General features: G+C 39.0%; 99 protein-coding genes (1 of these 99 only partly in view). 46 read left to right on the top strand and 53 right to left on the bottom strand.

Annotation, left to right across the window (positions count from 1 at the left end):
- Nucleotides 1-147: 147 nt before the first annotated feature.
- The 5 genes from WBF63_RS11860 to WBF63_RS11840 form a co-directional block, all read right to left on the bottom strand.
- Nucleotides 148-672, bottom strand: a complete 525-nt coding sequence (locus WBF63_RS11860) for a hypothetical protein (RefSeq protein ID WP_424369932.1) — start codon at nt 670-672, stop codon at nt 148-150.
- 216 nt (nt 673-888) lie between these two features.
- The gene (locus WBF63_RS11855; protein ID WP_424369931.1) at nt 889-2,004 is read right to left on the bottom strand and encodes a serine hydrolase domain-containing protein; all 1,116 of its coding nucleotides are present in this window, start codon (nt 2,002-2,004) and stop codon (nt 889-891) included.
- 287 nt (nt 2,005-2,291) lie between these two features.
- On the bottom strand, nt 2,292-3,740 hold the full coding sequence (gene cls, locus WBF63_RS11850; RefSeq protein ID WP_424369930.1) for a cardiolipin synthase: 1,449 nt from the start codon (nt 3,738-3,740) through the stop codon (nt 2,292-2,294).
- 658 nt (nt 3,741-4,398) lie between these two features.
- Complete coding sequence (locus tag WBF63_RS11845; protein ID WP_424369929.1) at nt 4,399-4,584, bottom strand: hypothetical protein; 186 nt, start codon at nt 4,582-4,584, stop codon at nt 4,399-4,401.
- Nucleotides 4,585-4,602: 18 nt separating this feature from the next.
- On the bottom strand, nt 4,603-5,589 hold the full coding sequence (locus tag WBF63_RS11840; RefSeq protein ID WP_424369928.1) for a DNA topoisomerase IB: 987 nt from the start codon (nt 5,587-5,589) through the stop codon (nt 4,603-4,605).
- A 95-nt stretch (nt 5,590-5,684) separates the two neighbouring features.
- Here WBF63_RS11840 and acs point away from each other — a divergent pair, with 95 nt between their 5' ends.
- The 8 genes from acs (at nt 5,685) to trhA (ending at nt 17,545) form a co-directional block, all read left to right on the top strand.
- Nucleotides 5,685-7,595 carry an acetate--CoA ligase gene (gene acs, locus WBF63_RS11835; protein WP_424369927.1) on the top strand — a complete coding sequence of 637 codons (1,911 nt, stop codon included), beginning with the start codon at nt 5,685-5,687 and terminating at the stop codon, nt 7,593-7,595.
- A gap of 114 nt (nt 7,596-7,709) precedes the next feature.
- Nucleotides 7,710-9,080, top strand: a complete 1,371-nt coding sequence (locus WBF63_RS11830; RefSeq protein WP_424369926.1) for a DUF4403 family protein — start codon at nt 7,710-7,712, stop codon at nt 9,078-9,080.
- Between the two features lie 315 nt (nt 9,081-9,395).
- On the top strand, nt 9,396-9,992 hold the full coding sequence (locus WBF63_RS11825) for a TetR/AcrR family transcriptional regulator (RefSeq protein WP_424369925.1): 597 nt from the start codon (nt 9,396-9,398) through the stop codon (nt 9,990-9,992).
- 5 nt (nt 9,993-9,997) lie between these two features.
- Nucleotides 9,998-11,353, top strand: coding sequence for a TolC family protein (locus tag WBF63_RS11820; RefSeq protein ID WP_424369924.1), 1,356 nt, complete (start codon nt 9,998-10,000; stop codon nt 11,351-11,353).
- 12 nt (nt 11,354-11,365) lie between these two features.
- Nucleotides 11,366-12,445: an efflux RND transporter periplasmic adaptor subunit gene (locus WBF63_RS11815; RefSeq protein ID WP_424369923.1), complete on the top strand. Its 1,080-nt coding sequence runs from the start codon at nt 11,366-11,368 to the stop codon at nt 12,443-12,445.
- A 34-nt stretch (nt 12,446-12,479) separates the two neighbouring features.
- Nucleotides 12,480-15,653, top strand: coding sequence for an efflux RND transporter permease subunit (locus WBF63_RS11810; RefSeq protein WP_424369922.1), 3,174 nt, complete (start codon nt 12,480-12,482; stop codon nt 15,651-15,653).
- A 211-nt stretch (nt 15,654-15,864) separates the two neighbouring features.
- Nucleotides 15,865-16,914, top strand: a complete 1,050-nt coding sequence (locus WBF63_RS11805; protein ID WP_424369921.1) for a 2Fe-2S iron-sulfur cluster-binding protein — start codon at nt 15,865-15,867, stop codon at nt 16,912-16,914.
- Entirely contained in the window at nt 16,904-17,545 is a 642-nt protein-coding gene (gene trhA, locus WBF63_RS11800; RefSeq protein WP_424369920.1) for a PAQR family membrane homeostasis protein TrhA, read from the top strand. Before WBF63_RS11805 ends, trhA begins: the two co-directional genes overlap by 11 nt.
- Before the next feature lie 4 nt (nt 17,546-17,549).
- Here the strand turns inward: trhA and WBF63_RS11795 are convergent, their stop codons facing one another.
- The 5 genes from WBF63_RS11795 to WBF63_RS11775 form a co-directional block, all read right to left on the bottom strand.
- Complete coding sequence (locus tag WBF63_RS11795) at nt 17,550-18,110, bottom strand: suppressor of fused domain protein (RefSeq protein ID WP_424369919.1); 561 nt, start codon at nt 18,108-18,110, stop codon at nt 17,550-17,552.
- 86 nt (nt 18,111-18,196) lie between these two features.
- The gene (locus WBF63_RS11790; RefSeq protein WP_424369918.1) at nt 18,197-19,504 is read right to left on the bottom strand and encodes a serine hydrolase domain-containing protein; all 1,308 of its coding nucleotides are present in this window, start codon (nt 19,502-19,504) and stop codon (nt 18,197-18,199) included.
- A 15-nt stretch (nt 19,505-19,519) separates the two neighbouring features.
- Entirely contained in the window at nt 19,520-19,915 is a 396-nt protein-coding gene (locus WBF63_RS11785) for a hypothetical protein (protein WP_424369917.1), read from the bottom strand.
- Between the two features lie 62 nt (nt 19,916-19,977).
- Nucleotides 19,978-22,008 carry a M3 family metallopeptidase gene (locus WBF63_RS11780; RefSeq protein WP_424369916.1) on the bottom strand — a complete coding sequence of 677 codons (2,031 nt, stop codon included), beginning with the start codon at nt 22,006-22,008 and terminating at the stop codon, nt 19,978-19,980.
- Nucleotides 22,009-22,273: 265 nt separating this feature from the next.
- Entirely contained in the window at nt 22,274-23,524 is a 1,251-nt protein-coding gene (locus WBF63_RS11775; RefSeq protein ID WP_424369939.1) for a DEAD/DEAH box helicase, read from the bottom strand.
- Nucleotides 23,525-23,858: 334 nt separating this feature from the next.
- Between WBF63_RS11775 and WBF63_RS11770 the strand changes: the two genes are divergently transcribed.
- Genes WBF63_RS11770 through WBF63_RS11750 form a run of 5 tightly spaced genes read left to right on the top strand, consistent with a single transcriptional unit; the run spans nt 23,859 to nt 28,634 of the window.
- Nucleotides 23,859-24,302, top strand: a complete 444-nt coding sequence (locus WBF63_RS11770; protein ID WP_424369915.1) for a Fur family transcriptional regulator — start codon at nt 23,859-23,861, stop codon at nt 24,300-24,302.
- Nucleotides 24,283-26,142 carry an OstA-like protein gene (locus WBF63_RS11765; RefSeq protein ID WP_424369914.1) on the top strand — a complete coding sequence of 620 codons (1,860 nt, stop codon included), beginning with the start codon at nt 24,283-24,285 and terminating at the stop codon, nt 26,140-26,142. Before WBF63_RS11770 ends, WBF63_RS11765 begins: the two co-directional genes overlap by 20 nt.
- A 58-nt stretch (nt 26,143-26,200) precedes the next feature.
- The gene (locus WBF63_RS11760; protein ID WP_424369913.1) at nt 26,201-26,866 is read left to right on the top strand and encodes a hypothetical protein; all 666 of its coding nucleotides are present in this window, start codon (nt 26,201-26,203) and stop codon (nt 26,864-26,866) included.
- Nucleotides 26,866-28,056 (top strand): aspartate aminotransferase family protein, encoded by a 1,191-nt coding sequence (locus tag WBF63_RS11755; protein WP_424369912.1) that lies wholly within the window; start codon nt 26,866-26,868, stop codon nt 28,054-28,056. The genes WBF63_RS11760 and WBF63_RS11755 overlap by 1 nt, the downstream gene beginning before the upstream one ends.
- A gap of 47 nt (nt 28,057-28,103) precedes the next feature.
- Nucleotides 28,104-28,634 (top strand): adenine phosphoribosyltransferase, encoded by a 531-nt coding sequence (locus WBF63_RS11750; protein ID WP_424369911.1) that lies wholly within the window; start codon nt 28,104-28,106, stop codon nt 28,632-28,634.
- 22 nt (nt 28,635-28,656) lie between these two features.
- Here WBF63_RS11750 and WBF63_RS11745 read toward each other — a convergent pair whose 3' ends face one another.
- Both WBF63_RS11745 and WBF63_RS11740 read right to left on the bottom strand, forming a co-directional pair.
- A complete protein-coding gene (locus WBF63_RS11745; protein ID WP_424369938.1) occupies nt 28,657-29,784 on the bottom strand; it encodes a GNAT family N-acetyltransferase in 1,128 nt (375 codons plus the stop codon).
- Between the two features lie 21 nt (nt 29,785-29,805).
- On the bottom strand, nt 29,806-31,251 hold the full coding sequence (locus tag WBF63_RS11740; protein ID WP_424369910.1) for a S41 family peptidase: 1,446 nt from the start codon (nt 31,249-31,251) through the stop codon (nt 29,806-29,808).
- 58 nt (nt 31,252-31,309) lie between these two features.
- Between WBF63_RS11740 and WBF63_RS11735 the strand changes: the two genes are divergently transcribed.
- Together WBF63_RS11735 and WBF63_RS11730 are read left to right on the top strand one after the other, a co-directional pair.
- Nucleotides 31,310-31,693, top strand: a complete 384-nt coding sequence (locus WBF63_RS11735) for a hypothetical protein (protein ID WP_424369909.1) — start codon at nt 31,310-31,312, stop codon at nt 31,691-31,693.
- 13 nt (nt 31,694-31,706) lie between these two features.
- Nucleotides 31,707-32,396, top strand: a complete 690-nt coding sequence (locus WBF63_RS11730; RefSeq protein ID WP_424369908.1) for a zinc metallopeptidase — start codon at nt 31,707-31,709, stop codon at nt 32,394-32,396.
- Between the two features lie 94 nt (nt 32,397-32,490).
- Here the strand turns inward: WBF63_RS11730 and WBF63_RS11725 are convergent, their stop codons facing one another.
- From WBF63_RS11725 to WBF63_RS11690, 8 genes are all read right to left on the bottom strand, one after another.
- Complete coding sequence (locus WBF63_RS11725) at nt 32,491-33,111, bottom strand: response regulator (protein WP_424369907.1); 621 nt, start codon at nt 33,109-33,111, stop codon at nt 32,491-32,493.
- Between the two features lie 28 nt (nt 33,112-33,139).
- Nucleotides 33,140-35,083, bottom strand: a complete 1,944-nt coding sequence (locus WBF63_RS11720) for a tetratricopeptide repeat-containing sensor histidine kinase (protein ID WP_424369906.1) — start codon at nt 35,081-35,083, stop codon at nt 33,140-33,142.
- A gap of 27 nt (nt 35,084-35,110) precedes the next feature.
- Nucleotides 35,111-37,069 carry a tetratricopeptide repeat protein gene (locus WBF63_RS11715; RefSeq protein ID WP_424369905.1) on the bottom strand — a complete coding sequence of 653 codons (1,959 nt, stop codon included), beginning with the start codon at nt 37,067-37,069 and terminating at the stop codon, nt 35,111-35,113.
- A 111-nt stretch (nt 37,070-37,180) separates the two neighbouring features.
- Nucleotides 37,181-37,729: a hypothetical protein gene (locus WBF63_RS11710; RefSeq protein WP_424369904.1), complete on the bottom strand. Its 549-nt coding sequence runs from the start codon at nt 37,727-37,729 to the stop codon at nt 37,181-37,183.
- Between the two features lie 67 nt (nt 37,730-37,796).
- Nucleotides 37,797-38,918 carry a hypothetical protein gene (locus tag WBF63_RS11705; RefSeq protein ID WP_424369903.1) on the bottom strand — a complete coding sequence of 374 codons (1,122 nt, stop codon included), beginning with the start codon at nt 38,916-38,918 and terminating at the stop codon, nt 37,797-37,799.
- 522 nt (nt 38,919-39,440) lie between these two features.
- Entirely contained in the window at nt 39,441-40,595 is a 1,155-nt protein-coding gene (locus tag WBF63_RS11700) for a homogentisate 1,2-dioxygenase (protein ID WP_424369902.1), read from the bottom strand.
- A gap of 79 nt (nt 40,596-40,674) precedes the next feature.
- Nucleotides 40,675-41,184 carry a hypothetical protein gene (locus WBF63_RS11695; RefSeq protein WP_424369901.1) on the bottom strand — a complete coding sequence of 170 codons (510 nt, stop codon included), beginning with the start codon at nt 41,182-41,184 and terminating at the stop codon, nt 40,675-40,677.
- Between the two features lie 34 nt (nt 41,185-41,218).
- The gene (locus WBF63_RS11690) at nt 41,219-42,424 is read right to left on the bottom strand and encodes an RsmB/NOP family class I SAM-dependent RNA methyltransferase (protein WP_424369900.1); all 1,206 of its coding nucleotides are present in this window, start codon (nt 42,422-42,424) and stop codon (nt 41,219-41,221) included.
- Between the two features lie 269 nt (nt 42,425-42,693).
- Here WBF63_RS11690 and WBF63_RS11685 point away from each other — a divergent pair, with 269 nt between their 5' ends.
- Together WBF63_RS11685 and WBF63_RS11680 are read left to right on the top strand one after the other, a co-directional pair.
- Nucleotides 42,694-43,434, top strand: coding sequence for an SDR family NAD(P)-dependent oxidoreductase (locus WBF63_RS11685; RefSeq protein ID WP_424369899.1), 741 nt, complete (start codon nt 42,694-42,696; stop codon nt 43,432-43,434).
- A gap of 50 nt (nt 43,435-43,484) precedes the next feature.
- A complete protein-coding gene (locus tag WBF63_RS11680; protein ID WP_424369937.1) occupies nt 43,485-44,522 on the top strand; it encodes a quinone-dependent dihydroorotate dehydrogenase in 1,038 nt (345 codons plus the stop codon).
- Here WBF63_RS11680 and WBF63_RS11675 read toward each other — a convergent pair.
- Nucleotides 44,513-45,379 (bottom strand): alpha/beta hydrolase fold domain-containing protein, encoded by an 867-nt coding sequence (locus WBF63_RS11675; RefSeq protein ID WP_424369898.1) that lies wholly within the window; start codon nt 45,377-45,379, stop codon nt 44,513-44,515. The two genes, WBF63_RS11680 and WBF63_RS11675, sit on opposite strands and share 10 nt — an antisense overlap.
- A gap of 34 nt (nt 45,380-45,413) precedes the next feature.
- Nucleotides 45,414-46,160, bottom strand: a complete 747-nt coding sequence (locus WBF63_RS11670) for an SDR family NAD(P)-dependent oxidoreductase (RefSeq protein WP_424369897.1) — start codon at nt 46,158-46,160, stop codon at nt 45,414-45,416.
- A gap of 29 nt (nt 46,161-46,189) precedes the next feature.
- Here WBF63_RS11670 and WBF63_RS11665 point away from each other — a divergent pair, with 29 nt between their 5' ends.
- Entirely contained in the window at nt 46,190-49,036 is a 2,847-nt protein-coding gene (locus tag WBF63_RS11665) for a GH92 family glycosyl hydrolase (protein WP_424369896.1), read from the top strand.
- 4 nt (nt 49,037-49,040) lie between these two features.
- Here WBF63_RS11665 and WBF63_RS11660 read toward each other — a convergent pair whose 3' ends face one another.
- From WBF63_RS11660 to WBF63_RS11645, 4 genes are read right to left on the bottom strand one after another with little or no spacing between them, the layout of a single operon-like run.
- Nucleotides 49,041-49,565, bottom strand: a complete 525-nt coding sequence (locus tag WBF63_RS11660) for a hypothetical protein (RefSeq protein WP_424369895.1) — start codon at nt 49,563-49,565, stop codon at nt 49,041-49,043.
- A gap of 19 nt (nt 49,566-49,584) precedes the next feature.
- Nucleotides 49,585-51,867: a hypothetical protein gene (locus WBF63_RS11655; protein WP_424369894.1), complete on the bottom strand. Its 2,283-nt coding sequence runs from the start codon at nt 51,865-51,867 to the stop codon at nt 49,585-49,587.
- Nucleotides 51,868-51,886: 19 nt separating this feature from the next.
- Complete coding sequence (locus tag WBF63_RS11650; RefSeq protein WP_424369893.1) at nt 51,887-52,909, bottom strand: WD40/YVTN/BNR-like repeat-containing protein; 1,023 nt, start codon at nt 52,907-52,909, stop codon at nt 51,887-51,889.
- 24 nt (nt 52,910-52,933) lie between these two features.
- The gene (locus WBF63_RS11645) at nt 52,934-53,479 is read right to left on the bottom strand and encodes a hypothetical protein (RefSeq protein WP_424369892.1); all 546 of its coding nucleotides are present in this window, start codon (nt 53,477-53,479) and stop codon (nt 52,934-52,936) included.
- Between the two features lie 153 nt (nt 53,480-53,632).
- Between WBF63_RS11645 and WBF63_RS11640 the strand changes: the two genes are divergently transcribed.
- From WBF63_RS11640 to mnmE, 3 genes are read left to right on the top strand one after another with little or no spacing between them, the layout of a single operon-like run.
- On the top strand, nt 53,633-54,865 hold the full coding sequence (locus WBF63_RS11640; protein WP_424369891.1) for a metallophosphoesterase: 1,233 nt from the start codon (nt 53,633-53,635) through the stop codon (nt 54,863-54,865).
- Between the two features lie 9 nt (nt 54,866-54,874).
- The gene (locus WBF63_RS11635; RefSeq protein WP_424369890.1) at nt 54,875-55,528 is read left to right on the top strand and encodes a metal-dependent transcriptional regulator; all 654 of its coding nucleotides are present in this window, start codon (nt 54,875-54,877) and stop codon (nt 55,526-55,528) included.
- A gap of 9 nt (nt 55,529-55,537) precedes the next feature.
- Nucleotides 55,538-56,938 (top strand): tRNA uridine-5-carboxymethylaminomethyl(34) synthesis GTPase MnmE, encoded by a 1,401-nt coding sequence (mnmE, locus tag WBF63_RS11630; RefSeq protein ID WP_424369889.1) that lies wholly within the window; start codon nt 55,538-55,540, stop codon nt 56,936-56,938.
- A gap of 39 nt (nt 56,939-56,977) precedes the next feature.
- On the opposite strand, the gene WBF63_RS11625 is transcribed toward mnmE, so the two are convergent.
- Both WBF63_RS11625 and WBF63_RS11620 read right to left on the bottom strand, forming a co-directional pair.
- Nucleotides 56,978-57,160 carry a nuclear transport factor 2 family protein gene (locus WBF63_RS11625; RefSeq protein ID WP_424369888.1) on the bottom strand — a complete coding sequence of 61 codons (183 nt, stop codon included), beginning with the start codon at nt 57,158-57,160 and terminating at the stop codon, nt 56,978-56,980.
- 14 nt (nt 57,161-57,174) lie between these two features.
- Nucleotides 57,175-57,357, bottom strand: coding sequence for a nuclear transport factor 2 family protein (locus WBF63_RS11620; RefSeq protein ID WP_424369887.1), 183 nt, complete (start codon nt 57,355-57,357; stop codon nt 57,175-57,177).
- Nucleotides 57,358-57,462: 105 nt separating this feature from the next.
- Here WBF63_RS11620 and WBF63_RS11615 point away from each other — a divergent pair, with 105 nt between their 5' ends.
- Nucleotides 57,463-57,669 carry a type II toxin-antitoxin system Y4mF family antitoxin gene (locus tag WBF63_RS11615; RefSeq protein WP_424369886.1) on the top strand — a complete coding sequence of 69 codons (207 nt, stop codon included), beginning with the start codon at nt 57,463-57,465 and terminating at the stop codon, nt 57,667-57,669.
- Between the two features lie 210 nt (nt 57,670-57,879).
- Here WBF63_RS11615 and WBF63_RS11610 read toward each other — a convergent pair whose 3' ends face one another.
- A complete protein-coding gene (locus WBF63_RS11610) occupies nt 57,880-58,539 on the bottom strand; it encodes an HAD family hydrolase (RefSeq protein WP_424369885.1) in 660 nt (219 codons plus the stop codon).
- A 111-nt stretch (nt 58,540-58,650) separates the two neighbouring features.
- On the opposite strand from WBF63_RS11610, the gene WBF63_RS11605 reads away from it, so the two are divergent.
- Complete coding sequence (locus WBF63_RS11605; RefSeq protein WP_424369884.1) at nt 58,651-59,022, top strand: DUF5763 domain-containing protein; 372 nt, start codon at nt 58,651-58,653, stop codon at nt 59,020-59,022.
- A 42-nt stretch (nt 59,023-59,064) separates the two neighbouring features.
- On the opposite strand, the gene WBF63_RS11600 is transcribed toward WBF63_RS11605, so the two are convergent.
- The 7 genes from WBF63_RS11600 to WBF63_RS11570 form a co-directional block, all read right to left on the bottom strand.
- Nucleotides 59,065-59,613 carry a type 1 glutamine amidotransferase domain-containing protein gene (locus tag WBF63_RS11600; protein WP_424369883.1) on the bottom strand — a complete coding sequence of 183 codons (549 nt, stop codon included), beginning with the start codon at nt 59,611-59,613 and terminating at the stop codon, nt 59,065-59,067.
- A gap of 48 nt (nt 59,614-59,661) precedes the next feature.
- A complete protein-coding gene (locus WBF63_RS11595) occupies nt 59,662-60,168 on the bottom strand; it encodes a pyridoxamine 5'-phosphate oxidase family protein (protein WP_424369882.1) in 507 nt (168 codons plus the stop codon).
- 189 nt (nt 60,169-60,357) lie between these two features.
- Entirely contained in the window at nt 60,358-62,067 is a 1,710-nt protein-coding gene (locus WBF63_RS11590) for a glycoside hydrolase family 10 protein (protein ID WP_424369881.1), read from the bottom strand.
- Between the two features lie 119 nt (nt 62,068-62,186).
- Entirely contained in the window at nt 62,187-63,746 is a 1,560-nt protein-coding gene (locus WBF63_RS11585; protein WP_424369880.1) for a M20/M25/M40 family metallo-hydrolase, read from the bottom strand.
- A 93-nt stretch (nt 63,747-63,839) separates the two neighbouring features.
- Complete coding sequence (locus WBF63_RS11580) at nt 63,840-64,271, bottom strand: META domain-containing protein (protein ID WP_424369879.1); 432 nt, start codon at nt 64,269-64,271, stop codon at nt 63,840-63,842.
- Between the two features lie 267 nt (nt 64,272-64,538).
- Nucleotides 64,539-65,972, bottom strand: a complete 1,434-nt coding sequence (locus WBF63_RS11575; RefSeq protein WP_424369878.1) for a dicarboxylate/amino acid:cation symporter — start codon at nt 65,970-65,972, stop codon at nt 64,539-64,541.
- A gap of 149 nt (nt 65,973-66,121) precedes the next feature.
- Nucleotides 66,122-66,934 carry a cobalamin-binding protein gene (locus WBF63_RS11570; protein ID WP_424369877.1) on the bottom strand — a complete coding sequence of 271 codons (813 nt, stop codon included), beginning with the start codon at nt 66,932-66,934 and terminating at the stop codon, nt 66,122-66,124.
- Nucleotides 66,935-67,074: 140 nt separating this feature from the next.
- Here WBF63_RS11570 and lpxK point away from each other — a divergent pair, with 140 nt between their 5' ends.
- From lpxK to rplS, 7 genes are all read left to right on the top strand, one after another.
- Entirely contained in the window at nt 67,075-68,106 is a 1,032-nt protein-coding gene (lpxK, locus tag WBF63_RS11565) for a tetraacyldisaccharide 4'-kinase (protein WP_424369876.1), read from the top strand.
- On the top strand, nt 68,090-68,905 hold the full coding sequence (locus WBF63_RS11560; protein ID WP_424369875.1) for a purine-nucleoside phosphorylase: 816 nt from the start codon (nt 68,090-68,092) through the stop codon (nt 68,903-68,905). The genes lpxK and WBF63_RS11560 overlap by 17 nt, the downstream gene beginning before the upstream one ends.
- Nucleotides 68,906-68,955: 50 nt before the next feature.
- Nucleotides 68,956-69,273 carry a DUF6787 family protein gene (locus WBF63_RS11555; protein ID WP_424369874.1) on the top strand — a complete coding sequence of 106 codons (318 nt, stop codon included), beginning with the start codon at nt 68,956-68,958 and terminating at the stop codon, nt 69,271-69,273.
- Complete coding sequence (locus tag WBF63_RS11550) at nt 69,270-69,674, top strand: hypothetical protein (protein ID WP_424369873.1); 405 nt, start codon at nt 69,270-69,272, stop codon at nt 69,672-69,674. The genes WBF63_RS11555 and WBF63_RS11550 overlap by 4 nt, the downstream gene beginning before the upstream one ends.
- Nucleotides 69,675-69,763: 89 nt before the next feature.
- On the top strand, nt 69,764-70,360 hold the full coding sequence (locus WBF63_RS11545) for a porin family protein (RefSeq protein ID WP_424369872.1): 597 nt from the start codon (nt 69,764-69,766) through the stop codon (nt 70,358-70,360).
- Nucleotides 70,361-70,441: 81 nt separating this feature from the next.
- Nucleotides 70,442-70,675: a hypothetical protein gene (locus WBF63_RS11540; protein WP_424369871.1), complete on the top strand. Its 234-nt coding sequence runs from the start codon at nt 70,442-70,444 to the stop codon at nt 70,673-70,675.
- Nucleotides 70,676-70,761: 86 nt separating this feature from the next.
- Entirely contained in the window at nt 70,762-71,106 is a 345-nt protein-coding gene (rplS, locus tag WBF63_RS11535; protein WP_424369870.1) for a 50S ribosomal protein L19, read from the top strand.
- 247 nt (nt 71,107-71,353) lie between these two features.
- Here the strand turns inward: rplS and WBF63_RS11530 are convergent, their stop codons facing one another.
- The gene (locus tag WBF63_RS11530; RefSeq protein ID WP_424369869.1) at nt 71,354-72,727 is read right to left on the bottom strand and encodes an HTTM domain-containing protein; all 1,374 of its coding nucleotides are present in this window, start codon (nt 72,725-72,727) and stop codon (nt 71,354-71,356) included.
- A gap of 110 nt (nt 72,728-72,837) precedes the next feature.
- Here WBF63_RS11530 and WBF63_RS11525 point away from each other — a divergent pair, with 110 nt between their 5' ends.
- From WBF63_RS11525 to WBF63_RS11515, 3 genes are all read left to right on the top strand, one after another.
- A complete protein-coding gene (locus tag WBF63_RS11525; RefSeq protein ID WP_424369868.1) occupies nt 72,838-73,734 on the top strand; it encodes an MBL fold metallo-hydrolase in 897 nt (298 codons plus the stop codon).
- A 50-nt stretch (nt 73,735-73,784) separates the two neighbouring features.
- Nucleotides 73,785-74,342 (top strand): CAP domain-containing protein, encoded by a 558-nt coding sequence (locus WBF63_RS11520; protein WP_424369867.1) that lies wholly within the window; start codon nt 73,785-73,787, stop codon nt 74,340-74,342.
- Nucleotides 74,343-74,628: 286 nt separating this feature from the next.
- On the top strand, nt 74,629-76,014 hold the full coding sequence (locus WBF63_RS11515; protein ID WP_424369866.1) for an NAD(P)-binding domain-containing protein: 1,386 nt from the start codon (nt 74,629-74,631) through the stop codon (nt 76,012-76,014).
- Between the two features lie 97 nt (nt 76,015-76,111).
- Here WBF63_RS11515 and WBF63_RS11510 read toward each other — a convergent pair whose 3' ends face one another.
- Complete coding sequence (locus WBF63_RS11510; protein ID WP_424369865.1) at nt 76,112-77,017, bottom strand: DMT family transporter; 906 nt, start codon at nt 77,015-77,017, stop codon at nt 76,112-76,114.
- 90 nt (nt 77,018-77,107) lie between these two features.
- Between WBF63_RS11510 and WBF63_RS11505 the strand changes: the two genes are divergently transcribed.
- Complete coding sequence (locus WBF63_RS11505; protein WP_424369864.1) at nt 77,108-77,947, top strand: TerC family protein; 840 nt, start codon at nt 77,108-77,110, stop codon at nt 77,945-77,947.
- 54 nt (nt 77,948-78,001) lie between these two features.
- Here the strand turns inward: WBF63_RS11505 and WBF63_RS11500 are convergent, their stop codons facing one another.
- Nucleotides 78,002-79,069 (bottom strand): branched-chain amino acid aminotransferase, encoded by a 1,068-nt coding sequence (locus tag WBF63_RS11500; RefSeq protein ID WP_424369863.1) that lies wholly within the window; start codon nt 79,067-79,069, stop codon nt 78,002-78,004.
- A 98-nt stretch (nt 79,070-79,167) separates the two neighbouring features.
- On the opposite strand from WBF63_RS11500, the gene mnmD reads away from it, so the two are divergent.
- Nucleotides 79,168-79,866: a tRNA (5-methylaminomethyl-2-thiouridine)(34)-methyltransferase MnmD gene (mnmD, locus tag WBF63_RS11495; RefSeq protein ID WP_424369862.1), complete on the top strand. Its 699-nt coding sequence runs from the start codon at nt 79,168-79,170 to the stop codon at nt 79,864-79,866.
- 11 nt (nt 79,867-79,877) lie between these two features.
- Nucleotides 79,878-80,285, top strand: a complete 408-nt coding sequence (locus WBF63_RS11490) for an NUDIX domain-containing protein (RefSeq protein WP_424369861.1) — start codon at nt 79,878-79,880, stop codon at nt 80,283-80,285.
- A gap of 290 nt (nt 80,286-80,575) precedes the next feature.
- Here the strand turns inward: WBF63_RS11490 and WBF63_RS11485 are convergent, their stop codons facing one another.
- Nucleotides 80,576-80,803 (bottom strand): hypothetical protein, encoded by a 228-nt coding sequence (locus WBF63_RS11485; RefSeq protein ID WP_424369860.1) that lies wholly within the window; start codon nt 80,801-80,803, stop codon nt 80,576-80,578.
- An 83-nt stretch (nt 80,804-80,886) separates the two neighbouring features.
- Entirely contained in the window at nt 80,887-81,243 is a 357-nt protein-coding gene (locus tag WBF63_RS11480) for a hypothetical protein (protein WP_424369859.1), read from the bottom strand.
- A 79-nt stretch (nt 81,244-81,322) separates the two neighbouring features.
- Between WBF63_RS11480 and WBF63_RS11475 the strand changes: the two genes are divergently transcribed.
- Genes WBF63_RS11475 through WBF63_RS11460 form a run of 4 tightly spaced genes read left to right on the top strand, consistent with a single transcriptional unit; the run spans nt 81,323 to nt 85,934 of the window.
- Nucleotides 81,323-81,649: a DMT family transporter gene (locus WBF63_RS11475; RefSeq protein ID WP_424369858.1), complete on the top strand. Its 327-nt coding sequence runs from the start codon at nt 81,323-81,325 to the stop codon at nt 81,647-81,649.
- Nucleotides 81,650-84,355 (top strand): PD-(D/E)XK nuclease family protein, encoded by a 2,706-nt coding sequence (locus WBF63_RS11470; RefSeq protein WP_424369857.1) that lies wholly within the window; start codon nt 81,650-81,652, stop codon nt 84,353-84,355.
- A 42-nt stretch (nt 84,356-84,397) separates the two neighbouring features.
- Nucleotides 84,398-85,141, top strand: coding sequence for a polysaccharide deacetylase family protein (locus WBF63_RS11465; protein WP_424369856.1), 744 nt, complete (start codon nt 84,398-84,400; stop codon nt 85,139-85,141).
- On the top strand, nt 85,134-85,934 hold the full coding sequence (locus tag WBF63_RS11460) for a formyl transferase (protein WP_424369855.1): 801 nt from the start codon (nt 85,134-85,136) through the stop codon (nt 85,932-85,934). Before WBF63_RS11465 ends, WBF63_RS11460 begins: the two co-directional genes overlap by 8 nt.
- Before the next feature lie 97 nt (nt 85,935-86,031).
- On the opposite strand, the gene WBF63_RS11455 is transcribed toward WBF63_RS11460, so the two are convergent.
- Complete coding sequence (locus tag WBF63_RS11455) at nt 86,032-86,358, bottom strand: MGMT family protein (protein WP_424369854.1); 327 nt, start codon at nt 86,356-86,358, stop codon at nt 86,032-86,034.
- Nucleotides 86,359-86,407: 49 nt separating this feature from the next.
- Between WBF63_RS11455 and WBF63_RS11450 the strand changes: the two genes are divergently transcribed.
- Complete coding sequence (locus tag WBF63_RS11450; RefSeq protein ID WP_424369853.1) at nt 86,408-86,932, top strand: hypothetical protein; 525 nt, start codon at nt 86,408-86,410, stop codon at nt 86,930-86,932.
- A gap of 8 nt (nt 86,933-86,940) precedes the next feature.
- Here the strand turns inward: WBF63_RS11450 and WBF63_RS11445 are convergent, their stop codons facing one another.
- The 6 genes from WBF63_RS11445 to WBF63_RS11420 all read right to left on the bottom strand — a co-directional run bounded on the left by WBF63_RS11445 (nt 86,941) and on the right by WBF63_RS11420 (nt 92,139).
- Complete coding sequence (locus WBF63_RS11445; RefSeq protein WP_424369852.1) at nt 86,941-88,356, bottom strand: hypothetical protein; 1,416 nt, start codon at nt 88,354-88,356, stop codon at nt 86,941-86,943.
- Nucleotides 88,353-88,904, bottom strand: a complete 552-nt coding sequence (locus tag WBF63_RS11440) for an RNA polymerase sigma factor (protein ID WP_424369851.1) — start codon at nt 88,902-88,904, stop codon at nt 88,353-88,355. Before WBF63_RS11440 ends, WBF63_RS11445 begins: the two co-directional genes overlap by 4 nt.
- Before the next feature lie 11 nt (nt 88,905-88,915).
- Nucleotides 88,916-89,329, bottom strand: a complete 414-nt coding sequence (locus WBF63_RS11435) for a hypothetical protein (protein WP_424369850.1) — start codon at nt 89,327-89,329, stop codon at nt 88,916-88,918.
- 87 nt (nt 89,330-89,416) lie between these two features.
- Nucleotides 89,417-90,097 carry a tRNA (guanosine(37)-N1)-methyltransferase TrmD gene (gene trmD, locus WBF63_RS11430; protein WP_424369849.1) on the bottom strand — a complete coding sequence of 227 codons (681 nt, stop codon included), beginning with the start codon at nt 90,095-90,097 and terminating at the stop codon, nt 89,417-89,419.
- Between the two features lie 40 nt (nt 90,098-90,137).
- Nucleotides 90,138-90,509 (bottom strand): DUF779 domain-containing protein, encoded by a 372-nt coding sequence (locus WBF63_RS11425; protein WP_424369848.1) that lies wholly within the window; start codon nt 90,507-90,509, stop codon nt 90,138-90,140.
- Between the two features lie 70 nt (nt 90,510-90,579).
- Nucleotides 90,580-92,139, bottom strand: coding sequence for an aldehyde dehydrogenase family protein (locus WBF63_RS11420; protein ID WP_424369847.1), 1,560 nt, complete (start codon nt 92,137-92,139; stop codon nt 90,580-90,582).
- Nucleotides 92,140-92,267: 128 nt separating this feature from the next.
- Here WBF63_RS11420 and WBF63_RS11415 point away from each other — a divergent pair, with 128 nt between their 5' ends.
- From WBF63_RS11415 to WBF63_RS11400, 4 genes are all read left to right on the top strand, one after another.
- Nucleotides 92,268-93,200: a helix-turn-helix domain-containing protein gene (locus tag WBF63_RS11415; protein ID WP_424369846.1), complete on the top strand. Its 933-nt coding sequence runs from the start codon at nt 92,268-92,270 to the stop codon at nt 93,198-93,200.
- 76 nt (nt 93,201-93,276) lie between these two features.
- Nucleotides 93,277-94,269, top strand: a complete 993-nt coding sequence (hemB, locus tag WBF63_RS11410) for a porphobilinogen synthase (RefSeq protein ID WP_424369845.1) — start codon at nt 93,277-93,279, stop codon at nt 94,267-94,269.
- Nucleotides 94,270-94,326: 57 nt separating this feature from the next.
- Entirely contained in the window at nt 94,327-94,866 is a 540-nt protein-coding gene (locus WBF63_RS11405) for an RNA polymerase sigma factor (RefSeq protein ID WP_424369844.1), read from the top strand.
- A gap of 177 nt (nt 94,867-95,043) precedes the next feature.
- The gene (locus WBF63_RS11400; RefSeq protein ID WP_424369843.1) at nt 95,044-95,562 is read left to right on the top strand and encodes a C40 family peptidase; all 519 of its coding nucleotides are present in this window, start codon (nt 95,044-95,046) and stop codon (nt 95,560-95,562) included.
- Nucleotide 95,563: 1 nt separating this feature from the next.
- Here the strand turns inward: WBF63_RS11400 and WBF63_RS11395 are convergent, their stop codons facing one another.
- A complete protein-coding gene (locus WBF63_RS11395; RefSeq protein WP_424369842.1) occupies nt 95,564-95,989 on the bottom strand; it encodes a hypothetical protein in 426 nt (141 codons plus the stop codon).
- Nucleotides 95,990-95,994: 5 nt separating this feature from the next.
- Nucleotides 95,995-97,668: a 2-succinyl-5-enolpyruvyl-6-hydroxy-3-cyclohexene-1-carboxylic-acid synthase gene (gene menD, locus WBF63_RS11390; RefSeq protein ID WP_424369841.1), complete on the bottom strand. Its 1,674-nt coding sequence runs from the start codon at nt 97,666-97,668 to the stop codon at nt 95,995-95,997.
- Nucleotides 97,669-97,752: 84 nt separating this feature from the next.
- Here menD and WBF63_RS11385 point away from each other — a divergent pair, with 84 nt between their 5' ends.
- Nucleotides 97,753-98,445, top strand: coding sequence for an NAD-dependent epimerase/dehydratase family protein (locus WBF63_RS11385; RefSeq protein ID WP_424369840.1), 693 nt, complete (start codon nt 97,753-97,755; stop codon nt 98,443-98,445).
- Here WBF63_RS11385 and WBF63_RS11380 read toward each other — a convergent pair.
- The 3 genes from WBF63_RS11380 to WBF63_RS11370 form a co-directional block, all read right to left on the bottom strand.
- Nucleotides 98,433-99,425 (bottom strand): glycosyltransferase family 2 protein, encoded by a 993-nt coding sequence (locus WBF63_RS11380; RefSeq protein ID WP_424369839.1) that lies wholly within the window; start codon nt 99,423-99,425, stop codon nt 98,433-98,435. The genes WBF63_RS11385 and WBF63_RS11380 overlap by 13 nt on opposite strands.
- A 69-nt stretch (nt 99,426-99,494) precedes the next feature.
- Nucleotides 99,495-100,547, bottom strand: a complete 1,053-nt coding sequence (locus WBF63_RS11375; RefSeq protein ID WP_424369838.1) for an NAD-dependent epimerase — start codon at nt 100,545-100,547, stop codon at nt 99,495-99,497.
- Between the two features lie 55 nt (nt 100,548-100,602).
- On the bottom strand, nt 100,603-101,181 hold the 3' portion of the coding sequence (locus WBF63_RS11370; RefSeq protein WP_424369837.1) for a class I SAM-dependent methyltransferase. Its footprint extends 198 nt past the window's final position; only the last 579 of its 777 coding nucleotides appear in the window; the start codon falls outside the window, past its right edge; the stop codon is at nt 100,603-100,605.

Genomic DNA, 101,181 nt, shown 5'->3' with positions numbered 1-101,181 from the left:
ATAAGCTATCCTAAAAATCCGGCAACAAAACTCTGGACAACAATAAACCTCGCTTAAAACAGCTTAAACGAGGTCAAGAATTTTTGTTTTCAATAAAATTTGGAGTTGTGCAACAGTTACCCATGTTAGCAGAAGTACGAATTGCAGTTAATTTTGCTTTTTTATAACAAATTCTATTTCGGGAAAATATTTACTGCAATCGATATTTCGTTTTAAATAATTTAATTTTCCATTTTTAAGATAGAATTTTTCATCATTTAGATTAGTGTAAAAAGTATTGCGGTCTTTTGGTGTGCAATTTTTTATTGTAAGATTTGATTCCGTGTAAGGTTTTGTAACGATACTTGGATAATCATCTTTCGAAAAATTTTCGCATTGCATTGAAATAGTTTCTTTTATGAAATAGCAATTTTCGGCTTTATTTGTTGTTAAGATTAAAGTATCATTTTTGATTTTCCAAGTTCCATTTGAGAAATAAGACTTATTCATTTCTAAATCTTTTCCTTTATATTCATATTTATTGTTACTAATTATTTTTAGAGTTGCAGAAGAAAATAATAGAGAATCTGATGATTGTTTAATTTCATAAGTTCCAATAAATTCAGATTTATTTTTTGATTCACAACAAATCAAAAAAAATGAAAAAATAACTATTATTATTGGTGTTTTCAAAGTTTGGATCGTATTTCTGCTAACGGTTCAGTATAAACGCAGTAGCGGAGCAGGAAAGCACAAACCTTTCCGTTTTGCAACTGCCTTAGCCAAAACCTTATTTTATTTACTAATTTACAAAAAAGGAAATCAGAATAAGGTTTTGGCGGACAAAAAAGTACAGCCTTTCGGGTAAGCACTTTTCCCGCTATTGTGTTTATACATTGTTACCCACAGTTATTTCTTGAGTTTCTTTATTTCAGGTACAATATATTCGTCCATTAGTTTTGTCGTTTGGTTGTGTGACTCCATTCCACCATTGTAATAAGTACTTGTCAAAACAACAACTAATTCAAGTTTAGGGATAACTACGATTTTATTCCCACCTGTTCCCGACATAAAATAAGCCTTTTCCTTTTGGTCTTGCCCAAATTTAGATAACCACCATAAATAGCCATATTCATAATCAAACATTCCAACTTCTGTGTGTGGTTCAGTCGATTTTTGGATGAATTCCTTTGAAATGATTTGATTGTCGTTCCATTTTCCATCATTCAAATAGAGTTGACCGATTTTTAAAAGGTCGCGACTTCTTAACCCTAACCCACCACCCGTCATTGGTAATCCTGTCGGTGTTATCTGCCAATGATAGTCTGTAATCCCTAATTTTGAAAATAAGGCTTTGTCTGCGTAATTTTCTAATGAGCCTGTTACACTATTTATTATGTTGCCCAAAACAACAGTTCCTGCTGTACAATAACTAAAACTTCGTCCATATTTTGAGTCCTTTGGTTTTGTTTTCCATTCAGGAAAGCCTTTTATTGGCAAATCCCAATAAAATTTTACCCAATCTTCGATTATATACATTTTTTCTTCTTGTCCACGTGAATTTTGGTCCCAATCATCGCATTCTAAAATAGATGACATTGTAAGTAAATCTTCAATGGTAATTTCATCTTTTCGATTGTCAGGATACTGTATGTTTTTAACTTTCGAATATTGCGATGCTTTTTCATCAACTGATTTTAATAGGCCATCTTGAATTAAACTTCCGATTAATGTTCCTGTGATTGTTTTTGTAGCAGAACGAGTATTGTGCTTTGTGTCGGAATTATTGTCCTTATAATAGTTTTCAAATATAATTTTCCCTTTATGTGCAATAACAACACTTGAAATACTTTTAAATTCATTATTTGAAATTAGACTATCCATTTTTTTAATTGTCGGATTGTCTTTTAATTCACTTTCAGTTTTCCAACCGTCATTGGTTGTTTTGGGACTGAATGGATTGTCTTGTGCGTTTATTGTGATGCTGATAAATACAAAAAAAATCAGAAGTCTTGATTGTTTCATTTAGATTTTTTGATTGATGAGTTTGTCTATTAGTCGAATGTTTTAATGTTTGTTACGATGTCACTTATAATTGTGGGTAACTAGATTATATACGCAATTATACGACAATTTTCTGAATGAAGACAATTTTTCCACTTCTCTTTGAGGTGTGTTGACTGTCAATGAGTTATCCATTTGTTTCATTTCGTAAAATAGATATTTTATCTCTAAGAAAAACTGCGCATATTTGTAATCTGCAATACAAAAAACGCATAAATCCTACTTCAAAAGCCAAAAGTTTTGCCCCACTAAAGTAAAGGTGAAATCAACTTTACCATTCGGTCCAGCAATTGGAGATAGAGCGGTCTCTGTTTCCATATTTCTCCATCCACCTTTTCTGAATCTTCCAAGTCGCGATAAAAAGCTTTCTTCAACTCAGCAGCCAGTTCGCAATCATAAATCAGCGCATTAACTTCAAAATTCAAATCAAAACTCCTGAAATCCATATTGGCCGTTCCCACAATCGCAAGGTCATCATCAATCACCAGGGTTTTGGCATGAACAAATCCTTTGGTGTAGGTATAAACCTCAATACCTGCCTCAAGCATTTCGCTGAAATGGGAATGATTAGCTAGATTTACCAACTTCGAATCTGAAATCCCGGGAACCAGTAATTTGACCTTTACACCGCTCAAAGCCGTAATCAGCAATAAATCCATGATCGTGGGACTTGGAATGAAATAAGGATTCGTAATCAGAATTTCTTCTTTGGCAAGACTTATCGCCCGGCAAAGCGACTGTAAAATATAAGGCGCATCAGAATCAGGGCCACTGGCCACCAGCTGACCGATTTTATCACCTGCCTTTTCATTTTTATGAATCGGAAAAAAATGACGATCCGGTTCAAGTTTCTGCTTAGAACAGAAATTCCAGTCCACCATGAAAACATACTGAAGCGAATGCACAATGCTTCCTTCCGCTTTCAGATGCGTATCGCGCCAAAACCATTCATTGCCATTTCCATCACGGTTGATGTATTTATCACTGACGTTGATTCCGCCCAGAAATCCGGTTTCGCCGTCAATAACTATGATTTTCCGGTGATTCCGGTAATTCATCCGATTGGCAAAAAAGAAAAGTTTGATTTCGTAAAAAGGAAAAACTTCTATCCCTGCTTTTCGCATTCGTTTGACTTCTTTGTGAAGTTTATGCGAACCGAAATCATCAAATATAAAACGGACTTTTATACCTTCAGCCGCCTTTTTAATCAATAATTCTATGAGCTCCAAACCTATATGATCCGGTTCGAAAATATAATATTCCAGATGAATGTGGTGACGGGCATTGGCTATCGCTTCAAATACCGCCGGAAACTTCTTTTCTCCATTGATCAGTAATTCAACAGCATTATCGTCAGAAAGGGGAGAGAAATTCTGGTTGAGAATCAGATCGGCGAGCGACGAATATTTAATCAGGGATTCAGGAGCCGTTTCAAAAATACGATCCCTGTTTTTGCGAATGAATCCATCGACCTGCGCTTTTAGTTCCTCTGCAAATAAATTTTTACTGTACAACTTACGCTTACGATAATTCACACCTACCGAGAAATAAATAAAAATCCCGATGAACGGCAGCAAAATCACCAAAAGTATATAAGCAGCCGCCTTGGTTGAGCTGCGTGTATCAAAAATAATCCGCACGCAGACCGATATAATCAGCAACAGATAAAAAAGTTCAGCGAGGAGAAGCCAGTTCATTCCGTCAATTTAGCCGTGAAGTTATCGTTAAACACCGTAATTTCAAATCCATTTCAGGGATTTTTCAGTATTTATGATTTTTATAATGGCCAAAGCCAAAATTATATAATAAAAATACCCTCATCCTGAACAGAATGAGGGTATAACCTAACTAACCTAAACCTATGAAAAGCCCTAAAGCTTTTTGTTGCGACAAAGAAAGGACGAATTTTCTTATTCGTCTATACCAAGATCTTGGTATTTTGCAGTTTTTTTAATTTTTTTTTCGATTTTCTGAATAATTCGGGATTTTTATGCTCAGGGATTGTATAAATTTCCTGTTCCTGATGTTTAATATACTTTTTTTTTGGATAGCTATTTCAGGACAAGAAATAATTCATATTTATCCCATAGATACTCCATAGATACTCCATAGATAAGCCATGGATAAGCCCACTTATTAACAATCCAAAATTTTCTGTTAATAACTCATCTTTGTTCTTTTTCTTTAGCTTGTAAAAAAATTCAAAATCCCAACCTTGTAATCAGGATAGATTATCGGGAGAAATAAAGGATTTACTAAACGGGAACTGCTTCTTACTTTCTTTACTTTCCTAATTCAAAGGTACAACATCTCTGAATCTTATGGAATCCAATATGAAGGGAATCATTTTGATTACTAAATCTCCAACTGATGAATATACTGAATGTCCCGCTTGGCCACACCGTATTTTTTGTTCAGCCATTCATATCCTTCCTCAAAATCATTAAAACGAATGGATTCATCATAAACGGCTTCGTCCTCATTTTCTTTCTTTTTTCCGTGGACAACGCCTTCTTCCGTAATTTTCAGATAATATTCCATATTTTTAAATAGTATGAATTATTCGTTAAGCCTGCTGCGAAGCATACAAAGCACCGCAATTTCATTGGACGAAAGGTTTTCGTGTTTTTTCAGCAAACGACTGACTTCTTTTTGAAAATAATGCAAAGTCTTTCCGTCCAGATATTGGTCAATGATCCTCGGATCTATATACGAACTTCTCGCTACCGCAGGCGTATTGCCTAGTTTTTCGCTGACGGTTACCACCGCCTTGCGAATGTTTTGATTGAGCTGTTTCTGATCGATTTCTTCTTCGGCACCCAATTCATCCAACGCGATGGCTGCAATCATGGTTCCTGACCAAGTCCGGAAATCTTTGGCCGAATATTCCTCGCCCATAATTTCTCGTATGTACTGATTCAGATCTTCGCTTTTCACATCCACAACTTTTCCGTTTTCGTCTAGGTATTTAAAAATTTCATAGCCGGGCAAATCATCAATCTCCGCTACAATCTTAGCCAGTCGCGCATCCACAACCTGTTTTTCCTGTTCAATTCCCGATTTTCCCTTGTACGAAAAAATGATTTCTTTTCCATTGATTTCAAGATGTTTGCTTCGAAGTGTAGTCAGTCCGTAGCTTTCATTTTCCTTGGCATAAATTTCACTTCCCGGCCGAAAGAAAGCGCTTTCCAACAGCCGGACCATACAGGCCATCACCTTTTCGCGCGTTGGTTGCTTTTTGCGAAGATGCTGCCCCGTAACCCGGCGCATATGTTCTAATTGTTCTGCAAAACTGATGATGCGGTCAAACTTTTTCTGATCTTGTTTCGCCCTGAATTTGGGATTGTAAATATATTGCTTGCGACCTTTGACATCATAACCCGTAGCCAGAATCTTAGCTCTTTTCTTTTCGGAAATCTCCACGTCGGTCCAGGCCGGCGGAATAACTAACGATTTGAAATAATCAATCCATTCCTTGTCGGTTACTTTCTTTCCTTCTTCATCCCGATAGGAAAATCCTTTGCCATGTTTTTTTCGGAAATACACAAATTGAATTTTTAAAGATGCATTAAAGTTAAATCAAAAATCCATTTTTATTTCATCAATAGAAAAATTAACTTTACGGAATTAAGTTTTTTCCAATGAGTTATTATAAAATTGAAAATTTAGAGCAATATTTTAAAGCGTATAAAAAATCAGTAAAAGTGCCTGAAGAATTTTGGGCCGATATAGCCGAAGAGAATTTTACTTGGCTTAAGAAATGGGACAAAGTCCTGGAAAATAATATGACCCAAGCCGACGTTAAATGGTTTGTCAATGCGAAATTGAACATTGTAAAGAATTGTATTGACCGGCACCTGAACAAACGAGGCGATAAAACTGCGATTATTTTTGAACCCAATAATCCCGATGAACCTGCCCAGCATATTACCTATCTCGAATTGCACGAAAGGGTTTGTAAAATGGCCAACGTACTGAAAGAACAAGGCGTGAAAAAAGGCGACAGGGTTTGTGTTTACTTGCCTATGATTCCCGAACTTCCGGTTGCATTGCTGGCTTGTGCCAGAATTGGAGCCATTCATTCTGTGGTTTTTGCCGGATTTTCATCTTCTGCTTTGATCTCCAGAATCAATGACCTGGGCTGTAAAGTCCTGATTACTTCTGACGGAAGTTTCCGCGGAAATAAATCCATCAACCTGAAATCAATTGTGGATGAAGCACTGGAAAAACCATCTTCCATCGAAACGGTTTTGGTAGTGAAGAGAACCGGAACAGAAATCCAGATGAAACAAGGACGCGACATTTGGTTACAACCTTTGCTGGACAAAGCACCAAAGGATCACGTGGCAGAAGTGATGGATGCAGAAGATCCATTATTCATTCTTTATACTTCGGGTTCAACCGGAAAACCAAAAGGAATGGTGCACACCACCGCCGGCTATATGGTGTACATCGGATATACTTTCCAGAATATTTTCCAGAACAGAGAAAATGATGTGTATTGGTGTACGGCCGACATAGGTTGGATCACCGGACATTCTTATATTGTTTACGGTCCTTTGCTGAATGGTGCAACGACGGTTCTTTTCGAAGGAATTCCTTCCTATCCCGACCACGGACGATTCTGGGATGTAATCGACAAACACAAAGTCACACAGTTTTATACAGCACCAACTGCAATTCGGGCACTTGCCAAAGAAAATCTAAGTTATATAGACGACCACGATTTATCTTCCATCCGGATTCTCGGATCGGTAGGTGAACCCATAAACGAAGAAGCCTGGCATTGGTACAACAACCACGTTGGGAAAAAGCAATCGCCCATTACCGATACTTGGTGGCAGACGGAAAATGGTGGCATTATGATTGCGCCGATTCCTTTTGTGACGCCTACCAAACCGACCTATGCAACGCTTCCGCTTCCGGGTGTGCAACCGGTTTTGATGGACGAAAGAAGAAATGAAATCGAAGACAATCAGGTCGTAGGAAGTTTATGTATTAAATTTCCTTGGCCGGGTATGGCCAGAACCATTTGGGGCGATCACCAGCGCTATTTGGAAACTTATTTTACGGCTTTTCCGGGTAAATATTTCACGGGTGATGGCGCTCTGCGCGATGAAGTCGGCTATTACAGAATTACGGGTCGGGTAGACGATGTGGTAATTGTTTCCGGACATAATCTGGGAACCGCACCGATTGAAGACGCCATCAATGAACATCCGGCTGTAGCTGAATCTGCGATTGTGGGATATCCGCACGACATCAAAGGAAATGCTTTGTACGGATATATTACCTTGAAAGAAACTGGAGAAGTCCGGGATCGGGACAACCTCCGACGTGAAATTAACGAACATATTTCAAGCCACATCGGACCGATTGCCAAACTCGATAAAATTCAGTTTGTAAGTGGACTGCCCAAAACACGTTCGGGGAAAATCATGCGAAGAATCCTCCGAAAGATTGCAGAAGGAGATTTCTCCAGTTTTGGCGATACTTCCACTTTGCTGAATCCCGAAATTGTGGACGAAATCAAAAACGAAAGAATCGATTGATTTGATTATAAATTTAATTGGCAGAGCTGAATCCAAACTACTCTGCCAATTTTGATAATTCCTTAACGCTTTTCTCTACCAATAGGTTTTAATTTTGTAATTAAATTGAAGAAATTGAATTCAAAAATAATTTGGTTAACCGGATTGATGATAGCAGCTCAAATCACTTTAGCTCAAACAACAGAAATCCACACTTTTCCCAAAATCAAATCCCATCTGACCGTTCCGATTTCGATTCCGGTACCGGAAATCAATAACCTGATCAACATTTCGGTAACAGGCGTTTTGTATGAAGACAATTCCTATACCGACAATGACAACGACCAGTTCAAAGTAAGAGTCGAAAAAAGCGATAAAATCAAACTGACATCGCTCAAGGAAAACCGTTTCCTGATTGAAGTTCCGCTTAAAATTTGGGCAGAGCAAGGCTATGGTGGATTGGGTTATTACGTTTATCAGGACACCAATTTCAATGTGGTGATGAAATTTATTTCTTCTGTCGAACTAAAATCGGACTGGACACTTCAAACCCAAACTAAAACCAACGGTTTTGAATGGACCGTAAAGCCGGTACTGGATTATGGAACCGTTAAAATTCCGGTCGCTTCACTGATTGAAAAAACACTGACCGAACAACAAGCCAAATTTACCACCGTAATTGACGATAAAATCAAAGAAAGTTTTGACCTGAAACCCTATCTGCTGGCAGTTTGGAACAACTTCAGCGCACCGATTAATATTTCGGAAGAATACAATACCTGGCTTAAAATCACACCCGAAACGGTTTATATGTCGCCACTGAAAATTTATTCGGATTATGTGCAGGCCACCGTCGGATTAGATCTATATTCGGAAACTTTCATCGGCCAGATTCCTTTGCCTTCGCCATTGCAGGTACGCTTTCCGAATTTCATTCTCAAACAAAACCTCAGTTCAGACTTCAACCTGAAAACCACTGCCAATGTTTCTTATGATCAGGCAACCGCTCTGGCGCGTGCGCAATTCCTCGGACAGGAATTTGTCCTCACAAGCGAAAAAAACAAAGTGAAAATTACCGATGTAAAAGTTTATTCAGAAGATTTGTACGTGGTAATCGAAGCCGAAACTACTGGCGAAGTAACCGGCACTTCTTACATCAAAGGCTTTCCGGTTTATGACCGAGAAAAAAAGAAAATCGTCCTGACACAAATCGATTTCAAACTCAAAACCCGAAATCTTTTCCAGAAAGCGGTCACCACATTATTCGAAAGAAAAATCAAAAGAACAATCGGGGAGGAATACGGAATTCCCCTGGAAGACCTCATTACCGAATCCAAAAGAAGCCTGACGATGAGTTTCAACAAAGAATATTACCCCGGCATTTTCCTCAACGGCCGCGTTCAGGATTTCTATCCGAGCCAGATTTTACTTTTCAATCGCAATATGACCGTGGTGATGGATACCAACGCCAGCCTTCAGATGCGCGTGGACGGACTGAATTTTTAAAATTTGGGCACGTACAGCCGTAGTTTACTTTCGTTTTTGATTCAAAGTTCTACTACGGCTGTACCGGGCTTTACGTTGCAATCTTTTTACTTTGCCAGCTTTTAAAAAGCTAACAAATTAAAAAGGATTTCCACTGCAATCCCTCGTGCAACTTGCGAACGAATAAAAATTATTGCACGAAATCGTTGTAGTTACTACTGTTTGACAAAATTGTCAAAAAAAATTAAAGTTTCATTGTGAGATTTAAAAACTCGTTATATTTTTGCATTGACAAAATTGTCAAACAATAATGTTGAATTAATTAGTTAAATAAATATGTCAAAGCAAACCAAAGACATTGAAACCGAAGAACTCATTAAAAAGACAGCCAAAAGGTTGTTTTTTGGAGAAGGTAAATTCAATGCCACCACACAGGAAATTGCAGATTCGGCCGGTGTGAACCGCACTTTGATCAACTATTATTTTCGCTCAAGGGACAATCTTTTCAACCTAATTTTTGAAGATGCCGTTAAACGCGAAGAAAAATTGCGCGAAAAAGTGCTGTTTTCCGATTTGCCTTTCAAAGAAAAAATAGAAATGTATATAGACGATTCTCTTTTGCAAGCAAAAGATTATCCGTACTTGGAAACCTATATTGTCTCCCGCATAAACGACGGCTGCTTTTACAAAGAAGAAGACGAATGGGAAAAATTTATGAAACGGTTTTATGAAGAATTTGAAAATGAAGTTAAAAAGGGAACGGTCGAAAGAATGGAACCGCTTCAATTCATCCTCAATATTGCTTCGTTGGTTTCTTTCCCTGTCGCAATTCGCCCTTTGTTTCAATCCACAATGCGGATTTCCGATGCGGAATACGACAGAATTCTGAGCGACCGAAAAGAAATTATTATGAAAATTTTATTCAAAAATTAAAATATATGAACGTTAACCTAAAGAAATACATCGTTCTAGTTCTGATAGTTCCCGTGCTGGGTTTTGCGCAGGAAGTCAGACAGGTTTCGCTGCAAGATGCAGTGAATTATGCGTTGGAAAATCAGTCCGATGCGAAAAAAGCAAAGCTTCAAATTGAAAATTCAGAATATTTAATTCAGGAAGCACGTGCAGGTGCTTTGCCGAACATCAGCGCAAATGGTTCCCTTACTTACAATCCTATTTTACAGGAAACTGCCATTCCGGCGTCGAGTTTTCCGGGTGGGGAACAGTCGCCCGATCCTTTCATCGTGTTGGCAATGGGACAAAAATGGAATGCAGTCGGAGGTGTTTCATTGACACAGAATATCTTCGATCAGACGGTTTTCACCGGACTGAAAGCTGCACGTACCACCCGTGAATTTTATCAGATCAATGCGCAACTTACAGAGGAGCAGGTAATTGAAAGAGTCGCAACCGCTTATTACAACGTTTTTGTTCAGAAAGAACAACTGGAAACCATTGATAGTAGCTACGTAAATGTTTCAAAATCAAGAGATATCATCAAAAGTTTGTTTGACAATGGTTTGGCGAGGGAAATTGATTTGGATCGTGTAAATGTTCAGTTGATGAATTTAAGCACGACCCGTCAGCAATTGGTAAATGCCGTTCAGCTTCAGGAAAATGCACTGAAATTTTATATGGGAATGCCGATTGAGCAGCCTATTGAACTGGCAGAAGAAGAATTTGCAGTGGAATCCTATTTATTGACTGATGAGGTTGAGACGGAAAACCGCACCGAAATGAAAGTTTTGAAAAAACAGGAAGAACTTCTGGAATTACAGAAAGAAGCGCGAAAAGCAGCTTATTATCCGACTTTATCCTTAACTGCCGGTTATAATTATATGGGACAGGGCGACCGTTTCCCGATTGGTTCCGGATTGGAGAAAGGCGTTTATTGGTCAGATTTTTCATCCATCAGTCTGAACCTTCGCGTTCCGATTTTCAGCGGATTTGCCAATAAAGCCCGCGTAAGTCAGGCCGATATTGAACTGCGCACTTTGCAGGAAGACATCAGACAAACCGAATTATCGCTCGATCTGGAATATCAGAATGCCAAATCTCAGATAGAAAACAATCTAATAGCCATCGAAAATCAGCAGGAAAACGTAAATCTGGCGCAGAAAGTTGTTGACAATACTCAAAACAATTATCGCTTGGGGCTTGCAACTCTGACCGATTTGCTGGAATCTCAAAATGCACTGGTCGATGCCAAAAATAATTATTCAAATGCGGTGCTTCAGTACAAACTGGCCGAAGTCCGCTTATTGAAATCAAAAGGAGAATTAAATACATTAAAATAAAAAATCTATTATATGAAAATCGTTAGAACTATACTTACCATTGTCGTCGTGCTGGGGCTGCTTGTATGGGCCGGATTTATACTGGTGGGTAACAAAAAGAAATCGGAAGAGGAAACCAGAATCGTGGCGCAGGTAAACGACAGCATTGCCGTGAACGTCTCTCAGGTAAGTTTTCAGAATATCAATACAGATTATGTTGCCAACGGAACTTTTGAACCTTTTCAGGAAATGATGTTTCCGTCTGAAGTGAGCGGAAAAGTTGTCCGGGTTTTGGTGGACGAAGGAAGTTATGTACGCATAGGACAGACCTTGGCGGTAATTCGAGGAGATTCCCAGTCCATTGATCTAACAGCGGCTCAGGCGGCTTATCAGAATGCATTGACCGACAATCAGCGATATGAAAACGCACTCAACAGCGGTGGCGTAACCCAACAACAAGTAGACGCTTCCCGTTTGCAGTTAAAAAATGCAAAAGCCCAACTTGATCAGGCAAAACTGAGAGTGGGTGATATGAACATCCGCGCTACTATTAACGGTGTGGTAAATCAGCGTTTGGTGGAACCGGGTTCGTATGTTTCGCCGGGAACCAATATGTTTGAAATCGTCAATGTTTCGAGTCTGAAACTTAGAGTGGAAGTGGACGAAAGTCAGATTGTACGATACAAAGTCGGGGACAATATCAAAGTTACGGCAAGTGTTTATCCCGATAAAGAATTCGTAGGGAAAATTACGTTCATCGCACCCAAAGCGACCGCTTCTTTGAATTTTCCGGTTGATATTCAGGTTTCAAACAGCGCCGGTAACGAACTGAAAGCCGGAATGTACGGAACCGCTGTATTCTCTTCAAAAGAAGACGAGGTAAAAGCCAAACCGGTTTTGGTTGTCGCGCGTGAAGCATTTGTGGGCGGAATCAACAATAGCCAGGTTTTCGTGGTGAACAATGATGCAACGGTGAAACTTATAAAAATTTCCACCGGAAGAAATTTCGGGGAATGGATTGAAGTTCTGGACGGATTATCAGACGGACAAACCGTGGTAACCAGCGGACAAATCAACCTGACCGACGGCGCAAAAGTGAGAGTTATTGATTAAGAAGCGAAATTCGAAATTCGCAAAACGAAATAGTATGAAACTAGCAGAAATATCCATAAAAAGACCCACACTCGTTGTGGTCTTATTTACCATACTGACTTTGGGTGGTTTGTTTTCCTATACCCAGTTGGGGTATGAATTGATCCCTAAATTTGAAGTCAACGTAATTACGATCTCAACGGTTTATCCGGGTGCATCGCCATCTGAAATCGAAAATACGGTTTCCAAAAAAATTGAGGATGCAATTTCCTCACTCGAAAACGTAAAGAAAATCGAATCAAAATCCTACGAAAGTCTTTCAGTAGTAATGATCGAACTGAATACGGATGCCGATGTGAATTATGCGCTCAATGATGCCCAACGGAAGGTCAATTCCATTCTGGCCGATTTGCCAGACGATGCCGACCCGCCTTCACTCGTGAAATTCTCAATGGATGATATGCCGATTATTACCATTGCGGCAACCGCCAATATGAACAGCATTGAGTTCTATGATTTGTTGGACAAAAAGATTCAACCTATCGTTTCCCGTGTTCCGGGTGTTGCGCAGGTTAATATGGTCGGCGGACAGGAGCGTGAAATTCAAGTGAACATCGACCAAAACAAACTGGAAGGTTATGGATTGTCAATTCCGGCAGTTAGCCAGATGATTCAGGCTTCTAATCTTGATTTTCCGACCGGGAACGTCAAAACCCGTGAGAATTCAACACTGATTCGTCTTTCCGGAAAATATAAAACGATTGATGAACTCCGAAACCTTGTCATCAGCAGTCAAAACGGTGTTCAGGTGCGTTTGGGTGATATTGCCGATGTGCAGGATATGCAGAAAGATGCCGATAAAATCGCAAGATTAAATCAGTCCGATGCGATTTTGATTCAGGTAATGAAACAATCAGATGCCAATGCCGTAGCGGTTTCCGAAGCGGTTAAAAATGCCGTGGCGCAAATCGAAGCCGATTATAAAGCAAACGATGTAAAACTTCAGATTGCAAATGATACTTCTGAATTTACGCTTACCGCGGCCAACAACGTAATTTTCGATATTTTCCTGGCTGTATTCCTGGTTGCCATTGTGATGTTGTTGTTCTTGCACAGCATCCGAAATGCATTCATCGTAATGATTACGATTCCGGCGTCTTTGATTGCAACTTTCATCGGAATTTATTTTATGGGTTACACCCTGAACCTGATGAGTTTGGTAGCGCTTTCTCTTGTAGTCGGAATTTTGGTGGACGATGCGATTGTGGTTTTGGAAAACATTCACCGCCATATGGAAATGGGGAAAAACAAAGTCCGTGCGGCTTATGACGGAGCTTCCGAAATCGGATTTACCGTAATGGCGATTACGCTCGTGATCATCGTGGTTTTCTTACCGATTTCAATGAGTAATGATTTGGTTTCCAATATTATCAAACAATTTGCGGTAACGGTTATGATTGCAACCGGATTTTCTTATCTGGCTTCATTTACCATCGTGCCATGGCTTTCGTCAAGATTTGGAAAGCTGGAACATATGACCGGTAAAAATTTATTCCAGAAATTCATCCTTTGGTTTGAAGGTATTTTGGACAAATTCACGCACTGGATTTCGGGAATTCTGAAATGGTGTTTACGAACTTGGTACACCAAATTGGCAACAATTGTGATTGCGGTTGTATTGTTTTTTGGATCCTTTACATTGGTCGGATTTGGCTTCGTAGGAACAGAATTCTTCCCGAAAATGGATAAAAGCGAATTCTTGGTTCAAATTGAATTACCCAAAGACGCTTCATTGGAACAAACCAATTTTACCATTCAGAAAGCAGAGAAATTTTTAAGAGCTAAACCGGAAGTTGTAGATTTGATTACGATGGTCGGACAAACCAGTTCCGGATTTGGAGCAAGTCAGGCGACTTCTTATCAGGGTGAGATTGACGTAATTCTGACCGATAAAGATTTGCGGGATGACAATACTTTTGTATTTGCCGCCAAAACCCGTCGTGAACTGGAAAATTTATTGGTCAATGCCAAAGTAAGTACTATGCCCGTGGGGATGATGGGAGCAGACCAAGCGCCGCTTCAGTTGGTAGTGGTTGGTTCAACGCTGGACAGTGCGATGATTTTTGCCCGTAAAGCCGAAGCTGAACTTCGTAAAATTCCGGGAGCTTCCGAAATTGAACTTTCAGTTGAAGATGGAAACCCCGAAATCAACGTTCAGGTGGACCGTGATAAAATGTCGGCGTTGGGGCTTGATTTGAGTACCGTCGGAATGACGATGCAAACGGCTTTCAGTGGAAATACAGATGCCAAATTCCGTGCGGGCGAATATGAATATGACATCAACATTCGATACGATCAATTCAACCGTTCCGATATCAATGACGTAAGAAACTTGATTTTTGTAAACAATCAGGGACAGAAAATAAAACTCTCACAATTTGCAGATGTAAGCGAAAGTTCCGGTCCGAGTTTGCTGGAAAGACGTGACAAATCACCTTCGGTTAACGTAAATGCACAGGTTGTAGGTCGTCCGGTGGGTGATGTGGCAGCCGAATGGGAAACGAAATTCTCAGAAATTCCGCGTCCGGTTGGTGTAAGTTATATGTGGGGCGGTGATATGGAAATGCAGGGCGACGGTTTCAATACGCTCGGAATTGCCTTATTGGCGGCCATCATTTTGGTTTACCTCGTGATGGTTGGACTGTACAATAGTTATGTGCATCCGTTTGTGGTATTATTCTCGATTCCGCTATCCTTAATCGGAGTGATGATAATTCTGGCATTGACCAATAATTCCATCAATATTTTTACGATTTTAGGGATGATTATGCTGATTGGTTTGGTGTGTAAAAACGCGATTTTGATTGTGGACTTTACCAACCAGCGGAAAGAAGCAGGCGAATCTACCTACAACGCTCTTATTCAGGCGAACCACGCAAGATTGCGTCCGATTCTGATGACGACCATTGCGATGGTTTTTGGTATGATGCCAATTGCGATGGCAAAAGGAGCGGCTGCCGAAATGAACAACGGTCTGGCGCTGGTAATCATCGGTGGTTTGATTTCCTCACTTTTCCTGACTTTGATTATCGTTCCGGTGGTTTATTCGATTTTTGACGGAATCAGCCGAAGAATCGGAAAGAAAAAGAAAACCGATTATGCAGCCGAAATGATTGCTGATTACGATGCAAGAGAACTGAGCGATGATGGATTCACGCCCAAGCATTAATTCATAGAAAAGAATTTAAGTTTAAATTTTCATAGTTTTAAGTTGATGCCGGATGGTCTTTGAAAGACTTTCCGGTTTTTTTAATTATAAATTGATTCAGTACTATAAATTTCTGTCAGAATGGATTTAGGACTTAAAATTCCGTTAATCCACCGTTCAAACCCAAGGGAAATTACCTTATAATGCTTACTTTTGCACAAAATAATTTTGAATGGATTTCCACGCCCTGAAAGTAGCTTTAGTAAAAAATTTAACCAAAGATTCCGTACAGATTACCTTTGATGTGCCGGAAGAATTAAAATCCGAATTTCAATTTACTTCAGGCCAATACATCACGCTCGATATCAACGGTACGCGCCGCGATTATTCGCTTTGTTCCAATCCGCTGGAAGACGAATGGAGCATAGGTGTCAAAGCTGTAAAAGGAGGTAATATTTCTAAATATTTGACGCAAGATTTAAAAACCGGCGATGTTCTGAATGTGTCCACGCCCAACGGACGTTTCGGGATTCCCAGCAAACCCAACGAAAAACGAACTTTACTTGCTTTTGCAGCAGGAAGCGGAATCACTCCGATTCTCAGCGTCATTCGTTATACTTTGCAAACCGAAGAATGGGTAAATATTTATTTGTTCTATTCCAATAAAAACCCTGAAAAGGTAATGTTTAAGGAAGAATTGAAAGCCTTGCAAAAGCTTTATCCCAATAATTTTCATTTGCATTTATTCTATTCGCAACACCAATTGGAAGACTGGTTGTTTGAAGGAAGATTGGACGAACATAAATTCGAATTAATTCTCAACCAATTGGTGGATATCAATGAAGTGGATGAAGCGATGGTTTGTGGTCCGAATGAAATGATCAAGGTGATCGCAAACGAAATTTTCAAAGCCGGAATTCCTAAGAAACATATTCATTTTGAATTATTTACGCCCGATTATACGCCGCTCGACATTTTGCCTGAAGAAATGGATTCGCCCGACGATGTGCAAGTGACCGTAGAACTGGAAGGCGAAGTCAGTGAATTGGTATGGAACCGCGAAAAAAACTTGATTGACGCTATGCTCGATGCCGGAATCGAAGCGCCTTATTCGTGCAAAGGCGGTATTTGCAGCAGTTGTATGTGTAAGTTGGAAGAAGGCGAAGTCCATTTGGGAGATAATTTCGTGCTCACGGATTCTGACCGGGAAGAAGGTCTGATTCTGGCTTGTATTTCCCGTCCGAAATCGGCATCGATCAAAATTAATTTTGATGACATTTAAAACCCTGGATCTCCGAAATGAAGAATTCTGGAATGCGCTCACGCACGGCACGGGAGCCGTTCTTGCATTGATCGCTTTGGTTTTTCTGGTAGTAAACGCTTCTCTGAACGGTTCAGCCATTGATATTTTAAGTGCGGCAGTTTTCGGGACAAGTTTAGTTTTACTTTATTTGGCGTCTACTTTTTATCACGCTACAAAAAACCGCAGAAAGAAATTTCACCTTCGCAAAGCAGACCATCTTTGTATCTATCTTTTAATCGCCGGAACTTATACGCCGGTCACGCTGGTCGGGATGAAAGGCGCTTGGGGATGGGCGGTTTTCGGAATCATTTGGGGACTTGTTTTGCTCGGATTTATTTTCAAATTTTCAAGACTCAGAAAATCGGAAAAATTATCCTTAAGTCTTTATGCGCTGATGGGTTGGCTGATTATCATTGCACTGAAACCTTTGGTTGAAAGTTTATCGGTCGGAGCTTTGGTAATGATGGGAATCGGCGGATTATTTTATACGGTGGGCATTTTCTTTTATGTCAAAGACAAAATTCCGTATAACCACGCCATCTGGCATTTATTTGTTTTGGCCGGAAGCGCTTTTCACTTTTTTGGAATTTATAATTATATATTGCCTTAAATTTTCATGAGGATTCAATTTTTTCCCGACTGACTTTATACGGATTAAATCCCGGCAATTTCCAAAATTCTTCAGGACCGAGTTGATTGTAGAGCGGAATTTCGTCGTTGTAAATCGGATACATTCCCGCCAGATTGATTTGATAATCAGCGCCCACGTCGATGTTCATAAATTCATCTTTTTCAAAAATCAAGGGTGCAAAAATCAGAAATGCATCCATCTCTGAATCCTTACTGATTTGCTGTCCGAAATTGATCGTATTGCCGTAGGTAAAAGGAACACGGCCGCGCAGATGATTGGCGATATAACCAATCACAATTCCCCAATTGATTTCTTCGGATTCCACACAAATCGCAAGTTCGGGTCGATGTGTCGTCCAATCCGGATGCTCCACCAACGAAAGTCCGTACGTCACGGCTGTTATGTATCCGATGGTCGGATAATCCCTGTAAACAATGGCAGTCACGTTGTTCACGCCTTCTATCAGGCTTTCATTTTTGAAAAATTCAGGTTTGCGCTGAAAGATGCTGTCCAGATGTACTAAATATTTTTCGACTGGCGTCATTTGTTTATATTAAGTATTAAGTATCAGGTATTAAGAATTAAGACTTTAGAACTTCGTGTTTCGAACTTCGAATTTTGTGTTCCGACTTATTTAATTTTTTCAAATAGAAATTTTCCTCCGCCTTGCAAAAGGGTGAATGCTTTCAGGTCGTTTGCAAATTCCATTACAATTCCGGCCGGCTCAAATCTAAATTCAAATTCACCGGTTTTATCCAGTGGAAATGGCGCTTGTCCTGTTGCCTGCGCAAAATATTTTCCGTCTTTTTCGCTAACGGAAATATCCATTCCAATTTGAGAATTGCTGAATGTACCTGTAAATCCCGGCTGAACATCGGCAGTATTTTGCGCAAAACTCGGAATTTCAAATTCTTTTCCGAAAACCGAACTCAAAATGGCGATGGCAATGTCATTATTGTTAAAATTAGAACCATTTGAAGTCAGCGCAAAGGAAACTTTTTCATTGGGAAAATAACCCCACATAGAGCTGAATCCGTCAATTCCACCGGTATGACCATAAGCTTTTTTCTCGTAAAACGGAATTTCAAAAATCCCCAGACCATAGTCATTTTTGATGGTTTTCATAGTTTCCAGATTCTTTTGCGAAATAATTTTCCCGGCAAATAAAGCTTCTCCAAATTTGATAATGTCTGCAGGCGTGGAAATAATTCCGCCTGCTCCTAAAGGAATTGACATATCGGTTTCCGATTCTTTTACCCATTCCCGTTGATAAGTATAAGAATTGGCTTCGTTATTTTTTAGGTTAATTTTTCCGCCGAATTGCGTGTTTTTCAATCCCAGCGGTTGCACGATTTCCTCATTCAGAATTTCGCCAAAAGATTTTCCGTAAACATTCTCCAGAATCAGCGTCAGCAAAACATAATTCGAATTGCTGTATTCGCCACGACTTCCCGGTTCAAATGCCGGTTCGTAAGCATAAATCTTATCGAGCATTTCGGCTCCCGAATGTGCTTTTGTATTCCAAGTCAGATATTCAGAATCATCCGTAATACTGTAAACACCGCTGTGGTGGTTCAATAAATCCTGAATGGTGATTTTATCGGCATTTTTAAGTTTCGGAAAAAAATTCTCAATGGTTTTTTGAATGTCCAAACGACCTTCATCGGCAGCTTTTAAAATCAAAGCAGCCGTAAAAGTTTTGGATATGGAACCAATTCTGAATTTGGTTTGGGCGTTGTTTTTCTTTTGAGTTTCCAGATCGGCATAACCAAGACTTCGCTCGTAAATGATTTTACCGTTTTCGGCAATGGCAATGCTTCCGTTGAACTTATTGTTTTCTTCGATTGCATCGAAATATGGGTCGAGTTTCGTCTTGTCAATTTGAGCCTGAAGACTGGCGAAACTGAGCATAAATGCAAAAAGAATAATTTTTTTCATTGTATAAATTTAGAATTAAACAGGAATAACCGGACGGGGATTTTTGGATTTGATTTCGGCGATCCAATAAATCAGTTGTCCGATTCCGCTTACAAATACCATAATCAGAATCCAGACAAGTCGCATATTGCTGTTGTTGGCTTCCAAATTTGGGTTTTTGGCTGCATGAAGAATGAAATAAATCAGACTGCAAAGCGAAAGTAAAACCGCGAGCATAATCATCACAAAGAAAATTCCGAAGCCTGCAAAAAATGCAATCGGCGGTTCGTTATGGATTTCAGCGTTTTCGTCAAAATTCTCTACCTGCATGATCATCGTAAAGAAAAATACAAAATAGCCGATAATCATTAAACCGAATAAAATCATCGGTGCGATGGCAAGAAAAGCCTGAAGTTTTGAGTTGTTGAGCATAATTTTGGTTTTAATTATAGGTGCTGAATTCGTAACATTCGTTACAAAATTCTCTCAAAACATCAATCTACAAAACCTGCACGCTTCATCAAAGCATCGTTGCTTGGCTTCTGTCCACGGAATTCTACATACAAATCCATCGGATCCACACTTCCGCCTTTTTCCAATAAAGTCTTGAATTTTTTAGCCACTTCGGGATTGAAAATTCCGTTTTCCTTGAAATACGAAAAAGCATCGGCATCCAGAACTTCCGACCATTTGTAAGAATAATATCCCGAAGAATAGCCGCCGTTGAAAATATGCGAAAAAGAAACGCTCATATTGGTTCCTATAACCGACGGATAAACATTCGTCGGTTCAAATGCTTGGTTTTCATAAGTTTCTACCGAATTGATTTTCAAAGGATTTTCACCATGCCAAGCCATGTCCAGCAAACCAAAACTTAACTGACGCACCGTTTGATAACCTTCCATATAATTCGAAGCATTTCTCACTTTCTGGATCAATTCCTGAGGAATGGTTTCACCGGTTTTATAATGCTGCGCAAATATTTCCAATACTTCGGGTTCGTAACAGAAATTTTCCATAAACTGCGAAGGAAGTTCAACGAAATCATACAAGACATTCGTTCCCGAAAGACTTTCATACGTACTGTTAGCAAGCATTCCGTGCAGCGCATGGCCAAATTCGTGGAACAAAGTTGTCACTTCGCTAAAAGTCAATAGGGAAGGAGTATCGGCCGTTGGTTTTGTGAAATTACAAACGATGGAAATATGCGGTCTTTGCATTTTTCCATTGATGTTGGACTGTCCGCGGAAATCGGTCATCCAAGCACCGGAACGTTTTCCTTCACGTGGAAAAAAGTCCGTATAGAAAAGTGCCAGATGATTTCCCTTTTCGTCCAGAACTTCGTAAACATTCACATCTTCGTGGTATTTGTCGATGTCATTTCGAAGTTTAAATTGAATTCCAAATAATTTTTCGGCTACCTGAAAAGCACCGCCCACTACTTTGTCCAATTGGAAATAAGGTTTTAATTCATCTTCCGAAAGACTGAATTTTTCCTGTTTTACTTTTTCAGCATAATAAGCATGATCCCATCTTTCCAACTGAGAAATTCCATCTATGGACTGGGCATAATCCTGCAAAAGCTGAACATCTTTCAGTCCAAATGATTTGGATTTTTTCAATAAATCATCCAAGAAATCTTTGACGGTTTCAGGTGTTTTGGCCATTCTTTCTTCCAAAACAAAATCGGCGTGGGTGTTGTAGCCTAGTAAATTAGCACGTTCCAGACGAAGTTCTGCAATTCGCATTACATTTTTTTCGTTGTTGTATTCATTGTCCTGAAATGCTTTTTTCGAATAAGCCATATAAAGTTCCTTGCGCAAATCCCGATTTTCCGCATAGGTCATAAACGGAAGATAACTCGGAATTTGAAGTGTGAAAGTCCAACCTTGCTGATTTCTTTTTTCGGCTTGGGATTTTGCTTCTGCGATGACATAATCGGGAAGTCCTCTTAGATCGGATTTATTGGTAATATTTTTTGAATAAGCATTGGTTTCCGCCAGTGCATTTTGTCCGAACTGAACCGATAAACCTGCCAGTTCTTTGTCGATGGCTCTTAATTTTTCTTTTTTTTCTTCGCTTAAATTCGCGCCGTTTCGGCTAAAGTTTTTATAGGATTTATCGAGTAATCGCAATTGTTCCGCATTCAGATTCAATTTGTCTTTTTGGTCATAAACCGCTTTTACACGCTGAAACAAAACCGGATTCAGACGTACGTCGTTGCTGAATTCGGATAACATCGGTGAAACTTCCTGTGCAATTTTCTGAATTTCATCATTGGTTTCAGCTGAATTCATATTGAAAAAAATGGAAGAAACCCGACTGAGTTGTTCGCCTGAAGTTTCAAGCGCCAAAATTGTATTCTCAAAATTAGGCGTTTCCGAATTTTGGCAAATCGCATCGATTTCCTGTTTGGCATTTTCGATGGCAATTTGAAAAGCGGGAAGATAATGCTCGTTTTTTATCTGACTGAAAGGAACGGACTCAAAAGGCGTATCGAATTTTTGTAACAAAGGATTTTCCATTTGATTTTGACTGATTATTAGGATTAAAAAATATAAGAACTTCATTATTGGTTTATTTTAGGGTAAACAAATTTAGGAATAATAAAAGATTTCATAAAAAAACCCGCTCAAGCGGGTCTCTACAAATTTTCATATTGTAAGGGTGGTTAAAGTAAAAAGGGTCACAAATTTATTAGTTTTCGTTTCAAATCTTAAGGGTATATTGAAACAGCTGACAAAGCTAAAGCTTGAGTTTGAAATATAAAATAGCTATATGTAGGTATTTTTACCTTTTTTTGAAACGATTGAAATTAGATTTTTTCGAACCTCCTGAATCAGTTTTTGTTTTTTGTGTTCTGGGTGGCCGCGGCTGCTTTTGTTTGGGTGGTGATAACTCAAAGTTTTCCATCGGAAAAGGATTATTTCCTGCTTTTGGGATTTTCATCCCGATGGTTTTCTCGATATCTTTGACATATTCTTTTTCATCAATGTCACAAAGCGAAATAGCAATACCTTCTGCGCCGGCACGTCCGCCACGACCAATTCTGTGGACATAAGTTTCCGGAATATTTGGAATCTCAAAATTCACCACATATTTCAGTAAATCGATGTCGATCCCGCGTGCGGCAATGTCTGTTGCAACCAGCACTTTTATTTTCTTATTTTTAAAATTATTCAAAGCATTCTGACGCGCATTCTGGGATTTATTTCCATGAATTGCCGCACCTGAAACTCCGAGTTTTGCAAGTGCCTTTACCAATTTATCTGCGCCATGTTTGGTTCGCGTGAAAACTAAAGTGCTCTCTTTAATTTGATTTTGAAGTAAATGATGTAAAAGCTTGATTTTGTTTCCTTTATCTGTGTAATAAATTTCCTGTTGAATGGTTTCCGCGGTAGTGGATTCCGGCGTAACTTCTACTTTTATAGGTTGATGAAGAATGGAGTTAGCCAATTCCTGAATGGGTTTGGGCATAGTGGCCGAAAAGAAAAGAGATTGTCTTTTTGCCGGCAGGATTTTCAGTAATTTTTTAATGTCGTGAATGAAACCCATATCGAGCATACGGTCGGCTTCGTCCAATACAAAATATTCAATATCTTTTAATGAAATAATGTTCTGTCCGATTAAATCCAGCAATCGTCCGGGCGTAGCTACCAGAATGTCCACACCGTTTCTTAGTCTTCCAACTTGTGGTGTTTGCTTGACGCCTCCAAATATGACCGCATGTTTCAGAGGAAGATGTTTTCCGTAATCGGCAAAGCTTTCCTCAATCTGAATCGCTAATTCGCGCGTAGGTGTAACAATCAATGCTTTGATGGATTTCTTATTGTTTTTGTTTTTTCCATTTTCCAAAAGTTGAAGAATAGGGATGGCAAAGGCTGCGGTTTTTCCGGTTCCGGTTTGGGCGCAACCCAAAATATCTTTTCCGGCAAGTACTTGAGGGATAGATTGCTGTTGAATGGGTGTCGGATTTTCATATCCGAGTTCTTCCACAGCTTTTTGGATGGGATCGATCAATCCCAGATTTTTAAATGTAATCATTTGTGAATTCTACCTGATTTGTGTTCCGATTCTTATTGAATTCGGAAACGTTATTTTTTTATGTTTTTTTAGGGCTGACTGATGTGAAATTCTCTTCTAATAGCATCTTTTTTAGGAAAAAGAACAGCCCTACTTTTGAAGTTAACGGATCGGTTTATCTGATCTGAAAAGAATTTAACCGCTGCAAAGGTACGAAAAGTATTAAGATTTAAGTGTCAAGAATCAAGACTTTCAAATTACCCTCTACATCAACACAAAAATTTAAGCCTAATTAGCGATTTTCAAATCTCTAAATTTAGAACTATCTTTACCAAAACTTTGTTGAAAGGTTATGGATGATGTAAAACAAAAAAATTACGAAGTAGTAAAACAGGTTTTTACCCATTTTCTGGAGGAACATGGGCACCGGAAAACACCTGAACGTTACGCGATTCTGGAAGAAATTTATTCGACCGATGAGCATTTTGATATTGACCGTCTTTACATTATGATGAAAGACAAAAAATACCGCGTGAGCCGTGCTACTTTGTACAATACTATTGAACTTTTGCTTGACGCCAAACTGGTGCGTAAACATCAGTTCGGAGATCAGCAGGCACATTACGAAAAATCATATTTTGATAAACAACACGACCATATTATCCTTTCAGATACCGGTGAAGTGATTGAGTTTTGCGATCCCCGGATCCAGACAATCAAAGCGACTATCGAAGAAGTTTTTGGCATAAAAGTAGATAGCCATTCCCTTTATTTTTATGGCAGAAGAAATCAATAAACGACTGAAATTCTTATCGGTTTTTATCATCCTGTTTTCAGGGATCATGACCTTCGGACAAACCCGTCCCGGAAGTCAAAATCCGCCTGTGAAAAAAATCAAGCATCTGCATTCCGATGTGATGCGGGTTGACCCTGAAAAATTTGAAGGCAATCATTTCGCTTATGGAAAAGTTGGTTTTGAACATGATGGCACACGTCTGTATAGTGATAGCGCAGTTTATTATCAGAAAGAAAATTTTTTCCGGGCATGGTCCAATGTCCGCATGATCAACGATACAGTTTCCATGACGTCCGACAGTCTGGAATACGATGGAAATACAAAAATAGCCAAAGCTTTTGACCGCGTTCACATGAAAGATTCTAAATCAGAACTTTTTGCGGATTATGTCGAATATAATCGCGTGACCGATGTTGCAATAGCTTCCGGCAATGTAGTAATGGTGGATCCAAGCCAGCGGATTGAAACGCCCTACATGGTCTATGACCGCAAAACCGGCATTGCCAGAACCGATCAGGGAGCCATCATTCGGGGAAGTGACGGAACCGTAACGCATACCCAAATTCTAGTGTACAATTCCAATACGAAAACTATTGATTTCGACCGGAATACAACCATAGAAACACCGGATTATCGGATTAATTCCGATAAAATGATAATGAATCAGGCGACCGATGTGACGGATTTCATCGGACGCACTACCATCACAGATCGTAAAAATCCAAGAAATTATATTTTAATGCCGGAAGGCGGCGGAACTTTTAACAAACGTACCGGCGAAGCTTTTCTGAAGAAACGTTCCACAGTTTATAGGGACGGAAAAGAATTGCATGGCGACGAAATGTATTTTAACGATAAAACCGGATACGGCTGGGCAAAAGGTGATGTTCTAATCGATGATCCCGAAGAAAAACGTTTCATCAGAGGTGAATACGGAGAAGCTTTTCGTGAACTCGATTCGGCTTATGTGACCGGAAATGCTTATGCGGTGAAAGCTTTTTCGACTGATTCGCTTTATTTCCATGCTGATACCATCATGGCGGTGCAGCGCAAAGATTCCACCAGAGTTTTGAAAGCTTACTTCAATGCCCGCTATTTTAAAAGCAATGCGCAGGGGAAATCGGATTCTATTTTTTATAATGAAACCAACGGACTGATGAAATTTTTCCGCGATCCGATTATGTGGTCAGGCGAACAACAAATTACCGGTGATACGATTTATGCTTATAATAATCCCGTAAAAGAAATGATGGATTCTGTACGGGTTTTCAATAATTCGTTTGCCATTTCAAAAGTGGATTCGCTAAATGATAAAGAATTCAATCAGGTAAAAGGTAAATTTATGACTGGATATTTCCTGAACAACAAACTCAATCTGGTCGAAGTTCATGAAAATGCACAAGCCATAAATTTTGTGGATGATGAAGACGAAAAGACCCAAACCAAAGAGAGAATCGGAATCAATACTTCGGATTGTGGTATCATAGAAGCTGAAATAAACGGAAACCAGGTCGATGTTTTGGCTTGCCGGATCCAGGCAACTTCCAAACTATATCCCGAATCTAAACTTCCTGAAACTTCACGTTATCTAAAAGATTTCAAATGGAGGGGCGATGAAATGATGCTCAGATGGCAGGATATTTTTGATGATCCGCCCGAATATCTTGAAGTAAGAATCAAAGAGGACTCAACCGAAACAGCTGAAACCGAAAGAATTGATCTGGAGGAAATATTAAATTCAAATAATAGTCAAATAGATTCGCAAGAAATAGAAGAACCAGATGCCGTAAATTTATCTGATCCAGTTTCTGATGAACAAGCAAAAGAAAATGAAGAATAATCCGTTTTAGATTAGTATTTTTACCAATCAAACAGGAAGATTGAAAACCTAATGCATAATGAAAACATTTAAATATTTTTTACTGCCCTTTTTATTCGTTTTATCAAGTTGTTACATATATAAACCTTATGAATTCAAGGAATCGGCGATGACTACAGGTACTTCTTCGTCCAAACCGACTATGAGTTCGTTGCGAAATGACAGTGGTAAGGGGCTTAATCCAAAGGATGATGCGGAAAGAAAACGTAAAGAAGCAGAGATAGAAGAGAGAAAAAGAGGAGAAGTAGGAATGCCTGTGAACACAGATCCTACTCAAAATAATGCCCAGACTCCGTCTGTTTCACCTGATAAAAAACAAAGAACCGGGAATTCATCTCAGTCCAGAACAAGCAATGCAAATCCGGAAGAAGATGCCAACCTGGAGCAAATCGGAATCACAGATGGAATAACGTCAGTGGATAGTCTGAAAATTAAAATCCAACCCAATAAATATTACAAAATAACAGCTGAGGGAAAACAATATAAAATCCAAGCCGATCAATGGGAGGGAGATACGCTGGTTTCGCATATTTTGCGCAAACCTGAGAAAGTTTTGAGGTTTCATAGCAACCAGATAGAAGAAGAAGCATTGATGGAAAGAAGATTTTCAAAACCTTATTCCGATTTGATTACAGTCGGTGCATATGTTGCCGGTGGTGCAGCTGTTTTATTACTCGTTTTGTAATGAATTCACAAGATTTAAGAAAAGACTTTTTTAAATATCAGGCAAAAACCACAAAATTTGCTTCCGGATTTGAAGTCGATTATGCAAAAGGATCTTATGTGTATGGCAAGGACGGGAAAGCCTATTTGGATTTTGCCGCAGGCGTTTCGGCCAACACACTCGGACATTCACATCCGCGCGTAATAAAAGAAATAAAAGAACAAGCCGAGAAACATCTTCATGTAATGGTTTACGGCGAATATGCCCAGGAAAAACCAGTACGGCTTTGCCAAATGCTGGCAGAAGTTTTGCCCGAACCGCTCGACACTACTTACCTTGTAAATTCCGGGACAGAAGCCATCGAGGCTTCCATGAAATTAGCCAAACGTTTTACCGGAAAAGAAGAAATCATTGCCTGCAAAAATGCTTATCATGGCAATACACAAGGTTCGCTCAGTTTGGCAGGAAGAGAGGAGAAGAAGCGTGCATTCCGGCCGCTTTTGCCTATGATTAATTTCATTGAATTTAATTCTGAAGAAGATTTAGAAAAAATTACGAATAAAACCGCAGGTGTTGTAGCGGAAACCATTCAGGGCGCATCCGGATTTCGTTTGCCGCAAAATAATTACCTGAAAAAACTTAAACAACGTTGCGAAGAAGTAGGAGCCTTGTTAATTCTGGATGAAATTCAACCCGGATTTGGCAGAACCGGTAAATTATTCGCTTTTGAGCATTATGATATGGTGCCAGATGTTCTCGTGATGGGAAAAGGAATGGCAAGCGGAATGCCAATTGGTGCTTTTACGGCCAGTGCAGAAATTATGGACTGCCTTTCGCATAATCCGAGTTTGGGGCATATCACCACTTTTGGCGGTAATCCCGTGATTGCAGCTGCTGCTTTGGCTACGCTTGAAGAATTGCTGGAATCCGAGCTGATGAATCAGATTGATGAGAAAGAAAAACTATTCAGAGAATTATTGGTTCATCCAAAAATCAAAGCGGTTCACGGTCGCGGACTAATGCTTGCTCCAGAATTAGAATCGGAAGAATACGCATTGGAAGTTGCCGCCCGATGTATGGACAAAGGACTGATTCTGTTCTGGCTGATGTACAGCATTCAAAATCTGAGAATTACGCCGCCATTGACGATTTCAAAAGAAGAAATCAAAGAAGGATGTGAAATCATTCTGGAAGTCTTGGACGAAATTTGATTTCGAAAAAAAATAACATAAAACTCAAAACCCATAACTCGCAACTCATGAACGTATTAGCCCAAAGAATAGACGAAAACATAGCACGTGTGGCAGATTTTCCACAACCCGGAATCCAATACAAAGACATCACGACTTTGTTTCAAAATCCCGAGCTGTGCAACGAAATTGTAGAAGCTTTTGCGGACTTTTCTACCGGAAAAATTGATGCCGTTTGCGGAATTGAAAGCCGAGGATTTCTTTTCGGAATAATGATTGCCCAAAGGCTGAATCTGCCTTTCGTTTTGATCCGAAAACAAGGAAAACTTCCGCCACCCACAATTGCGGAATCTTATGATTTAGAATACGGAACCGCAACCATTGAAGTTCAATCGCAATACATAGAAAAGGGGAGTCGTTTCCTGATTCATGATGATGTTTTGGCGACCGGCGGAACAGCCGAAGCTACAGCGAAATTAATTGAAAAATGCGGAGGAATCGTTTCTCAATTCAGTTTTATCGCTGATTTGACTTTCCTCAACGGAAAAGAAAAATTAAACAGATTTACTTCAGATATCCAAAGTCTGGTGAGTTATTAATTCGTAAATAGAAATTTGAAAATCAAATAATTTCCTTTCTGAAAGTCTTCCTTCTTTTATGGATAATAGGATCATAATCTTTCCAAAGTAGCTGTACGCTTTGGTTATCCTCCAGTTCAGGATTGGTTTCCAGGTATTTGATATTGTGCTTTTTGAAGGTTTCATACATTTCCTTGAAGATGATAGAAGTGATGCCTTTTCGCTGGTACTTGGGATGAACGCCAATCAATACAAATTCTACCGTATCGTTCTTTTTCTGTGCCCTCATCAAATGAAACCATCCGAATGGAAAAAACCTACCTTTTGCTTTCTGTAAAGCTTTGGCATAAGAAGGCATTGTAATGGCAAAAGCACATAGTTCACCATCTCCGTCTTCTATAAATGTAATGTAATCCGGGTTTAGAATGGTTGAATATTTTTTGGCATAAAATGCTTTTTGTTCTTCCGTAATAGGTACATAGGTTTCCAGCTCCTTGTAGGATTCTTCCAATAAATCAAAAATAGGTCCTATATAAGGCTGCATTTCTTTTGAATTTTTGAAATGCAGTAATTTAAGTTTATATCTTTCCTGAACGAGGTTGGCAAACTGAAAAATTTTATCGGAAATAGTTTCCGGTGCATGAATAAAATTTTCCACCCATTCTTTTTCCTTTACAAATCCGAGTTCTTCCAGATGTTTCTGGTAATAATCGTAATTATATTGTCCGATTGCAGTTGCCAAACGGTCAAATCCGAAGGTAAGTAATCCGGCTTTTTCGAGATTGGTGGCACCCATAGGACCCTCCATAAATTTCAGTCCGTTTTCACGCCCGACTTCTTCTACTTTGGCGAAAAGCGTTTTTGTAACTTCTATGTCGTCAATCACATCAAACCATCCGAATCGTATCTTTTTGACATTCAGCTCATTTACTTCTACTTGATTGATGAGCGCTGCAATCCGACCGGCAATTCTTCCGTCTTTATAAGCCAGAAAATAGCGAGCTGTAGCATGTTTGAATGCAGGATTTTTTGAAACGTCCAGACTGTTTACTTCTTCAACGAGAAGTCCTGGGACGAAATAGGGATTGCCTTTGTACAAATCCATCTGGAATTTTACAAAGTCTCTAAGTTCTCTCTGAGAGTGGATTTCTTTGATTTCGATACTCATAATGGTCGGCAAAGATAGTGTAAACTACCGATTTATGTTAAATCCTTTGTCCAAATACATTTCCGTAGCGAATTTTTCCAAATTTTGTGAGGTTTTGAACAAAACCGAATGGAAGTTCGGAATTAACAAAGGTGCATTTTTCGGACTGGCAATTATCGAAATAGCTGTCGAAAGCAAAGGTTCGTTCGGATCGCCAAATGGCAATAAATTTTCCAAAAACTGGATTTCGTTAATTTCCTGATTGGGCACAATTCCAAAGCTCGGACTCGACTGATTTTGCGAATTTTTATAATCAAAAACAATTGGTTGCATGGCCCATGTATGTGACGGATTTACATTTTCGTTGGTAGTATAATAATCCTGTGGCGAATCATACAAGGTAATCGAACCTACCGTTTTTCCGTAAGTTTTGGTGCCGATGGTAACTACCTCAATGTAAGGACGAAGGCAACTGATGAGCATTTCACTTGCCGAAGCCGAATTGCCGGTTGTTAATACATATAATTTACTCAGATTTAATTGTTGAATTGTAAAAGTTCCGTTTTCTTCCAGATTGTCGTTATAGGTTTTTCCTTGGGATTCAAATTTATAGGTCATATTATTATTGGAAGTTTTGGCATTGAAAGTCAGTTTGGTAAAATCCTGTTGGTTAAATTGTCCCGTAATCATACTTCCCAGATAAGCAGAAGTCTGAACCGATCCGCCGCCGTTGTAACGCAGATCCAGTATGAGGTCTGTAATTCCCTGCGCTTTGAATTGTCCGATTGCATCATTTAATTCATCGTTGAAATTGGCACGGAAACCGTTGTAAACCAAATATCCGATTTTATTTGAACCAACCGTAATCACTTCGCTGTGATGTACCGGATTTTCCTGTATCTGTACTTTGGTAATGGAAACCTGTTGATCCCCATCGAAAACTTGTCCGTTTTGAATATATCCCAAACCAAAAGTCGCCGAATTTTCAGAAAGTAACTGGGAATAATTTTGGTCGGTAAGCTGAATGCCATTTATTCTCGTGAAAATATCGCCGCGCTGCAAACCTGCTGTGGAAGCAGGAGAATTGGGAAGAACGTATTGAACATACCCAAAAACCTGACTGGAATTGGCTTGCTCATAAACCAGTCCGTATTTCATTCCGAAAGTTTTATTGATTCCTGCAAAAGCATTATCCAAATCGTGGTAATCATTTACAATCCATGAAAAACGGTCGGTATTTCCATAATCATGCAAAAGATTGAAAAAGAGCTCATCTGTTTGCTGCGAATTCAAAAAAGAATTGTATTCGCCGTCAGAAGAAAATCGGTCATCGGTCAGGTCGGGAACATCGGCTTGCCAATAATACCAAAGATTCAGCGCTTTCCAAACAAAGTCGTTGGCCGAAACCGAAGGCGGAAGGCCGTTGTCATCATCATTTTTACATCCGGCAAGGAAGATGAGCAGGATCAGAGAAAATATTTTGTATTTCATTTTTTAAGAGAAATTAATTGTATTTTTAAAAGCAGGAATGAATTTATAATTTAAAGGTATGAAATTTTTGAAATTAATAGGAATTCTATTTTTGATGATAAGTTGTCAGCAAAATAAAATCCCGATACAACCTGAAATTTTGACAGCCGAATATCAGATCATTACCCAAGATGAATTTGAACGAGGTTATCATGTCTTTTTGGAATTTAAAATGAATAAAAACATTGATATAGAAGCGATTGTGTTGAAAGGTAAATTATTTCCATTTAAAGAAAAAGGAATAGAAAGCGATTGTTGTTACCTGATTGATCATTATTTCCCGGTTCAGTCAAGGTTAATTCAGAATTTTGAACCTCCAAAAACTGACAATCGTCCCGACGGTATAATTTTTGAAATAGACGGAAAAGCGTATTTTTACGAATTAGAATTTAAACTTAAATAAACAAATAAAAATTATGGATCCAATCTATTTGATTGTTGTAGGTGTGCCGATGCTTTTGAGCATGTACATCAGTTATCAGTTGAAAAGCAAATTCAAACATTACTCAAAAGTTCATTTGGCAAACGGGATGAGTGGAAAAGAAATTGCCGAAAAAATGTTGAGTGACAACGGAATTCATGATGTGAAAGTGATTTCAACAGCCGGTCAGTTGACCGATCATTATAATCCTGCCAATAAAACGGTTAACCTCTCTGAAGTGGTTTACCACGAAAGAAACGCAGCTGCAGCTGCGGTAGCAGCTCACGAAGTAGGACACGCAGTACAACACGCCAAGGGATATTCTTGGTTGGAAATGCGCTCCAAAATGGTGCCGATGGTGAGTATTTCAAGTAACCTTTTGCAATGGGTTTTGATGGGAGGAATTGTCCTTTATGCTTCGTCCGGAATCACATCTGTACTTTGGATTGGGATTGTGCTTTTTGCGATTACAACCGCTTTTGCTTTTGTGACTTTGCCGGTGGAATATGACGCAAGTAACCGTGCACTTGCCTGGTTGAAAGACCGAAATATGGTAATGCCAAACGAATATGATGGTGCAAAAGATGCTTTGAAATGGGCGGCAAGAACCTATTTGGTAGCGGCAATCGGTTCATTGGCGCAATTGCTTTATTTCGTGATGATTGCAATGAGAGGAAGAGATTAATCTATCATTAAAGTTGATTCAAAATCATTTATGATTTTAAAATATCAAAACCCGTCAGGTCTTAAGATCTGGCGGGTTTGTTATTTTATTAAATTTAAAGCAATCCAAACTCAAAACAGTATTTGATGAGTTGAGCCGTATTTTTGGATTCGGTTTTTTCCAATAAACTTTTGCGGTGGCTGATGACCGTAAGTTGGCTTATAAAAAGTTTATCCGCTATTTCCTGATTGGTCAAACCTTCGGCAATCAGCACTAAAACTTCCTTTTCACGTTTGGTTAAAACCGGTGTCTTGCTGTTGGTAGATGAAGTATTATTTAATATTTCTTTGATTTCAGGAGTGAGGTATTTTTTTCCTGATGAAACCTTTTCTATGGCCTCAATGAGTTCTTCAGAACTAGTGTTTTTCAGCAAATAAGAATCGGCGCCGTTTTCCAGCATTTTATTAATGATTCCGGCTTGGTGATATGTACTTAACGCAATGATTCCTACTTTTGGAAACTGTTGTTTGATGCTGCTACAGAATTCAATCCCGTTTCCGTCAGGCAGGTTGATATCCAGAAGGACAATGTCGGTTTCCGGGTTTTCTTCCAGAAATTTGAGTCCGGAACCCCCATCAGAAACATGTGTAACATTCTCTATATAATCTAACTCGTTTAGCATAGAGGAAATTCCCTCTGCCACCACTTGGTGGTCTTCTATCATAAGTATTCTCATCTTTAGCCAATTAGTTATTAAATTAAAATTAAACAGGAATTTCTATGTGAACGGAAGTCCCGGAACTCTCAGCTGATTCTATCTGTAAATCTCCTTTCCAGTAATTGATGCGCGAACGGATTCCGGTTAATCCCATTCCGCTTTCTTTTTTGATGGAATCAGGATCAAAGCCTTTGCCGTTATCTTCTACATCAATAACCAAAAAATGTTCATCTTTTCTGACTTGAACCAGGATTTCAGTAGCATCGGCATGTTTCATAGCGTTGTTGACCAGTTCCTGGATGATCCGGTAAGTAGAAATGTCAAGTTGTTTGTTAATGCCGTTTTCAATGTGGTAAGACTGATAAATGATTTTGAGGTTTTCATTGTCCACACTATGGAGGAATTCTCTGACCGCGCCGTCCAGCCCGAATTTCAAAATACTTTCAGGCATCAGGTTATGCGCTACCCGGCGTAATTCGCTGATGGATTCATCTAATAGCATAATGGATTTTTCAAAAGAATCGCCATCTTCTTCTGTAATGATTAGTTTTTTGTGCATATTGTTTAGATTAAGTTTTACTCCGCTTAACAGTCCCCCCAAACCATCATGAAGCTCTTTTGCCATGCGGCTTCGTTCATCTTCCTGCCCTTGAAGCAGTGCTTGTGTGGCAGAAAGCTGTTTTTCTGTTTCGAGTTCTTGAATTCTTTGCAGACTTATCTTCTGTCGGTTTTTATAATTTAAATAGGACAGGATACTGATGATGCCAATCAAAAGTATAGCGCCGAAAAATATATAATTCAGTGTGTTTTTTTGTTTGATTGATAATGCTTGCGCTTCGGATTGAGCATTCAAAATTTTAATTTCTGCTTCTTGTTTTTCAGACTGGTATTTGGCTTCAAGACCCAGCAGCCGATTTTTATTTTCTTCCAGCTGGATTTCTGAAATCAATTTGTCATACTTACGGTTATGCTTTAAAGCCTCTTCAAAATTGCCGAGATGTTCATAAGCTTCCGACGCTTTTTTATGAAAATCTGCCAAGTCATATTTAGCTTCCAATTGTGCAGCAATGGGGATTCCTTTTTGAATATTTTGAAGCGCGTCTTTGTATTTCTTGTGCCATAACTGTATTTCAGCTAAGTACAAATAGGCGTAATATTCATTATCTAAAAAATGATATTTTTTGGACTCAGCAATAGCAAGATTCATGTACTGTGTTCCTTTTTCTAAATTGGTTTTGCCTATGGCGCTGCCCTTTGCTAAATAGGCATCTATGATATCATAATGACTTTCTAATTCAATAGCAATTTTCTCAAACCGATCAAGGAGAACCATTGCCTCGTCATCCTTTTCTAGTTGAGTAGCAGCATTGGCCAGGTTGTACAATGGTGACAGCATATTTGCTTTATCTCCTGATTCTTCTGCTAATTTTAAAGAGGCAAGTCCATACACTGTAGCCTTGTCCGGTTGATTCAAATCCAGGAAAATAGCACAAAGGTTATTGTTGATGGTTCTTTGGATAGATTTGTCTTGAATGGAATCGGCAATTTTTTTTGCCTCTAAGTAATAATCTATACAAGATTCAAAATCAGAAAAATACCGGTATTGTTTACCCATATTTAAATAAGCAATTGCCAAATTGTTAGGGTTGTTTATTTTTTTGTATTTTTCAAGGGCTTTTTGTGTCAAAGAAAGGGCTTCGCTAAATTTCCCTTGTTTGTTAAGAATCATATTTACATAACTGGCGTACCGGGCTTCGCCTAATGCAAAATCATTTTCTTTTGCAAAATCTCTGGCTACCTGGTAGTAATGTATTGCCGAGTCTGGATTTGAAGTTTCAAATAAATCTCCTAAATCATAAAGATAACCTGTTTTCTGGGTAATATCTTTTTCTTGTTCAATCAGGGTTTTTAGACTGTCGATTTCATGTTCTGATTGGGCAAACAAAAAGAAAGGGAGAAATAGAAAGGAAATAATAGAGAAGTTTTTCAAAGGATTTATTTTTCAGTTAAACATTTTTTAAGAGTTAGGCACAACAGGGATTTCAATATTAACGGAAGTTCCTTCCTTTTCCGTCGATTCAATTTGTAAACTTCCTTTCCAGTAATTGATGCGCGAACGGATTCCGGTTAATCCCATTCCGCTTTCTTTTTTGATGGAATCAGGATCAAAGCCTTTGCCGTTATCTTCTACATCAATAACCAGCAGGTGTTCGTCTTTCCTGACCTGAACCAGGATTTCAGATGCATCCGAATGTTTGATGGCGTTGTTGACCAGTTCCTGGATAATCCGATACGTAGAAATATCGAGTTGTTTGTTGATCCCATTTTCAATGTGATAAGATTGATAGTTAATTTTGAGGTTTTCATTGTCCACGCTTTGAAGAAATTCCCTAATCGCGCCGTCCAGCCCAAATTTCAAGATGCTTTCCGGCATCAGGTTATGTGCTACCCGGCGTAACTCGCTGATGGATTCATCTAATAGCGTAATGGATTTTTCAAAAGAATTCCCGTCTTCTTCTGTAATGATTAGTTTTTTTTGCATGTTATTAAGATTTAGTTTGACACCACTCAAAAGTCCGCCGAGTCCGTCATGAAGTTCTTTGGCCATGCGGCTTCGTTCATCTTCCTGACCTTGGAGAAGGGCCTGAGTAGCAGATAGTTGTTTTTCTGTTTCGAGTTCTTGAATTCTTTGCTGACTGATTTTTTGTCGGTTTTTATAGTTTAAATAAGACAAAATACTGATGATGCCAATCAAAAGAACAGCACCGAAAAATATGTAGTTTAATGTATTTTTTTTCCTGATTGACAATGCTTGCGCTTTGGATTGGGTATTCAAAATTTTAATTTCCGCCTCTTTCTTTTCAGACTGGTATTTTGCTTCAAGTCCCAGCAGCCGGTTTTTATTTTCTTCCAATTGGATTTCTGAAATCAGTTTTTCATGTTCCCGGTTATGCTTTAAAGCTTCTTCAAAATTGCCGAGATGTTCATAAGCTTCCGAAGCTTTTTTATGGAAATCAGAAAGTTCGTATTTCATTCCAAGTTCTTCTGCAATTGGAATTCCAAGTTCTATACTTTCTAAAGCTTGTCTAAATTTTTTATGGTCAATGTAAATTTCGGCTAAATAGAGATAACCAAACATTTCCTTTTCGGGAAAATCATTTTTTTGTGATTGGACAATAGCATTGTTCAAATAATTTATTCCTTTATCTAAATTAGTTTTACCAATAAGATTTCCTTTTGCTAAATAGCCGTTTAGTATTTCATATTCGTTTCCAAATCTTTGAGCTATTTCTAAATATTGTTCAATATATTTTAATGCTTCTTCGTATTTCTTCTGGTTTTTTGCATTCAAAGCGAGATTATGAAGAGGTAAAAGTTTATCCGTTGGGTATTCTCGGTCTGCTAATTCTATGGCTTTGAGACAATATTCTTTTGCTTTTTCAAACTGTTTCATTTCCATAAATACGGAACCCAGATTATTATTTACCATCCTTTGATTATTTTTGTCTTGCAAAGAATCTAAAAGATTTTTTGCCAAGAGATAATACTCAGATGCTCTTTCGAAATCAGAAAAGTATTGCCACTGATTCCCTAAGTTGAGATACGCAATACCTAAATTTTTGGTGCTTTTTAATTTTTTGAATTTTTCGACAGACTCTTCGGCCAAAAGAAAAGCATCTTTAAATTTACCTTTCTTATTTAAAATCATAATGGCATGAAAATCAAAACTAGCGACGCCTATGTCATATTTATTTTTTATGGCAAACTCTTTGGCAGCAGTATAATAATGGAGGGCTGAGTCGAGTTCGGATTGTTCGTCATATAGATGTCCGACTAAATTGAAAAGCCTTGTTTTCTTTGCTACATCTTTTTCTTTTTCAATCAGCTTTTTTAAGCTGTCAATTTTGGAATGTTCCTGGGGAAAGACATTCTGGCAGCAAAATAAAATAATTGAAATGAGATATAAATTCTTCAAACCAAATGTTTTGAAATTGAATAATTAAAGCCGAAAAGATTTAGGGAAGTTGTTCAAATATAGTTAAAAAACAAGGATATAAGTACTTATATCCTTGTTGAATTAGTCAAATTAGAATTTAAGTGTTACCCCGGCATTCAGCACAGAAACACCATAACCCACTTCCGCATACACCCCGAACATATCGCTGAAAAACCAGCGGGCACCGGCAAATCCGCTTACACCGACACCGCTGCCATAGCTTTTTCCGAAATAATCTTCGTCAAGATCTGAGTTATATTTGACAATGTTATAACCTACCATAGCACCGGCATACAAATCCAGATCGGGAAGATTTTCAAATCCGTTGTAATGGTAAGCCCCACGCAGGCCGACAATGATGTAATTCCATTTGGATGTATAACCCGAACCGGAATATTTATATCCTGTATTTCCAACATAACCGCCCAGGCTCACCACGCCCGGTCCGCCTACTTCCCAGATTCCATGGTCTGCTGATAAGCTGATGGCGGGTCTTACTTTTCCATATCCACCCAAAGCCGTTCCCACCCCGATTCCTGCATTAATGGCGGTTGTTCCTTTTTGAAAAGCCTGTGCTTGTGTTTTGGCACAGCATAAAATTGTAATAAATGAGAGTAAAATGATCAATGATTTTTTCATAATATTTTAAATTTAATTTAGAAAAACAAGAGCGCATGAGGACGTGCGCCCTTGTTGCAAAAACTAATTAATTAGCAGCGTACAAAATGTTTGGTCCATTGATCCAATAACTCCCGGTTCCACCATCTGTAAACCTGAATCCTTCCCAATCTCCGGTTACCGGTAAACTCGTATTCCCATCTCCATTGGTATCCCCTCCGTGAGTATCGTCTTTATAAGAAGTTAAAATGGCTCCGGGATCTAAATTTACACTTCCATTATAAGATTGAATTCCACTACCGCTATTGATGAACTTGACGATAACACCGGGTTTAATGTTAATGGTGGCTGAAGAATGTACTTGTGTGACGGACGGAGAATTGGACACATAAGGAACCTCTGTATTGTCCCAATTAACGGATTGACCGTTATTACCTTCGGATCCCCATATACTCAGAAAAATACCGTTATGTGAATTGGTGATAGCCGGATTTTCCGGATTATGGAACAGATTACTTGGGTGTAATTGGTAGAAAGTATTAAAGTAAATAGGTCTTCCGTTATCGTAGAGCGCGTTATTGGTAAATTTACTTACACTGGCGTCTTTCATGTAAGAACCTCCGTAGAATGCGTAAGAAGAAGAACCAAAATTATAATAAGTATGGGCAATTCTGCAATTGTCAAAAGTAAAAGCCGCGGATTGAGCCCAATCTATATTGACTGCTTGACTATTTCCTCCGCTGGGTTGGCCGGCATAGAAAATATCTACGTATTTAAATACAGAACCAATGGTTCCATGCAAGTCGAGATTCACCCAATCCCCTTTTTCTGCTTGCGTCGCATCTCCATCGCCATTGGTATCGCCACAATATCGATCATCGGCCAGTGAAGTGAAAACAATTCGTTTGTCAGGTGTTCCTTCTGCCAGAATTTTTCCTTCTTCATAAATGCTGATACTTGCATTTCTTATTTTAATGATGGCACCGGGCTCAATGGTAAGAACGGAACGAACAGATAAATCGGATCCATCAATTACATATACAAAACCTTCTTCCCAAACCGTAGGTTCGTTGATGGTTCCTGAAACTTCAATTACATCACAATTCGCAACCGGTTCTTCTTGGTCTTCCGGCATTCCACCTTCATCATCTGTACTTGTACAAGCCGTAAAGTATAATCCGGCAAATAATAGAATTAATAATTTTTTCATCTTGAATTTATTTGATTTTTATTGATGACAAAATTATCGGCAGCAGGAAAAGAAGACAATCCTTATAAATGAGGATTTTTTATATTTGAATTGTAAATCAATGAATTGGCTTTGAGTTTTGAACTTCCCACATAAAAAAATCCCGCCAAAAGCGGGATTCATCTATAATTTTTATTTCTGTAAATCAAACTATTGACAGGTTTTATTTAAGAAGATTTAAAAATAAAGTAAACACCTAACATAATTAAAATTAGAGTAGCATAATATCCTCTAAATAAATGTCTATACTCATCATATTCGGCATTATAATTATTATAAAGCAAATAGACGAAATATATTATTCCTAAGACTATAAAAAAAACATCCTAATAAGATATTGTGTGACACCTATTTATAAAATTTAAGTTTTAAGAGGATTCCCTTAATTCAAATCTGTAGTCTTAACTTAGCTGTCGATTTACTCCATTTACAAATTACCAAAAGCGGGATTCATCTATATTCTCTTCTCTATATTCTATTTTCTTACTCCAACCAACTCGTTTTGTAACTATCATCTTCCAGATCCAATGCAGCTTGGGTCAAATTCAGCGGATGAAATGGATCCACCATCACGGCTAATTCTTCCGTTTCCTTTTGTCCGATGCTTCTTTCCATCGCGCCCGGATGAGGTCCGTGTGGAATTCCGCCAGGATGCAAAGTGAAATATCCTTGTTCGATGTGGTTTCGGCTCATGAAATCACCGTCTACATAATATAAAACTTCTTCCGAATCGATGTTACTATGGTTGTACGGAGCCGGAACCGAGTCCGGATGGTAATCATACAAACGCGGACAGAAGGAACAAACTACAAAATTATTTCCTTCAAAATTCTGATGAACCGGTGGTGGCTGATGGATTCTTCCCGTAATCGGTTCAAAATTATGAATTGAAAATCCGTACGGATAAAAATATCCATCCCAACCCACTACATCAAAAGGATGCGTTGCATAGGTAATCGGATGGATCATTCCCGCTTTTTTAACTTTAATCAGGAATTCTCCTTTTTCGTCAATCGGAGCTTTGTATTCAGGGACTTTGATATCGCGCTCACAGAAAGGCGAATGCTCCAACAATTGTCCGTATTTGTTGCGGTATCTTCTCGGTGTTTCAATAGGAGAGAAGGACTCCAGATACAAAATCCGGTTTTCTTCCGTATCAAATTCCATTTGGTAAATCGTTCCGCGTGGAATGATCAGATAATCTCCGTATTCAAAAGAAATATCACCCAAAAAGGTTTTTAGTTTTCCACTTCCTTTATGGATGAAAAGCATTTCATCGCATTGCCCGTTTTTATAAAAATAATCGGTCATTGATTTTCGTGGCGCAGCCACACCCATAATTAAATCATTGTTAAAAAACAAAGGCGTTCGGGCTTCCAGAAAATCATCGGTCGGTTTGGCTTTGAATCCCTGAACCAATCGCGGTGTAATATTTTTTTCGACGGCGGCCTTGGGACTCACGTCATAAGGCTTGTCAAAACGAATCATCTGTGTGGGACGGTGAATATGATAAAGCAAAGACGAAACGCCACTGAAACCTTCGGTTCCGAACAATTGTTCGTAGCGGTGTTTCCCGTTTGCATCTTTAAAAACCACGTGTCTTTTCTGAGGAATTTCCCCTAACTGATGATATCTCATTTTCTTTTTGCTTTGTTTGGTTAAAATTACGGATAATTCAAAAAGAGTTCAAATTATTCAGCCTAAATTTCGGTTTCACTTAGAATTTCACGCGAAGCTTATCCCAGAAACTCATCTTGGATTGCACTCTTTCGATTTCATTCAGCAACATCGCATGAAAATCCTTGTTGAAATTCATCTTTTGTGATTGCTGATAAGTCTTTAAAGCTTCCACATAATTCTGACAGTGTTCCGCTATTTTTCCTTTCTGATAGTATAAAGTGGCCTTGTCGGCACCTTTCACTTTTAGACCTTCATCAATGACTTTTTCGGCCTCTTCCAATTGCCCGAATTCAATCAACAAATATCCATAATTCACATAAGCAACCGGGTAAGTTCCTTTGCAGAATTTGATAGCCAATTCATAATGGCGTTTAGCACGTTCAAAATCTTTGATTTTGGTTTCGTAAATCCAACCGAGATGATTGTGAGCCCTTCCATAACCCGGATCTATCAATAAGATTTCTTCCAAAAGCTCTTTGGCACTGGTGATATCACGGTCATCAATGGCTTTGCTTACTTCCAAAAAAAGATTTTCTACGTCTTGCATTTTGTTGTAATGAAAAATCAAATTTAAATTTTAATCAACTTTTTTCCAAATACGCCATGTAAAATCCGTCAAAACCACTTTGGGAAGGAAGAATCTGTTTTTCTCTGACCAATTTGAATTCCGGATGATTTTTCAGAAATTTTGCTACCTGATTTTGATTTTCACTTGGTAAAATCGAACAAGTCGCATACACCATCGCGCCACCCGGTTTGACCATTTTACAATAATCATTCAGGATTTTTTCCTGTTCTTTTTGGATGTTTTCAATAAAGTCGAGACTCAGTTTCCATTTGGAATCGGGGTTCCGGCTGATGACACCCAATCCGCTACAAGGCGCATCAATCAACAACCGATCGGCCGTATTCTCCATTTTTTTGATGACTTTGGTCGAGTCGATGACTTTCGTTTGGATATTTTGAGCACCCGCACGTTTGGCCCGTTTTTTCAATTCGAGCAATTTCCATTCGTGGATGTCGAGCGCATAAATCTGCCCTTTGTTTTCCATCAAAGCGGCCAGATGTAAAGTTTTTCCGCCGGCTCCGGCACAAGCATCCACCACACGCATTCCCGGTTGAACATTCAGATAAGGCGAAATCAATTGCGAGCCGGCATCCTGAATTTCAAACAAACCGTTTTTAAAAGCATCTGTACGAAAAACATTGGTTTTTTCCACCAATTGCAAAGCATCGGGATATTTAGATAAAACTTCCGTTTCAATGCGTTCCTGTCGCAATTCGTTTTTCAGAGACTTCCGTTCTATTTTTAAAGTATTGGCACGAATGACCGTAGGTGCAGGAATGTTCATCGCTTCCATTTCTTTTTCCCATTGTTTCCCCAATTCAGACCTTCCCAACTCGTCGAGCCAATCGGGGATAGAAGCCCTAACCGCAAAATTTTTATCGGTCGCCACATGATTTCGTTTTAAAATTTCTTTGGAACTCAATTTTTTAAATTCATCCCAAAAAGGCAATTTTTCATCATTCAGTAAAAACCAAGTTCCCACAAACTCCCAAAGATTTTCAGGAGAAACATTCTTGCCCATCGAGGCCTCGATCATCCTTTTCCATCGCACCGTATCATAGACCGTTTCAGCGATAAAACCACGGTCTTTGCTGCCCCATTTCGGATTCGATTTCAGCGTACGTTCCAGTTCGCGGTCCGCATATTTGTTGTGAAAAAAAACATTGTTCAGGGTTTCGGTGATGCCGATGAACAGATTTTTGTACGGAAGGATTTTCATTCAAATGATTTAGAATGCAAAATTACAACTTTAGGTTGGTTTTAAATCTTTTTTGAAGCCAATCCGGCTGTACGTTCCCATCTTTTTCCGTTTTCTCGCTTTTTATTGCGCCAAAAAAGGATGTCCACTGCCATCCGGGCTATTTTGAAGTATCAAGTATTAAGTACAAAGTATCGAGTACTGGATTTACTGCAACTTCCAATTCACATCTTCCCACAATTTCCGTAACTTTAAAAGAAAATTCAGTTCATCAATTAAATCAATTAAAAATGAAGTCAGTAGAGAATAAAGTAGCCATCGTAACGGGCGGAGCTTCGGGGATTGGAAGATCTTGCGCAGAAATCTTAATAAAGGAAGGAGCCAAAGTTGCCATTACCGATATCAATGAAGAATTGGGTCGTTCAGTCGAAAGGGAATTGGGCGAAAATGCACTTTTCATCAAAGCAGATTCTTCTTCTGTTGAAGATAACAAAAAAATTGTAGAGGAAACCGTGAAGAAATTCGGTGGATTGCATATAGCGGTCAACAATGCAGGAATCGGTGGCGAAGCCAATAAAGTAGGGGATATGTCCACCAGCGGATGGGACAAAGTGATTGCTATTAACCTAAACGGTGTTTTTTACGCCATGCATTATCAAATCCCCGAAATGAAAAAGAACGGTGGAAGTATTATCAATATGGCCTCTATACTCGGATACGTCGGATTTGCGCATTCATCAGCTTATTCAGCCGCAAAACATGGTGTTCTTGGGTTGACCAAATCCGCAGCTTGGGAATACGGAACCGAGGGAATCCGTATCAATGCCGTAGGGCCGGGATTTATTCATACGCCGCTTGTCGATGATAGCATGGATCAACAGACTTTGGATTTCTTGGCCTCACAACATGCGTTTCAGCGATTGGGAAAGCCGGAAGAAGTTGCAGAACTTGTGCTTTGGTTGGCTTCCGATAAATCTTCATTTGCTACCGGAACCTATTTCCCAATTGACGGCGGATATCTGGCAAAATAAGTCATCATTAGTACGACATTTTATTACATTTGCCCAAGATTCAAAAAATGATGTACAAATTCCTCATACGTCCCGTTTTATTTAAGTTCGATCCGGAAGATGTACATCATTTTAGTTTTTCATTCCTGAAAATCATTCAGAAAATTCCTTTCGTTTCGGCTTTGTTCAGAAGTCTTTACGTAGTTAAAAACCCAAAATTAGAACGTGAAGTTTTTGGTATTACTTTTCCAAATCCTGTTGGACTGGCAGCAGGATTCGACAAAGATGCAAAACTATTCAGAGAATTATCAAATTTGGGATTTGGATTCATCGAAATCGGAACCGTAACCCCAAAACCCCAACCGGGAAATGATAGGAAAAGATTATTTCGGTTAAAAGAAGATTCAGCTATCATCAACCGCATGGGATTCAATAACAAAGGCGCTTGGGAAGCGGCAAAAAGACTGCGGAAAAACAAAAGGGTTTTAATAGGAGGGAACATCGGGAAAAACAAATTGACGCCAAACGAGGAAGCCATCCATGATTATGAAATCTGTTTCGATGCTTTGTACAGCGTGGTGGATTATTTCGTGGTAAATGTCAGCAGTCCCAATACGCCCAATCTGCGTGAATTGCAGGACAAAGAACCTTTGACGAGGTTATTGGAAACTTTGCAAAATAAAAATTCGGCAAAGCCCGAAACCAAACCCATTCTTTTGAAAATCGCTCCGGACTTGACCGATGAACAATTGCTGGACATCATCGATATCGTAAAGACAACCGGAATTTCCGGAGTAATTGCTACCAATACAACCATTTCCAGAGAAGATCTAAAATCCGAAAACCAAAAAGAAAGCGGCGGTTTAAGTGGAAAACCTTTGAAAGACCGCTCTACAGAAGTCATCCGATTTCTTTCCGAAAAAAGCGGAAAAGCCTTTCCGATCATCGGTGTAGGAGGGATTCATTCGCCGGAAGATGCGCTTGAAAAACTGGAAGCAGGCGCGAGTTTGGTTCAGATTTATACCGGATTTATTTACGAAGGACCCGGTTTGGTGAAGAAAATCAATAAGGCGGTTTTGAAGAAAAAAGATTTTAATAATCACAAATAATTCAAAATATAATCTCCGATGATCTGTTGCATTTCGGTTACATCTTCAAAACTCCAGTTGTCGCCATGACCTCCCTGATAAATCCTCAACGTATTTTCAACGCCAAACTGGTTGAGTTTGGATGCCAGACTTGTTCCGTTTGATTCCGGCACCAAAGGATCTTCAGTTCCGTAAAACATACAGGTCGGAGAAGAAGCAGAGCTCACAAACGAAACAGGACTCAATTCGGTCAGAAAATCCGTTCCGTTCGGATAAGCATTGGGATCAGCCAAAATCTGAATCAACGTGGGAATATCAAAATTTTCATCATAAAAAGGATCGTTGAAATCACTTGGACCGACGATGTCCGCCACAAATTTTACCTGATTCTGTACATCGTACTGATAATCATACATCATGGCAATGTGCGCTCCGGCACTCACGCCAATCATCCCGAATTCCGGTTTTATATGCAGTTCCTCACGTTCCGAAGTGATTTTATTTACGATGGTCTGAATGTCCAGAAATTGATTGGGAAAAGCATAATGATCGGCATCGGCAAGCACATAATTGACATTGGCAATCGCATGCTCCGGATAGAGCGATTGCAATAAAGTTACTGTTCCGTTCATATCATTTTTATCGCCTTCCGTCCATCCGCCGCCATGAATCAGAAAGATTACTTTGGTGTCGGTTGTAGTCCGGTTGGCGGGCAAATACAAATCATAAACCTGCTGAGGATCGGAGCCATAGGAAACGTTTAAACGCGTTTCGGCTTCGAGTGGCGTATCCTGAGAACCACCTTCGTCATTTTCCGAACAAGAATTCGCAGTAAAAATTAAGAGAAAGAAATAAAAAATGAAGGGAAGCTTTTTCATAATGGAGAATTTAATTCATAAACGAATTTTCCTGCTAAATATTTTTTACCACCTGCGTAGCAGAAGCTTGCGCCTTTGGTAAAATGGTGATATCGGCCAATTGAACATGTTCGGGTTGGGTCAAAGCAAAATAAATACTTTCTGCGATGTCTTCCGGTTTCAAAGGTTCATAGCCCGTATAAACAGACTCAGAACGTTGGGTATCACCTTTGAACCGAACCAAAGAAAATTCTGTTTCGACCAAACCGGGAGCGATGTTCGTCACTTTGATGCCGTCGTTCAATAAATCCATGCGCATGCCTTTGCTCAATGCTTCCACTGCAAATTTCGAAGCACAATAAGTCGTTCCGTTCGGATAAACTTCTTTTCCGGCGATGGAGGATATGTTTACGATATGGCCCGAATTTTTTGAAAGAAAAGGCAAAACAGCTTTGGTCACATAAATAATGCCCATGGTATTGCCAAAAATCATCGCTTCCAAATCCTCTAATTCTGCATCCTGAAAACTCGCCAAACCATGTGCGTTTCCGGCGTTGTTGATCAATGTATCGATGGTTTTGAATTTTACGGGTAATTTTTCGATGGCTGAAAATACTTCTTCTTTTTTCCGGACATCGAAACACAAAGTTGTCACTTCGGTGATTTGGGATAATTCTTTTTCTAATTCGTTTAATTTATCCATTCTTCTTCCACAAAGAATCAGTTTAAACTCTTTGGCCAATTTGACGGCAGTTGCTTTACCAATTCCGGATGTAGCTCCGGTTATCAAAACTGTTTTCATAAAAATCATTTTTCCATTCCAAATGTAGAATGTTTTGCTCTTTCTTTCCTACTTTTGAAGAATATCCTTATGAAATGAAAAAAGCTTCTATTCTGTCTTTTATTTTTTTCCCCCTTATTTTATTGGCCCAAAATTATCATCAATACGTAAATCCATTCATTGGAACCGGTGGTCACGGTCATACTTATCCGGGAGCGACTTTGCCGTTTGGGATGGTACAATTATCGCCCGATACGCGCATCGATGGAAGTTGGGACGGATGCAGCGGATACCATTATTCAGATGATAAAATTTATGGATTTTCGCATACGCACCTGAGCGGAACCGGTGTTTCGGATTATGGCGACATCATGTTGATGCCCACGATGGGAGTTGAATCATTTGAACCAAGCGAATATGCCTCAAAATTCAGCCATTCAAAGGAAAAAGCATCGGCCGGATTTTATGCGGTTCATTTGGATAAATACAATCTGGATGTGGAATTGACGACTTCTACACGCGTCGGATTTCACAAATATAAATTCAATGAGTCGGGAGAAGCCAACATCATTTTGGATTTGAAGCACCGCGATAAATTACGGGATGGAAAAATTAAAATCATTGACAACAAAACTTTGGAAGTTTATCGGAATAGCGAAGCTTGGGCAACAAATCAGCAGATTTGGGCAAGGATAGAGTTCAGTCAACCGATGAGTTTCGGGAAAATCAGTTCGCATCAAAATTGGGCGAACCTTAATTATACCAGTAAAATAATTGACAATGGAATCATCATTTCACGAAATGTGAAAGAAGGTGATGAATTATTGGTCAAAGTTTCGCTTTCTTTTACGGGATTTGAAGGAGCCAAGTTAAATGCCATGGAGATTAAAGACTGGGATTTTAAAAAGGTGAAATCAAAAGCCGCGGACATTTGGAACAAAGAATTATCCAAAATTGAAGTGAAATCCAATGATTTCGATAAACTGACTATTTTTTATACAGCACTATACCACACCATGATTCAGCCTAATATTGCACAGGATCTGGACGGAAAATACATGGGAAGGGATTTTAAAGTGCATCAAGAAACCGATTTTGAATATTTTACCGTTTTCTCGCTTTGGGATACTTTCCGGGCGGCGCATCCGCTTTATACTTTGATTCAGAAAAGACGGACGGTTGATTTTATCCAAACTTTTCTGACGCAATACGAACAAGGAGGGCGTTTACCGGTTTGGGAATTGGCTTCCAACGAAACGGATTGTATGATCGGATATCATTCGGTTTCGGTCATGGCCGACGCCATGATGAAAGGTTTGGAATTTGATTATGAAAAGGCTTTTGAAGCCGCCAAACATAGTGCTATGCTCGATGTTTTCGGATTGGAAGCTTATAAAAAGAATGGTTTTATTTCGATAGATGACGAACATGAGAGTGTTTCCAAAACCGTCGAATATGCTTATGACGATTGGTGCATTGCCCAAATGGCTTTAAAGCTCGGAAAGATGGAAGATTATCATTATTTCATGCAGCGTTCGCAAAGTTGGAAAAATCTTTTTGATCCGGAAACCAAATTGTTTCGTCCCAAAAAAAATGCTGCCTGGTTGACACCGTTTGACGGGCGGGAAGTGAACAATCATTTTACGGAAGGAAATAGCTGGCATTATTCGTTTTTTGTGCCACAGGACATTTATGGACTGATTCAATTTCACGGTGGTAAAAAGAATTTTGAAAGAAAACTGGATGAAATGTTCAAACTTCCTTCCCAAACCACCGGCCGACATCAGGTGGACATTACAGGTTTGATGGGGCAATACGCCCATGGAAACGAACCGAGTCATCATGTGGTTTATTTGTACAATTATGTGGGAAAACCGGAAAAAACCAAACAAAAAGTCCATTATATTCTGGATAATTTTTATAAGAATTCGCCGGACGGATTAATCGGGAATGAAGACTGTGGCCAAATGAGCGCTTGGTATATTTTGAGTTCCATGGGAATTTATGCCGTTACCCCGGGAGAAATCGGTTGGCAGACGACGGAACCCTATTTCGATGAAATCAAAATCAATTTTGAAGACGGAACTTCTCAAACAATTACCAAAAAAACACCCCAAGCTGAATTGCAAAATTTAGGATTTGCAAGTGTCCCGATGCTCATTCAGAAAGATCCGGAAGAAATAGTCACCGTTCCTTATTTTAAATTCAAAAACCGTTCGTTTGCAGAAGAAATGACTGTAGAAATCACATCTTTGAATCCGGAGGATAAGATTCAATATTTGATTGAGGAAGAGGGAAATTCTGATGGGAAAGAAATAGCAAAAGATTATACCAAACCTATTCTGATTAAAAAATCCGCTACCATAAAGGCGTATGTTTTAAAAGGAGAAACTCGAAGCAAAACCGTTTCGGCTCAATTTCATAAACGTCCGCATGATTATTCGATTCAAATCAAATCAAAGGTTCATCCGTTGTATACGGCCGATACGCCGGAAGCTTTGCTGGATGGAATCAAAGGGACTGAAAACTGGCGAAAAGGGGATTGGCAAGGTTATCAGGGAACGGATTTCGAAGCGGTCATTGACCTGAAAAAACCAACCAATATTTCCATAGTTTCCGCCAATTTTCTTCAGGATGCGCGTCCTTGGATTTTGGCTCCGAAATCAATGAAGGTTTATGTTTCCGTTGACGGAAAAACTTTTAATTTACTTGGAGAAGCAAATTCTTCCCTGAATCCTGAAGATGAAAAATTGCAAATTGAAACTTTAAAAGTAGAAGGAAATTCAAATGCAAGATTTGTAAAAATTATAGCGGAAAATTATGGTAAACTTCCAGCTTCACACATCAGCGCAGGCGAACCGGCGTATATTTTTGTGGATGAAATCACGGTAGAATAGCAGATCAATAGATTACTTGTTTGATAAAAAAACTTACAAATTGGTCAATTTCGTTTTCTAATTTGTCTAAATCTTCTTTGCGATATTCAAGAACTATATCATCTCTATCAAAAAATATATATAAATTATCAGTTTTAAATCTCTGATTATATAATTCTTTTATTTCGACTTTAAAATCGATGGTATTTTGGGATAGAAAAATTTCAAAATATATAAATGCACTTAGGGGTTCTTTTTCACCATCAGACATTGTTAAATCAGAAATATTTTTTTTGCTTGCATAACAGGTATAGACATCTGAAGTAAGTGTAGTTCTGCTTGCCATTTTAATGTCCCAGCCTAAATCTTTTAATCCACTTGTTTTGATGCCATCAATTTTCTTCATCAATTCAAATATATCCCTATTGGATATGTCAAATTGTACGGACGAAAAGCCATCCATATTTAACTTTAATTCATTAGTTGAATTTTGAGCGAAAATATATTGAGTTAATAGAACAAATTTTAAGAATAAAATAGTTTTTTTCATTTTCTTAATTCATTAAAGACTAAATTACTAAAACGGTTTGTTTCAATCCTTGTTGTACGCAATTCCAAAAGAAATTAAAAAAAGAACGGTCCTGATTCCGGATGACGGTTTCAATTCTTTCCTCTTTGTATTCATCTCTGGTATTGGATTTAACAAGAAAATTCCCCAAAGTAGAAACTACTTTTCTGACTTTTCCGGTTTCCGGATTGTAAACGGTTACTTTCAGGTCATCGTATTTCACACCGAAATCTCCTGTGGCATTGATGTCGTTTCCGGTAAAATTGAAATGTACCTCGCGCATATTTCCTTCGGCTGTGACGTGCAAATAAGGTTTCACAAAAGGAGTCATTTTTTTTGCGTCAAAATTGTAAATATTTCCTTTGATGTTGAACTTTTCTGATCGGTTCATAGGATTAAAAGTCCAAATGGCTTTCAGTCGGGAATCGTTCATGAAATTGGTGGTGATATCAGCACGGACATCGGGCACCGATGATTTTTTGAAACCGCTGTACACATTTTTTATGTTAGCGTTAAAATTGGAAAAGGTCAGTTTGCCGGCCCCTTTGCTGTCCAAGGTTTCTTCTTCATATTCGACTTTTGAATTTTTCAAGTCGATGTTTTTTACTTCGAGTGTAAAAGGCAAATCGCGCAGCAATTTACTGTACATCAGTTTTTTCTTAGGATCATCGGGCGGAATTTTACTGCGGTAAATATTGGCATGAACCGTTTCCAGATTCAGGTCGGGAATTTTGATGTAAAGGTCTTTTCCATTAAACCCGAAATCCAGATGGTTTGTGTGGATGGTTTTTGCTGTAATGGTATAAAAATCCTTTTCCTTTTTCAGACTTTTTACAAATTGATTTCGGGTTACCTTGGGTTTCATTTCAAAATTATTCAGTTTGAAATTCCCGTCTTCAAACGAAATATTTTTGGTTTTGAGACTGTAAACATTGTCGGGATTATAATCCAGTGCATCTGCCGTTAGCAGTACATTTTTGTAAAGGAATGGAATTTTTTGCAGGTAGGATTCAGGGTTGACCTCAATGTTTTTCATAGAGAAATTCAGGTTGCTTACTTTCAGCAGATTTCTATTTCCGTTCAATTTATTGAGTTTAAAATCCGCATTTTTGATGGCTAAATCTTTAATTTGAATTACATCAATGAATTCAGAAGCAGCTTCTTTGGTTTTTCTTTTTGCGGTTTCTGACTGAAAAGCGATTATTTGGGGATTATCAAGCAAGATGTTTTCCACCGTAATTCTTTCGCCTTTTTTGTTGTGGATTTTAGAAGCTTCTATGTTGAGGTTTTGGATGTCCCATGCGTTTTGTACGCTAAGTTGTGCATTTAGAAAATAAATTTTATTGATGTCCAGTTCAAAAGGAATCAGATTGGAGGGTTCGGACACCGAATCTTTTTTACGGTCGCGCGTTTCATAAATTTTCAGTCCTACAGAGTCAAACTTAAGGGTTTCCGCTTTGAAATAGAAATCATCGGATTGGTTATAACCCCAATCCAGACCCGTAAAAGTAACGGTAGGTGCTTTTGTTTCGGGTAGTATGTGATTGTGGTTTCTGAGTTCACCACTGGAAATACTATCAGGCGAACTGATTTCAAATCCGTTGAGAATAAACTGATTATTTGTGATTTTGAAACTGCTGCTTTTGAGCGATTGCAAAGGATTTACCTGGAAGAATACATCACCGCAGGTCAGTTTGAAACTTTTGTAAGTAAAAGGTATGTCTTTTTCAAGGGTTCTTTCTGACAGATTTACACCCACAAGTTCTATGTCCAAATCTTTTATATCGGAAACTTTGGTTTTGCGGTCAGCTTCAAACATTTTAAAATAAGCATCTGTAATTTTGAAATGGCTGACATGAATAATGCTTCCTAGTTTTGACTGGCTTTGTATAGTATCTTTTTCGGTTGATTTGTAATAAGTTACTTCGGGATTGTTGATTTTAATTGAGAAAGCGCTGAGATCTTTTTTTCGTAATAATTTCAAGAAATTAACACCCACAACTTGAATTTCTTCCACATCTGCAGTGAAGTCGATGGGAAGTTTTCCCGGGAAATTCTCTTTGGGTGTAACCGAAACACCTTTCAATGACAAACTGCTGTTGAGTAGAGAAAAATTTAGTTTTTCAAAAGCTAAGTTATAAGCGGTATCATTTTTTTCTTCAATGATAGCCGGTACTTTGGCTTTGATCCAGAAATTTAGGGCAAAATTGAGAATAACAAGAAAAAGGAAAATTCCGCCCATCCAATAGAGCAACTTTTTCCGGGGTTTAAAGTTTGGTTTCATATTTTTATCTGGTTAGACTCTATTGCAAAAGGTGTCCGATTCTTCCGCCATCACCTGCCAGATAAATCTTTTTGCCATTTCTTGCCTTTTTGCAGGTGTGGTAACCAGTTCCGGTCAGACTTTTCCATGTCTTTCCTTTGTCGGTGGTGATATCCACTCCTGTGAGTCCGCAGCTGATGGCTGTGGTTCCACTTTGTATGGCGACTCCGCTTTTATATCCGGTCGGAGGCACTTCAGGCGCCGAAATGACAGGTGTTCTCATGTCTTTGAGTTCAAAAATAAACAGATTGTTTTCAGAAGAGGAAGGTTTAAGATAGTCTCCACCAACAATTAAACCAAAATTATCAAGTGGATAATAATCCATTCCGTTTGCTCCCGAAGTAGGGGAATCTGTTTTGGGCAGAGGGACTTTTACAGCGGGTTTGGTATTGTACATGATGTGAGAATATTTCCCACCGGTTACGGCCAGAAAAGTGGTTTCGTCCAAAAGTTTAATATTGGAATTACTTGCTGCAAAAAAGGCTTCATCCAGCGCAAATACCGGAAGATCTGATGCCGGCATCCTTGTCCAGGTATCACCTGCATCGACGGTTTTCAATACATAAGGTTCACCATTAATTGGGTCGCCTACGACCATTCCGAGTTTGGGGTTGTATTCTGCAAAGTCAATATCATCCATAAAAACAGCCGGATCACTATCGTGATAAACTTCTTTCCAGGTTGAGCCGCCGTCTTTGGTTTTGAGAATAATTCCGGGTGAGCCAACAGCTATCACGATGGCTGTTTGTGGGTCGAGTGCAGCGATGGCACGAAAATCCCGAGATTCAAATCCGGGAGGGCTTACCCAGTTTACGGTTTTCAGTCCGTTGTAGCTTACCCCTACGGTTCCTTTGCTGCCGCTTACCCAGACAACAAAATTATCGACCGGTGAAAGGCCTCTGAAAGTCACATCAGGTTTGTCAAGGTTCAGGATTTTTACTTGTTGAGCAGACAAGAACATTGTCATTGAAAACATCAAAAGCATAAAGAATTTTTGTTTCATTTCTGACCCTTTTTAGATTAATGATTATTGTAATGGTTTGATGATAAACATTCCGTTGGATGTTACAGATTCTACTCTGATTTTGGTTCCGGTTTTTACGTTATGGTCAAAATCGGTGAGTGCCACCATAGTTTTCTGAACTCCGTCTATGTTAATTCTGATTTTTCCGGGATGGCTTCTTTTTCTGCCAATTTCTTCAATTACTTCACCGGTTGAATTCACATCTTGAGGTGATTCGGGAGATTCATTTTCTTTTAATTTTTGGGTGAAGTAGAATAATACTGACATCACAGCCATCAAAATAATACCGCTGACAACGCCCAAAATTACAGAAGTCGAAATATTATAATTCTGATAAAGTGCTGAAATTGTAACCCATCCGAACATGGAAAAGAAAGCAGTTATATTTTTAAAAGCCAGAAAGTTGGAGAAAATATATTTTCTCTTTTTGTCAGGCGTTTTTTTTATTACAGTAGAAGCAATCTGAATAAAAAATATAAGGGTAAACACGATGGAAATCAGCCACAGTATCTGTTCGTACCAATTTAGTGTTTTGATCCAATCAAACATTCCTCTTAGAATATAGAACTATGAATCTGCTAATTTAAGAATAATTCAGAACTTTTAACATTCTATTTGTGTTTTTTTAACATATCCATTAAGCCTACCTTATCTATTTTTTAACAGCATTGGGATTTCTTTTGCGTAATTTTGCAGTGGATTATGACGCGTTTGATTTTTTTTGTTGTATTTGCGATTGTTGCTGAGATTTATGCTTATCAGGCAGTTAAAACCAGTTTTAAGAATAAATGGGTCAGCCGGATTTATGTTTTGATTTCGGCAGTTGCTGCATTGTTTTTGATTTATTCCTTTTCAAGATTTGAGAGTAATTCCGGACAAACACATCAGACACTTATTACCATCGGTCTTTTCCTTTTGATTTATATTCCGAAAATGATTTTGGGGAGTTTTCTATTACTGGAAGACCTTGCCAGGTTGTTCTGGGCGGGAACTAAAGTATTTAAGCCCAAGAAGCCTGATTCAAAATATATTCCTTCAAGAAGAAAGTTCATCAGCCAATCTGCACTTGCGGTTGCGGCAGTTCCCTTTAGTTCATTTTTATATGGAATGGTGAAAGGGCGGTACAATTACCGGGTGATTCGTCAGGTGGTTTATTTTGATGATCTTCCCGATGAATTTGATGGATTTAAGCTCATGCAATTGTCCGATATTCATTGTGGAAGTTTTGATGATGTTGACAAAATTCAGTACGGAATTGATCTGATTAATCAACAAGATTTTGATATGTTGGTTTTCACGGGCGATTTGGTAAATAATTTTGCATCCGAAACAGATCAATGGATTGAAACTTTTTCGAAAATCAAACAACCAAAATTCGGGAAATATTCCATTTTGGGTAATCATGATTATGGTGAATATACCAATTGGGATTCCGAATCCGAAAAACAAACGAATTTCGAAGGCATTCAGGCAGCACATCCCAAAATGGGCTTCCGTTTACTAAACAATGAAAGAGTGGAGCTGAACAAGGGAAATTCCAAAATTCATATTTTGGGCGTGGAGAACTGGGGCAAAGGAAGATTTTCCAAAAAAGGAGATTTGAACAAAACCGCCGAAGGTCTGAATTCTAATGATTTTAAAATCCTTTTGTCACATGATCCTTCGCATTGGGATTTGGAAGGCATTCAACATCCGAGTAACATTCAACTGACTTTAAGCGGACATACCCATGGCATGCAGTTTGGGGTTGAGATTCCCGGCTTTCTGAAATGGAGTCCGGTTCAGTACGTTTATCAGCGTTGGGCAGGATTATATGAAGAAGCCGGGAAATATCTATATGTAAACCGCGGATTTGGCTATCATGCTTATCCGGGGAGAGTGGGAATCTGGCCTGAAATTACCCTTATTGAACTCAAAAAGCGCGTAAATTCGTAGATTTGCGGGATGATTTCATTTACCGAAGAAAATTATTTGAAAGCTGCTTATACTTTGTCTGAAAAGTCAGGTGAAGTTTCCGTCAATGAGCTGAGTAAAATGCTGAACATCAAAATGCCGACGGTCAACAGTATGGTGAAAAAGTTGTCGGAAAAAGGTTATCTGATTTATCAGTCCTATAAACCGGTTCAACTGACAGAGAAGGGCGAGAAAGCGGCTTTGCTCATCATCCGTAAACATCGCCTGACCGAAATGTTTCTGGTTGAAAAAATGGGATTTGGCTGGGAAGAAGTACATGAAGTGGCTGAACAAATCGAACACATCAAATCACCAAAGTTTTTCGCTAAAATGGACGAATTGCTGGATTATCCGACGGTTGATCCGCACGGCTCACCGATTCCCGATGCTTCAGGGAAAATCAGATGGAAGACTTATGAAACACTGGATAAGTTTAATGAGGGCGATAAACTCAAACTAGTGGCTGTTAATAATTCAAATGATGATTTTCTGCGTTATCTGAATTCCAAATCCATTACGCTTGATATTCAGATTGAGGTGATTTCACGTGAGGAATTTGACCAGAATATGACGGTTCACTTCAATGGAAAAACCGAAGTATTGAGTCCGAAAGTGACGGAAAAACTTCTGGTAGAAAAATTGTAATTTTGTCGAATGTTTAAGGATACGATTTGTGCGGCTGCGACAGCGCAGGGTGTGGGTGCATTGGGAATCATCAGAATCTCTGGTGAGGAAGCGATTTCCATTGTGAATAAGGTTTTCAAAGGAAAAAATCTGAGCAAAGTGGAATCCCATACGGTTCATTATGGTTTCATAGTAAATAGAAATTCGAAGCTCGAAGTTCAAATTTCGCAAGAAGAAATAATCGACGAAGTAATGGTTTCGGTATTCAAAGCGCCAAAGACTTTTACGGCTGAGGATCTGGTGGAAATCAGTTGCCATGGATCACCTTATATCCAACAGCAAATCATTGAAGTTCTGATAAAAAACGGTGCGCGAGTGGCACAGCCGGGCGAATTTACCCAGCGTGCATTTCTGAACGGAAGGATTGATTTGTCTCAGGCCGAAGCGGTTGCCGATTTGATCTCTGCAGAAAACAAAGCTTCGCACAAAGTAGCGCTGAATCAGATGCGCGGCGGAATTTCTTCGGAATTAAAAGATTTACGTGAAGAACTTATTAATTTCACGGCATTGATTGAACTGGAACTGGATTTTTCGGAGGAAGATGTTGAATTTGCGAACCGTGAAGAGCTTCGCTTGCTTATTCAAAATTTAAAAATTAAGATTCAGAATCTCGTTTCAACATTTGAATACGGAAATGCGATCAAAAACGGAGTTCCGGTGGCGATCATAGGGAAGCCCAATGCAGGAAAATCGACTTTGTTGAATGCTTTGCTGAATGAAGAAAGGGCGATTGTCAGCGATATTGCCGGAACGACGCGCGATACGATTGAAGAAACCATTACCATTGATGGGATTACTTTCCGATTTATCGATACGGCAGGAATCCGCGAAACTGAGGACAAAATTGAAGCGATAGGAGTGGAGCGTGCCAAAGAAAAAGTGGAACAAGCCAAAGTGGTCATTCATCTTTATGAGGACGATGTGGAGATTCTGAAAGAACTCAAGGATATTCTGGAAGACAAAATCGTTTTCAATTTGCTGAGTAAAATAGATAAGGAAGGTCACGACCGCGAACTGGATATTGAGTCCCTGGAAAGGGAGCATCCGAATTATCGTCACTTCGGATTATCGGTTAAACAAAACATTAACCTTGACCGTCTGAAGCAGGAGTTGGTAGAACAATTGCGTTCGGCAATCGGAGTAGATGAAAACTCAGTTATTATCACGAATCTTCGTCACAAAGAAGCTTTACAAAATGCACTGGAAACACTGCAAAACGTAGAAACAGGAATGAACATCGGACTGACTGGAGATTTGCTGGCCTTTCATTTGCGTGAAACCCTGACGCACATCGGTTCGATTACGGGACAGATTGATGTGGACAAGGATATTCTCGGAACTATATTCGGGAAGTTTTGTATCGGTAAATAATTTGCATAGAATTAACTCCATATTTCAATAAATTAGCCTTTATTCTGCTACTTCCGAAGTCGCGAATTCTTCCATTTTTATAATGAGATTATTTTCAACTGTATAGATTTGAACCCATTTTTGTTTGAGTTCCTTTCCTGATTTTCTTACGCGTTGGTGTTCGTTTCCAAGTACGGCAACCTTGTTACCCTGAATGATGAATTCCTCGGTTTCGAATTTCAAAACTTCGGTTCCTTTTAAAATCCGGGTGAAAAATTGCGAACGCCTTCTTTGCCTTCAAATGAACTTCTAGGAATTACCTTAGTTCCGTGATAAATCCAAAGAGAATCATCGGAAACAGTTTCGACTACTCCTTCAATATCACCTTTCCTAAAGGCTTCAAACATTTGATCCACAATTTTTTTTGGTGAATTTTCCATACAAATTGTTTTGGGTAGAATTTACGGAAATTTCAGCAAATCCGCATTGCTGTACAGAAAATTGAATTCAAATAAAATCCTTATCTTTTTGGCTAAAGGAAACAAATGAAATCTTCACATTCAAACTTTATCAGAGAAAGCAGGAAGCGCCTTAATATGAGTCAGCGTGAGCTTGCAGAAAAAGCGGGCGTAGGTGTGCGTTTTATCCGTGAACTGGAACATGGTAAACTCACAGTGCGTTTAGACAAAGTCAATCAGGTTCTGGCTGTTTTCGGGCAGAAGCTCGGGGTGATGGATTTGTCGGAGGAATAAAAAAATACCATCATTCTAAATCGAATGATGGTACCTCCTAACCAACCTAATCCTTAGAAAGCTTTCTGCTTTCCAATAGGACAAATTTAGGGTGGTTAAGGGGAATAAGCCTACCAAGAATTTGGTATTTTTAAAGAAATATTGCTTTTTTCTCAAAAATGATACTTCTGTAAGCCTTATGGGATGTGGATTTAGGTTTTTGTCTATTATTTAAAAGAAATTTTTGAGTTTTTCTATTTCCAGTTCTTTGAAATCGGTGACGACAGTATTGGCGAGCGAATAATCCTGTCCGTGTGTATTTGAACTTTTGAATCCTGCACAGAAGATACCTGCACGATGCGCAGCAAGGATACCATTTGTGGAGTCTTCGATGACCATACAGTTGGCGTTCGGTTCGTCTGCTATGTGGGCGGCACGTAAAAATATTTCGGGATGGGGTTTTGATTCTCTGAGTTCGGCTCCGCTTATTTTTCCGGAGAAATAAGGTTCGAGGCCGAATTTTTCAAAAACCATATCGATGGTTATCCGAGATGCGGAGGAAGCCAAGACGAGTTTTATATCATGCTGATGGTAATGTTCAATCAGGTTTTTCACGCCAGGGATTAAATCAAATTCGTCATCGGAATAAAAAAGTTCTTTAAAGAATTTCCTTTTGACGTTTTGTAAATCTTCAAAATTAGAGTTCAGACTGAATTTGTCAATGATGTTCTGACAGACAGTTCGGGTAGAAGCGCCGGCAAAGCTTGCATAGAGTTCATCGCTCACTTCTGCATTAAATTCTTTAAACATTTTGAAATAGGCTTTGCGGTGGAGCGGCTCGGTGTCCACAATCACTCCATCCATATCAAATAAAACTGCTTTAAGGAGCATGGGAAATATTTTGCAATAAAGATAAAAAAGACTACCAAGACTTAAAAGCCGATTGATTTGGAAATTTTCTATATTTGCTTTTCTCTATTTTGCTACAAAAGAATACTTTAAATGAAAAACCTCTTACTCACCCTGATTTTATTTTTTCCTTTTTCCCTGGCGCTGTCCCAAACTGTTTATAAAACACCATCAGGTGAAAAATACCATACAGCTACCTGCCGTTATGTTAAAAACGTTTCGGAATCCATGACAATTGAACAGGCGCGAAGAAGAGGGTTGAGTGCATGTTCACAATGCAAACCCGGCTCTTCTTCCTCATCTTCATCGGCCAGTTCATCAAATTCACTCGGTATCAAATCGGGAGAAGCCCAAGGAAGTACGAGTGAAACAGTTCGTTGCAAAGGAACCACCAAATCCGGTACTCGCTGCAAACACAAGACCCGAAACCGGAATGGTTACTGTCACCAGCACGAACCCCGATAAGCAAAAAAAAACCACCTCAAGGGTGGTTCAGATATTAAATGTTCAGGCGTGTTGCTCGCGGTGTTTTCCTTCATTAATTTCCTCCACGAGTTTGGCGTTAAAAGCAGGAAGGTCCTTTGGCGTACGGCTGGTGACAAGTCCGGCATCAACCACCACTTCCTCATCTCGCCAGTTGGCACCGGCATTTTTCAGGTCGGTACTTATATTTTTAACCGAAGTCATTTCACGGCCTTCTACTACTTGTGCATCAATCAAAATTTGAGGACCATGACAGATAGCACCCACCGGTTTCTTCTGCTCAAAGAAAGTTTTCACGAATTTCAAAGCGGATTCATTGGCCCGAAGTTTATCGGGATTTAAAACACCTCCCGGAACGACCAATGCATCATAATCTGATGGTGAAGCCTGATCCAGGGTTTTGTTGACTTCATATTCCGGGCCCCAGTTTTTTTCTGCCCAAGCTTTGATTTTACCAGTTTCGGGACTTACGATATCCACATTCCAGCCTTGTTTTTCCAAGTGTTCTTTTGGTGATTTCAATTCACTTTCTTCGAATCCGTGCGTTGCGATGATGGCAATATTTTTTGACATGATTTTAATTTTTTGGGTTAATGAATTATGGTATTAATGTTAGCGTTACTAAATGTTGAGGTCGCCTTCGCGCCCGATGTCGGGATTTTTTCCGGTAATTCCCGCGACTGTGGCTTTGAGGAAGGTAACGAACTTACCGGATTTGGTGTCCCAATAATGAGCTTCAATCGGATTGATTTTCAGAACGCAAATAGCGGCATCTTCTTTTCCGTTTTCAAAAAATCCGTCCATGGCTATATTCCAATACTTATCAATTTTGTCCTTGTCGCGGCTAAGCATAGTAGATCCGAAAATACTCAGGAAACTATAATTCTTGGGGTCGGAATATAAAAGGTTGACCATAGAATCTCGTTGCAGATGCTGGAAACTTTCACTTTTGTCCGATAAAAGAAACCATATATTTCCTTCATCATCTACTTCCTGTGTACTCATGGGGACAGCATGAATCTGACTGCTTCCAATTCCTTGCGTGCATAACATTGCGATGTCAATTTTGGTTGCAAGTTCCTTTAACTTATCGATTGCTTCCTGCTGATTTAAATTGTCTGTACTCATAATTTTAATTTTAAAGTTGTTTATACTTGATTTAGAATTAATGGGTTAGGACAACTTAGAAACAAGCAAATAAGAATCCAAAAAATTATTTACGGGAGATTTTTAACATTTTTGAAATGGATGAGAGAAAAATAATAAAAAAAGGACTGATGCTTAGAACCAGTCCTTTCATTATGTCTGATAAGAATATCAGCTGACAATTTTGACATCGTAATCGCTCTGGTGGCCAAGTCTGTCCACCGCCTGAATTACAATCATATCCAATTTTTTGCCGTCTTTGTGTTTTTGTAATGTCTGAATGGTAGTATTGGGTTCCAGAATTTCAGTTTCCCAGGTTTCTCCATAGCGTTTGTATAGCAACCAATGCGAAACATTGTCTTGCTTTTTCAGTGACCAGTTTACACGTACATTATTTTGTTCATCCAACAAGGTGAGCAAAGGTCTTTCCGAAATCAATGGTTTCAGCCAATGTGTTTTCGGAATCAATGCTTTCTCTTTGTAAGGACCCGATTTCAGTTGGTTTAGCATATTGGAATTCAATCCGGCATAACTCCAGTGCGCCACACCGGCGCTTTTGGGAACCAGTCTGCGGGTGATTTCAATCTGCCTTACGATTTCCGTTGGTTTATCGGCCGCTTTAATTTCCACGGTATTCAATCCCGGCCAAAGATGGCGGCTGTGAGTATTTTCCGATTCCCACCACTGAAGCAAGTCTGCAAAATTCTGTCGGGGCGCATCTACGGGCCAATAAAGCTGTGGCGTGAAATAATCAATCCATCCTTTGTTCAGCCAAAGTTTAGCATCGGCATATAATTCATCATATTGTGAAAGCCCGCTTACGCCGTTTGGATAACCCGATTTCCAGATTCCAAACGGACTGATTCCAAACTTTACCCAATATTTTTCTTTTTTGATTTCGTTGTAAATTCTTTCGATGATATTGTTTACGTTTTCGCGTCGCCAGTCGGCTTTGCTTAAATTTCCGCCGTTTCGTTGATAAGCATTCCAGGAATCTGAATCGGGAAAGTCCGCACCGTTATTATAGGATGCATAGGGATAAAAATAGTCGTCAAAATGGATGCCGTCGATGTCATATCTTTTCACAATGTCCGAAACAACATTGCTCACATGGTCTTGTGTTTCTTTTTTAGCCGGATCAAACCAATACATTCCGTTTTTCAGTCTTACTATTTCCGAAGACATCTTATTGACCATAGAAGCACCGTTGACTTTTCCGCCGTTGGAGTGGTGAGCCCGATAAGGATTTAGCCAAACATGTAGTTCCAAACCTCTTTTGTGTGCTTCTTCAATCCAGAATTCGAGCGGATCGTAATAAGGCGAAGGAGCCTTTCCGGTTTCGCCGGTCAGGAAAATTGACCACGGTTCATAAGGGCTGTCGTAAAGAGCATCGGCAGAAGGACGCGCCTGGAAAATAACCGCATTGAAATTGTTTTCTTTGAGCTGATCCAAAATTCTGATCGCTTCTGCTTTTTGTTGTTCAGTGGAAAGACCTCTTTTGGAAGGCCAGTTGATATTGGCAACAGAGGCAATCCATGCTGCACGGAATTCGCGGTTGACTTCAGGAAGTGCGATCTTAATTCTTTCTTCTTCCTTTTCTTTAGTTTTCTGAGAAACCGGTTTATGGTCCATGCGGGTACTGTTACCTCTTTTTGGCTGAGAATCTTTTGTGTCTTCCTTATCGGATTCCCTTACAGATTCTTTTGCTTCATCGACCTGTGGCGGAGTGCGAACGGGTTCACTGGTTCGGGTATCCGGATTTCTCACGCCCTGACTGGTACGGTGATCAGTTGTTCTTGTACGCGGTTGCGTGGTACAAGCGTGAAGAATCCCCAAGATTAGGATGGTCAGAATTAATGACTTATGATGTCTGATGTTCATTGTCGGATTAAATAATTAAGAATTCACAAAATAAACGATTTTAATGACGGCTTAGTATATTTATTTAGAGAATTTTAACCATGTTTTACACAGATTAACTTATTCGGATAAATACTGAATTATTTCACAAAATAATAATCAGATGAACGCTCGGCTTTTCTTGGTTCCGGCCATTCACCTGGTTTTCCTTCTTCATTGAGAGGCATGATTCGCTTTTCACGATTCACCATATCCGGTTCTTCAGAAGCCATATACACAAGGCTTGCCGCCAGAATGGTGTTGAATTTCAAATCATCAAAAACGATTTTGTCATAAGTATCGCGTTGTGTGTGCCAGGTATATCCGAAATATCCCCAGTTGAGTGAACCCATCATAAAGGCTGGAATTCCATGCGAAAGAAAGGATGCGTGGTCAGAGCCCCCGCTACTTGGCCATCCCGGATAAGTAGTTTCGATTTCTTTGGTGATATTGTTGGGAACTGCATTCAGCCAGCGAGAAAGGAAGTCGTATGATTTTTCAAAACCGCCGCCGTTAATTCGAGTAATTCTTCCGGTTCCGCTGTCAAAATTAAATACGGCTTGGGTGTTTTGAACAATTTCGGGATGATCCTCAACGAAGGCACGAGAACCATTGAGTCCTTGTTCTTCACTTCCCCAAAGGCAAACCAAAATCGTTCTTTTATTGTCCGGATAAAACTTCTTCAGCAATCTTGCAGCTTCCATTACGGTAATGACCCCGGTTCCGTTGTCCGTAGCACCTTGTCCGCCGTCCCAGGAATCGATGTGAGCGGAAAGGATTACATATTCGTTTGGTTTTTCTTTTCCTTTGATTTCGGCAATGGTATTGTAAACTTTGGCAGTTCCGTTAAATTTTGATTTGACATCAATGGACAATTTTGGAGCTTTTCCGTTTTCTGCCAGACGATAAAGTTGGTTGTATTCTTCGTTGGCAATGTCAATCATGGGAATGTTTTTGGTTTTTGCACCAAAAATACGGTTGGATCCCATGATGCCCGTCCAGTTGGAAATGGCTACTGCAACGGCTCCGTTTTCTTCCAGAAGGAGCGGAAGGCTGTTGTTATTATAACCGGTGAGTTCGATGGATTTCTTCCAGGCATCGGATTCATTTTTCTTTTCTTCTGTTATTTTTTTATAAGTTTCTTCGGTTCCGAATTCCTTGTATTGATAATCGGAACGTCCGTAATTTTGTTTCTGAGACATCAGCACGATTTTGCCTTTTACTTTTGGGAGCCATGATTTGAATTCGGCTTCGGAATTAAACAAAGGGAGTGCGATTACTTCGGCTGTGATGGGTTTTTTGGTGGCAGGCGACCAGGCAAGCTGCATAGCATCGAGGGATTTCACATAAGGAGAAATCATATCGATATGCGAAATGCCGCGTTCCCAGGCTTTCCAGGTTCCGAATGCTTCGTTATAAGCCGGAATTCCCCAGTTTTTGAAGGTGGCAACCGCCCAGTTGTGGGAATCTTCCATCTGGGATGAACCTACAAGTCTTGGCCCTATTTCATCCAGTAATTCTCCGGCTAATTTTTCAAGTTGAGAAGCGGAATTAGTTTCATTCTGAATTTTTTCTACTACGGGATTTAATTTCTTTTGTGCATTCAGGTTCAACCCAAAGGAAATCATCAGCAGAACCGAAAGAATTTTGATCTGTTTCATGTGTTATTTATTTAATTTTTAAAGATAATAGAATTTGTAAAAATTCCATAAAAAAAAGCACTCCGAAGAGTGCTTGCTTATCTTAATGAATTTTTATTTCGAATATTTCAAAATATCCTTCCCATCTGGATCCATGAAAATCAGTTGGTTGTCAAGGATTTTATAGGAATGAATTGAATTGAACATTTCCAGATATTCCGCTTCTTTTACTCCTTCACAATACATTTTGGTCGTTCCGATTCCGGAGAAACTTACTTTGTTCTGCTGGGTGGTAAAACTTCCAAACATTTGGTTACATCCGGTATTTCCGGTTAATTTTTTGGAAATAGCTTCCAAAGTCAGGGTAGGCTTTTTGTTAGGGAAACCATCGTCAATATTGGTTCCCGAAGTTTCGTCAATGTACGTCAAAGTCCAGGTTCCACTCAAGTCCAGGTTGAGTGTCTGATCGGTTGTGCTTCCTTGTGTGGTGCATGATTGGAATGCCAGCATTCCAAGAACCGCCGAAATAATGATTAGATGTCTCATAATTTTAAATTTTCCCTTCTGAATTTCAAAGGTTGTGCCATTTGTACATTTCATTTATTCTAAAAATTTGAAACATTAAGAAAACTAAATTTTATTAAGTTCTGTTAAGAATCCTTCGGATTTAAGGCGACTCCGCTCAATGCGTCAAATCGCTCATTTTAAGTGTTTTACAATGGGGGTTTGAGTCTCTATTAATTTCATTTTCCGCCCCAAAAAGGTGCGAACTTACTCAGTCTTGATACTTAATACTCTAAATCTTAATACTTCTTAGTCTGCTTTATAATTCAGCGCCTTTTCCTGATCAAATTCTCCTTCCCATTTCGCTACCACAACAGATGCTAGACAGTTTCCGATTACGTTTACAGAAGTTCTTGCCATATCCATCAATTCGTCGATTCCCAGAATCGCTGCAATCACAAAAAGAGGTAATCCGAACTGATCGGCCGTCGCAATAAGGATAATTAGCGAAGCGCGCGGAACGGCGGCAACGCCCTTACTCGTAATCATCAAAGTCAAACAAATTAACAATTGCTGTCCGATGGATAAATCCATTCCGGCGGCTTGGGCCACAAAAATAGAAGCAAGGGAAAGGTAAAGCGTTGTTCCGTCGAGGTTGAAACTATAGCCGGTCGGCACTACAAAAGACACAATTCTACGCGGAACCCCGAAATCCTCCATATTGGTCATCACTTTTGGCAAAGCGGCATCGGAACTGGTGGTAGCGAAGGCAATGGAAACCGGTTCTTTAAGTGCCGATATGAAATTTTTGATGGGAACTTTCATGTAAAGCGCAATCGGCAGAAGTACGCCGAGTAAGAATAAAGTTAAGGCACCGTATAAAGTTAGCAATAACATTATCAGATTTTTGAGAATATCAATTCCCATGTGACCGACCGTATAAGCCATGGCTGAGCCGACTCCAATCGGTGCAAAATACATAATGATATTGGTGTATTTAAACATGGTTTCGGCTAAGCTTTCCATCAAATCGACGAGTGGTTTTCGTTTCTTTTCTTCCACCAAGGCAAGTCCAATACCGAATACGACTGCAAATACAACGATTTGCAGAACCTTGTTTTCATGAATGGATTTGATGATGTTTTCAGGGAAGACATCGCGGAAGAAAGCTGTCGTTTTGAAAATCCAATGCACATTTTCGGGTAGATTGGATAGTTCTGCGGCATCTGAAGCTGAAACTGCGCTTGATTTATCGGGGAGTTCGGTATTGGGTACTTTGGAAATATCGATTCCCTTGCCGGCTTGTGTGACATTGATTGCAAAAAGTCCGATGAAAAGAGCAATGGTAGTAGCAGTGTAAAAATAAAGCAGTGATTTCCAGGCCATCCGTCCGACTTGTCTCAAGTCAGAATGTCCAGCGATTCCATAAACGAGGGTAGCAAATAATATCGGTCCGACAATGGTTTTTACCAATCGTATGAATCCTTGACTGAGCGGATGAAGGGAACGTGCGATGGCCGGATAATCATATCCGAGTACGGCTCCCAGCACGATGCTGAACAGAATCCAAGTGGTAAGTGAACGTTTTTTTATACAATAGTATACCAGACTCAGCAGTGTAATCCACCGGGCGCCAAATAACAAATCTTCCGGAATGATTCCAAAGATAAATTCAAGTCCGACGAGAATGGCGGTAATTGTAATTAATAAAACAGGAATCAATACGTGTAATTTGCTTTTCATGTGTTGTGTTTATGGTAAAAAACGGAGCGAATTAGAAAAAATGTTTTCACAAAAATAAACAAATGAGTAAAATATCCAATTTTAAGCTTTTTTAATTCCTTTATGACAACCCAAACAATGATGTGTTGACAAAATCAAAAAGTGTAATTTTAAAAAGCGTTACTTATTCTTTGGAAATAACTCCTGTAAATTTTCTGAATATCTTTGATTCCATCGGTGAGACAAGCCGGACCTGGCTGCAGGATGATTTCGGATTTGATTTCGTACAATTGATTGTTTTTAATTGCATTGATGTTTTCCCAGCCTTTCCGTGCTTTTACTTTTTCCGGTTTGAATTTTTTTCCGCACCAGGAACCGATGATGATGTCGGGGTTTCTTTCAATGACCAAATCAGGGTCGAGGATGCGGTCTTTTCCCAATGATTTATCGGCGATTTCGGGAAAACAAAGTTCGCCGCCACAGATTTCAATCAGTTCACTTACCCATTGGATAGAAGAAATCAGCGGATCGTTCCATTCTTCAAAAAAAACTCTGGGGCGATAAGGAAAAGATTTGGCGAATTCTTTGGCCGAATTCAGATTGGAAATGTATTGCTCGACAAGCATTTTTCCTTGTTTTTCATTTCCGATGAGCGCAGAAAACTGGAGAATCATACCCAGCGTTTCGTTGATGCTGCGGTGGTTGAAAATAAAAACATTGATACCGTTTTTAATTAATTCCGAAGCGATGTCACGCTGCAAGTCTGAATAGCCCACGACCAAATCCGGTTGGAGTTCGAGGATCTTATCAAAATTCGCATCGATAAAATTGGAAACTTTGGGTTTTTCCTTTCGTGCCTTTGGGGGCCGGCGCGTAAATCCGCTGATACCTACCAGACGATGTTCCTCGCCGATGGCATATAAAATTTCGGTTCCTTCTTCGGTCAGGCAGATGATTCTTTGTGGAAAACGGGCTTCAAACATGGGGTTAAATTACAGATAATTTTCAGAATTCGAAGAATTGGAAAATTTTGGGATAAGTTATCGGGAATGGTTGATAAAATTCATGAATTTGGGAGAATAAAGCATTATGAAAGTCTTAAATTTGCGCTTCGTTAAAAATTATGAACTGGAGAAAACTTTTACTTCCGCTTTCAGGGCTTTTCTGGATTGGCGTTTCGCTGAGAAATCTGGCTTATAAAACCGGCTTGCTACGTTCCGTCCGATTTAAAAATCCTGTAATTTGTGTGGGAAATCTTTCGGTAGGAGGAACCGGGAAATCGCCGCATGTAATGATGGTTGCCGATATTTTGAAGGATGAATTTCAGACGGCCATGCTGAGCCGTGGTTATGGAAGGAAAACCTCGGGGCTGGTGATTGCCAATTATAGTTCCAAAGTCTATGATATTGGCGATGAACCGCTTCAATTTTTCAACCGTTTCAAAAATAAAATTGTAGTTGCGGTTTCGGAAAGCCGTGTAATCGGAATCCGTCATTTGATTAATTTTTATAAATCCGAAGTTATATTGATGGACGACGGATTTCAGCATCGTCAGGTAAGACCGGGATTCTCAATTTTATTGACTGATTTCAACGATCCTTATACATCGGATTATCTTCTGCCGGCAGGGAATCTGCGTGAGCCAAGGTCGGGAGCCAGAAGAGCCGATATCATCATCGTAACGAAATGTCCTGATGCTTTTTCTGTCAAGCAGCGTGACGCAATTCTGAATAAAATTCATCCGAAACCAAGGCAGAAAGTATTTTTCTCCAAAGTGGTTTATTCGAATTCTGCTATTGGTCATCGTTTTACGCTTGAATCAGACGAATGGGGTGAATATGAAGTGGTTTTGGTAACGGGAATCGCCAAAGCAAAACCTTTTGTAGATTTTGTGAAACTTAGATTTAAAACCGTTCATCATATGGAGTTTTCTGACCATCATAATTTTTCAATAGCTGATGTTCAGCGGATTGACGATGAGTTTGACAAGATTCCGGCTTTGCATAAAATCATTCTTACGACCGAAAAAGACTATATGCGTCTGAAAGATGAATCGGCATTAATAGAAAATTTGTTTTATTTGCCAATTGAAGTCGAATTAAATGATTTTGACGGCTTCAGGAATAAATTATTGAATTATGTTAGAAAAAATTAAAGAAGCGGTAGCATACATCCGCCCGTTTTTAACGGAACAGCCTGAATATGTGATTGTGTTGGGTTCGGGGCTTGGTAAACTTCAGGATGAAGTTCAGGACAAAGTTGTTATCGACTATAAAAATATTCCAAACTTTCCGCAAACCACTGTGGAAGGGCATAAAGGAAGATTGATTTACGGAAAAATAGAAGGGCGTCCGGTGCTGATGATGGCAGGTCGTTTTCATTTTTACGAAGGTTATTCGATGAAAGAAGTGACTTTCCCGATGCGTGTTTTCAAAGGATTGGGCATCGAAAAAGTAGTTTTGTCCAATGCCAGCGGTGGTGTAAATCCGAATTATGAAGTAGGGGATGCAGTGGTGATCCGTGACCATATCAATATGATGCCCGAACATCCGCTTCACGGAAAGAATTATGATGAACTGGGGCCGCGTTTTGTGGATATGTCAGAACCTTATGACAAAAAAATGCGTGAATTCGTGGTGAATTACGGAAATGAAAACGGAATTGAAGTCAAAGAAGGAATTTATATGGGACTTCAGGGGCCCACATTTGAAACACCGGCTGAATATGGGATGGTAAGAATTTTGGGTGCTGATTGTGTGGGAATGAGTACAGTTCCCGAAGTGATTGTTGCCAAACATCAGGGCATGCGTGTTTTCTGTATTTCGGTGATTACGGATTTGGGCGGACCTGAAATTGCAATTCCGGTTTCACACGAAGAAGTTCTGAATGCAGCCAATAAAGCGATGCCAAAAATCATTAAGTTAGTGAGGGCTTTGATTCAAAGCGGAACTTGATAAAAGCAAAGTTTAATCCCGATAGCTATCGGGACGAAAAACGAAAAAAAATGTTTGAAAAATTAAAAAAGCGCTGGAATATTGAAAGTAATTTTCAACTGGTTCTCATATTGATTGTTTTTTCAATTACAGGATCAGCTTCTGCATGGATTTCCAAACCATTTGTGCGTTTTCTTGGAATTTCGGAAGAAGTGATGCCGGGATGGTTGGCGACGGTTTTGGGATTGATTTTGATTTTCCCGATTTATAATGTTTTACTAGTCATCATCGGAACTATTTTCGGGCAATTTAAATTTTTCTGGGCCTTTGAAAAGAAAATGTTTAGTAGATTTATTCCGAAGAAAAAAATCAGTACAGAAGATATATGAGATTTAAATTCAGTTTGATATTGTTTTTCAGTGCGATGATGTTTGGTTATGCTCAGGAGCAACCAAATGAAGAACGGTTTACTTATCTGGAAATTAAAGATGAATTTGATTTGATTGTAGATTTTACTATGGTTAATCCGGAATGTGCTACCAAACAACAGAATTTTTACAGCATTATCATCGGTACCACGGTGATTGGAGATTATATTGAAAGGATTTCAGTTTTGGTTCCTTGTTTGGGAAATGAGTTCCTTCAGGGAGATTTGATAAGCATAAAACCAATTAAAACGCCCAAAAAGAATATTGTTTACACGATTCGGAATTATAAAAAAGACGGTGAGGAATATTCGGATGTCTTTGGTTCTGAATTCCGTGCGGTCTGGGGCGAGGTTGTTAAATAGTCAAAAGTCAATAAGTTGTTTATAAGGCCTGTATTTATCAGGTTTTTTTTATCTCATAATTTTTATTTTTGTTGACAAATAGAGTAATCATGAAGAAAATTTACGGGGTATTATTATTTCTGTTTCTTTCGGGAACATTTGGATTCGGACAATCATTCGGAGCAAAAGGAGGGATTAACATCTCCACGGTTAGTTCTGAATCCTGGGACAACACTAACTCAAAGGTAGGGTTCTATGCCGGGCTTTTTCTGCACGCGCATGTCACAACTACTTTCTGTATCCAACCTGAACTAATCTACAACAGCATGGGGGTGAAATATGAATCAGGGAACAGTTCCCACACCCTTGGGCTGAATTACATAGCCATGCCGGTTATGTTCCAGCTCGAACCTATACCTAATCTCTATTTTGAAGCCGGACCGCAGTTCAGCTTTTTGCTGGGAAGCCGTGATAAATTTGACAACGGTGACAAAGTGGTAATTGAAAAAGACAAAGAAGCTTTCAATCAGTTTGACCTGAATGTGGCTTTGGGAGCCGGTTTCCGTTTCAACGGGAATATGGCGCTCACAGCGCGTTATCTTGTGGGACTTACCGACATCAAAAAGTATGGTGAAACCAGTTGGGGTAACGACGATAATGAACTTCGAAACAACGGACTTCAGATCGGCCTTCAGTACGGATTCTGAGAACTGAAGAATTCATATAAATCCCGGACTATCCGGGATTTTTTTTTGGATTAAAAATTTAAAAATCATTAAATTGCTGAGGTGAATAAAGAACTGGAAAACCGCAAATTTGTGACTTTGGAAACTTTCTCCAATCTCTGGACGGCAGAAGTGGTAAAAAACCGTCTGATTGAGGAAGGAATCAATGCACACATCATCGATACAAACGTCAATTATTCCTTCGGCCCGACAGTGCTTGAAGGCTATCGTCTTCAGGTCGAACAAGCTCAGTACCTGAAAGCATTAAATATTTACAAAAATACTTTGCACGAATAATAAATTTTTATACTTTTGCACACCATTGACAAACCTCTGACGAAAACCGTGTATGTTTTTCAGTGTTAACAGATTAAATCACCAAAATGGACAGTTTAGTTAAATACGTACAAGACAAATTTGTCACTAAAAAAGAATTTCCAGCTTTTGCAACGGGAGACACCATCACCGTTTATTATGAAATTTCAGAGGGTGGAAAAACCAGAACCCAGTTCTTCCGTGGAGTAGTTATCCAACGTAAAGGAACAGGAACTACTGAAACTTTCACTATCCGTAAAATGAGCGGGGAAGTAGGAGTAGAAAGAATTTTCCCGGTAAACCTTCCGGCGATTCAGAAAATCGAACTGAACAAAAAAGGTAAAGTAAGACGTGCAAGAATTTACTATTTCAGAGATCTGAGAGGTAAAAAAGCCCGTATCAAAGAAGCATAAGAAAAGAATTCTTACCATAGAACTCCCGGTCGAAAGATTTGGGAGTTTTTTATTTTGGGCGTGTCCCTGTTCCGATTCAAAATAGGTTATAAAATAAAAGTTTAGCGTAACAGAGTCGGGCTCTCAGCACTCGCTTTTCTTTTTGTTGCCTGAGATGTTCAAATCTAGCCTGAATTCTCGAAAGCAAAAAGAAAGAGCTCAGACAATGCCTCCATCCCTCACGCATCACAATCTTTAAATTTATAGTTTAGTTCCTTTTGGGTTCTATCCTCATATAATCATCAGGTTCTGGCAAAATCCAATCCTGATGCCCGAAATATTTCCATTTGGTATTGGCAAGATCGGTTTCACTGTCAATGTATTCATGATAAGGTCCCTGGTTAATTGAAAGTCGGGATTGAACATACACACTTACGTCCTTTCCTTTTTCGAGCTGATCTTTTTTCAGGTATTGTGCAAACTGCCAGATCATATCGGGGCGTGTTGTAACACGATTTCGCTGAAGATTCGTCATATAATCCCTCAAATTAACCTTAGATCGTTCACCGGTTTCCTTGTCCACCATGAAAAAATGAGTGGTAGCAGACTTGGTGCGCAGCATCATCCGCCAGGAAAGCCTGTGCCCTTCTTCTGTCCAAAGAACATCACCGGGAATATGCCAATGGCGCAAAGGAAGGTAAATCTGCCAGGCGATATAAACAAAAAATACAAAGGTAAATACATTCTGATTGCGGTGCCTTGGCTGAAATTCGGTTGAACCCGCCATAAAACTAGTTTTACGCGGGAAGAATATTCGGCGGATCGTTTCTTCGGGAAAACAAAAGACAGCCAATGCGAGTGCGAAATAGGGAAATATCCCGATATGTAAGGTAACCGAATTAAAAATATGGAAAAAGAAAGCGGCAAAAAATGCAATTACCCTTGTTCTTTTCCAAAGTAGTAAAGGAACGATCAGCAAATCAAACCCAAAACCAAGCCATGAAAAAATCTGCGCAAAATCACGACTGCGGAGAAATTCCGTGAGCGGATCCCAGGCAATGTTTTTATGTGCCCAATGCGACACACTTTGATAACGCACCATCAAAAAGTCGCCATTCATCCATCCCGGATATAATTTAGCAATGGCGGCAAAAGTATAAACGATAAGGAGTTGGAGAATGAAAATCAGTCGTGTCCAGAGAAATGTATAATTGGAACGGATTTGTGGCCAAATCCATACGTCAACGGCTTTGAAACGATTAGCCGGAATAAAAACCATAAACCAGGCAATCAACATCACCAAATAATAATGGTTGTTGTAATGTTCCTTCTGCATAAAATACACCAACGACCAGCCCAGCGCAAATAGCACCGTTGCCATACGGTAAAAAGCCCCGAGCATAATGAGAATTCCCATCAGTCCGAGAAATCCGTAAAGGTAATACATGGTATTTCCCAAAAGGAAATGGGTCCATTCAAAACCAATGAAAGTAAAACTGAATTCAGGCTCCACAAAGGTTTCCTTCACCCATCCGGTTCCGATCGAACCCCAGCATTCCACCGCCATCAATAGTCCGAAGAAAATTCGGAATACGATGATTTGTGAATTGTCAATCCTTTGAAATAGAAAATTGCCGAACATAAATGTTAATCCGTTTCAAAACTATTAAAATTTATCATACTAACCATTCAATTGAAATCTGAGTTTTGCTGAAATCTTACTAACTTGGTGAAAATTATAAAACAAACTTTATGATAATTCATATTCTGGACTTGGACTTTCTGGAAGAATCATCAGCGATAGCTTCCTTTCTGATTGAATACGATGACGGATTGATTCTGATTGAATCCGGTCCCGAAACGACTTATGAAAATCTCAGCGAGGCGGTGAGGAAAAAAGGATTTGACTTGAAAGAAATCAAAGACGTTTTACTGACACATATTCATTTTGACCATGCCGGAGCTGCCTGGAAATTTGCCGAAGCCGGAGCAAATATTTATGTTCATCCAGTCGGATTGCCTCACCTGCAAAATCCCGAAAAGCTTTGGAATTCGGCCAAAATGATTTATCAGGATGATATGGAACGTCTTTGGGGTGAGATGAAACCGATTGATACCAATTTGCTGATTCCTGCTGATGATGGCGATGTGCTCGAGATCGGTGGAATGGAAATAAAAGTGCATTATACGCCCGGTCATGCGGTTCATCACAATGCTTATCAACTCGGTAATTTGGTTTTTACCGGTGATGTAGCCGGTGTTAAAATTGGGAATGGTCCGGTGGTTCCGCCTTGTCCACCACCAGATATCAATGTGGAACTTTGGTTGGAGTCCATCGAAAAATTAAAAAGTCTGAACCCTGAAAAACTTTATTTGACACATTTCGGAATGATTGAAAATCCTTTACAGCATTTAAGGGAACTTGAATTGATTTTGGATGATTGGGCGAGTTGGATGAAACAGCAATACGATGCTGCTAATTTACCGGAACGGATTACACCGGTATTCATGGAATACACACAAAACCAATTGAGAGATGCCGGTGTTTCGGAAGAAAATATTCAGCGATACGAATATGCCAATCCAAGTTGGATGTCTGTGGCCGGATTGTTGCGTTATTGGAAACTCAAAGAGCAAGGAAGGATTTAGATTTTAATACGTTTAAATCTAATTTTCCGTTCTGGAATCAAAGAATATTTATGCAGGAGAAAAATCGGAGAGGAATTATTTTTTTGAGCGCAATCGTTTTTAGTAACTTCTTTCTTGGGAAAGGTTTTTCGCAAGAATTTATCAGTGGTTCTACATTGAATAAATCTCAGATGGAGGAAGTTGTGGATTTTCACAATCAGGCGCGTGCCGAAGTAGGCGTGGAACCTTTGGTATGGTCAGCGGAGCTTTCCGTTCATGCGCAGGAATGGGCAGAATACCTGGCGAAATCCAACGGCTGTCGGATGAAACATCGTCCCGAACGTGGAAAATGGAAAGCTGTGTACGGCGAAAATATTTATTGGGGCAAAGGTTATAGTCTGAAAGAGTCGCCTTTATTGGCAAGTGTTCTGTGGTACGAAGAAAAAAAAGATTTCAAAAACAACCTGATCAAACCCAGTCGGGGACCGCAAACCGGACATTATAGTCAGATGGTCTGGCGAACTACAAAAGAAGTCGGGATGGGCATGGCGATTTGTCGGAATGGCGATGTGATTGTCGTGGCAAATTATAATCCGCCGGGAAATTACATCGGTGAGCGCGCTTATTGATTTCTTCTTATTTTTTAATTCCAGAATTTCACATTTTTATCCAAAATCAATCAAAATTCGCTTAAAACGAACCAAAATATTGGGTTTTTGGGTGAATTTTTCGTAAATTCGCGAAGATTCAATTTTCCCGGATATTTCATCCTTTCGATTGGGAAGATTTATTTTTTAGGAATTTCATCGTGAAATTCTTCTGTTGAGAATAGTTTTTATTCTTCGTTAAGCAGATTATTTTTATTTAACTCATCTTCTTTTCCCTGAGAAAAGAGGAAAAAAAATTATATTGTATATGACGAATTTTAAAGTAGGAATTATTGGCGCAGGACCGAGCGGTTTAGCAATGTTAAGAGCCTTTGAAGCCGAACTAAAGAAGGGAAATGCCATTCCCGAAATCAAATGTTATGAAAAACAAGATAACTGGGGCGGAATGTGGAATTATACCTGGCGTACCGGAGTAGGTAAGTACGGGGAGCCCATTCATGGCAGTATGTATAAATATTTATGGTCCAACGGCCCGAAAGAATGCCTGGAGTTTGCCGATTATACGTTTATGGATCATTTCAAAAAACCGATTTCATCTTATCCGCCGAGAGAAGTTTTGTTTGATTATATCCAAGGGCGAATTAAGAAAAGTAAAGCGCGGGATTATATCCAGTTCAATACGGTAGCGCGCTGGGTGGATTATCTGGAAGACAAAAAACAGTTCCGTGTCATTTTTGACGATTTGAAAAAGAATGAAACTTTTGAGGAATATTTTGATTATTTAGTGGTGGGAACCGGGCATTTTTCGACGCCCAATATGCCTTACTTCAAAGGAATTGATAATTTTCCGGGAGCTGTGATGCATGCGCATGACTTCCGTGGTGCCGATCAATTTATCGACAAGGATATCCTGATCATTGGAAGTAGTTATTCGGCCGAAGATATTGCTGTTCAATGTTATAAGCACGGTTCAAATTCCATTACGATTTCTTATCGTTCCAATCCGATTGGCGCAAAATGGCCGAAAGGAATTGAAGAAAGACCGTTGGTAACACATTTTGAAGACTCAACGGCTTATTTCAAAGACGGAAGCAGTCAGAAATTTGATGCGGTCGTTGTCTGTACGGGTTATCAGCATAAATTCCCGTTCCTGCCCGACAATTTAAGATTGAAAACGAAAAACTGTCTGTATCCCGATAATCTTTACAAAGGAGTTGTTTTTCAAGAAAATGCACAGTTGTTGTTTTTGGGGATGCAAGATCAGTATTATACTTTCAATATGTTTGATGCGCAGGCTTGGTTTGCAAGAGATTATATGTTGGGACGCATTGAAATTCCTGAAGCGGAGGAACGTGCAGCGGACATTGCACACTGGATGAAAATGGAAGCTGAAACCGAAACCGGCGATGATCATGTAGATTTCCAAACAGCTTATATCAAGGATTTAATGATTTACACGGATTATCCGCCATTTGATCTGGACAAAGTAGCCGAAATGTTTAAACTATGGCTGGAAAGTAAGGAAGAAAACATCCTGAATTACCGTGACAAAGTTTATCGCTCCGTGATGACCGATACGTTGGCCGAGGAGCATCATACTTCCTGGATGGAAGAGTTGGACGATAGTTTGGAACGCTTTCTGGATGAAGAAGAAGCTGATGAAAAGGAATTAAGTAAAGTGAATTATTACTAATTACAATACATTTAGTTCTGGATTTCTAATTAGAAATCAATTGGACGTACCCTGAAAACCTCAAAGTTTTTGGGGTATTTTTTTGATATAATGTAAGTTAATTTTCAGAGTCATCTACTTTGGTCAGATACTTTGTTTTCTTTGAAATCCTTGCTTTCATCAGGCTGTTTACAATAATCGCCAAAACCATAATGGCAGTGGCAACGTAAAACAAAGGCGTCATTTTTTCAGATTCGCCAAAAATTAAATAAGCCAAAATGATTCCGTAAACCGGTTCCAAATTCACATTGAGAAGCAACGTAAACGGACTGATGTGTTTCATAAGCCGAACGGATTCAATCATCGGATAAGCGGTAAACAAACTTCCCAAAAGTAAAAGCAATCCTATGTCTGTCCAGGAAATATCGGTAATTGCCGAAGTTCCGCCAAAGAAAGGCAGGAAAAGACAAACGATGAGCCAGCCGCCGATCATTTCGTAAAACATGATTTTCTGTGAAGGGAATTTTGAATGGATTTTTCCGTTCATTACTGAAAATAAGGCCGATAAAAAACTACAAATAACGCCCAGTACAATTCCGAGCCAATAATCGGGACTTGCATTGTAAATCAATAAAATACAAGCCGAAACAATGACGGCCAAAACGATTTCGGAAAGATTGATTTTTCGTTTGAAAAAGAAAGGTTCCAAAAATGCGGAAAAAAGTGCACCGGTGGAAAGTGTACTCAGGGCAACGGCGACATTTGAAACTTTAATCGCACCAAAAAACGCCATCCAATGCAACCCGATTACGACTCCGATTCCGAGTAACATGGCCAAATCTTTTGGACTGATTTTTAATGGAATTTTTCTGAATTTCAGAATGACAAATAAAACCGCCATGGCAAATAAAACCCGGTACCAAACCAAAGGCACGGCTTCGACTTGAATGAGTTTTCCCAGAACGCCGGTAAATCCCCACAGAAGGACGATGAACTGTAAACGGAATTGTGCTGAATTAACCAAGGAAATATTTTTGCAAAATTACGCCTTCTCTTGACTCAAAGCATAAAAACGGATAAATCTTTTTTTTAAATTTACCGAAATTGAAATTACATGGATTTTAGTGTTTTTATGGAACCAAATGCCTGGATGGCATTGCTGACGCTGGCTTTTTTGGAAATAGTGCTGGGGATTGATAATATTGTTTTTATATCGATTTTGTCGGGGAAACTGAAAGGAAAAGACCAGGCGAAAGCCCGGAACATCGGACTGATTCTGGCCATGTTTATGCGCATCGGATTGCTGTTTGGTATTTCCTGGTTGATGACTTTGACCAAACCCATTAGTTGGTTGACTTTTGATCTGCCTTTTCTCAAAGGCGGAATGACCGGACAAAGTCTGATTATATTTCTCGGGGGATTATTTCTGCTTTATAAAAGTGTAACGGAAATACACCACAAACTGGAAGTTCAGAATGATACAGCCGTAACAACCAAAAAAGTAGCATCGAGTCTGACTTCTGCGATTGTTCAGATTTTATTAGTGGATTTGGTCTTTTCATTGGACAGTGTACTGACAGCGGTTGGAATGGTAACCCCGGCCGATTTCGGAACGATGGAAGCAGCTATGGCGATTATGGTAACAGGAGTGGTAATCGCGGTTTTGGTCATGCTTTTATTTGCCGGTCCGGTCAGTAGATTTGTAAATGATCATCCGACGATTCAGATGCTTGCCCTTTCTTTCTTGATTTTAATTGGTGTGATGCTATTGGCAGAATCGGCGCATTTGTCCAATCTGGAAATGTTTGGTTCGCATGTGAGTTCTATTCCTAAAGGTTATATCTATTTTGCGATATTCTTCTCGTTGGCAGTTGAGTTTCTCAATATGCGAATGTCCAAAAAGAAACACATCCAACTCAATAATCCTACTTTGGAGGATGAGGATTTGAAATAATGATGTACAAAAAAAGCCGGAATTATCCGGCTTTTTAATTTATATAGGGCTTTATTAAGCTTCCACTAAATTCTCAACTTTTACTCGCCATCCGTAAGGATCTTCACTGATTCCCATCTGGATGTCCACCAGTTTTTTCTTCAGAATTTGACCATAGGACTCTTCGGGAGAAAGTGTAGGTAATTCCAGTCTTTCATCGCCATATCCGACTGCCACATAGTTGTTTACCACAACAGCAGTTCCTACACCGAATACTTCTTTCAAATTACCGTTTTTGTGGGCATTGTACACTTCATCCACTGTAATTTTTCGAACTTCTACGTCCCATCCCTGAGCTTCGGCAAGCTGCAACATACTGTCGCGCGTTACACCGTTTAGAATTCTTTCAGAAGTTGGTGCAGTAATTAATTTGTCGCCAATTCTTACCATTACGTTCATGGTTCCGGCTTCTTCGATAAACGTATGTGTGGCATCGTCCGTCCAGACAATTTGATCATAACCTTCCTCACGTGCAAGGTGCGTCGGATAGAAAGACCCGGCATAGTTTCCGGCAGCTTTGGCAAAACCAACGCCACCGTTGGCTGCACGGCTATATCGGTCAGCGATTTTTACCGACAATGGTTTGTTGTAATAATTTGGTGCAACGGCAGTCAGGATTACGAATAAATATTCGTTGGATGAACGAGCAGTGATGGCTTCTTCAGTTGCAAACATTACGGGACGAAGGTAGAGCGACATTCCGTAAGTATCTGGAACCCATTGTCTGTCAAGATCCACCAGAGCTTTCAATCCGTCGATGAAAATATCTTCCGTGATGTGGGGCATGTCCAAACGTTCAGCGGATTTGTTCATGCGTTCAAAGTTCTTTTCCGGTCTGAAAAGGAAAACCTCTCCTTCTGAACTTTTATAGGCTTTCATTCCTTCAAATATTCCTTGGCCATAATGAGCCACCGAAATAGCAGGAGTGAAATCTAATTTTCCGTAAGGTTTTATGATGGGTTCGCTCCATTTACCGTCTTTGTACCATGATAAAAGCATATGGTCGGAAAATGCAGTTCCGAAGGTTTCAATATTAAATACGTCAGGGGTAAATCTGGATTCTTTGATTTTCTCAATAATCATAATCTCAATTTTTGTTATTTTATTTCGCGTTTCGCAAATTTACTTATAATAATTAAAAATGCGGGTGTAAACAAAGATTAAAAATTTTACTTTTGAAAATGCTTTCAAGGAAAATCATATTGACCGAAGACGGCTCAGCGACCATTCATTTAGAGGAATGGAACGAGTCTTATCATTCCAAGCACGGTGCGGTTCAGGAAGCTTATCATGTGTTCATTCGGAACGGATTGGATTTTTTCAAAGAAAATTCAGAACTTTCCATTTTGGAAATCGGATTTGGAACCGGATTGAATGCTTTGATCAGCTTTCTTGAAATATCAGAAACTCATCAAAAAATCAATTACACGGGCCTTGAGAAATATCCGGTGGTGGAAAATGAATTCAAAGCTTTAAATTATCCCCAATCTTTAAAAGATTTCAATTCCGATTTAAAACTTTCCGAAACCGAAATTTCAGCGGTTTATAATTCTTTGATGAAAGCCAATTGGGAGGATTTTCAAGCCATTCATCCCAACTTTCAGCTTCAAAAATTCCAAGAAGATTTTCTCGAATATGAGTACCCAAAGGAAGCCTTTGATTTGATTTATTTCGATGCTTTTGGGGCAAGGGTTCAACCGGAATTATGGACGGAAGAATTATTTGAAAAATTATTTCAATCCATAAAGTCGGGAGGAATGCTGACGACTTATTCGTCCAAAGGAAGCGTGCGAAGGGCATTGATTTCAGTTGGATTTCGGGTGGAGAAGCGTCCCGGTCCGCCGGGCAAGAGAGAAATGTTGATTGCTTTTAAAGATTAAATTGATTTTAAATGACAGCTTTTAATGTTAGGATTTACGGACTTCTGGTACACGAAAACCGATTGCTGATTATCCGTGAGCCTTTTGCAGGAATGATTATCGATAAATTTCCCGGTGGCGGATTGGAATTCGGCGAAGGAACTATTGATTGCCTGAAACGGGAATTCAAGGAAGAATTAAATTTGGAAATTGAAGTGCTGGAACATATCTATACGCAGGATTTTTTTCTGGCTTCGCGTTTTGATGAAAAGGAACAGATTCTGATGATTTATTACAAAGTAACGGCCAAAGATATCGCGCAACTGGAAGTTTTGGATCCTGATATTCAAACACTCATCTGGAAAGATTTGAACGAAGTTACTACTAAGGATTTGAGTTTACCGACCGATAAATTGGTGTTGGAGATGGTGGTGAATTGAGAATGAGTTAGTAGATGGGTTTTTGTTTGGCATTACGGAAGTTAACGATTGTAATTTGTTTTTTATGTGGATATATACGGTACACGATGTAATTATTTTCATCTACCATCCCTTTATGAAGTTGTTTAAATTTCTTGGTTTTTGGGTAGATATTGGGTTGTAGTTTTATACGCTCAATAAATGCTGTGATATTTTTTTCTAATCGCAGGATTTCTTTAGTACTCCATTCTTTTCCAAATAATCGAGTGTTTTATTCAATCCCCTTTCTGCTTGTATAGTCCAAACTATTTCTATTTCCATTTTTCAAAACCTTTCATAACGCTTTCGTGGCTGACAACTTCGTTATTTTCGATTTGTTTTAGACCTTCTTCGATTTCAGATTGTTCCTCAGGACTTATCATATCCCACCAATCAGAAGATTCTTCGTGGTAAATATTTTTAATTTTCATCAATATTTTTTCATTTGTGGTGTTGAGCAAAAGTTGCATCAATTCCAGCTTTGTCGCTTCAATATTCATCACAATGGTTTTTTACAAATATAATGAGTATCAACAAACTAATTTCCTTGGAATAAGCCCTATTTTTAATGGATGATCATTTCCTAAAACAACTCTCTATCCTCAAAATACTGAATAACCGCATTTTTCATCAAAATCGTTTGTTCGTTGGGTTTCAATTCGGGAAGGGGTTCCAGGAATTCAAACTGTGGCCAGCCGTCTTTGTCCAATCCGTCGAAACGATAATAACCAAAGGGTTCCAAAACCCGACACACCGCAATATGCAGAAGATTTACTTTGTCATCTTTTTTGAACCTACGTTTTCCTTTCCCTAATTCCTGGACTCCAATCAGAAATAAAATGGTATCCAAATCCGGCTTTTCGCCATCGGTGAAATTCTCTTCAAAAAACTTTTCAATTGCCGCCCATTTTTCTTTGGCGGATAATTCCGTTTCATTCATTTTGCAAATTTACGACAATAGTTCAGGGACTTGAGAGGTACTTGGATAATTTTTCCGAAATTTGGTTTTTTCTTGAAATATGAATTGGATTATTTTAGTCATAGGCGGACTTTTTGAAGTCGCTTTTACTTATTGCATCGGTCGCGCAAATTCGGCTGCCGGAACCGAAAAATATTTATGGTATTTGGGGTTTTTAATCAGCGTATCCATCAGTATGGCGTTGCTGATCAAAGCCACCAAAACACTTCCATTGGGAACGGCTTATGCGGTTTGGAGCGGAATTGGTGCCGTAGGTTCAGTTCTGATGGGCATTTTTTTCTTCAAAGAACCGACCGATTTCTGGCGTTTGTTTTTCATTTTTACCTTAATTTCATCCATCGTCGGATTAAAAGTCGTTTCAAGTTAAATGGAGAAATTTATTGATAAAATTGTTTCGGAACTGCTTCAGAATTCAAAAGATTTTGAAAAAACAATTTTGATTCTTCCGGGCAATCGTCCGAAATTATTTTTCAGAAGGGCTTTTCAGAAACAACAAGAAAATATTTTATTGCCCCGATTTTTGAGCATCGACGAATTTGTTCAATCCGTATCAGGACTTCAACCGATTTCGCAGATTCAGCTTTGGTTTCAAGCTTATGATTCCTATCAGAAAGTCGTTGAAAAACCCGACGAATTTGAGTCTTTTCTGAAATGGATTCCGACTTTGCAGAAAGATTTTGACGATATCAATGCTTCGCTTGTCAATGCCGAAGAGCTTTTTGATTATCTGGTATCGGCCGAACGAATTAAAAAATGGGGACAGGATGAACTGGAAGTCGGGAGTAATCAGCTGATGAGTAAACATCTGTATTTCTGGAAGATGGCGCGGGATTTATTTTTTAAGCTGAATGAAGATTTGCTTGAAAAAGGTTTGGCTTATCGGGGATTGATGTACAAAAAAGCGGTTGAGAAACTCCCCGAATATTTGGAAGGAAATGAAAACCAATTTGTATTTGCCGGTTTGAATGCGCTTTCCAATGCAGAACGAAAGATTTTATTCGAATTAAATAAATACGGAAACACGAAGCTGTATTGGGATTCCGACCGATATTATATGGAAGACGTCAATCAGGAGTCGGGTTTGTTTTTGCGTCAATACAAAGAAAGTTTGGACGAATGGAACTGGGAATTTGATGATTTTTCACAGCCGAAAAAGATTCAGGTTACCGGAATTGGAAAAAGAGTAGGACAGGCCAAATATTTACATCGGATTTTGGAAGAAATTCCCGAAGATGAATGGACGGATACGGCGGTGGTTCTGGCCGAAGAAGGTCTTTTGCCAGCGGTTTTGAGTTCGATTCCGGAGAAAATTTCCAAAGCCAATATCACGATGGGATTTCCGCTGAACAAATCCACGATGGCTTATTTTTTCCGTTCGGTTTTTGAATTGCAGATGAACCGTGAAAAATTAGGAAATGGTACTTCTTATTATTTCAAAAACGTTCTGGACATTCTGGGCAATACGATTTTCCGTGAAGAAACTTCTGTTTCCACAGAGTTTGCGCTTCGCATCCGACGTGAAAATTATATATTTTCTTCCCCGAAATTTTTACTGGAAAATCTGAAGGAAAGTATTTTTCAGGCATTGTTTCAAATTCCCGAAAATACGATTGCTTTTGTGGGGCAACTTCAGGATTGGGTGGATGAACAAATGCGCGAGTCTAAATTGAAAATCAATGAACTAGATAAGGAATATCTCTATCGTTTCAGTTTGTTGTTTGCACAGTTGAAGGAAGAGTTGGGCGAATTTTCGCACATCAAAGACTTCAAAACTTTGTATGTTTTGTACAATCGTTTGTTGCAAAATGAAACCATTTCCTTTGTGGGAGAGCCTTTGGAAGGATTGCAAATCGTTGGTTTATTGGAAACCCGTTTGCTGGATTTCAAAAATGTGATTATTTTATCGGTCAACGATGGAATTCTTCCGCCAGGACGTGTGGAGAATTCTTTCATTCCTTATGACATTCGTCGCGAAACGGGACTCAATACTTTTACCGAAAACGATGCGGTTTTTGCTTATCATTTTTATCGATTGCTTCAACGCGCAGAAAAGATTGAATTGATTTACAATACCGAGCCGGATTCGATGGGTTCGGGCGAAAAAAGTCGGTTCATCACTCAAATTGACATCGAGTCCGGGCATTCGGTTCAACATAAAATTGCAGCGCCGGAATTTCTGGCGCCTGTCAAACAGGATTTAATAATTCCGAAAACCGAAAAGGTGATGGAAGCTTTGAATTCCTGGGCAGAAAAAAGGATTTCGCCTTCGTCTTTGAATACTTATTTGCGCAATCCTGTCCAGTTTTATCAGCAATATGTTTTGGGATTGGATCAGTTTGAAGAAGCCGAAGAAACAGTAGGAGCAAGGGTTCTGGGCAATATCGTACACAAATCTTTGGAGGAATTCTACAAACCTTTGTTAAATAAAATCCTGATCCCTTCCGATATAAAACCTTTGCTTGAAAAATTAGAAACTGTGGTAGAGGAATGTTTCAAAGCCGAATACAAAAGCGGGGAATATAAAAAAGGAAAGAATTATCTGATTTATAAAATCGTTTATTCTTTTGTGGAAAATGTTTTGAAAAACGATTTGAAAATGGCGGAAAATTCGGAATTCGTGATTCATTCACTCGAACAGAATGTGAAAGTTGATTTCCGTTTGGCGAACGGTCGTGAAGTCAAAATTGGCGGAATCATCGACCGAATTGATTCCGTAAACGGGCGAAAAAGGATCATCGATTATAAAACCGGATTTGTTGATGAAAAAGCGTTGAACATTAATTCCGAAAAGTTAGGGAAAGTTTTTACTGAGAATAAATTTTCATTGCCTTTGCAACTTTTACTTTATGCCGAAATGTTTTTCCGAAATGCTGAAAATCAATTTGTTCAGTTTGGAATTTATCCTTTGAAATATCCGAAAAAAGGAGTGATTTCTTTGAAAATCGATAAAGAATTTGAGTTTGATAATGAAATTTTAAATTGGATTGATCAGCCGTTGAGCGGATTGATTGAGGAAATTTTAAATCCTGAAATTCCCTTCACACCGGTTCGAGAAATAGTTGAGTCAGATTAATTTTTCAATTAATTATCTTTACATCCGAAATCAAATCCAGCTATGCCGAAAACAATTGCGCTTTTGTACCACGAAGTCATCGATGATTATTCCGAGTCGGGTTTTCAGAACAAGGATAATTTGGCGTATATGCACAAAACAGAGGTTTTTAGAAGGCATTTGGAGATTTTTAAAAACCATTTGAATTCAGGGAATTCCAAAGTTGAAAATCATCTTTTTACATTTGATGATGGTGGGATTTCCAATTTAAAATCGGCGCGTATTCTGGAAGAAAATGATTGGAAAGGAATTTATTTCATTACCACAAAACGCATCGGAACCTCTGGGTTTTTAGCCGAAAACGACATTAGAACTTTGCACGAGAATGGACATATCATCGGTTCTCATTCGCATACACATCCGATGATTTTCAGGAGTTTGACGTATGTGCAAATGCTGGAAGAATGGAAAGTTTCCAAAGAAATTTTGGAAGAAATTCTGGGCGAAGAAATTTTACATTGTTCTGTTCCGGGCGGTGATTCCGATTTGAAAACCTATGAGTCAGCTGTGGAAGCTGGATTTAAGTATATTTTTGATTCCGAACCAATTGTGGAAACGAGAAAGCTTCAAAATGCCGATATTTTTGGGCGATTCAGTGTGAAAGCTCAGACGACTGATCAGCAGTTTTCGGAGATGCTTTCCTTGAAAAATCTGGCGAGTTTGCAAAGAAACCGAAAGATTAAAGCTAAGATTAAAAAGTTGATTTTCCCGATTCATCAATACATTCAAAACCGTAAAAATGAATAAGCCGATTCGCGTTGTTTGCCTTTTCGGCACTGGAATTATTTTCGATAAAACCCTGAGTCTTTTATTGGAAAAGGAAGTGAATGTGGTGGGTGTTGTGAATGCGAATAAACATCAAAAAGGTGTTGATTTTTCCTATCTTAAAATTGCTGGAAAAAAATATGGATACGGAAAGGTTTTTCTGCAAATTTTAGGTCGGATTTATTATAAAATTTTAAATGGAAAAAAGGATCGGGAAATTTTTCATCAGATTTATAATTCCGAAGAAATTCATTCCATCATTAAAAATTACAATTTCGAAACCCATCAGACCGATGATTATGGGAAGCCTGAAACTTTGGAATTCATAAAATCCCTTGAGCCGGATTTATTGTTAGTGCATACGGGCTATTGGGTGGGGAAAAAAGTCCGGGATTTGGTAAATGGAAAAGTTATTGGTGGTCATCCCGGAATTACGCCGGATTATCGGGGCGTTCATTCGCCATTTTGGGCGGTTTTCAATGGCGAGCCGGAAAAAATTGGTTATACGGTTTTCTGGTTGGACAGTGGAGTGGATACGGGCGATATTCTACATCAGGAAAGGGTTTCGGTAGAAAGGGGCGATAGTTATTTTACGTTGAGTTGGAAGGGAATGGAGGGGATTGCGGAAAATCAGGCGAGAATTATCAAAGAAATGGAAAAGGGATTGGAACCGAAAGCACGGAAAGTTGGAGAAGTGGAGGAGAAAACCAATTATAATCACCCGACGATTTTTCAGTATTTGAAATACAGGAGGATGCAGAAGAAAGTGAGGTAGCGGATACTTCCAGAACTTTGACAAAGTTTTATGCGTTGTGAAGATAACTTTGTCAAAGTTAAATTATATTACTCAATTATTTAGTCACTCACTCAGTTCATTCTCCCGGTTTCCAGAACACTTCTTTAAAATTAATTATTTTATCATTTTCGATTTTGATTCCTTCGTTTTCAAGTAATTGATTCATTAGGTCAGGAGGTGAGAAATGGTGTTTTCCGGTGAGGAGTCCGTTTCGGTTGACGACGCGATGCGCGGGAACATCGGGGTGGTTTCCTGCGTTGTTCATTGCATATCCGACCATTCGAGCAGAGCCTTTCCGACCGAGGAATTCTGCGATAGCGCCATAGGAAGTTACTTTTCCAAATGGAATTTTTCGGGTGACTTCATAGACTTTATCATAAAAAGATTCTTCCAGGGCTGCCATCTAAACGATTTGTTTGTAAATTTAGACATTAATCCTATTTATTTTTTGAATGAAGAATGAAATTCTGATCAATACGATTCGAACCCGTCCCCGTTTTAAGGTTGTTTCGGGCATGAGTGCGCAAGGGTTTTCCGATAAAGTGAATTTGCATTTAAAAAACCGTTCCAGAGTTTTGAGTGGCTATTGCAATACGGAAGTGGGAAGAATTAGTGTGATTCAGGATCAGGATAAATATTGGGCACCTCAATTGGAATTGAGGATTGAGAAGAACCCAGATAATCCTTCTCAAATTGAAATTCGAGGAATTTTTGGACCAAGAAATTCGGTATGGACGCTTTTCATGTTTTCTTATGGTTTGGGTGGAGCGATTTTGCTTACAACCGGTTTGTACGGTTGGATTGAGTTGGCATTGGACATTGGTAATTTTTGGGTTTGGACCAATTTAATCGGTTTGATTCTGATCATCGGACCGTATGTTTCTTCTTTTGTGGGAAAAAGAATAGCCCGAAATCATGTGGATTTACTTCGGGCTTTTATTGAAAGAGTTTTGGTGGAGGAAAAGGTTCTCCATTAACTCATATTTTATTTCAAAGAAACGGTTACACCCGCATTTACACCGACGGTATAAGGATTGTATTTCTCAATATCGTTTACGGGATTGAAAAGGTATTTAAACGCGGGTTCAACATTTACCTGAACCTTTTCGGAAATCTTCATATCGAATTTCAACCCCGCATTGGCACTGAAAGATGTGTTATTCAGATTGTCTGCTTTTCCAAGTTCTTCGGTATATTCATCGGTATGCGCATAAATTTTATTTTTTGAAAGTAACCAGGTACTTCCTCCTGCGGTGGCGCTGATTCCGATGGAATTTGTCTGGAACAAAGCGACTTCTGCTTCCACCGGAATTTCAATGTATTGGGATTGTTGCTGAATGTCTCCGTTAAAAGATTTATTGTTAAGTTCGGTATTGATCAGTGAAGAAGCGTAGTTATTATTTTCAATACGCAAGCTGCCTGAATATTTTACATTGTTTTTGGAATCGACAATTGCGGATGAAAAACCACTGCCGACATTGGCGGTCAGCGGAACATTTTTTGTCACCTGTTCAAATCCAACTACCGAAACACCGGTTCTGATTTTCACTCTCGGATTCAGTGCATAGGCACCTTTGACACCATAAGCCAGGGTTACATTGTTTTCGGTTTTATACTGACTCATTTCGTCAGAAAGCATAGAATTACCTACAAAAGTATTAAGTGCCATTGGTGAAACAAATCCTGAGATATAGAAGCGGTCAAATTCTATCTTCTTTTTTAAATCTTTCTTTGAATTTTTCTTTTTTGTTGCTTTTGTAGTCATAGCGATTAATTCCTTGTTTTCCTCTTCAAGTTTGTCTAATAGAGGGGTTGAAAAAGGATTTGTCGGCAGAGAATTATTTGGAGTAGTAAAATCACTAGAATTTAGGTCTTGTGAATCTTGATGGGAGAGCCCGGACACTGAAAAATCATTATCAGATTGATTATTATTATGATTGTTTAGTGAAGGAAAGAAAGTTAAGTTTTTTTCATAGTTATTTGTAGTATAAATAATTGAATTTGAATTATTTGCTATTGAATGATTCTGATTTGAATAAGATGTTCCGGATGTGTTTTTCAAAGCATTATAATCTGAAATTTCTGATTCGCTTTGATGTTCTTCTGTCTGAAATCTATGTTCGGAGGATTTATCATCTGAATCGGCTCCGGAAACGATGGCTGAACTGGGAACCGGATTTGAATGAATTCCGGATTCGGAATTGAAAGACTTAAAAACATAAATGCCTCCCGCGATAAATATAGCCAGAGAAGCAATTCCGGAAAGCTGAAGCCAAAGAGGAAAGAATCTTCTTTTCTCTTTTTTCGGAATCTGGTTTTGTATAAAATCCCAGGCGTCTGATGGTGGCTCCTGCGGAATATCCAATTTGTTTTTAAAATATTTGTCAATTAAATTTTTCATTTTGACATCAGTTTTACGTCACTATTTTTTTTTATCAATTCTTTTAGTTTTTCTCTTGCACGTGAAAGGTTAGATTTGGAAGTTCCTACAGAAATCTGGAGGAGTTCAGCAATTTGCTGATGTGAATACCCTTCAATGGCATAGAGATTAAATACCTGCTGATATCGGTCAGGGAGCATACGTATAAAATGCAGAAGTTCTTCATAGGAGTAATCTTCTGCTTCAAGATCTTCCTCAACACTGTCATCAGCAGTTATTTCTTCGTTGATGACATAGAGATGGTTCTTTCCCCGATGTCTTTCAATACAGCAATTGACCATAATCCGGCGAAGCCATCCCTCAAAGGAGCCTTCAAACCGAAATTGATTTATTTTATTGAAAATCATGATGAATCCATCCTGGAAAATGTCTTGAGCGTCTTCATAACTATTGGTATAGCGAAGACACACAGAAAATAGTGGAGCGGAATACAGATTATAGATTTCTGCTTGTGCACTTCGCTGGTTTTCCTGACATTGCCGGATTAATATTTTCAGATTTTCATCCAAACAAAAATTATTTAAGGAATCTCAATTTCCCTGATGATAAATATCGGCTGGCCGTCTTGATCATTTCCATTCCAAAAGCGGAACGTATAAAGTCCGCTTTGCTCAGGTCGGAATTGGAGTGTGTGGAAATCAGCTTCAGTGATTTCAAGACAATCATTTGCCTGAAGGCTGGAAATCAGCATTGTAACCGTTCTTTCATTCCCTGTAATCGTATAATCATAATCAAAAAACGTTTCACACTCGTTGTTTCTTGTGTAAAAAGTTCTGATTTCCGTAACCTGACGAGCGGGTTTTATTTCTCCAATCTGAACACTGTCAATCGGTGCAAATAAATACTTGACATTTACCGTCGGTTCATCGTCCAAACAAGAATAAGTAAAAAATCCTGCAAGCATTAAAACCACCAACCATTTAAAACTTTTCATACTAAATTAATTCGTTAAACCTTTATGTAATGACGAAAAAAACACAAAAAGGTTGCGTTAAGAATTAAGATTTCAGAAAGTTACAAATTATTTTTTATCCAATAAATCGGGACGACGAATTTTTGTGCGTTCGATGGCATTCTGATGACGCCATTCTTCAATTTTGGCAAAATCGCCCGACAATAAAATATCGGGAACCTTTAAACCTTTGTATTCCGATGGTCGGGTATAAACTTCGGGAGCCAATAAATCATCCTGAAAAGAGTCGGAGAGGGCAGAAGTTTCATCGTTGAGCACACCCGGAAGTAGTCGTATGATGCTGTCGGCAAGAACGGCTGCCGCAAGTTCGCCACCGCTCAAAACGTAATCACCGATGGAAATTTCGCGGGTAACAAATAAATCGCGCACACGCTGATCCACGCCTTTGTAATGTCCGCAAAGCATAATGATATTGCCTTTGAGTGAAAGTTCGTTGGCAATGTTTTGATTGAGGGTTACCCCGTCGGGTGTGAGGTAAATGATTTCATCGTAATCTCTTTCGGATTGTAATTTCGAAATGCATTTATCGATAGGTTCGACCATCATAACCATTCCGGCGCCGCCACCGTACTGATAATCATCGACTTGCTTGTAGTTGCCAAGCGAATAATCTCTGAGGTTGTGCAAATGAACTTCTACGAGTCCTTTGTCCTGAGCACGTTTCAGGATGGAAGCCTCAAACGGGCTTTTGAGTAATTCGGGTAAAACGGTGATGATGTCTATGCGCATAATGGCGCAAAATTAGGAATTTGTTTTGAGTTAGAAATTCTTATTCCATTCGTTTTACGGGTTCCAGTTTTTCCAGTTCTTCTTGTGTAAATAGTCGGTAATGAATTTTGAAAGTTTTGCCGAGTGGTGTTTCGAGTGAAAATCCGCCTGCACCAAATCCGTCGGTTACATCGAGTGTGAAATGGCTGTATTGCCAATATTCAAATAAATCTCTATCTACCCAGAATTCTGAATCTTCAATGGTTCCAATCATCACATCGTTCATTCGTGGGAAAAATCCTCCTTTCTCAAAACATTGTGGCTGTGTTCCTTCGCAGCAACCGCCGGCCTGATAAAACATCAGTTCGCCGTGGGTTTCTTTGAGTTGTTTGATTAATTCTATTGCTTCGTTTGTTGCGTCAAGTCGTTTCATTGTTCAAAATTTTAAATTAAAATAAAAAGGGTAATCCTCAGATTACCCTCCCTCTCTACTAACCTATTCCTTAGAAAAATCCAAGTTTGTTCTTATTGTATGAAATCAACATATTTTTAGTTTGTCGGTAGTGACCCAACATCATTTTGTGATTTTCCCGACCGATACCGGATTGTTTGTATCCGCCAAACGGAGCACCTGCCGGATAATTATGATAATTATTTACCCAAACACGACCTGCCTGAACGGCTCTTGGTACCTGATAAATTTCGTGGGCGTCGCGCGTCCAAACGCCTGCACCCAATCCGTAAAGTGTATCATTTGCGATTTCGATGGCTTCTTCAACCGTTTTAAAAGTGGTAACTGCCAAAACAGGTCCGAAGATTTCTTCCTGGAAAATTCGCATTTTGTTGTGTCCTTTGAAAAGTGTGGGTTGAATGTAGTATCCGCCTTCCAGTTCGCCTTCCAATTTGTTTACACCGCCTCCGGTCAATAGTTCCGCACCTTCTTGTTTTCCTAATTCGATGTAAGAATTAATCTTATCGTACTGAATTTTTGAAGCCTGAGCACCCATCATAACCGTTGTGTCCAATGGATTTCCAACTTTGATGGCTTCGGTACGCTGAATTACTTTCTCGATGAATTTTTCGTAAATGTCTTCCTGGATCAGAAGTCGGGTAGGAGCTGTACAGATTTCACCTTGGTTGAATGCAAATAAAACAGCGCCTTCGATGGCTTTGTCCAGGTATTCATCATCATGATCCATCACTGAATTGAAGAAAATGTTTGGAGATTTCCCGCCCAATTCCAGTGTCACTGGAATGATATTTTCCGTTGCATATTGCATCACCATACGTCCGGTTGCGGTTGAACCTGTAAAGGCTGCTTTTGCAACTTTTGGATTGGTAACCAATGTACGTCCGAGTTCTGCTCCGAATCCGTTTACGATGTTGATCACACCTGCCGGAACTATATCTTCAATTAATTCCATCAAAACCAAAATCGAAGTCGGTGTGCTTTCTGCGGGTTTCAAAACAACCGAACAACCTGCTGCCAAAGCCGGAGCCAGTTTCCAAACGGCCATCAGGATCGGGAAGTTCCACGGAATAATCTGTGCTACGACACCGATGGGTTCGTTGATAATCAATGATAATGTATCTTCGTTCAGTTCGGTTGCCGAACCTTCTTCTGCACGGATTACACCTGCGAAATAACGGAAATGATCAATCGCCAAAGGAATATCGGCGTTCAAAGTTTCACGGATTGCTTTTCCGTTGTCAATGGTTTCTACCGTCGCCAGATACTCAAGGTTGGCTTCCAGGCGATCGGCGATTTTATTTAAAATGATACTTCTTTCGGTAGCTGAAGTTTTGCTCCAGGTTTTGAAAGCTTCGTGTGCGGCATCTACAGCGAGTTCAATGTCTTCTTTGGAAGAATGAGCCGCTTTGGTGAAAGCCTTTCCAGTAAGTGGAGAGATATTGTCAAAATATTTACCGTTTACGGGCGGTGTCCATTTACCTCCGATAAAGTTATTGTAATGGCTTTTGAATTCAGGCCAGTTTTTTACAGTTGAACTCTGCGTTGCGGTTGCTTTTGGTGCATCCAAAACCTCTAAATTTTCATTGCTCATATTTATATTATTTATAGTTAATAATTTAATTTTGATAAAGTTAGAAGTTAAAAATTTCAAAAAGTAGATTGATTTATGTCAAAAAATAGTACTTTAGTGTCAACTGTGAATAATCATTGAGATTTGTCATGAATTCGTCCATTAATAAGATATATGAAGAAGGAAAAGTGGTCACGCCGATTGAAAACCAACTGAGTTTTCATACTGACGAGGTAGATCTACATTTGTTTGAAACCAAGATGCGGGCTTATGGTTTCGGACTTTCCTTTGACGAAGTTTCGCTGATTACGATGATTTCAGGAAAAAAGGTGATGCATTTTGATACAGACGAATCTTTTGAATTTGTTCCCCACGAATCACTTGTTATGGACAAAAGTAAACAGATGAGCATCGATTTTCCAGAAGCCGATAATCATAATCCTACACGATGTATGGCTTTGATTATTTCGCCTGATGAAATCAAAGAAACGCTTCTTTTGCTCAATGAAAATGCACCCAAAATTGATAATGCAGTTTGGTCACTTGATGCTTCTTCCGTGAAATTTGAAAATGATTTTATTTTAAGTCGTTACATCGAAAAAATAATTCTTTTGGCTTCGTCCAATAATCAGTACAAAGAAACTTTGAGCAAGCTGACCACAAAAGAGCTCATCATTCATTTGTTGCAGTCCAAAGCCCGGAATATGCTTTTGAAAGAAACTTCCTCGCTTTCCAATGTCAACCAGCTTGCTTATGCGATTGATTATATCCGTAAAAATCAGGATAAAACAATTACAGTTGACGAAGTTGCCGAAAAAGCTTATATGAGCAAATCCACTTTTCATCGTCATTTCAAAAGGGAAGTAGGTATTACGCCGAGTGAATTCATTCTGATGGAGAAAATCAAAAAAGCTAAATTTTTATTGAAAAGCACAACAAAATCGGTTTCGGAAATTGCGTATTCGCTCGCTTTTGCATCGTCAAGTCAGTTTATCAGACATTTTAAAAGACTTACAGGTCAGACACCGTTGAAATTCAAACAAAACGGAAGTTCCCGAAATCTCAACGGAATCAAAAACTGATTTCTGTTCAAAGCTTTTAAATATCATTCAAAGCCAGCTTCCAATTTCATAACTTTGCAGATTAAATTCAAAAAATATGTTTCCATATAACCGTCATCGCCGGCTTAGAAAAAATGAATCCATTCGCAGTCTTGTCAGAGAAAATCATCTCAGTGTAAATGATTTTGTGCTTCCGATTTTTGTTGCTGAAGGTGAAAACATCAAACAGGAAATTCCTTCTATGCCCGGGATTTATCGACATTCGCTTGATTTAACCATTAAAGAAGTCAAAGAAATTTGGGATTTGGGAATCAAAGCGGTGAATATTTATGTAAAAGTGGATGAAAATCTAAAGGATAACACCGGAAAAGAAGCCTGGAATCCTGACGGGCTGATGCAGAGAACCATAAAAGAAATCAAAAATGCGGTGCCTGAAATGATTGTGATGCCTGATGTGGCTTTGGATCCTTTTTCCATGTATGGTCATGATGGAATTATCGGGAATGGCGAAGTTTTGAATGATGAAACCAATGATGCCTTGGTGAAAATGAGTCTTGCACAAGCTGCTGCCGGAGCAGATTTCGTAGCGCCAAGTGATATGATGGACGGAAGAATTGGAGCCATTAGAGAAGCTTTGGAAGAAAATGGCTTTTACAACGTGGGCATTGTTTCTTATGCGGCTAAATATGCAAGTTCTTTTTACGGTCCTTTTCGGGATGCTTTGGACAGTGCGCCGGTGGACAATCAGGAAATTCCAAAAGACAAGAAAACCTATCAGATGGATTTTCACAATGCTTATGAAGCGCTTCGCGAAGTAGAAGAAGACATCAATGAAGGCGCCGACATTGTGATGGTGAAACCCGGAATGGCTTATCTGGACATCGTTCGGATGGTGAAGGGTAATTACAATATTCCGGTTTCAGTTTTTCAGGTCAGTGGCGAATATTCGATGATCAAAGCCGCTGCAGCAAACGGTTGGCTGGATCATGATAAAATCATGCTGGAAAGTTTGACTGCTTTTAAGCGAGCCGGTGCCGATATGATTTTTACTTATTTCGCCAAGGAAGCTGCGAAATTATTGAGAGGATAAATCAGTTCAATCGAATAGTTTTTCTAAATTAGAGATTTCTAAATAATTAAGGTTGAATTGAAAAACCTGCAAGAAACCATTATTGATGCTAAAAGAGGTAAACGTCAGGCACAGAACCTGTTAATGGATTTGTTGTGGAGCAATGTTTATAACTATGTTTACCAAAAGATAAACAACGAAGAAGAAGCGGAAGATGTTGCCATTGAGACTTTTACAAAAGTTTTTGCCAAACTAAAACTTTATAATTCCGATTTTGACTTTAAAACCTGGGTATTGTCCATTGCGCACAATACCATGATTGATCACATCCGTAAATCGCCGGGGCTGAAACTTTCTCTTGACGATGAAAATTATCCGATTGATATAGAAGAAGATCTTCCCACGCCTGAAGAAACCCTCATTCAGCAACAGGATTCCGACGCATTACTTTTTCATCTGCATAAATTAAAACCTGAATATCGAAGAATTTTAGAACTTAGATTTCTAGAGGAAAAAACCTATAAGGAGATCGCCGAAGAATTGGATTTGACGATGGCCAATGTGAAAGTGCGTTTACTTCGTGCAAGACAATTGTTGCAGGAAATTTTAAAAGGTTAAATTGCTTTGAATTTGATTCCGAATGAGATAGGAAGACTTTCATTTTTTACCTGTTGATAAATCTGTTAATTATTTGTTTATAACTGCACTATTTTCTAATTTTATACGTTGTAATTTCGGCTAGAGAAAAGTCATGGAATCATGAAGTGGAGAAAGTACTGCATAATTTTATTTAGTTTGGGAATTCTTGTGTCATGCGGTACCACAAGTCACGTGGTACATAAAGGACATTCTCATCGACATAAAAAGAAGCCTGTATCAGAAACTACCACCGACCATACGCCCAGAACTTATTCTGCAGCTTCTTCTTATAGTACACCCCAGGTTAATTCTGTTCTGACAGAAGCTAAGAGTTATATGGGAACACCTTATAAATATGGAGGAACCACCAGAAGCGGTCTAGACTGTTCAGGTTTGGTAATCAATGCTTTTGATGCTGTAGGTATGAAAATGCCACGGATTTCAAGAGAACAGGCCAATGAGGGACAGGAAATCCGATTGCGCGATGTCCGGGAGGGTGATTTGGTGTTTTTCAATACTTCGGGCTCAAATATCAGTCATGTAGGAATTGTGGAAACCGTCCGAAACGGCGAAATTTTCTTTATTCACTCTTCCACTTCAAAGGGCGTAATCATCAGTTCACTGGAAGAAATTTACTGGAACCGACGTTTTGTAAAAGCAACGAGAGTGCTATAAATCAATGCATTTTCCAAGTTCCTTTTAAGTTGTAAGGAATTGGAATAATACCTAAAAGGTATATTTTGGCTTTCATTTTCCAATCACCTTCAAACGTTTGGCTATTCTCATCATATAGACCTTTATAGATAATTGGAAAACTTTCCTTTTCTGACAGATAAAATTCTTCATTCTCATCAAACATCAAATCATTTCTGTATTTTTTTACGAAAGAAATTTTATTAGAATTTATTTCACCCCTAATGAAAGCTTCTGTTGGATTCACACCAAATCCGGAAATGTCTTTACTTATTGCTTCAAAATAATTTTCTTCAATTTTTTTGATTTCGAAATCAAATTCCAAAGTTTCATTCAAAAATTTACCATATGATTTTCCGTAGAAAATAGTTCCCTGCCAGCTCTTTTTATGCTTAAATAGTTCTATCATAATTATTAAATTTCAAAATAAGCTCGCATAACTGCAGAATTTTCAACCATTGAAGTATTGATTTCCATAATTTTAGGCTTTTCTGAATTCTGATAAAATCCATCGATTTCGGAATTTAATTCTTCCATCGAATTAATTTCAATGTATTCAAAGCCAAACATTTCTGCCAGATGATTTGCTCTTAAATGATGTCGGGTTTCAAAAACTTCTTCTACCACACCTGAATTTTCCGGTCCGGGAATGATTTTGAAAATATTTCCTCCGCCATTGTTGATCAGAATAATCCGAAAGGAATTGGGTAAATATTTGTTCCATAGCCCATTAGAGTCATAAAAGAAGCTAATGTCGCCCGTCACTAAAACGGTTTGTTTCCCGTTGACCATCGAAGCGCCGGCAGCCGTCGAAGTGGAGCCGTCAATCCCGCTTGTGCCACGGTTGGCGAAAATTTCGTTGTTTGCCGAATGGTCAAATAATTGCGCATAACGAATTACAGACGAGTTTCCGTATTGAATTTGAGCTTTTTCAGGGAAAGTTTCAATGAGTTTCTCAAAGACTTTGAAATCGGAAAATCCGGTTGTTTCGGCGAATTGATTTTGGAGTATTTCTTTTTCAATTCGAATGGAATTCCAGTCATTGAAATAATGCGAATTTTGCTGATAGATTTTGGGAATGAATTTTTCCAAAAAATCGACCGGATTGCTTTGGATTTTGTCGGTCAGACACTGAAAAGTATCGGGATGCCAGAATTCATCGAGGTGCCAATGTTGTTGAGGTTTGTGATTTCGGATAAAAGCTTTGATTTTTTTTGACACTACATTTTGTCCGATTGTCAGCAGGATTTCCGGTTTTAAACCTTCCAAAGTTTCATCTTTCAGCGAATAAATCACGGAGTCGATTTTATTGAAAAATCGATTGGAATGCAAATTGGAAGTCGTTTCGGTCAAAACCACCACCGATTCATCATCGGCTAGTTTTTTCATCCATTCGTTTAATTTTTCATCAGGAAATTGAAGTCCGACTAAAACAAGTTTTTTGGTGGCGGCATTCCATTTTTGAACTAAATTTTCATAATCAATTTCAATCGTTTGACTGAGCGGATTCGCGGTCTTAAATTCGTCAAACTGAATGTCAATTCTATCCTGAAATTCATACAAAGGCTCGGAAAAAGGCATATTGATATGCACCGGACCGGAATTTTGCAAGCAACTGTTGACGGCCTTTTTGATTAATCCCAGATTATCGGTCAGGGATTCTGTGGATTCATCTTCCGTCAATTGCGTGCTGTGATAAGTATGCGCATGGAGCGTGTTTTTTTGTCGGATGGTTTGTCCGTCAAAATTATCGACCAAATGCTCCGGGCGGTCGGCGGAAAGAACAATGATCGGAACATTTTGATAAAAAGCTTCGGTCACGGCCGGATAATAATTTACCAACGCAGAACCTGAAGTACAGCAGACTACGACCGGTTTTCTGAGTTGTTGTGCCATTCCCAATGCCACAAATCCCGCCGAACGTTCATCGACGATGCTATAGGTTTTAAAATCGGGATGATGCGTAAAATGCGTTGCCAAAGCGCCGTTTCGAGAACCTGGAGATAGGACGATGTGCTCAATTCCGAAAGCTTTGAAAGTTTCGGCAATGAGTTGTACGTTTAATTTTTTTGAATATTTCTTTTCCAAATCTGTCAAATTGCAACGCAAATGTAGTGGGAATTTGTTAATTGATAAATGTGTAAATTTGGCGACAGAATTTAAACCTAGACTATGATTGTAGGAAACGGATTAGTGGCAAATGCTTTTCGGGAATACGACCGGGACGATGTTGTTTTTTTTGCTTCGGGTGTGTCCAATTCCTTGGAAACCGATCAGGCGCAATTTGATCGCGAAGAAAATTTAATTCGAAAGACAATCGAGGAAAATCCCGGGAAGATTTTTGTGTATTTCAGTACTTGCAGTATTTACGATTCCTCCAAAAATGCGAGTTTTTATGTGAACCATAAACTCAATATGGAGCATTTAGTGGCCTCTGACTGTGAAAAATATCTGATTGCACGCGTCAGTAATGCGGTAGGGATGGGCGGAAATCCAAATACGTTGATTAATTTTCTGGTTCATTCGATTTCGGGAAATTCTGTTGTGAAAGCACATATTGATGCCACGCGAAATTTAATTGATGTGGAAGACGTGGTAAAAATCACGATGGAATTACTTCAGGAGAATAAAATCAACCGAATTGTCAATGTGGCTTATTTGGCTAATTATTCCATCGTCCAAATCATCGCCATTGTAGAAGAATTTTTAGGCAAAAAAGCCGAACTCGAATTGCTAAAGGCCGGACAAAGTTATTCGATTGACATTCCCGATGTTCAGGATTACTTTCGTCGAAAGAATTTACAGGACAAAGAAAATTATTTGTCGGGGATTTTGAAAAAATATTATCAGAACTATCTTTCGTAACGCCATTTAAAAAGTCGGAAACCTAATTCGGTGGGCAAATTCAGGAATAAGTTTCTTTTTTTTTGGTCTGTTGTAAATTCCGAAGAAAAATAGTCAGAAAGGCTCAATTTGGGCGCTTTTTTCAGTCGTGCATAATTTTGTTTCCAGTAAGGAACATCGTCCCGCATTGATTTCCATTGCATTTGCAAAGTAGTTTCCTTGAAGCCGATTAACTTTTTTTTGATGAGTTGTTTTCGTTTAGAATTGGTTTCTTTATAGGCTTTTGTAAACCATTCGACAATGGTTTGGTGGTTTTCGAAATTGACTTTGGTTTTATTGTAAATGGTCGATGCTCCGTGCAGATAATAAATATAAGTAACTTCTTTTAAAAAAGCTATTTTATTGATTTTGAATGCGCAATGAAAAGCCCAAAGTTCATCCTGTGAATAAAGTCCGAGTATGAATTTTAACTCATTTTTTAAAATCCATTCACGGTTATATAATTTGTTTGGAGCAATGATTGGCCAGTCTCCTGCAATAAATCTTTCGAAAATAAAGTCATTTCCTTCGTAAGCTTTTTCTTCGGCACGAATTGGAAACAACAACTTTTCCTGTCCGTCAGTAGAGTCCAGGCAAATTGTTTCGCCTACGACGATGTCTGTGTTTTCTTTTTCGGCCAGTTCTACCAATTTTTCGATACAATCATTTGAAATATAATCATCGCTATCGAGCATATAAATATACTTCCCGGTAGAATTATCAATTCCCGTATTTCGGACAACCGATAATCCAGAATTTTTTTCATGGTGAAGCAGTCGAATGTTCAAATCGGGATTGTCCGAAATGAATTTTTTGATGATTTCAATGCTGTTGTCGGGCGTTGCATCATTTATTAAGATGATTTCCAGGTTTTTATACGTCTGATTTTTTGCCGATTCCAAACAGCGTAAAATATAATTTTCGCATTTGTAAACCGGGATATTGATGGAAACTAAAGGCATTGATTTTGACAAAATAATTTGATAATTCCAATTGTCAAGGATTACTTGACAACTCGATTTTGAATGAAATTAAACCTTAAAAAAATCTCTGTACCAATCTACAAATTTATCGATGCCTTCCTGAATGGTTGTTTCGGGTTTATAATCCAAATCCCGTATCAAATCAGAAACATCGGCATAAGTACTTGGAACATCGCCCGCCTGAATCGGCAACATATTTTTCTCAGCTATGATGCCTAATTTATTTTCAATTGCCGTGATGAAATCCATCAATTTTACCGGATTATTGTTTCCGATGTTGTAAACTTTATAAGGAGCTGATGAAACCGAAGCATCGTCTGAGCTTGGATCCCATTCCGGATTTTCTTTTGGCGGATTATCGTTTACACGAATAATTCCTTCCACGATATCGTCCACATACGTAAAATCACGTTGCATTTCGCCGTAGTTGAACACATCAATCGGTCGATTTTCTAAAATGGCTTTTGTGAAAAGAAACAATGCCATATCGGGACGACCCCAAGGGCCATAAACCGTGAAAAATCTTAATCCTGTGGTAGGGATTTTAAACAAATGACTGTAGGTATGCGCCATTAATTCGTTTGATTTTTTACTCGCTGCATACAAACTGATTGGATGATCCACATTGTCCTTAGTGGAAAAAGGTTGGTTTTCATTTAAACCATACACACTTGAACTACTTGCATAGGTCAAATGTTTAATTTGATGATGACGGCAACACTCCAAAATATTCAAAAATCCGACGATATTGGCATCGATATAAGCATCGGGATTGGTAAGCGAATAGCGAACACCGGCCTGAGCCGCCAGGTTGATGACTTTGTCAAATTTATGTTCGGCAAAAACTTTTTCCAGGTTGGATTTGTCTTCCAAATTAAGTTGGATGAACTGATAATTCGGATGAATTGAGCTCGGAACCAATTTATTATATTCGATAGATTCTTTTGAAATACCGGTCATTTCGAGGCGTCCGTATTTCACGCGAATGTCATAATAATCATTGATAGAGTCCAATCCGACGATTTCATCTCCTCTTGCAATTAGTTTCGTAGCAAGATGAAATCCGATGAAACCAGCTGTACCTGTGATAAGAATTTTCATGCGACAAATTTAGGGTTATTTGGCGATTCTAATTTAATCTTTAGGTAAAGAAAAATTAGGATTTGAGAATTAATCCGGCGTATTTTCCGTCAAATTCTACAATAATAGGTTCTCTTTTGTTCTGAAGGCAATAATCCATAAAAGCTGCATTGTCAGCAATATCATCACTCATAAAAACGCCGCCGGATTTGACCTTGTCCCAAAGGACATTGTAGGCCCACATACGTCCGTTGTAGGATTTATCGCTGTCGTAATGAACAAAATCAAATTCTGATTGTTCTTTGAAAATTTTCGGAAGTGACTCGCGGTCTGCAAAACGAAAAAGTTTCCAGTTTTTTCGAAGATTTTCCGGTACTACGCAACCTACGTAAACGTCATTGTCCTTACCCAAATAAGGCATATCGGAACTATAAAGCGTTCCGTTTCTTTTGGCAAGCGAAAGCAAAGCGGCAAGCGATGACCAGCCATAAGCAACGCCCGTTTCCAAAGCATTTTGGGCTTGGGTGAATTCGCAGAGATTATAGATCAAATCCAAAGCACCTGCACCGCCCATTTTGACGGGTGTATTTTCTTCTATTTTTTGAGCATTTTGAAGAATTTCTGAATAATTCTCATTCAATTTCGGATAATTAAG

The organism is Moheibacter sp., from assembly GCF_049672845.1.
Classification (GTDB): Bacteria; Bacteroidota; Bacteroidia; order Flavobacteriales; family Weeksellaceae; genus Moheibacter.
The sequence above is the reverse complement of the archived record's forward strand: the minus strand, read 5'-3'. Positions and strand labels throughout refer to the sequence as shown.

Excerpts from the sequence above, each read along its gene's own strand:
- WBF63_RS11855 (WP_424369931.1), bottom strand. The coding sequence starts at position 2,004 with ATGAAACAATCAAGACTTCTGATTTTTTTTGTATTTATCAGCATCACA.
- cls (WP_424369930.1), bottom strand. The coding sequence starts at position 3,740 with ATGAACTGGCTTCTCCTCGCTGAACTTTTTTATCTGTTGCTGATTATA.
- WBF63_RS11845 (WP_424369929.1), bottom strand. The coding sequence starts at position 4,584 with ATGGAATATTATCTGAAAATTACGGAAGAAGGCGTTGTCCACGGAAAA.
- acs (WP_424369927.1), top strand. The coding sequence starts at position 5,685 with ATGAGTTATTATAAAATTGAAAATTTAGAGCAATATTTTAAAGCGTAT.
- WBF63_RS11825 (WP_424369925.1), top strand. The coding sequence starts at position 9,396 with ATGTCAAAGCAAACCAAAGACATTGAAACCGAAGAACTCATTAAAAAG.
- WBF63_RS11820 (WP_424369924.1), top strand. The coding sequence starts at position 9,998 with ATGAACGTTAACCTAAAGAAATACATCGTTCTAGTTCTGATAGTTCCC.
- WBF63_RS11815 (WP_424369923.1), top strand. The coding sequence starts at position 11,366 with ATGAAAATCGTTAGAACTATACTTACCATTGTCGTCGTGCTGGGGCTG.
- WBF63_RS11810 (WP_424369922.1), top strand. The coding sequence starts at position 12,480 with ATGAAACTAGCAGAAATATCCATAAAAAGACCCACACTCGTTGTGGTC.
- WBF63_RS11805 (WP_424369921.1), top strand. The coding sequence starts at position 15,865 with ATGGATTTCCACGCCCTGAAAGTAGCTTTAGTAAAAAATTTAACCAAA.
- trhA (WP_424369920.1), top strand. The coding sequence starts at position 16,904 with ATGACATTTAAAACCCTGGATCTCCGAAATGAAGAATTCTGGAATGCG.
- WBF63_RS11795 (WP_424369919.1), bottom strand. The coding sequence starts at position 18,110 with ATGACGCCAGTCGAAAAATATTTAGTACATCTGGACAGCATCTTTCAG.
- WBF63_RS11790 (WP_424369918.1), bottom strand. The coding sequence starts at position 19,504 with ATGAAAAAAATTATTCTTTTTGCATTTATGCTCAGTTTCGCCAGTCTT.
- WBF63_RS11785 (WP_424369917.1), bottom strand. The coding sequence starts at position 19,915 with ATGCTCAACAACTCAAAACTTCAGGCTTTTCTTGCCATCGCACCGATG.
- WBF63_RS11780 (WP_424369916.1), bottom strand. The coding sequence starts at position 22,008 with ATGGAAAATCCTTTGTTACAAAAATTCGATACGCCTTTTGAGTCCGTT.
- WBF63_RS11770 (WP_424369915.1), top strand. The coding sequence starts at position 23,859 with ATGGATGATGTAAAACAAAAAAATTACGAAGTAGTAAAACAGGTTTTT.
- WBF63_RS11765 (WP_424369914.1), top strand. The coding sequence starts at position 24,283 with ATGGCAGAAGAAATCAATAAACGACTGAAATTCTTATCGGTTTTTATC.
- WBF63_RS11760 (WP_424369913.1), top strand. The coding sequence starts at position 26,201 with ATGAAAACATTTAAATATTTTTTACTGCCCTTTTTATTCGTTTTATCA.
- WBF63_RS11755 (WP_424369912.1), top strand. The coding sequence starts at position 26,866 with ATGAATTCACAAGATTTAAGAAAAGACTTTTTTAAATATCAGGCAAAA.
- WBF63_RS11750 (WP_424369911.1), top strand. The coding sequence starts at position 28,104 with ATGAACGTATTAGCCCAAAGAATAGACGAAAACATAGCACGTGTGGCA.
- WBF63_RS11740 (WP_424369910.1), bottom strand. The coding sequence starts at position 31,251 with ATGAAATACAAAATATTTTCTCTGATCCTGCTCATCTTCCTTGCCGGA.
- WBF63_RS11735 (WP_424369909.1), top strand. The coding sequence starts at position 31,310 with ATGAAATTTTTGAAATTAATAGGAATTCTATTTTTGATGATAAGTTGT.
- WBF63_RS11730 (WP_424369908.1), top strand. The coding sequence starts at position 31,707 with ATGGATCCAATCTATTTGATTGTTGTAGGTGTGCCGATGCTTTTGAGC.
- WBF63_RS11725 (WP_424369907.1), bottom strand. The coding sequence starts at position 33,111 with ATGAGAATACTTATGATAGAAGACCACCAAGTGGTGGCAGAGGGAATT.
- WBF63_RS11710 (WP_424369904.1), bottom strand. The coding sequence starts at position 37,729 with ATGAAAAAATCATTGATCATTTTACTCTCATTTATTACAATTTTATGC.
- WBF63_RS11705 (WP_424369903.1), bottom strand. The coding sequence starts at position 38,918 with ATGAAAAAATTATTAATTCTATTATTTGCCGGATTATACTTTACGGCT.
- WBF63_RS11700 (WP_424369902.1), bottom strand. The coding sequence starts at position 40,595 with ATGAGATATCATCAGTTAGGGGAAATTCCTCAGAAAAGACACGTGGTT.
- WBF63_RS11695 (WP_424369901.1), bottom strand. The coding sequence starts at position 41,184 with ATGCAAGACGTAGAAAATCTTTTTTTGGAAGTAAGCAAAGCCATTGAT.
- WBF63_RS11690 (WP_424369900.1), bottom strand. The coding sequence starts at position 42,424 with ATGAAAATCCTTCCGTACAAAAATCTGTTCATCGGCATCACCGAAACC.
- WBF63_RS11685 (WP_424369899.1), top strand. The coding sequence starts at position 42,694 with ATGAAGTCAGTAGAGAATAAAGTAGCCATCGTAACGGGCGGAGCTTCG.
- WBF63_RS11680 (WP_424369937.1), top strand. The coding sequence starts at position 43,485 with ATGTACAAATTCCTCATACGTCCCGTTTTATTTAAGTTCGATCCGGAA.
- WBF63_RS11675 (WP_424369898.1), bottom strand. The coding sequence starts at position 45,379 with ATGAAAAAGCTTCCCTTCATTTTTTATTTCTTTCTCTTAATTTTTACT.
- WBF63_RS11670 (WP_424369897.1), bottom strand. The coding sequence starts at position 46,160 with ATGAAAACAGTTTTGATAACCGGAGCTACATCCGGAATTGGTAAAGCA.
- WBF63_RS11665 (WP_424369896.1), top strand. The coding sequence starts at position 46,190 with ATGTTTTGCTCTTTCTTTCCTACTTTTGAAGAATATCCTTATGAAATG.
- WBF63_RS11660 (WP_424369895.1), bottom strand. The coding sequence starts at position 49,565 with ATGAAAAAAACTATTTTATTCTTAAAATTTGTTCTATTAACTCAATAT.
- WBF63_RS11655 (WP_424369894.1), bottom strand. The coding sequence starts at position 51,867 with ATGAAACCAAACTTTAAACCCCGGAAAAAGTTGCTCTATTGGATGGGC.
- WBF63_RS11650 (WP_424369893.1), bottom strand. The coding sequence starts at position 52,909 with ATGAAACAAAAATTCTTTATGCTTTTGATGTTTTCAATGACAATGTTC.
- WBF63_RS11645 (WP_424369892.1), bottom strand. The coding sequence starts at position 53,479 with ATGTTTGATTGGATCAAAACACTAAATTGGTACGAACAGATACTGTGG.
- WBF63_RS11640 (WP_424369891.1), top strand. The coding sequence starts at position 53,633 with ATGACGCGTTTGATTTTTTTTGTTGTATTTGCGATTGTTGCTGAGATT.
- WBF63_RS11635 (WP_424369890.1), top strand. The coding sequence starts at position 54,875 with ATGATTTCATTTACCGAAGAAAATTATTTGAAAGCTGCTTATACTTTG.
- mnmE (WP_424369889.1), top strand. The coding sequence starts at position 55,538 with ATGTTTAAGGATACGATTTGTGCGGCTGCGACAGCGCAGGGTGTGGGT.
- WBF63_RS11620 (WP_424369887.1), bottom strand. The coding sequence starts at position 57,357 with ATGGAAAATTCACCAAAAAAAATTGTGGATCAAATGTTTGAAGCCTTT.
- WBF63_RS11615 (WP_424369886.1), top strand. The coding sequence starts at position 57,463 with ATGAAATCTTCACATTCAAACTTTATCAGAGAAAGCAGGAAGCGCCTT.
- WBF63_RS11610 (WP_424369885.1), bottom strand. The coding sequence starts at position 58,539 with ATGCTCCTTAAAGCAGTTTTATTTGATATGGATGGAGTGATTGTGGAC.
- WBF63_RS11605 (WP_424369884.1), top strand. The coding sequence starts at position 58,651 with ATGAAAAACCTCTTACTCACCCTGATTTTATTTTTTCCTTTTTCCCTG.
- WBF63_RS11600 (WP_424369883.1), bottom strand. The coding sequence starts at position 59,613 with ATGTCAAAAAATATTGCCATCATCGCAACGCACGGATTCGAAGAAAGT.
- WBF63_RS11595 (WP_424369882.1), bottom strand. The coding sequence starts at position 60,168 with ATGAGTACAGACAATTTAAATCAGCAGGAAGCAATCGATAAGTTAAAG.
- WBF63_RS11590 (WP_424369881.1), bottom strand. The coding sequence starts at position 62,067 with ATGAACATCAGACATCATAAGTCATTAATTCTGACCATCCTAATCTTG.
- WBF63_RS11585 (WP_424369880.1), bottom strand. The coding sequence starts at position 63,746 with ATGAAACAGATCAAAATTCTTTCGGTTCTGCTGATGATTTCCTTTGGG.
- WBF63_RS11580 (WP_424369879.1), bottom strand. The coding sequence starts at position 64,271 with ATGAGACATCTAATCATTATTTCGGCGGTTCTTGGAATGCTGGCATTC.
- WBF63_RS11575 (WP_424369878.1), bottom strand. The coding sequence starts at position 65,972 with ATGAAAAGCAAATTACACGTATTGATTCCTGTTTTATTAATTACAATT.
- WBF63_RS11570 (WP_424369877.1), bottom strand. The coding sequence starts at position 66,934 with ATGTTTGAAGCCCGTTTTCCACAAAGAATCATCTGCCTGACCGAAGAA.
- lpxK (WP_424369876.1), top strand. The coding sequence starts at position 67,075 with ATGAACTGGAGAAAACTTTTACTTCCGCTTTCAGGGCTTTTCTGGATT.
- WBF63_RS11560 (WP_424369875.1), top strand. The coding sequence starts at position 68,090 with ATGTTAGAAAAAATTAAAGAAGCGGTAGCATACATCCGCCCGTTTTTA.
- WBF63_RS11555 (WP_424369874.1), top strand. The coding sequence starts at position 68,956 with ATGTTTGAAAAATTAAAAAAGCGCTGGAATATTGAAAGTAATTTTCAA.
- WBF63_RS11550 (WP_424369873.1), top strand. The coding sequence starts at position 69,270 with ATGAGATTTAAATTCAGTTTGATATTGTTTTTCAGTGCGATGATGTTT.
- WBF63_RS11545 (WP_424369872.1), top strand. The coding sequence starts at position 69,764 with ATGAAGAAAATTTACGGGGTATTATTATTTCTGTTTCTTTCGGGAACA.
- rplS (WP_424369870.1), top strand. The coding sequence starts at position 70,762 with ATGGACAGTTTAGTTAAATACGTACAAGACAAATTTGTCACTAAAAAA.
- WBF63_RS11530 (WP_424369869.1), bottom strand. The coding sequence starts at position 72,727 with ATGTTCGGCAATTTTCTATTTCAAAGGATTGACAATTCACAAATCATC.
- WBF63_RS11525 (WP_424369868.1), top strand. The coding sequence starts at position 72,838 with ATGATAATTCATATTCTGGACTTGGACTTTCTGGAAGAATCATCAGCG.
- WBF63_RS11520 (WP_424369867.1), top strand. The coding sequence starts at position 73,785 with ATGCAGGAGAAAAATCGGAGAGGAATTATTTTTTTGAGCGCAATCGTT.
- WBF63_RS11515 (WP_424369866.1), top strand. The coding sequence starts at position 74,629 with ATGACGAATTTTAAAGTAGGAATTATTGGCGCAGGACCGAGCGGTTTA.
- WBF63_RS11505 (WP_424369864.1), top strand. The coding sequence starts at position 77,108 with ATGGATTTTAGTGTTTTTATGGAACCAAATGCCTGGATGGCATTGCTG.
- WBF63_RS11500 (WP_424369863.1), bottom strand. The coding sequence starts at position 79,069 with ATGATTATTGAGAAAATCAAAGAATCCAGATTTACCCCTGACGTATTT.
- mnmD (WP_424369862.1), top strand. The coding sequence starts at position 79,168 with ATGCTTTCAAGGAAAATCATATTGACCGAAGACGGCTCAGCGACCATT.
- WBF63_RS11490 (WP_424369861.1), top strand. The coding sequence starts at position 79,878 with ATGACAGCTTTTAATGTTAGGATTTACGGACTTCTGGTACACGAAAAC.
- WBF63_RS11485 (WP_424369860.1), bottom strand. The coding sequence starts at position 80,803 with ATGAATATTGAAGCGACAAAGCTGGAATTGATGCAACTTTTGCTCAAC.
- WBF63_RS11480 (WP_424369859.1), bottom strand. The coding sequence starts at position 81,243 with ATGAATGAAACGGAATTATCCGCCAAAGAAAAATGGGCGGCAATTGAA.
- WBF63_RS11475 (WP_424369858.1), top strand. The coding sequence starts at position 81,323 with ATGAATTGGATTATTTTAGTCATAGGCGGACTTTTTGAAGTCGCTTTT.
- WBF63_RS11470 (WP_424369857.1), top strand. The coding sequence starts at position 81,650 with ATGGAGAAATTTATTGATAAAATTGTTTCGGAACTGCTTCAGAATTCA.
- WBF63_RS11465 (WP_424369856.1), top strand. The coding sequence starts at position 84,398 with ATGCCGAAAACAATTGCGCTTTTGTACCACGAAGTCATCGATGATTAT.
- WBF63_RS11460 (WP_424369855.1), top strand. The coding sequence starts at position 85,134 with ATGAATAAGCCGATTCGCGTTGTTTGCCTTTTCGGCACTGGAATTATT.
- WBF63_RS11455 (WP_424369854.1), bottom strand. The coding sequence starts at position 86,358 with ATGGCAGCCCTGGAAGAATCTTTTTATGATAAAGTCTATGAAGTCACC.
- WBF63_RS11450 (WP_424369853.1), top strand. The coding sequence starts at position 86,408 with ATGAAGAATGAAATTCTGATCAATACGATTCGAACCCGTCCCCGTTTT.
- WBF63_RS11445 (WP_424369852.1), bottom strand. The coding sequence starts at position 88,356 with ATGAAAAATTTAATTGACAAATATTTTAAAAACAAATTGGATATTCCG.
- WBF63_RS11435 (WP_424369850.1), bottom strand. The coding sequence starts at position 89,329 with ATGAAAAGTTTTAAATGGTTGGTGGTTTTAATGCTTGCAGGATTTTTT.
- trmD (WP_424369849.1), bottom strand. The coding sequence starts at position 90,097 with ATGCGCATAGACATCATCACCGTTTTACCCGAATTACTCAAAAGCCCG.
- WBF63_RS11425 (WP_424369848.1), bottom strand. The coding sequence starts at position 90,509 with ATGAAACGACTTGACGCAACAAACGAAGCAATAGAATTAATCAAACAA.
- WBF63_RS11420 (WP_424369847.1), bottom strand. The coding sequence starts at position 92,139 with ATGAGCAATGAAAATTTAGAGGTTTTGGATGCACCAAAAGCAACCGCA.
- WBF63_RS11415 (WP_424369846.1), top strand. The coding sequence starts at position 92,268 with ATGAATTCGTCCATTAATAAGATATATGAAGAAGGAAAAGTGGTCACG.
- hemB (WP_424369845.1), top strand. The coding sequence starts at position 93,277 with ATGTTTCCATATAACCGTCATCGCCGGCTTAGAAAAAATGAATCCATT.
- WBF63_RS11395 (WP_424369842.1), bottom strand. The coding sequence starts at position 95,989 with ATGATAGAACTATTTAAGCATAAAAAGAGCTGGCAGGGAACTATTTTC.
- WBF63_RS11385 (WP_424369840.1), top strand. The coding sequence starts at position 97,753 with ATGATTGTAGGAAACGGATTAGTGGCAAATGCTTTTCGGGAATACGAC.
- WBF63_RS11380 (WP_424369839.1), bottom strand. The coding sequence starts at position 99,425 with ATGCCTTTAGTTTCCATCAATATCCCGGTTTACAAATGCGAAAATTAT.
- WBF63_RS11375 (WP_424369838.1), bottom strand. The coding sequence starts at position 100,547 with ATGAAAATTCTTATCACAGGTACAGCTGGTTTCATCGGATTTCATCTT.